This is a genomic window from Micromonospora sp. DT53 (assembly GCF_049841535.1).
In the GTDB taxonomy this organism is placed as follows: Bacteria; Actinomycetota; Actinomycetes; order Mycobacteriales; family Micromonosporaceae; genus Micromonospora.
Genome location: NZ_JBNCKM010000009.1, coordinates 222,082 through 331,832 on the forward strand (window position 1 = coordinate 222,082; position 109,751 = coordinate 331,832).

At 72.5% G+C, this 109,751-nt stretch carries 114 protein-coding genes and 3 pseudogenes (1 of these 117 running past the window's edge); 56 read left to right on the plus strand and 61 right to left on the minus strand.

Annotated features, from left to right (window positions below; translation table 11 throughout):
- Positions 1–487: 487 nt before the first annotated feature.
- The 4 genes from ACLQ3B_RS26325 to ACLQ3B_RS26340 form a co-directional block, all read right to left on the minus strand.
- Positions 488–1,771: a citrate synthase gene (locus ACLQ3B_RS26325; RefSeq protein ID WP_091408199.1), complete on the minus strand. Its 1,284-nt coding sequence runs from the start codon at positions 1,769–1,771 to the stop codon at positions 488–490.
- A gap of 232 nt (positions 1,772–2,003) precedes the next feature.
- Positions 2,004–4,007, minus strand: coding sequence for a sulfatase-like hydrolase/transferase (locus ACLQ3B_RS26330; protein WP_425783372.1), 2,004 nt, complete (start codon positions 4,005–4,007; stop codon positions 2,004–2,006).
- A complete protein-coding gene (locus ACLQ3B_RS26335) occupies positions 4,000–5,430 on the minus strand; it encodes a class I SAM-dependent methyltransferase (RefSeq protein WP_425783373.1) in 1,431 nt (476 codons plus the stop codon). The genes ACLQ3B_RS26330 and ACLQ3B_RS26335 overlap by 8 nt, the downstream gene beginning before the upstream one ends.
- 17 nt (positions 5,431–5,447) lie before the next feature.
- Positions 5,448–5,597 (minus strand): hypothetical protein, encoded by a 150-nt coding sequence (locus tag ACLQ3B_RS26340; protein ID WP_425783374.1) that lies wholly within the window; start codon positions 5,595–5,597, stop codon positions 5,448–5,450.
- Positions 5,598–5,796: 199 nt separating this feature from the next.
- Here ACLQ3B_RS26340 and ACLQ3B_RS26345 point away from each other — a divergent pair, with 199 nt between their 5' ends.
- A complete protein-coding gene (locus tag ACLQ3B_RS26345; protein ID WP_425783502.1) occupies positions 5,797–6,645 on the plus strand; it encodes an arginase family protein in 849 nt (282 codons plus the stop codon).
- A 25-nt stretch (positions 6,646–6,670) separates the two neighbouring features.
- On the opposite strand, the gene ACLQ3B_RS26350 is transcribed toward ACLQ3B_RS26345, so the two are convergent.
- The 3 genes from ACLQ3B_RS26350 to ACLQ3B_RS26360 all read right to left on the minus strand — a co-directional run bounded on the left by ACLQ3B_RS26350 (position 6,671) and on the right by ACLQ3B_RS26360 (position 9,250).
- Complete coding sequence (locus tag ACLQ3B_RS26350) at positions 6,671–8,176, minus strand: sensor histidine kinase (RefSeq protein WP_425783375.1); 1,506 nt, start codon at positions 8,174–8,176, stop codon at positions 6,671–6,673.
- Positions 8,154–8,894, minus strand: coding sequence for a response regulator transcription factor (locus ACLQ3B_RS26355; RefSeq protein WP_425783503.1), 741 nt, complete (start codon positions 8,892–8,894; stop codon positions 8,154–8,156). The genes ACLQ3B_RS26350 and ACLQ3B_RS26355 overlap by 23 nt, the downstream gene beginning before the upstream one ends.
- A 119-nt stretch (positions 8,895–9,013) precedes the next feature.
- Positions 9,014–9,250, minus strand: coding sequence for a hypothetical protein (locus ACLQ3B_RS26360; RefSeq protein WP_425783376.1), 237 nt, complete (start codon positions 9,248–9,250; stop codon positions 9,014–9,016).
- A 201-nt stretch (positions 9,251–9,451) separates the two neighbouring features.
- Between ACLQ3B_RS26360 and ACLQ3B_RS26365 the strand changes: the two genes are divergently transcribed.
- The 3 genes from ACLQ3B_RS26365 (at position 9,452) to ACLQ3B_RS26375 (ending at position 12,034) form a co-directional block, all read left to right on the plus strand.
- Positions 9,452–10,399 (plus strand): serine/threonine-protein kinase, encoded by a 948-nt coding sequence (locus tag ACLQ3B_RS26365; RefSeq protein ID WP_425783377.1) that lies wholly within the window; start codon positions 9,452–9,454, stop codon positions 10,397–10,399.
- Between the two features lie 91 nt (positions 10,400–10,490).
- Positions 10,491–10,916 carry an OsmC family protein gene (locus ACLQ3B_RS26370; protein WP_425783378.1) on the plus strand — a complete coding sequence of 142 codons (426 nt, stop codon included), beginning with the start codon at positions 10,491–10,493 and terminating at the stop codon, positions 10,914–10,916.
- Between the two features lie 263 nt (positions 10,917–11,179).
- A complete protein-coding gene (locus ACLQ3B_RS26375) occupies positions 11,180–12,034 on the plus strand; it encodes a hypothetical protein (protein WP_425783379.1) in 855 nt (284 codons plus the stop codon).
- 32 nt (positions 12,035–12,066) lie between these two features.
- Here ACLQ3B_RS26375 and ACLQ3B_RS26380 read toward each other — a convergent pair whose 3' ends face one another.
- The 5 genes from ACLQ3B_RS26380 to ACLQ3B_RS26400 form a co-directional block, all read right to left on the minus strand.
- Positions 12,067–12,585: an ATPase gene (locus ACLQ3B_RS26380; protein WP_425783380.1), complete on the minus strand. Its 519-nt coding sequence runs from the start codon at positions 12,583–12,585 to the stop codon at positions 12,067–12,069.
- Positions 12,586–12,699: 114 nt separating this feature from the next.
- Positions 12,700–13,146 (minus strand): response regulator, encoded by a 447-nt coding sequence (locus ACLQ3B_RS26385; protein ID WP_425783381.1) that lies wholly within the window; start codon positions 13,144–13,146, stop codon positions 12,700–12,702.
- Between the two features lie 84 nt (positions 13,147–13,230).
- A complete protein-coding gene (locus tag ACLQ3B_RS26390; protein ID WP_425783382.1) occupies positions 13,231–13,578 on the minus strand; it encodes an STAS domain-containing protein in 348 nt (115 codons plus the stop codon).
- 116 nt (positions 13,579–13,694) lie between these two features.
- Positions 13,695–14,732 (minus strand): cobalamin B12-binding domain-containing protein, encoded by a 1,038-nt coding sequence (locus ACLQ3B_RS26395; protein ID WP_425783383.1) that lies wholly within the window; start codon positions 14,730–14,732, stop codon positions 13,695–13,697.
- Positions 14,729–16,486, minus strand: a complete 1,758-nt coding sequence (locus ACLQ3B_RS26400) for a PP2C family protein-serine/threonine phosphatase (RefSeq protein WP_425783384.1) — start codon at positions 16,484–16,486, stop codon at positions 14,729–14,731. Before ACLQ3B_RS26400 ends, ACLQ3B_RS26395 begins: the two co-directional genes overlap by 4 nt.
- A 212-nt stretch (positions 16,487–16,698) precedes the next feature.
- Between ACLQ3B_RS26400 and ACLQ3B_RS26405 the strand changes: the two genes are divergently transcribed.
- Positions 16,699–17,037: an STAS domain-containing protein gene (locus tag ACLQ3B_RS26405; protein WP_425783385.1), complete on the plus strand. Its 339-nt coding sequence runs from the start codon at positions 16,699–16,701 to the stop codon at positions 17,035–17,037.
- Between the two features lie 75 nt (positions 17,038–17,112).
- On the opposite strand, the gene ACLQ3B_RS26410 is transcribed toward ACLQ3B_RS26405, so the two are convergent.
- Positions 17,113–17,427 carry a hypothetical protein gene (locus tag ACLQ3B_RS26410; RefSeq protein ID WP_425783386.1) on the minus strand — a complete coding sequence of 105 codons (315 nt, stop codon included), beginning with the start codon at positions 17,425–17,427 and terminating at the stop codon, positions 17,113–17,115.
- Between the two features lie 200 nt (positions 17,428–17,627).
- Between ACLQ3B_RS26410 and ACLQ3B_RS26415 the strand changes: the two genes are divergently transcribed.
- From ACLQ3B_RS26415 to ACLQ3B_RS26425, 3 genes are all read left to right on the plus strand, one after another.
- Positions 17,628–18,605: a DUF2267 domain-containing protein gene (locus ACLQ3B_RS26415; RefSeq protein WP_425783387.1), complete on the plus strand. Its 978-nt coding sequence runs from the start codon at positions 17,628–17,630 to the stop codon at positions 18,603–18,605.
- A 70-nt stretch (positions 18,606–18,675) separates the two neighbouring features.
- Positions 18,676–19,470 carry a spermidine synthase gene (locus ACLQ3B_RS26420; protein WP_425783388.1) on the plus strand — a complete coding sequence of 265 codons (795 nt, stop codon included), beginning with the start codon at positions 18,676–18,678 and terminating at the stop codon, positions 19,468–19,470.
- Between the two features lie 58 nt (positions 19,471–19,528).
- Entirely contained in the window at positions 19,529–20,614 is a 1,086-nt protein-coding gene (locus ACLQ3B_RS26425) for an AI-2E family transporter (protein ID WP_425783389.1), read from the plus strand.
- A 19-nt stretch (positions 20,615–20,633) separates the two neighbouring features.
- Here the strand turns inward: ACLQ3B_RS26425 and ACLQ3B_RS26430 are convergent, their stop codons facing one another.
- The 5 genes from ACLQ3B_RS26430 to ACLQ3B_RS26450 form a co-directional block, all read right to left on the minus strand.
- The gene (locus tag ACLQ3B_RS26430) at positions 20,634–21,935 is read right to left on the minus strand and encodes an NAD(P)/FAD-dependent oxidoreductase (RefSeq protein ID WP_425783390.1); all 1,302 of its coding nucleotides are present in this window, start codon (positions 21,933–21,935) and stop codon (positions 20,634–20,636) included.
- A complete protein-coding gene (locus tag ACLQ3B_RS26435) occupies positions 21,932–24,142 on the minus strand; it encodes a glycogen debranching N-terminal domain-containing protein (protein ID WP_425783391.1) in 2,211 nt (736 codons plus the stop codon). Before ACLQ3B_RS26435 ends, ACLQ3B_RS26430 begins: the two co-directional genes overlap by 4 nt.
- Positions 24,143–24,230: 88 nt before the next feature.
- A complete protein-coding gene (locus ACLQ3B_RS26440) occupies positions 24,231–24,755 on the minus strand; it encodes a GNAT family N-acetyltransferase (RefSeq protein WP_425783392.1) in 525 nt (174 codons plus the stop codon).
- A gap of 81 nt (positions 24,756–24,836) precedes the next feature.
- Positions 24,837–25,559 (minus strand): VOC family protein, encoded by a 723-nt coding sequence (locus ACLQ3B_RS26445; RefSeq protein ID WP_425783393.1) that lies wholly within the window; start codon positions 25,557–25,559, stop codon positions 24,837–24,839.
- 97 nt (positions 25,560–25,656) lie between these two features.
- On the minus strand, positions 25,657–26,421 hold the full coding sequence (locus ACLQ3B_RS26450) for a group II truncated hemoglobin (protein ID WP_425783394.1): 765 nt from the start codon (positions 26,419–26,421) through the stop codon (positions 25,657–25,659).
- A gap of 71 nt (positions 26,422–26,492) precedes the next feature.
- Between ACLQ3B_RS26450 and ACLQ3B_RS26455 the strand changes: the two genes are divergently transcribed.
- The 3 genes from ACLQ3B_RS26455 (at position 26,493) to ACLQ3B_RS26465 (ending at position 28,593) form a co-directional block, all read left to right on the plus strand.
- Positions 26,493–26,837: a winged helix-turn-helix transcriptional regulator gene (locus ACLQ3B_RS26455; RefSeq protein WP_425783395.1), complete on the plus strand. Its 345-nt coding sequence runs from the start codon at positions 26,493–26,495 to the stop codon at positions 26,835–26,837.
- Positions 26,838–26,936: 99 nt separating this feature from the next.
- Complete coding sequence (locus tag ACLQ3B_RS26460) at positions 26,937–27,581, plus strand: hypothetical protein (RefSeq protein WP_425783396.1); 645 nt, start codon at positions 26,937–26,939, stop codon at positions 27,579–27,581.
- A gap of 82 nt (positions 27,582–27,663) precedes the next feature.
- Entirely contained in the window at positions 27,664–28,593 is a 930-nt protein-coding gene (locus ACLQ3B_RS26465) for an alpha/beta fold hydrolase (RefSeq protein WP_425783397.1), read from the plus strand.
- A gap of 10 nt (positions 28,594–28,603) precedes the next feature.
- Here the strand turns inward: ACLQ3B_RS26465 and ACLQ3B_RS26470 are convergent, their stop codons facing one another.
- The 6 genes from ACLQ3B_RS26470 to ACLQ3B_RS26495 form a co-directional block, all read right to left on the minus strand.
- The gene (locus ACLQ3B_RS26470; protein WP_425783398.1) at positions 28,604–29,023 is read right to left on the minus strand and encodes a hypothetical protein; all 420 of its coding nucleotides are present in this window, start codon (positions 29,021–29,023) and stop codon (positions 28,604–28,606) included.
- Positions 29,024–29,057: 34 nt separating this feature from the next.
- Entirely contained in the window at positions 29,058–29,351 is a 294-nt protein-coding gene (locus tag ACLQ3B_RS26475; protein WP_425783399.1) for a DUF6510 family protein, read from the minus strand.
- 35 nt (positions 29,352–29,386) lie between these two features.
- Complete coding sequence (locus tag ACLQ3B_RS26480; protein WP_425783504.1) at positions 29,387–30,151, minus strand: ferredoxin reductase; 765 nt, start codon at positions 30,149–30,151, stop codon at positions 29,387–29,389.
- 7 nt (positions 30,152–30,158) lie between these two features.
- On the minus strand, positions 30,159–30,758 hold the full coding sequence (locus ACLQ3B_RS26485) for a sulfite oxidase-like oxidoreductase (protein ID WP_425783400.1): 600 nt from the start codon (positions 30,756–30,758) through the stop codon (positions 30,159–30,161).
- 75 nt (positions 30,759–30,833) lie between these two features.
- Positions 30,834–31,859, minus strand: a complete 1,026-nt coding sequence (locus ACLQ3B_RS26490; RefSeq protein ID WP_425783401.1) for a TerC/Alx family metal homeostasis membrane protein — start codon at positions 31,857–31,859, stop codon at positions 30,834–30,836.
- A 220-nt stretch (positions 31,860–32,079) separates the two neighbouring features.
- Positions 32,080–32,490, minus strand: a complete 411-nt coding sequence (locus tag ACLQ3B_RS26495; protein ID WP_425783402.1) for a DUF2267 domain-containing protein — start codon at positions 32,488–32,490, stop codon at positions 32,080–32,082.
- 156 nt (positions 32,491–32,646) lie between these two features.
- On the opposite strand from ACLQ3B_RS26495, the gene ACLQ3B_RS26500 reads away from it, so the two are divergent.
- The gene (locus ACLQ3B_RS26500; protein WP_184186396.1) at positions 32,647–32,919 is read left to right on the plus strand and encodes a DUF2795 domain-containing protein; all 273 of its coding nucleotides are present in this window, start codon (positions 32,647–32,649) and stop codon (positions 32,917–32,919) included.
- 42 nt (positions 32,920–32,961) lie between these two features.
- The gene (locus ACLQ3B_RS26505; RefSeq protein ID WP_425783403.1) at positions 32,962–33,627 is read left to right on the plus strand and encodes a DUF1345 domain-containing protein; all 666 of its coding nucleotides are present in this window, start codon (positions 32,962–32,964) and stop codon (positions 33,625–33,627) included.
- A gap of 300 nt (positions 33,628–33,927) precedes the next feature.
- On the opposite strand, the gene ACLQ3B_RS26510 is transcribed toward ACLQ3B_RS26505, so the two are convergent.
- From ACLQ3B_RS26510 to ACLQ3B_RS26525, 4 genes are all read right to left on the minus strand, one after another.
- Entirely contained in the window at positions 33,928–34,902 is a 975-nt protein-coding gene (locus tag ACLQ3B_RS26510) for a pirin family protein (protein ID WP_425783404.1), read from the minus strand.
- A gap of 42 nt (positions 34,903–34,944) precedes the next feature.
- On the minus strand, positions 34,945–35,946 hold the full coding sequence (locus tag ACLQ3B_RS26515) for a hypothetical protein (protein ID WP_425783405.1): 1,002 nt from the start codon (positions 35,944–35,946) through the stop codon (positions 34,945–34,947).
- Between the two features lie 271 nt (positions 35,947–36,217).
- Positions 36,218–36,802 carry a hypothetical protein gene (locus ACLQ3B_RS26520; protein ID WP_425783406.1) on the minus strand — a complete coding sequence of 195 codons (585 nt, stop codon included), beginning with the start codon at positions 36,800–36,802 and terminating at the stop codon, positions 36,218–36,220.
- 624 nt (positions 36,803–37,426) lie between these two features.
- On the minus strand, positions 37,427–37,750 hold the full coding sequence (locus ACLQ3B_RS26525; protein WP_425783407.1) for a MazG-like family protein: 324 nt from the start codon (positions 37,748–37,750) through the stop codon (positions 37,427–37,429).
- Between the two features lie 189 nt (positions 37,751–37,939).
- Between ACLQ3B_RS26525 and ACLQ3B_RS26530 the strand changes: the two genes are divergently transcribed.
- Entirely contained in the window at positions 37,940–39,307 is a 1,368-nt protein-coding gene (locus ACLQ3B_RS26530; protein ID WP_425783408.1) for a hypothetical protein, read from the plus strand.
- A 66-nt stretch (positions 39,308–39,373) separates the two neighbouring features.
- Here ACLQ3B_RS26530 and ACLQ3B_RS26535 read toward each other — a convergent pair whose 3' ends face one another.
- The gene (locus ACLQ3B_RS26535) at positions 39,374–40,102 is read right to left on the minus strand and encodes a hypothetical protein (protein ID WP_425783409.1); all 729 of its coding nucleotides are present in this window, start codon (positions 40,100–40,102) and stop codon (positions 39,374–39,376) included.
- 517 nt (positions 40,103–40,619) lie between these two features.
- Positions 40,620–41,099 (minus strand): VOC family protein, encoded by a 480-nt coding sequence (locus ACLQ3B_RS26540; RefSeq protein WP_425783410.1) that lies wholly within the window; start codon positions 41,097–41,099, stop codon positions 40,620–40,622.
- A gap of 61 nt (positions 41,100–41,160) precedes the next feature.
- Between ACLQ3B_RS26540 and tsaA the strand changes: the two genes are divergently transcribed.
- Entirely contained in the window at positions 41,161–41,577 is a 417-nt protein-coding gene (gene tsaA / locus ACLQ3B_RS26545) for a tRNA (N6-threonylcarbamoyladenosine(37)-N6)-methyltransferase TrmO (RefSeq protein WP_425783411.1), read from the plus strand.
- 51 nt (positions 41,578–41,628) lie between these two features.
- Here tsaA and ACLQ3B_RS26550 read toward each other — a convergent pair whose 3' ends face one another.
- Positions 41,629–42,258, minus strand: coding sequence for an MBL fold metallo-hydrolase (locus ACLQ3B_RS26550; RefSeq protein WP_425783412.1), 630 nt, complete (start codon positions 42,256–42,258; stop codon positions 41,629–41,631).
- A complete protein-coding gene (locus ACLQ3B_RS26555) occupies positions 42,255–43,343 on the minus strand; it encodes an S-(hydroxymethyl)mycothiol dehydrogenase (protein WP_425783413.1) in 1,089 nt (362 codons plus the stop codon). The genes ACLQ3B_RS26550 and ACLQ3B_RS26555 overlap by 4 nt, the downstream gene beginning before the upstream one ends.
- 185 nt (positions 43,344–43,528) lie before the next feature.
- On the opposite strand from ACLQ3B_RS26555, the gene ACLQ3B_RS26560 reads away from it, so the two are divergent.
- Positions 43,529–43,948, plus strand: coding sequence for a hypothetical protein (locus ACLQ3B_RS26560; protein WP_425783414.1), 420 nt, complete (start codon positions 43,529–43,531; stop codon positions 43,946–43,948).
- Positions 43,949–43,974: 26 nt separating this feature from the next.
- Positions 43,975–45,156, plus strand: coding sequence for a low temperature requirement protein A (locus ACLQ3B_RS26565; RefSeq protein ID WP_425783415.1), 1,182 nt, complete (start codon positions 43,975–43,977; stop codon positions 45,154–45,156).
- A 7-nt stretch (positions 45,157–45,163) separates the two neighbouring features.
- On the opposite strand, the gene ACLQ3B_RS26570 is transcribed toward ACLQ3B_RS26565, so the two are convergent.
- Positions 45,164–46,078 carry an SDR family NAD(P)-dependent oxidoreductase gene (locus ACLQ3B_RS26570; protein ID WP_425783416.1) on the minus strand — a complete coding sequence of 305 codons (915 nt, stop codon included), beginning with the start codon at positions 46,076–46,078 and terminating at the stop codon, positions 45,164–45,166.
- A 22-nt stretch (positions 46,079–46,100) separates the two neighbouring features.
- Positions 46,101–47,609, minus strand: coding sequence for a flavin-containing monooxygenase (locus tag ACLQ3B_RS26575; RefSeq protein ID WP_425783417.1), 1,509 nt, complete (start codon positions 47,607–47,609; stop codon positions 46,101–46,103).
- Between the two features lie 110 nt (positions 47,610–47,719).
- Here ACLQ3B_RS26575 and ACLQ3B_RS26580 point away from each other — a divergent pair, with 110 nt between their 5' ends.
- A complete protein-coding gene (locus ACLQ3B_RS26580; RefSeq protein WP_425783418.1) occupies positions 47,720–48,061 on the plus strand; it encodes a cupin domain-containing protein in 342 nt (113 codons plus the stop codon).
- Here the strand turns inward: ACLQ3B_RS26580 and ACLQ3B_RS26585 are convergent.
- Both ACLQ3B_RS26585 and ACLQ3B_RS26590 read right to left on the minus strand, forming a co-directional pair.
- Entirely contained in the window at positions 48,058–48,513 is a 456-nt protein-coding gene (locus tag ACLQ3B_RS26585; RefSeq protein WP_425783419.1) for a hypothetical protein, read from the minus strand. The genes ACLQ3B_RS26580 and ACLQ3B_RS26585 overlap by 4 nt on opposite strands.
- Complete coding sequence (locus ACLQ3B_RS26590) at positions 48,513–48,992, minus strand: hypothetical protein (protein ID WP_425783420.1); 480 nt, start codon at positions 48,990–48,992, stop codon at positions 48,513–48,515. The genes ACLQ3B_RS26585 and ACLQ3B_RS26590 overlap by 1 nt, the downstream gene beginning before the upstream one ends.
- A 44-nt stretch (positions 48,993–49,036) precedes the next feature.
- On the opposite strand from ACLQ3B_RS26590, the gene ACLQ3B_RS26595 reads away from it, so the two are divergent.
- The 7 genes from ACLQ3B_RS26595 to ACLQ3B_RS26625 all read left to right on the plus strand — a co-directional run bounded on the left by ACLQ3B_RS26595 (position 49,037) and on the right by ACLQ3B_RS26625 (position 58,239).
- Positions 49,037–50,014, plus strand: a complete 978-nt coding sequence (locus ACLQ3B_RS26595; RefSeq protein ID WP_425783421.1) for a helix-turn-helix transcriptional regulator — start codon at positions 49,037–49,039, stop codon at positions 50,012–50,014.
- Between the two features lie 92 nt (positions 50,015–50,106).
- Positions 50,107–50,739, plus strand: a complete 633-nt coding sequence (locus ACLQ3B_RS26600; RefSeq protein ID WP_425783422.1) for an ATP-binding cassette domain-containing protein — start codon at positions 50,107–50,109, stop codon at positions 50,737–50,739.
- A complete protein-coding gene (locus ACLQ3B_RS26605) occupies positions 50,736–52,013 on the plus strand; it encodes an extracellular solute-binding protein (protein ID WP_425783423.1) in 1,278 nt (425 codons plus the stop codon). The genes ACLQ3B_RS26600 and ACLQ3B_RS26605 overlap by 4 nt, the downstream gene beginning before the upstream one ends.
- Positions 52,010–53,776, plus strand: a complete 1,767-nt coding sequence (locus tag ACLQ3B_RS26610) for a hypothetical protein (RefSeq protein WP_425783424.1) — start codon at positions 52,010–52,012, stop codon at positions 53,774–53,776. The genes ACLQ3B_RS26605 and ACLQ3B_RS26610 overlap by 4 nt, the downstream gene beginning before the upstream one ends.
- Positions 53,773–56,157, plus strand: coding sequence for a hypothetical protein (locus ACLQ3B_RS26615; RefSeq protein ID WP_425783425.1), 2,385 nt, complete (start codon positions 53,773–53,775; stop codon positions 56,155–56,157). Before ACLQ3B_RS26610 ends, ACLQ3B_RS26615 begins: the two co-directional genes overlap by 4 nt.
- 46 nt (positions 56,158–56,203) lie before the next feature.
- Positions 56,204–56,821, plus strand: a complete 618-nt coding sequence (locus ACLQ3B_RS26620) for an ABC transporter ATP-binding protein (protein ID WP_240639413.1) — start codon at positions 56,204–56,206, stop codon at positions 56,819–56,821.
- On the plus strand, positions 56,818–58,239 hold the full coding sequence (locus ACLQ3B_RS26625; protein ID WP_425783426.1) for a DUF6297 family protein: 1,422 nt from the start codon (positions 56,818–56,820) through the stop codon (positions 58,237–58,239). The genes ACLQ3B_RS26620 and ACLQ3B_RS26625 overlap by 4 nt, the downstream gene beginning before the upstream one ends.
- Positions 58,240–58,263: 24 nt before the next feature.
- Here the strand turns inward: ACLQ3B_RS26625 and ACLQ3B_RS26630 are convergent, their stop codons facing one another.
- A complete protein-coding gene (locus tag ACLQ3B_RS26630) occupies positions 58,264–59,736 on the minus strand; it encodes a PLP-dependent aminotransferase family protein (RefSeq protein ID WP_425783427.1) in 1,473 nt (490 codons plus the stop codon).
- Positions 59,737–59,798: 62 nt separating this feature from the next.
- Between ACLQ3B_RS26630 and ACLQ3B_RS26635 the strand changes: the two genes are divergently transcribed.
- Positions 59,799–60,410, plus strand: a complete 612-nt coding sequence (locus tag ACLQ3B_RS26635) for a LysE family translocator (protein WP_425783428.1) — start codon at positions 59,799–59,801, stop codon at positions 60,408–60,410.
- A 7-nt stretch (positions 60,411–60,417) separates the two neighbouring features.
- Complete coding sequence (locus ACLQ3B_RS26640) at positions 60,418–61,152, plus strand: B3/B4 domain-containing protein (protein WP_425783429.1); 735 nt, start codon at positions 60,418–60,420, stop codon at positions 61,150–61,152.
- Here the strand turns inward: ACLQ3B_RS26640 and ACLQ3B_RS26645 are convergent.
- Both ACLQ3B_RS26645 and ACLQ3B_RS26650 read right to left on the minus strand, forming a co-directional pair.
- Positions 61,125–61,727 carry an MBL fold metallo-hydrolase gene (locus ACLQ3B_RS26645; protein WP_425783430.1) on the minus strand — a complete coding sequence of 201 codons (603 nt, stop codon included), beginning with the start codon at positions 61,725–61,727 and terminating at the stop codon, positions 61,125–61,127. The two genes, ACLQ3B_RS26640 and ACLQ3B_RS26645, sit on opposite strands and share 28 nt — an antisense overlap.
- A gap of 21 nt (positions 61,728–61,748) precedes the next feature.
- The gene (locus ACLQ3B_RS26650; protein WP_425783431.1) at positions 61,749–62,357 is read right to left on the minus strand and encodes a hypothetical protein; all 609 of its coding nucleotides are present in this window, start codon (positions 62,355–62,357) and stop codon (positions 61,749–61,751) included.
- A 72-nt stretch (positions 62,358–62,429) separates the two neighbouring features.
- Here ACLQ3B_RS26650 and ACLQ3B_RS26655 point away from each other — a divergent pair, with 72 nt between their 5' ends.
- The 3 genes from ACLQ3B_RS26655 to ACLQ3B_RS26665 all read left to right on the plus strand — a co-directional run bounded on the left by ACLQ3B_RS26655 (position 62,430) and on the right by ACLQ3B_RS26665 (position 64,857).
- The gene (locus ACLQ3B_RS26655; RefSeq protein WP_425783432.1) at positions 62,430–63,524 is read left to right on the plus strand and encodes a DUF5919 domain-containing protein; all 1,095 of its coding nucleotides are present in this window, start codon (positions 62,430–62,432) and stop codon (positions 63,522–63,524) included.
- A gap of 73 nt (positions 63,525–63,597) precedes the next feature.
- On the plus strand, positions 63,598–64,485 hold the full coding sequence (locus ACLQ3B_RS26660; RefSeq protein WP_425783433.1) for a pentapeptide repeat-containing protein: 888 nt from the start codon (positions 63,598–63,600) through the stop codon (positions 64,483–64,485).
- Between the two features lie 135 nt (positions 64,486–64,620).
- A complete protein-coding gene (locus ACLQ3B_RS26665) occupies positions 64,621–64,857 on the plus strand; it encodes a preprotein translocase YidC (protein ID WP_425783434.1) in 237 nt (78 codons plus the stop codon).
- Between the two features lie 7 nt (positions 64,858–64,864).
- On the opposite strand, the gene rnhA is transcribed toward ACLQ3B_RS26665, so the two are convergent.
- The 3 genes from rnhA to ACLQ3B_RS26680 form a co-directional block, all read right to left on the minus strand.
- Entirely contained in the window at positions 64,865–65,338 is a 474-nt protein-coding gene (rnhA, locus tag ACLQ3B_RS26670) for a ribonuclease HI (protein ID WP_030491933.1), read from the minus strand.
- A gap of 182 nt (positions 65,339–65,520) precedes the next feature.
- Entirely contained in the window at positions 65,521–66,777 is a 1,257-nt protein-coding gene (locus ACLQ3B_RS26675; RefSeq protein ID WP_425783435.1) for a lycopene cyclase family protein, read from the minus strand.
- Positions 66,778–66,832: 55 nt separating this feature from the next.
- Positions 66,833–68,068: an MFS transporter gene (locus ACLQ3B_RS26680; RefSeq protein WP_425783436.1), complete on the minus strand. Its 1,236-nt coding sequence runs from the start codon at positions 68,066–68,068 to the stop codon at positions 66,833–66,835.
- 178 nt (positions 68,069–68,246) lie between these two features.
- Here ACLQ3B_RS26680 and ACLQ3B_RS26685 point away from each other — a divergent pair, with 178 nt between their 5' ends.
- The 4 genes and pseudogenes from ACLQ3B_RS26685 to ACLQ3B_RS26700 all read left to right on the plus strand — a co-directional run bounded on the left by ACLQ3B_RS26685 (position 68,247) and on the right by ACLQ3B_RS26700 (position 71,938).
- Positions 68,247–69,074, plus strand: coding sequence for an ArsR/SmtB family transcription factor (locus ACLQ3B_RS26685; protein WP_425783437.1), 828 nt, complete (start codon positions 68,247–68,249; stop codon positions 69,072–69,074).
- Between the two features lie 427 nt (positions 69,075–69,501).
- The gene (locus tag ACLQ3B_RS26690) at positions 69,502–69,987 is read left to right on the plus strand and encodes a hypothetical protein (protein ID WP_124775133.1); all 486 of its coding nucleotides are present in this window, start codon (positions 69,502–69,504) and stop codon (positions 69,985–69,987) included.
- A gap of 86 nt (positions 69,988–70,073) precedes the next feature.
- Positions 70,074–70,684, plus strand: a pseudogene (locus ACLQ3B_RS26695) (class F sortase).
- A 153-nt stretch (positions 70,685–70,837) separates the two neighbouring features.
- The gene (locus ACLQ3B_RS26700; RefSeq protein ID WP_425783438.1) at positions 70,838–71,938 is read left to right on the plus strand and encodes a magnesium and cobalt transport protein CorA; all 1,101 of its coding nucleotides are present in this window, start codon (positions 70,838–70,840) and stop codon (positions 71,936–71,938) included.
- An 18-nt stretch (positions 71,939–71,956) separates the two neighbouring features.
- Here ACLQ3B_RS26700 and ACLQ3B_RS26705 read toward each other — a convergent pair whose 3' ends face one another.
- A complete protein-coding gene (locus ACLQ3B_RS26705) occupies positions 71,957–72,667 on the minus strand; it encodes an MBL fold metallo-hydrolase (protein ID WP_425783439.1) in 711 nt (236 codons plus the stop codon).
- 89 nt (positions 72,668–72,756) lie between these two features.
- Here ACLQ3B_RS26705 and ACLQ3B_RS26710 point away from each other — a divergent pair, with 89 nt between their 5' ends.
- Both ACLQ3B_RS26710 and ACLQ3B_RS26715 read left to right on the plus strand, forming a co-directional pair.
- Positions 72,757–73,524 (plus strand): SGNH/GDSL hydrolase family protein, encoded by a 768-nt coding sequence (locus tag ACLQ3B_RS26710; protein ID WP_425783505.1) that lies wholly within the window; start codon positions 72,757–72,759, stop codon positions 73,522–73,524.
- A gap of 24 nt (positions 73,525–73,548) precedes the next feature.
- A complete protein-coding gene (locus tag ACLQ3B_RS26715; protein ID WP_425783440.1) occupies positions 73,549–73,965 on the plus strand; it encodes a YchJ family metal-binding protein in 417 nt (138 codons plus the stop codon).
- A 224-nt stretch (positions 73,966–74,189) separates the two neighbouring features.
- Here ACLQ3B_RS26715 and ACLQ3B_RS26720 read toward each other — a convergent pair whose 3' ends face one another.
- Together ACLQ3B_RS26720 and ACLQ3B_RS26725 are read right to left on the minus strand one after the other, a co-directional pair.
- On the minus strand, positions 74,190–75,515 hold the full coding sequence (locus ACLQ3B_RS26720) for an MFS transporter (RefSeq protein ID WP_425783441.1): 1,326 nt from the start codon (positions 75,513–75,515) through the stop codon (positions 74,190–74,192).
- A 308-nt stretch (positions 75,516–75,823) separates the two neighbouring features.
- Entirely contained in the window at positions 75,824–76,825 is a 1,002-nt protein-coding gene (locus ACLQ3B_RS26725) for a mechanosensitive ion channel family protein (RefSeq protein WP_425783442.1), read from the minus strand.
- A gap of 196 nt (positions 76,826–77,021) precedes the next feature.
- Between ACLQ3B_RS26725 and ACLQ3B_RS26730 the strand changes: the two genes are divergently transcribed.
- From ACLQ3B_RS26730 to ACLQ3B_RS26750, 5 genes are all read left to right on the plus strand, one after another.
- Positions 77,022–78,152, plus strand: a complete 1,131-nt coding sequence (locus tag ACLQ3B_RS26730) for a peptidoglycan recognition protein family protein (protein ID WP_425783443.1) — start codon at positions 77,022–77,024, stop codon at positions 78,150–78,152.
- A gap of 269 nt (positions 78,153–78,421) precedes the next feature.
- On the plus strand, positions 78,422–78,865 hold the full coding sequence (locus ACLQ3B_RS26735; protein ID WP_425783444.1) for a glutamate synthase-related protein: 444 nt from the start codon (positions 78,422–78,424) through the stop codon (positions 78,863–78,865).
- Positions 78,865–79,506 carry a glutamate synthase-related protein gene (locus ACLQ3B_RS26740; protein WP_425783445.1) on the plus strand — a complete coding sequence of 214 codons (642 nt, stop codon included), beginning with the start codon at positions 78,865–78,867 and terminating at the stop codon, positions 79,504–79,506. The genes ACLQ3B_RS26735 and ACLQ3B_RS26740 overlap by 1 nt, the downstream gene beginning before the upstream one ends.
- Positions 79,507–79,730: 224 nt before the next feature.
- Entirely contained in the window at positions 79,731–80,255 is a 525-nt protein-coding gene (locus ACLQ3B_RS26745) for a GNAT family N-acetyltransferase (RefSeq protein WP_425783446.1), read from the plus strand.
- On the plus strand, positions 80,252–80,848 hold the full coding sequence (locus tag ACLQ3B_RS26750; RefSeq protein WP_425783447.1) for a GNAT family N-acetyltransferase: 597 nt from the start codon (positions 80,252–80,254) through the stop codon (positions 80,846–80,848). The genes ACLQ3B_RS26745 and ACLQ3B_RS26750 overlap by 4 nt, the downstream gene beginning before the upstream one ends.
- On the opposite strand, the gene ACLQ3B_RS26755 is transcribed toward ACLQ3B_RS26750, so the two are convergent.
- Positions 80,740–81,717 carry a helix-turn-helix transcriptional regulator gene (locus tag ACLQ3B_RS26755; RefSeq protein WP_425783448.1) on the minus strand — a complete coding sequence of 326 codons (978 nt, stop codon included), beginning with the start codon at positions 81,715–81,717 and terminating at the stop codon, positions 80,740–80,742. The genes ACLQ3B_RS26750 and ACLQ3B_RS26755 overlap by 109 nt on opposite strands.
- Positions 81,718–81,778: 61 nt before the next feature.
- On the opposite strand from ACLQ3B_RS26755, the gene ACLQ3B_RS26760 reads away from it, so the two are divergent.
- From ACLQ3B_RS26760 to ACLQ3B_RS26770, 3 genes and pseudogenes are all read left to right on the plus strand, one after another.
- The gene (locus ACLQ3B_RS26760) at positions 81,779–82,249 is read left to right on the plus strand and encodes a VOC family protein (RefSeq protein ID WP_425783449.1); all 471 of its coding nucleotides are present in this window, start codon (positions 81,779–81,781) and stop codon (positions 82,247–82,249) included.
- A gap of 57 nt (positions 82,250–82,306) precedes the next feature.
- Positions 82,307–82,901: pseudogene (locus ACLQ3B_RS26765) on the plus strand (hypothetical protein).
- Between the two features lie 122 nt (positions 82,902–83,023).
- The gene (locus tag ACLQ3B_RS26770; protein WP_425783450.1) at positions 83,024–83,389 is read left to right on the plus strand and encodes a hypothetical protein; all 366 of its coding nucleotides are present in this window, start codon (positions 83,024–83,026) and stop codon (positions 83,387–83,389) included.
- A 149-nt stretch (positions 83,390–83,538) separates the two neighbouring features.
- On the opposite strand, the gene ACLQ3B_RS26775 is transcribed toward ACLQ3B_RS26770, so the two are convergent.
- Positions 83,539–84,951, minus strand: coding sequence for a nitrilase-related carbon-nitrogen hydrolase (locus ACLQ3B_RS26775; RefSeq protein ID WP_425783451.1), 1,413 nt, complete (start codon positions 84,949–84,951; stop codon positions 83,539–83,541).
- A 109-nt stretch (positions 84,952–85,060) separates the two neighbouring features.
- On the opposite strand from ACLQ3B_RS26775, the gene ACLQ3B_RS26780 reads away from it, so the two are divergent.
- Entirely contained in the window at positions 85,061–86,164 is a 1,104-nt protein-coding gene (locus ACLQ3B_RS26780) for a sensor histidine kinase (protein WP_425783452.1), read from the plus strand.
- Positions 86,164–86,817 carry a response regulator transcription factor gene (locus ACLQ3B_RS26785; protein WP_425783453.1) on the plus strand — a complete coding sequence of 218 codons (654 nt, stop codon included), beginning with the start codon at positions 86,164–86,166 and terminating at the stop codon, positions 86,815–86,817. The genes ACLQ3B_RS26780 and ACLQ3B_RS26785 overlap by 1 nt, the downstream gene beginning before the upstream one ends.
- Before the next feature lie 50 nt (positions 86,818–86,867).
- Here the strand turns inward: ACLQ3B_RS26785 and htpG are convergent, their stop codons facing one another.
- On the minus strand, positions 86,868–88,796 hold the full coding sequence (gene htpG, locus ACLQ3B_RS26790; RefSeq protein ID WP_425783454.1) for a molecular chaperone HtpG: 1,929 nt from the start codon (positions 88,794–88,796) through the stop codon (positions 86,868–86,870).
- 149 nt (positions 88,797–88,945) lie between these two features.
- Between htpG and ACLQ3B_RS26795 the strand changes: the two genes are divergently transcribed.
- Positions 88,946–89,644, plus strand: coding sequence for an SDR family oxidoreductase (locus tag ACLQ3B_RS26795; RefSeq protein ID WP_425783455.1), 699 nt, complete (start codon positions 88,946–88,948; stop codon positions 89,642–89,644).
- A 61-nt stretch (positions 89,645–89,705) separates the two neighbouring features.
- On the opposite strand, the gene ACLQ3B_RS26800 is transcribed toward ACLQ3B_RS26795, so the two are convergent.
- Positions 89,706–91,157: a M28 family peptidase gene (locus tag ACLQ3B_RS26800; RefSeq protein ID WP_425783456.1), complete on the minus strand. Its 1,452-nt coding sequence runs from the start codon at positions 91,155–91,157 to the stop codon at positions 89,706–89,708.
- 204 nt (positions 91,158–91,361) lie between these two features.
- Between ACLQ3B_RS26800 and ACLQ3B_RS26805 the strand changes: the two genes are divergently transcribed.
- The gene (locus ACLQ3B_RS26805) at positions 91,362–94,133 is read left to right on the plus strand and encodes an ATP-binding protein (RefSeq protein WP_425783457.1); all 2,772 of its coding nucleotides are present in this window, start codon (positions 91,362–91,364) and stop codon (positions 94,131–94,133) included.
- A 14-nt stretch (positions 94,134–94,147) separates the two neighbouring features.
- Here the strand turns inward: ACLQ3B_RS26805 and ACLQ3B_RS26810 are convergent, their stop codons facing one another.
- Positions 94,148–94,912 carry a hypothetical protein gene (locus ACLQ3B_RS26810; RefSeq protein WP_425783458.1) on the minus strand — a complete coding sequence of 255 codons (765 nt, stop codon included), beginning with the start codon at positions 94,910–94,912 and terminating at the stop codon, positions 94,148–94,150.
- Complete coding sequence (locus ACLQ3B_RS26815) at positions 94,909–95,421, minus strand: SigE family RNA polymerase sigma factor (protein ID WP_425783459.1); 513 nt, start codon at positions 95,419–95,421, stop codon at positions 94,909–94,911. The genes ACLQ3B_RS26810 and ACLQ3B_RS26815 overlap by 4 nt, the downstream gene beginning before the upstream one ends.
- A 138-nt stretch (positions 95,422–95,559) precedes the next feature.
- Between ACLQ3B_RS26815 and ACLQ3B_RS26820 the strand changes: the two genes are divergently transcribed.
- A complete protein-coding gene (locus ACLQ3B_RS26820; RefSeq protein ID WP_425783460.1) occupies positions 95,560–96,390 on the plus strand; it encodes a DUF3152 domain-containing protein in 831 nt (276 codons plus the stop codon).
- 16 nt (positions 96,391–96,406) lie between these two features.
- Here the strand turns inward: ACLQ3B_RS26820 and ACLQ3B_RS26825 are convergent, their stop codons facing one another.
- The 3 genes and pseudogenes from ACLQ3B_RS26825 to ACLQ3B_RS26835 form a co-directional block, all read right to left on the minus strand.
- Positions 96,407–97,060 carry a hypothetical protein gene (locus tag ACLQ3B_RS26825; RefSeq protein ID WP_425783461.1) on the minus strand — a complete coding sequence of 218 codons (654 nt, stop codon included), beginning with the start codon at positions 97,058–97,060 and terminating at the stop codon, positions 96,407–96,409.
- A 115-nt stretch (positions 97,061–97,175) separates the two neighbouring features.
- Positions 97,176–97,310, minus strand: coding sequence for a hypothetical protein (locus tag ACLQ3B_RS26830; RefSeq protein WP_425783462.1), 135 nt, complete (start codon positions 97,308–97,310; stop codon positions 97,176–97,178).
- A 14-nt stretch (positions 97,311–97,324) separates the two neighbouring features.
- Positions 97,325–97,734, minus strand: a pseudogene (locus ACLQ3B_RS26835) (snapalysin family zinc-dependent metalloprotease); the annotation flags it as partial.
- Between the two features lie 240 nt (positions 97,735–97,974).
- On the opposite strand from ACLQ3B_RS26835, the gene ACLQ3B_RS26840 reads away from it, so the two are divergent.
- The gene (locus tag ACLQ3B_RS26840; protein ID WP_425783463.1) at positions 97,975–98,538 is read left to right on the plus strand and encodes an AMIN-like domain-containing (lipo)protein; all 564 of its coding nucleotides are present in this window, start codon (positions 97,975–97,977) and stop codon (positions 98,536–98,538) included.
- A 72-nt stretch (positions 98,539–98,610) separates the two neighbouring features.
- Here ACLQ3B_RS26840 and ACLQ3B_RS26845 read toward each other — a convergent pair whose 3' ends face one another.
- The 6 genes from ACLQ3B_RS26845 to ACLQ3B_RS26870 form a co-directional block, all read right to left on the minus strand.
- Entirely contained in the window at positions 98,611–99,189 is a 579-nt protein-coding gene (locus ACLQ3B_RS26845; protein WP_425783464.1) for a dihydrofolate reductase family protein, read from the minus strand.
- Entirely contained in the window at positions 99,186–100,385 is a 1,200-nt protein-coding gene (locus tag ACLQ3B_RS26850) for an RNA polymerase sigma factor (protein WP_425783465.1), read from the minus strand. Before ACLQ3B_RS26850 ends, ACLQ3B_RS26845 begins: the two co-directional genes overlap by 4 nt.
- Before the next feature lie 20 nt (positions 100,386–100,405).
- A complete protein-coding gene (locus tag ACLQ3B_RS26855) occupies positions 100,406–100,759 on the minus strand; it encodes a YciI family protein (protein ID WP_425783466.1) in 354 nt (117 codons plus the stop codon).
- Between the two features lie 39 nt (positions 100,760–100,798).
- On the minus strand, positions 100,799–101,212 hold the full coding sequence (locus ACLQ3B_RS26860; RefSeq protein WP_425783467.1) for a DUF6069 family protein: 414 nt from the start codon (positions 101,210–101,212) through the stop codon (positions 100,799–100,801).
- A 176-nt stretch (positions 101,213–101,388) separates the two neighbouring features.
- Complete coding sequence (locus ACLQ3B_RS26865) at positions 101,389–101,766, minus strand: hypothetical protein (protein WP_425783468.1); 378 nt, start codon at positions 101,764–101,766, stop codon at positions 101,389–101,391.
- A gap of 133 nt (positions 101,767–101,899) precedes the next feature.
- Positions 101,900–102,214 carry an L-rhamnose mutarotase gene (locus ACLQ3B_RS26870; protein WP_425783469.1) on the minus strand — a complete coding sequence of 105 codons (315 nt, stop codon included), beginning with the start codon at positions 102,212–102,214 and terminating at the stop codon, positions 101,900–101,902.
- A 166-nt stretch (positions 102,215–102,380) separates the two neighbouring features.
- On the opposite strand from ACLQ3B_RS26870, the gene ACLQ3B_RS26875 reads away from it, so the two are divergent.
- The 6 genes from ACLQ3B_RS26875 (at position 102,381) to ACLQ3B_RS26900 (ending at position 108,568) form a co-directional block, all read left to right on the plus strand.
- Positions 102,381–103,061: a response regulator gene (locus ACLQ3B_RS26875; protein WP_425783470.1), complete on the plus strand. Its 681-nt coding sequence runs from the start codon at positions 102,381–102,383 to the stop codon at positions 103,059–103,061.
- Positions 103,062–103,073: 12 nt separating this feature from the next.
- Entirely contained in the window at positions 103,074–104,477 is a 1,404-nt protein-coding gene (locus ACLQ3B_RS26880; RefSeq protein WP_425783471.1) for a sensor histidine kinase, read from the plus strand.
- Positions 104,474–105,373, plus strand: a complete 900-nt coding sequence (locus ACLQ3B_RS26885) for a Gmad2 immunoglobulin-like domain-containing protein (protein ID WP_425783472.1) — start codon at positions 104,474–104,476, stop codon at positions 105,371–105,373. The genes ACLQ3B_RS26880 and ACLQ3B_RS26885 overlap by 4 nt, the downstream gene beginning before the upstream one ends.
- A gap of 136 nt (positions 105,374–105,509) precedes the next feature.
- Positions 105,510–106,139, plus strand: a complete 630-nt coding sequence (locus ACLQ3B_RS26890) for a TetR/AcrR family transcriptional regulator (protein ID WP_425783473.1) — start codon at positions 105,510–105,512, stop codon at positions 106,137–106,139.
- 34 nt (positions 106,140–106,173) lie between these two features.
- Complete coding sequence (locus ACLQ3B_RS26895; RefSeq protein WP_425783474.1) at positions 106,174–107,667, plus strand: MFS transporter; 1,494 nt, start codon at positions 106,174–106,176, stop codon at positions 107,665–107,667.
- 109 nt (positions 107,668–107,776) lie between these two features.
- The gene (locus ACLQ3B_RS26900) at positions 107,777–108,568 is read left to right on the plus strand and encodes a maleylpyruvate isomerase family mycothiol-dependent enzyme (protein ID WP_425783475.1); all 792 of its coding nucleotides are present in this window, start codon (positions 107,777–107,779) and stop codon (positions 108,566–108,568) included.
- A 41-nt stretch (positions 108,569–108,609) separates the two neighbouring features.
- Here ACLQ3B_RS26900 and ACLQ3B_RS26905 read toward each other — a convergent pair whose 3' ends face one another.
- On the minus strand, positions 108,610–109,751 hold the 3' portion of the coding sequence (locus tag ACLQ3B_RS26905; RefSeq protein ID WP_425783476.1) for an RtcB family protein. It continues 58 nt past the right edge of the window; the window shows 1,142 of its 1,200 coding nt (coding positions 59–1,200); its start codon lies off the right edge, out of view — the gene reads right to left on this strand; it ends in the stop codon at positions 108,610–108,612.

Genomic DNA, 109,751 nt, shown 5'->3' on the forward strand with positions numbered 1-109,751 from the left:
GGAGGCCCCGTCGCACCGCACCGCCCCGCCTACGGGGCAGCTCTACAGGCACCGAAAGACAAACCCTTGCGCCGCGGTGGGCCCTGTCGCCAGAAGCCCAGCGGCTACTGCCGAACCAGGCACCCCTCGCGCCACGGCGGGCCCTGCCGAGCTGCCCCGGAAATGGGGCAGGCGCGGGGGCACGGGGCATGGGGCAGGCGCGGGGCACGGGGCGCGGGGCACGGGGCGCGGAGGCGCGGAGGCGCGGAGGCGCGGAGGCCCCGTCACACCGCACCGCCCCACCTACAGGGCAGCTCTACAGGCACCGAAAGACAAACCCTTGCGCCGCGGTGAGCACTGTCGCCAGAAGCCCGGCGGCTACTGCCGAACCAGGCACCCCTCGCGCCACGGCGGGCCCTGCCGCCATGAGCCGGCGCGGCTACGTCGGAAAGGCGGCAGGCCGCCGACCCGTGAGCGGGTCGACGGCCTGCCGGTGAAGCGGAACGGGTCAGCGCTCGCCGAAGGGGACGTAGTCCCGCTCGGCGGAGCCGACGTAGACCTGCCGCGGACGGCCGATCTTGGTCTCCGGGTCGCTGATCATCTCGCGCCACTGGGCGATCCAGCCGGGGAGCCGGCCGAGCGCGAAGAGCACGGTGAACATCTTGGTCGGGAAACCCATGGCCTTGTAGATCAGGCCGGTGTAGAAGTCCACGTTCGGGTAGAGCCGACGGGAGACGAAGAAGTCGTCGGCGAGGGCGATCTCCTCCAGCTCCATGGCGATGTCCAGCAGCGGGTCGGGCTTGGCCATCCGGCCCAGCACGTCCTGCGCGGCCTTCTTGACGATCGCCGCCCGCGGGTCGTAGTTCTTGTAGACCCGGTGGCCGAAGCCCATCAGCTTGACGCCGTCCTGCTTGTCCTTGACCTTGCGGACGAAGGACCGGACGTCGCCGTCGCCGGCGTGGATCTGCTGGAGCATCTCCAGCACCGCCTGGTTGGCGCCGCCGTGCAGGGGGCCGAACAGCGCGTTCACGCCGGCCGAGACCGAGGCGAACAGGTTGGCGTTGCTGGAGCCGACCAGGCGCACTGTCGACGTGGAGCAGTTCTGCTCGTGGTCGGCGTGCAGGACGAAGAGCATGTCCAGCACCTTCGACATGACCGGGTCGACCTCGTACGGCTCCGCCGGCACGCCGAACGTCATCCGCAGCAGGTTGTCCACGTACCCCAGCGAGTTGTCCGGGTACAGCAGCGGCTGACCGATGGACTTCTTGTACGCGTACGAGGCGATGGTCGGGACCTTCGCCATCAGCCGGACCGTGGAGATCTCCACGTGCTCGGAGTCGAACGGGTCCAGGCTGTCCTGGTAAAAGGTGGACAGCGCGCTCACCGCGGACGAGAGCACCGCCATCGGGTGGGCGTCCCGGGGGAAGCCGTCGAAGAAGCGGCGCATCTCCTCGTGCAGCAGCGAGTGCCGCCGAATCCACTCGGTGAACTCGGTCAGCTGCTGCTCGGTCGGCAGCTCACCGTAGATGAGCAGGTAGGAGACCTCCAGGAAGGAGGACTTCTCGGCCAGCTGCTCGATCGGGTACCCCCGGTAACGCAGGATCCCCGCGTCGCCGTCGATGTAGGTGATCGCGGATGAGGCAGCGGCGGTGTTGACGAAACCGGGGTCGTACGTGGTCATCCCGGTTTCCTTCAGCAGCTTGCTCACCCCGATACCGGCGGGGCCCTCGACCGCAGGATGCACCGGCATCGACAGCTGCCCACCGGGGTGATCGAGCTTGACTTCCGTCATGTGGTTCCTCGCTTCGCCGGCAGATCTACGTTGAATTGCCTTCGCTTCTACCGTAATTGCGGCTCGGGGGACAACGCCCGCCGTGGTTCGGCGGTGAGGTATGCGTCACCCGATTCCCGACCCGGCGGCCGGGAAACCCGGCATCCCGCCAGCCGGGACCAGACCGGACCGACCCGGGAAGGAAGACCGGACCGACCCCGGAAGCCAGACCGGACCGTGCCCGGAGGCCAGGTCAGGACAAAGCGAGGCGTCGCAGCGTACCGTCCGTCGCGACCTGGAGGACGTCGAGCTTGTTGGTGCCGGCGTGGAACAGCTTGTCGTCGGCGAGTAGCGCGGCGAAGCGGCGTCCGCCGGGGTCGGCCGGCACCACCGGGACGACGGCTCCGACGCGGCCGTTGACGGCGACGGCGAGGAGGGTGCCGTCCGGGATCCGGTCCGGGACGTCGCCCCAGACGAGCGCCGGGAGGGTGCCGGTGTCCGGGTCCGTGGCGGTGAAGGCGGCCAGGTCGGCGACCCGGGCGCTGCCGGCGTCCGGGGCGGCGCGTACCTCGGTGCCGACCAGGGGGTGGGGTGTCGGCAGGGGTGGTGGGGCGGGCACGCCGCCGGGGAAGGTGACCGGTTCGCCTGGGCGGTCGTAGAAGTGCTTCGTGCCGTCGGTGCGGGGGGCCTGTCGGGCGGAGCGCCCGTCGACCCGCCAGGGCAGCCGGACGCCGGCCTCGTCGGCCACGGTCGGCAGCAGGTCGACGTGTTCCCAGTTGCGGTCGTCCACCCGGCCGGTCTGCTGCCGGGGCTCCTTGACGAACGTCGGCACCCAGGCGACCTCGCCGGCGGCGGCCTTGATGGCGTCCATGCCCCGGCCCTGGGCGCCGGGGCGGAAGCTGACCCCGTGGTCGGCGGTCACCACGACGAGGGCCTGGTCGTAGAGGCCGTTGGCGCGCAGCGTCCGCAGCGTCTCGCCGATCAGCCGGTCGGTGTAGCCGAGTTGGGCGAGGTGCCGTTGCCGGGCCAGGTCGACCCACCCGGCGCCGTCGTTGGGCAGGTCCTCGGGGGCGTCGTAGCGCGCCCCGGACGGCAGGTACGCCCACGGTGAGTGCGGCATCAGCAGGTGCAGGAAGTGCAGGGTGGGCCGGGTCGTCGGTCTCAGGCCGGCCAGGAAGCTGGTGAACCGGGCGGGCTGGTTGTCGTCCAGGCTGTCCCAGCGGAACTTCGGGTCGGCCGGCACCGGCTCGGCGGCGTCCAGACCGGCCTCGGCCCGGGTCCGCTCGCGGTAGGAGTCCTCCGGGTCGACGGCGCTGTCCGTCGGCCCGGCGACCCGGCCGAGCAGCTTGCCGGTCTCGCGGACCAGCACGCCGAGCCCCTGCTCCGGGGTGACCGGCTGCTCGCAACGGCTGGGTGGGCAGAGTCGGGTGATGCTCTCCTCGGCGCGGATGTCGTACAGGCCGCCGAAGGCGGTGAAGATGTTGTCCGGGTACTGCGAGTAGTGCGGGGCGACCGACCGCGCCGGGTAGCGGCCGGTGAGCATCGCCGGCAGCGCGTTGGGCGTCCACCCGCTGACCCCTGTCGAGTTGCGGTACCAGGTGGAGCCGCCGGCCAGCTCGGCGAAGTGCGGGTACCGTCCGGCGTCGATCGTTCCGTCCGCGCGGAGCAGGCTGACCAGTGGCAGCTCGTCGAGGATCAGCATGACCACCGGCGGGTGCACGGCCGCGCCCTGCGCGGTGCCGGCCGCACCGCCGTCGCCGCGCGGCAGGACCACCGCCGAGGTGGGTGAGACGAGCAGGAAGAGCGCCACGAAGGCCACCGGGCCGGCGGCGGCCAGTCGCAGCACCCGGCTCGGCGCCCGCCACCGCCGGTGTGCGACCGCGCCGGCGGCTCCGACCAGCACGGCCACCAGCAGCAGCGGTACGCCCCGAAGTGGCGTCACGTGTCGGCCCACCTGCACGGCGAGGGCGGCGACCAGCAGCCCGACCAGCCCGGTGTGGGTGATGGCTCGGGTGGTCCGGCCGGCGAGTCGGCTGAGCCCACCGAGCAGCGCCACCCCGGCCGTGGGGACCACCGTCACCAGGGCGAGCAGCAGCAGGATCTGGGCCGGGTCGGCGCGGTGGAAGAGGAAGAAGTCGGGGCTGCGGCCGAGCACGTCCAGCAGCGGCTGGGTGACCACGAGGCCGACGAGCGCGGCGATCTCCAGCACCCGGCCCAGTTCCCCGCGCCAGCCGTGGAACCACCGCCGGTCAGCCACCCATCACCGTCCGGTAGAGCGTGCGGGTGCCCGAGGGCAGTTCCAGCCGGTCGGTGATCCGTCCCCGGGCGGCGAGCAACGTCTCGAAGGTGTCGCGTCGGTAGTCCGGGAAGAGACCGGCGGGCTTGTTGGCCAGCAGCCGGGTCGCCATCGGGTCCTCCGGGTGGACGAACTCCACCACCACCGCGCCGCCCGGCGCGCTCAGCCCGGCCAGCCAGTCGATGACCTCCGGCAGCGGCACGTTGCGCCCGATCGCCAGGTGGTGCACCACGGCCAGGGCGAGCACCACGTCGGCGGACGCCCGCTCGGCGAAGCCGGCCCGCTCGACGCCCCGCCAGCCGCCGCCCGGCGAGGGGTCGGCCAGGTCCAGCACCAGTGGCAGGATGCGGCGCTGCCCCTCGGCGCGCAGCTTTCGGTACAACTCGTCGACGACTGTCGGGTCCTGCTCGACGGCGACCACGTAGTCGGCGTGCCCGGCCGCCAGCCGGGAGTACCGGCCGTCGTTGGCGCCGAGGTCGAGCACCAGGCGGGGACGGGTGCCGGCGGCCACCGCGGCGGCCACGAACTGCTCCTTCGCCACCCGGTCGCGGGCCGAGTAGCCGCAGGTGCTCTGGTAGTCCGACCAGTGGCTCTCGGGCGGGCGGCGGTCCAGCTTGCGGACCAGTTTCTCGATGCCGCGGACGGTGGCGAGCAGCAACTCCCGGGAGAAGCCGGCGGCCCGCAGTTGGTCGCGTACGTCGCTGGTGCTGGCGGCGGCGTTGCGTTGCTGCATGGCCCCGTGCAGGTGCAGGTGGGTCAGCACGCCGGGGCGCAGCCGGCGGACCCCGTTGAACAGCGGCCGCAGCTCGTCGGCCTCGATGCCGTCGACCCGGGCGCGCAGCCACGGCTGGAAGTCGACGCCCAGGTGGGCGGTGAGCATCAGCGGGTAGAGCACCGTCTGGCAGAACTGCCGGTAGCCGGCCCACGGTTCGCCGTCACGGACCGGCTCGAAGGAGCCGATGTCGATGAAGACCGGTTCGGCGCCGCGCCACTGCAGGTTGTACGCCGAGCCGTCCTTGGTGGTGAAACCCTCGCCGAGCGCGGCGTTCAGGATCTCCAGGTGCAGCAGGGCGGCGTCGCGCAGCATGCTGAACGACCACTCGTACGGGTGGGAGACGAACGGGATGCGCTCGTGGCGCAGCACGGCGGCCCACGGCGTCCCGGTCGCGGCGGGCACCAGTGTGGGCGGGGCGTCCTCGGTGGCGCAGACCTTGCGTGCGGCGACGAGCGCCGGGAAGAACGTGCTGCCGGTCAGTGCCCGCCAGTGCTCGGCGGCCTGGGGGTCCAGCCCGCGCAGCACCTCGTCGCCGATGTGGAAGACCCGGTTGGCCGGGTCGCGGAAGGAGGCCGGCTCGGGCCGTACCCCGGTGGGTGAGATCGCCATCGTCGAGACTGGCCGGCTCAGCGCTGGTCGGTGGGTTGCCGGCGGAACCGGTCGACGAGCCGTCGCCAGTAGAGCTTCGCGGCGACCGCGACGCCAGCCACCCCGCCGACGACCGCCTGCACGATCAGGCTGCCGGACCCCGCGTCCAGGTAGGCCAGATGTTCCACCGATCGCTCCTTGCCTCGCCGCCTCGACACCGGCGTCCCAGGCGTACACCGATGAGGCTTTTAACCCAGAAAGCCGGACTTGTCCCTCACCGTACGCCGGTCGCTGTCGCCGTCGCGGGCACATCGGCGTACTCCCAGCCTCGCCACAGAATGCGGCCGGGACGGCGGGCCGCGCCGGTACGCTGCGGACGTGCGCTGGATGATCGTGGACGCGCCGCTGGACTCCTCCGGCGCGGGACGCGGCGAGGAACGGGCCCCGGCCGCGCTGCGCCGGGCCGGCCTGCGCGAAGCCCTGTCCGCCGACGACGGCGGGCAGATCGACGAGGCACGATTGCGCGACCCGAACCGGGACCCGGCCAGCGGGGTGATCGGCGCGGCGGACCTGGTCCGGGCCGGCGGCGCCATCGCCGCGCGGATCGGCGCGCTCATCGCGGACGGCCACCGAGCACTTGTGCTCGGTGGGGACTGCGCGATCCTGCCCGGCATCTGCCGGGCCCTGCCCACGGCTACCGACCTGTGGTTCGTCGACGCCCACCCGGACTTCCTCGACGGCACGACCTCGCCGACCGGGGAGGCCGCCGACATGGACCTCTCGGTCGTCACCGGGTACGGCCCCGCCGCCGCCGTCGGCCCGACCGGCACGCTGATCGAGCCGAGCCGCGTCCACCTGCTCGGGCACCGCGCGGCAACCGACGAGAGCAGCCGGGTCGAGGCGTCCCGGATCGACCCGGCGATCCGCCAGGTCAACGCCGCCGAGCTGCTCCGCCGAGGTGCGGCGACGATCGGCGCGGGCCTCGCCGCCGACGGGGACGGGCCGGCCTGGCTGCACCTCGACCTGGACGTGGTGGACCCACGCGACCTGCCCGCGGTGACCTATCCCGAGCCGGACGGCCCCCGCTGGGCGGACGTGATCGCGCTTGTCACGCCGTTGGCCCGCGCCGACCGGCTGCTCGGGATGAGCGTGACCGACCTGAACATCGACGAGGACCCCGACGGGCGACACACGCGCCGCGTCGTCGAGGTCCTCACCGAGATGCTCAGCGGCTGACCGGAGCCGACGTGCGGTGCGCCGACTAGGCGTCGGCTGTGGGATCCGGTAGCCGGACGGTGACGACCGTCCGACCTGGACGGCTCCGCACGCCGACCGTGCCGTGGTGGGCCTCCACCACCGCCGCGACGATCGCGAGGCCGAGGCCGGTGCTGCCCTGCGCGCGAGACCGGGAGCTGTCGCCCCTGGCGAACCGCTCGAACATCTCCGGTTGCAACTCCACCGGCACCCCGGGGCCGTCGTCGGCGACGGTGAGCACGGCGCTGGCGACCTCGACGGCAAGCGTGGTGGTGACCGTGCTGCCGGGCGGCGTGTGCACCCGGGCGTTGGTGAGCAGGTTCGCCACCACCTGGTGCAGCCGGGCGGCGTCGCCGGGCACCCGGATCGCCACCTCGGGCAGTTCGAGCTGCCAGCGGTGCTCGGGGTCGGCTACGTGCGCGTCACTGACCGCGTCCACCACCAGGGCGGTCAGGTCGACCGGTTCGACAGCGAGCGGCCGGCCGGTGTCGAGGCGGGCCAGCAGCAGCAGGTCGTCGACGAGGCTGGTCATCCGGGTGCTCTCCGACTCCACCCGGCGCAGCGCGTGCGCCACGTCGGCGGGAACCTCGTCCCGGCCCCGCCGGGCCACCTCGGCGTAGCCGCGGATCGCCGCGAGAGGCGTCCGCAACTCGTGGCTGGCGTCGGCCACGAACTGGCGTACCCGGGTCTCGCTGGCCTGCCGGGCGGAGAGCGCGTCGGCGACGTGGCCCAGCATCCGGTTCAGTGCCGCGCCGACCTGGCCGACCTCGGTGCGTGGGTCGGTGTCGGCGGCCGGGACCCGGACGGCGAGCGCCACCTCCCCGCGGTCCAGGGGCAGCTCGGTGACGCAGGTGGCGGTGGCGGCCACCCGGTTGAGCGGTCGCAGGGTCGCCCGCACGATCAGCGCGCCCGCCGCACCGGCCAGCAGCAGCCCGACGGCGGCCACCCCGACCTGCGCGGCGACCAGCGCCCAGACGGTCTCCTGGACGCCGGAGAGGGGGATCGCGACGACGCGTACCCGGCCGTCCCAGTACTGCCGGGCCACGGCCCGGTAGTCACCGCGATCGCCGAGGTCGACGGTGCGCGGTCTGGCGTCGACCGGCAGGTCCGCCAACGCGGCGACCGCCCCCACCGGCACGGACTGCTCGTCGGGGAACGGGTCGGCGCTGGAGACGCTCCTGGTCAGGGTCCGGGCGCTGGTCACCCGGCCGTCGGTGATCTCGGCGACCACCGCCCCGGACGGCAACCCGGGTGGGATCCCCGGACCGTTGCCGGGGAAGGCCGGCCGCCCCGGACGGTCGCCCCGCATGGCCGTCGCGGGGGCCAACTGGGCGTCGAGCCGGTCGATCAGGAAGTGCCGCAGCGCCACAGTGGTCAGGCCACCGATGGCGACGCTGACCAACGCCAGCAGGGCGAGCAGGGCGAACACCAGCCGGGTACGCAGGGATCGCCCGGCCAGCCACCTGCGGGCGGCGCGCAGGGGCCGGCGCCTACTCGGCGGGTTTGAGGACATAGCCCGCGCCGCGCAGCGTGTGGATCATCGGCGGCCGGCCGGCGTCGATCTTCTTGCGCAGGTACGAGATGTACAGCTCCACCACGTTGGCCTGGCCGCCGAAGTCGTAGTTCCACACCCGGTCGAGGATCTGCGCCTTGCTGAGCACCCGGCGCGGGTTGCGCATCAGGTAGCGCAGCAGCTCGAACTCGGTCGCGGTGAGAGTGACGAGCTGGCCGGCCCGGCGGACCTCGTGGCTGTCCTCGTCGAGGCTGAGGTCACCGACGGTCAGCACCGCCTCCTCCCGGGCGGCGATCGCGAGCCCGGAGCGGCGCAGCAGCGCGCGCAGCCGCGCGATCACCTCCTCCAGGCTGAACGGTTTGGTGACGTAGTCGTCGCCGCCGACGGTCAACCCGGCGATGCGTTCCTCGACCGCGTCGCGGGCGGTCAGGAAGAGCACCGGCACGGTGGGGGTGTGTTCGCGCAGCCGGCGCAGCACCTGGAAGCCGTCCAGGTCGGGCAGCATCACGTCGAGTACCACGGCGTCCGGCTGGAACTGGCGGGCGGTGCTCAACGCCGCCATGCCGTTGCCGGCGGTCCGGACCTGCCAGCCCTCGTAGCGCAGGGCCATCGACAACAGGTCGGTGAGCGTGGGTTCGTCGTCGACCACCAGCACCCGGACGGGTTCGCCGTCGGGGCGACGCAGCTCGATCCGGCTCGGCGCGGCCTGCCCGTTCATGACCATGCGGCCCATCGTGGCCGCGACGCCTGTGCCACGCCCCTGTGCAAGCTGTGCGCCAGCTGTGCGGTCGGGCCGACGCGACGCCGGCGTCGCCACCGGTCAGCCCCGCCTCGTGGTCACTCGGACACCCCGTACGCGTCGGTGCGCACGAAACGCATGCTCCAGCCGCCCGCCTCGTCGGGCCGGTCCCGTTCGCGTTCGTAGAGGTGATCGGGGCCGGGCTGCACCGGGCCGGTGCCGTCCGGGTGTCGCATGATCCAACGCTTGGGTGGGGCGCCGTCCGACCCGGCCGGCAGCAGCCGGACCAGGCCGTCCGCGGGCCCGCCGACGAAGCGTACGGTGACCTCGCTCATCGCGGCGTCCCCTCGGGTGACCGTGCCGGCACAATCGGTGACACCGGCTCTGGCTCGCAAGCTACCGCACCCACCGCCCGGGCGCAGCGAGGTGCGCAGCGCCGTCCGCCCCCGAGTCGGGCTCCGGTTTGCCCAGTTCGGAGGGCGGGTACCGCGATCGGTGCACCCGGCCGTCGGCGGGGCGAGGGCGAGGAGTGGTCGATGCGGACGCTGGACGGGCGGTACCGGCTCGAACAGCGCATCGGCGTGGGTGGGATGTCCGAGGTGTGGCGGGCGTACGACCAGGTGCTGGACCGGCCGGTCGCGGTGAAGCTCATCTCGCCCGGCCGCGACGACCGGGACGGCCCGGTGGACCGGATCCGCGCGGAGGCCCGTTCCGCGGCCCGCCTGGAGCACCCGAACGTGGCGAGCGTGCACGACTTCGGCACCTCCTCCACGTGGCCGGGCCGGCCGGTGCCCTACATCGTCATGGAGCTGGCCGAGGGTGAGACGCTCGCCGTGCACCTGCGCGCCGGGCCGCTGGACTGGCGGATCGCGGTCCGGGTCTGTGCGGAGGTCGCCGCCGCGCTGGCCGCCGCGCACGCCGAGGGCATCGTGCACCGGGACGTCAAGCCCGCCAACGTCATGCTCACCCCGGCCGGGGTGAAGGTGCTCGACTTCGGCATCGCCGTCGCCGCCGGGGAACCGGACCCGATGCCTACCGGGATGGTGCTCGGCACCCCGGCGTACCTGGCCCCCGAACAACTGGACGAGGCGCCGGCCACCCCCGCCGCCGACATGTACGCCCTCGGCGTGCTGCTCTACTACAGCCTCACCGCCCGCCTGCCCTACCGCGCGGCGACCGCCAGCGAACTGCTCCTCGTCCGCCGCCGTCAGCCTCCGGAGCCGCTGCCCGACATCGCCGGACTCCCGCCGGAGGTCGCCGAGCTGTGCCACTCCTGCCTCGCCGACGACCCCGAGCAGCGTCCGACCAGCCTGGTCGCCGCGCTGCTGCTGGCCGAGGCCGTGGACGCCCGGGTGTACGTGCCGATGACGATCCCGACGGCCCGACGGCCGGCCCCGACGTCGCCGTGGACCGAACGGGCCGCCGCGGAGGCCACCGAGGCGGTGGCGGTGGCCCACGAGCCGAACCTGCCCTTCGGGCGCTGACCGTGCGGCCCCCGGCGGTTTCGCCGAGCGGCCTGGCGTTTCGCCGGCCGGCGGCGGGGTAGCCGGCCTGGTGAGCGACGGGAGAAACGCGATGCCGGATCAGAGTTCCTGGCTGCGTGAGGCCACAGCGACCGCCGAGGGCGGTCACGTACGCACCGACGATGGCGGGCTCTCCACCGCGCTGGCCTCACCGCTGGCGCCGCACTGCACCGGGCTGACCCCGGAACAGTTGTTGGCCGCGGCCTTCGCCTCCTGCCTGCACCACGCCGCGGTGGAGGTGGCCGGGGAGATCACCGACGAGGCGCACACCGTGCAGGTGCGAGCGGAGGCGAGGCTGGGGCGGGACAACGACGGCCGATACCGGGCCGACGTGCACGCGGAGATCTCCTCAGCCGGCCTGAGCCGAGATCAACTGGCCGACCTGGTCGAGTACGCCGACCGGCTGTGGCCGTTCTCCAGCAGCGACACCAGCCGACACCGGCTGACCGTCACCCCGGCCGAGAACGGCCGACACTGAGGCGAGGGGATCTGGGGGTGTTCGGCGGAGGTCGGGGTCGGCTGTTCGGGTGAGGCCGGTAGGCGGGCGGGTGCCTGGCCGGCCGACGGGCGGAGTGAGCGCATTCTCCCGGCAAGTCGGGAATAACCGTCTGGAGTGATCCGCGAGGTTGATCAGCATCACGCGGGTTTTGCCCACTAAAGTCGCCATGATCAGGGCAAATTGTGGCGCATGCCACCGTACGGGCCGATGGCATCGGGCATTCAGCTCTTTAACCTCGGCAGGTGCATCCCGACGACCCCTCCGCCCAGAAGCTGACCGACGCGCGCCCGACCACCCTTTCGGACGACGCCGTATCAACCGAACGGACGATCGGCCGTCACCGCGCTCCCGAACCGCCGCGGCGACCCCTGCTGGGCTCGACCCCGGTGCGGGTGGCGCTGGCCACCGGTGTCACCTGCTGCCTCAGCCTCGTCGCGGTCGCCACCGCGCGAGGCAACGACGACACCTCCCGTACGGTCGAGCCGCTCGCCGAGGCGGTGGCTGACCGCGCCGCCATCGCCGACGAGCGGGCCTCCCGGTCGCTCGACCGCGACGTCGCCCCCGCCCGGATCCTGCCCAGCCCGACGGCGACGCCCACGCCCGCCCCCACTCCCACCGCCGTCCGCAAGGCGCCCAAGAAGCCGGTCAAGCCCCGCCGCCCCCGGCCGGTCGCCGGCCTCGACCAGGCACAGATGGACAATGCGAAGATCATCGTGGACGTCGGCGTGGAGATGAAGATGCCGCGGCGCGCCCTGGTGGTGGCGCTGGCCACCGCCATGCAGGAGAGCAACCTCTACAACCTGGCCAGCGACGTCCTTCCGGAGTCGGCGGAGTACCCGAACCAGGGCAGCGGCTCCGACCACGACTCGGTGGGGCTGTTCCAGCAGCGGCCCAGCAGCGGCTGGGGCACGGTGGCCCAACTGATGCGCCCCTCCTACGCCGCGCGGGCCTTCTACAGCGCGCTCAACGAGATCCCCGGCTGGCAGGACATGAGCGTCACCGGCGCCGCCCAGGCCGTGCAGATCTCCGCCTACCCCGACGCGTACGCCCAGCACGAGGACCGGGCGACCACCGTCGCGGCGGCCCTCACCGCCTGAGCCGGGCGGGCACACCCGTGCCCGCGCGCGTCTCAGCGACGGCCGGGCGGCTCCGCGCCCGCGTCCAGGCCGCCGACACCAACGCGACTGCCCGGTACGCCGGCAGCCGCGGTCGGGGTGTCGGCGGGCACCTGGTCGACCGTCACCTCGCTGAGGATCTCGTCCACCCGCACCTCGCGCCGTCGACGGGCGTCCAACGCCGCCTCGAAGTCACGTCGGGCCTGCACCGCCTCCGCGTACGCCCGCTCCCGCACCCGCCGTGCCTCCTCGCGGGCCTCGTCGAGCTCGACGCGGGCCTGGGCCAGGATCTCGGCGGCCTCCTGTCGCACCGCGTCACCGGCGTGCCGGGTGGCGGCGGCGTCGCCCAGGTCCAGCCGTTGCAGGAGCCCGCTGAGCCAGGCCGCCTCCTGGCGGATCTCGTCCCATTCCCGGGCCGCCCCGGCCGCGCCCTCGGCCCGCGCCGCGAGCCGGGACAACCGGATCCCCAACTCGTCCAGGCAGTGATCCACCTGCCGCTTGTCGTAACCGGTCTCAACGACGGAGAACCTCATACTGTCGCCCCCCAGGCAGCTGCTGTTACTTCCCCACCTGGATCCTCGGCCGCGACCGCTCGCGCCGAGGGGGTTCGGGAAAAATGTTCAGCATGCGCGCGGACGGCGCCGGCGTCAGCTCCGCTTGGGCAGGACGACGACCCGGCCGAAGAACTCGTCGATGCGGCGGACCACGTCGTTGAAGTCGTCCAGGTCGATCGGCTTGGTGACGTACGCGTTGGCCTGCAACGTGTAGCTGCCGACGATGTCGGTGTCGGCGTTGGAGGTGGTCAGCACGACGATCGGGATGGTCCGAAGGTCCTCGTCCTGCTTGACCGCCCCGAGCACCTGCCGACCGTCCATCCGCGGCATGTTCAGATCCAGCAGGATCACGTCCGGTCGGCGGGCCTGCTCGTGTCGGCCCTCGGCGCGGAGAAACTCCATCGCCTCCTCGCCGTCACTGACCACGTCGATGATCTTCTCGACGTCGGAGTCCGCCAGCGCCTCCTCGATCATCAGCACGTCACCCGGGTCGTCGTCGACCACCAGGATGCGTACCGGCTGGGGGCTGTCTGCGCCCATCACTACCTGCCTCGGAGTCGGCGGGGACGGGACCCTGACGGTCACCGCGTTGGCGGGGAAATGCTGGCGGGGAAATCTAGCCCATCAGGACGCGCTGCGGGACGCGGGGTCGACCGACTCCGGTTCGTAGCGCAACACGTCGGCGAGGCCGGTCACCCGCAGCACCCGCTCGACCCGCCCGTTGGCGCCGGTGAGCCGGAGCCAACCCCCGTCGGCCGCCGCCCGGTTGTCGCCCCGGACGAACACCGCCATGCCTGTGGAGTCGCAGAACGTCAGGTCGGTCAGGTCGAGCAGCACCCGGATCTCGCCCGCCGCGGTGAGCCGGTCGATCGCGGCGGTCAGCTCGGGGGCGGTGCTCAGGTCCAGCTCGCCGGCGAGCCGCAGGCAGGCGCCACCACCGTCAAGCTCGACGTAGCTGACGCTGAACGTCACCGTTCTCCCCCTCGCTCCACCCTGGGGTGGGACGTTTGCAGTCCGGCAAGTATACGCAGAGCTGACCACCGCACCGTCGCGCGCGGTGATCGATCCGGATGCCACCGGCGGGTCGGTCAGCGGGCCGCGCCGGGCAGGGCCGCACATCCCAGCGCCAGCGCCCGTGCCGCCCGGGGGAAGTCCCGCAACGCGGCGGCGTAGTGCTCCAACGGCAGGGCGACCGCCCCGATGGGGACCCCACGACTGCTCAGGATCACCGACAGCCACTCCACGAACTCGGTGAACAACGAGGCGTCGTCGACGTAGACCGCCGCGGCCAGAAAATCCACGATGTGGCCGAGGTCGCTGACTGTCGCGTCGAGCTGCGCGGCGGTGTACGCCCGTGCCGCCGGCACCCGATCCCGCAGTTGGGCCAACGCGCTGTCGATCAGCTCACCGCGACGGCGCACCAGGCTGGCGTACTCGTCGTCGGTCAGGTGCGCCAGCCGCGCCGGCGGCACCCCGCGCAGCGCCCGCTCGTCGGCGATCAGCTCGGCCGCCGAAGGCGCGTCCGGCGCCCAGGCCACCCCGAGCCGGCGCGCCCACCGGCCATCCGCGCCGAACCCGCGCCCGCCGACCACCACCGGCACGTCCGAGCGGCGGCAGGCCTCGATCATCCGATGGGCGTACGGCAGGCGCATCGGCAGCGCGCACGCCAGCGCGACCGCGTGCGCGTCGTAACGGTGCAGGTACGACACGAGGTGCGCGGCGGGCACGCTGGCCCCCAGGAAGGTCACCTGCCACCCGCGTAACCGCAGCACCTCGGCCACCAGCCGGGGCGGCAGCGCGTGCCACTCGCCGTCCATGCAGGCGACCACCACCCGGCCGCCGGTCGGCTGCGGTCTGACGTGCGCGGACACCGCCGCCACCACCTGCTCGCTGATGTGGGTGGCGGCGTGCTCCTGGGCGACGCTCCACTCGTTGCGCGCCCACCGCTCGCCCACCTCGGCCTGGGCGGGCGCGACCAGGTCGAGCAGCACCCGTTCCGCCGGGACGCCCGCGTCGAGCAGGCCGATCGCCAGGTCGGTCGCCGCGTACTCGTCGGCGTCGGCGAGATGGTCCAGATAGCCGGTGTACGCGTCGCCGAGGTCGGCGGTGACCGCGGCGGCGGTCACGCGTCAGCTCCCGCCGTCTGGTCGATGCCGGCGGGCACCGAGTGCAGGTGCCGCGCCCCGCGCCCGCTCGGGCCGGCCGCCCGCAGCGCCAGCACGGCGATGTCGTCGTGGTCGCCCTGCGCCAGCCAGTCGCAGGTGACCTGCTCGACCCGTTCGGCCAGGGCCGGCGCGGGCATCCGCTGGCAGCCGGTGAGCGCGGTGATCAGCCGCTCGGGGCCGAACTGCTCGCCGCCACGCCGACCGCCCCGGGCCTCGGTCACGCCGTCGCTGTAGAGCAGGCAGGTCTCGCCCGGCGCCAGCCGCACGGTCACCTCCCCGACGCGGGGGTCGGGGACCACCCCGATGAGCATCCCGCGCAACGCCACCGTCTCCACCTCGCCGGAGGCGCGCAGCACGAGCGGTGGCAGGTGCCCGCCGCCGGCCATGGTGAGGCTGAGGCCACCGTCGCGCTCCTGGCGGGCGACGCCGAGCACGATCGTGGCGAAACGGCCCTGGCCGTGCGCCTGGGTGGTCTCCAGCAGCGCGTCGTTGAGCAACCGCAGCAACCGCCCGGGCTGCGACTCCAACCGGTGCAGCGCCTGGAGGCACTGGCGCAGTTGGCCGGTGAAGACGGCGGCTTCGACGCCCTTGCCCGACACGTCGCCCAGGAAGAACACCGAGCCACCGTCGGGAAGCCGGTGCGAACCGTAGAAGTCGCCGCCGATGCGCAGCCCCGCCTGCGCGGGCCGGTACGCGGTGCCCCACTGCACGCCGACGGCCTCGACCGGCTCGACCGGCAGCAGGCTGGCCTGGAGGGTGTCGGCGACCTCCGCCTGGTCGCGGTAGAGCAGCGCGGTGGACAACGCCGCGCCGGCACGGGCCGCGAACGCGCGCACCAGCTCGACGTCGTCCTCGTCGTACCAGCGGGTGGCACGCCGGGCCACCAACAGCACACCTACCGGGGCGTCACGGCCGGGCAGCGGGACGACCCGGGCGGCGCTCTCGGTGCCGGCGAGCCCCGGCAGCCAACCGGCGTCGACCGCCTGCTCGACCAGCCAGTCCACCGCGTGCGGCTCGGCCCCGGTCAACCCGTCGGCGATGGCGGCCGGCAGCTCACCGCCGGCCAACACGCCGCTGTCCACCGTCGGCGACTCGTCGTCGGCGCGCGAGGCCCGCCACCAGCGGGCGCGCCCGGCACGTGGGGCGAGCACCAGCACCGCCACCTCGGCCAGGGTCGGCACGGCGAGGCGGACGACCGCGGCTGCGGCCCGGTCCGGGTGCAGAGGGTTGCCCAGCTTGTCGCCGACCACGGCCAGGAACGCCGAGCGCGCCCGTTCGGCGAGCAGCGCGTCGGCGCGGCTGACGCTGTCGGTGACGTCCTCGACGTACCAGCAGCAGCGGGCACCGGAGAGCGGCACCTGGCGGGCGGTGAGCCGGTGCCCGCGATGGGTGAAGCCGCCGGCGTCGCCCTCGCTCAGGCCGGGCACGCCGGCCGCGCTGAGCAGCTCGCCGGGCGTCACCTCGGGGAGCAACCGCTCGGCCACCGGGCTGACGTGGCGCACGACGCCGTCGGCGTCGCAGACCACCAGACCCTCACGGAAGTGCTCGACGACCTCGAACCAGTCGGGCGTGGCCTGACCCCGGTCGGGGGCCAGCGGCGGCAGGCCGGCACTGGGGCGGCGGACGTCGGCGGACCACGCCGAGGGTCGTGTCGTGCTCGGCGTGGAGAGCCGTCCGTCGCCCGGGTCCCAGTCCCTGACGTCGGAAGCAGTCACCAGCTGAGCCTCACTCCTTCTCGTTCACCGAACCCGTGCCGGAACCGGCGTCCACGGTCGAAACTCTGCAGCCCACCCTACGCCCGAACCCGGATAGCGGCATCTCACGGCGGGTGGCGGGCCCCCCACCGCGGGGGCGGCGGACCAGGGCCACGAGGGCGCGCCGCCGCCCACCGCTTTGCGTTTCGTCGCCGCACAGGGAGAATGGTGGGATGCCCGACCAGCTGTTGACCATCGAGACGACCCGGCTCGCCGCCGGGCAGGTCCGACTCCGGCTGACCGGCGAACTCGACTACGACTCCGCGCCCGAGCTGGTCGCCACGGCGGCCGAGTTGCCTGGCGACGGCGAGGCCCCGGTGCTGGTCGACCTGACCGGGGTGACCCTCTGCGACTCCTCCGGGCTCAGCGCGTTGCTTGTGGTGCAGCGCGCCGCCGGGGCCATCCGACTGATCGGGGTCAGCCGCCAGCTGCAGCGGATGCTGGACCGCACGGGCCTGAGTGAGCTGCTGGCCGAGGCGTACGCCGACGGCGACGTGCGCGCCATCGGCTGATCCGCGGGCCACCCCCGGAAGCGAACGGGGATGGCCCCCGACCCTGGGACCTGGGGTCGGGGGCCGGAGGAATGTCTAGGGTGCCGTCATCGGCTGGAGCCGGGGTCCGTCCTCACGCAGCTGGCCGATCGGGGTCGCGTCGATGTCCTCGGGCTCCCCCGAATCGGGCGTCTGGTACAGGTAGCGGACGAACTGCCCACCCGCCTCGTTGTCGTCCGCACCGGGCCACTGACCGACGCAGTCCATGCCGATCACCTCTCGGCCCGTCCCGTCGGCCTCCTCCAGCAGCGCCCACAGGCTCACCGGGTAACACCTGGTGACCTCGGGTGTGAGCTGCCAGCGGGCGTACCACCCGGGTCGGGCGGGGACGATCTCGACGATCTCCTTCATGACGACCTTCCTTCCGCGTACCTCGGAAGAACTCCGGTCCTGGGCCAAGCGTGCGGGCCGTGTGGGTGAGCAACCCTCACCCCGGCCGGATGAAGCGTGCTGGAGGCCGGGTCGACCCGGCCGGCGGCCTCCGTTTCGTCCTCCGCGACGGCGGGAAGGCGACGGGCGCAGGCACGATCCCCAGCGGAAGGGATGCCACCATGCGCAAGCAGATGGAGGGCGACAACCAGAGGCGCCGGGCGCTGGCCCGGCAGGCCCGCGAACAGCGTCGCCAGCCCAGCGAGATCGGCGCCAGCCTGAGCGCGTCCAAGCAGCTCAAGAGCCTCGATGCGGGCAAGCGTGCCGGCCCACCAGCGGCCGGACCGCACAAACCGGACACCACGCGCGGGGGGCCGGCACCGCCGCCGGTCGGAAGCGCCGACAATCCGCGACCCCAGCCGTCCCCGCCGAGCGGCGCGGCCGGTGTGCGCGGCATGGGCTACCACGAACTGGTCGACGAGGTCCGGCGTCGCGCCGGGGTCGACTTCAAGACGGCGAAGGTGGGCACCGAGGCGACCGTGCTGGTCCTCGCGTTCGCCCTGGAGGCCGCCGAGCGGCAGCGGCTGCTCGCCGCGGTGCCGGCGTCGCTGCACGACGTGCTGCCGGTCGACGGCATCGAGCGGCACCAGGACCTGCCCGGCTTCCTGGCCGAGGTGGGCCGGATCAGCGGCAACACCCCGGAGCAGGCCCGGTACCAGGCGGAGGCGACCATCGCCGCGCTCGCCGAGCAGGACGGCGACCTGGTCGAGTCGTTGCACGTGCCCGACGGGTTGCGGGACCTGCTGAACCCGCCGGAGGCCGGCGGCGGCCTCGTGGGTGCCTCCACCACCACACCCACCCTGGACGCCGACGAGATCGACGCGGCGCTGGACGACCTGCCCTACTGGGCCGGCGACAGTCAGGGCCTCTACCGGGTGGTCGCGCTGCCGCCCGACAACCTGGACCGGGTGCTCGCCCGGCTCGACCGACTGCGCCAGGACAGCGGCCGCGGCCCGAGCATCGGGCGTCCGGGAGACACCGCCGCGGTGTTGACCGTGCGGACCAACCAGGCCAACGGGGTGACCGCGCTCGACGTGGACCTCGCCCGCCAGATCGACGACGCGATCGACGAGGTGGGGGCCGGGATGGCTGGCAGCTGACCGGCCACCGCGACATCGACGGGCCGGGCCACCGACCGGGTGGACCGTGGGCTCGGCTAGCGTGCCGGACATGAACCGCGCCGCCGACCGGCTGGAACTGGTCGCCGACCCGGTCCGCCGGACCGGGCGGACCCTGCTGTCCGCCGGGGTCGAGCAGTCGTACGTGGACGTCGAGGATCCCCGCCACCTGCACTTCGAGTACGTCCGGAGGATCGCCTCGGCGGTGGAGGTGGCGGCGCCGGCCGGTGCCCCGCTGAGCGTCCTGCACCTGGGTGGCGGCGCGTTGACGCTGCCCCGCTGGCTGGCCGCCACCCGGCCCGGCTCCCCGCAACTGGTCGTCGAGCGGGACGCGGCGGTGGTCGAGCTGGTGGCCCGGGAGTTGCCGCCGCTGCCGCCGCAGGTGCGGGTGGAGGTCGCCGACGCCCGAGACGCCCTGACCGCCGCCGGGGACGGCCAGTACGACCTGGTGATCGCCGACATCTACCGCGCGGCCCGGATGCCCCGGCACGTCCGCACCGTCGAGTTCGCCGCCGAGGTGGCTCGCGTCCTGCGCCCCGACGGGTTGTACCTGGTCAACGTCACGGACCTGCCGCCACTTGTCGACACCCGGGTTCAGGTGGCCACGTTGCGGGCGGTGTTCGCCGACGTGTGCGTGGTCGGCGACCGGCGGATGCTGCGCGGCCGCAGGTACGGCAATCTGGTGCTCGCCGCGACCTCCCGCCCCGGCGGGCTGCCGGTGGCCCGGCTGGCGGTGGCCGCCCTGCGCGACCCGGTGCCCGGCGGGTTGCTGCACGCCGCCGCGCTCGACACGTTCGTCGCCGGCGCCCAGCCCGTCACCGACGCGGACGACAGCTCCCGCCACTGATCGCCGTTGCGCCCGCAATGCCGGGTTTCCGACGACCCGGGCGGGGAAGGCCGGTCGGATGAGCAACGCCGACGATGGGGCGACCGGCCGCCGCACCCTGATCGTGATCGGTCTGGTGCTGGCGACCGCGCTCGCGCTGGGCTTCGTGTACGCGACCCGGCGGGTGCTGGTCTGGGCGGTGGTCGCCGCGTTCTTCGCCGTCGCCCTCAAACCCCTCGTCGACCGGCTGCAACGCCGCCTCGTCCGGCGTCGGGCCCTGGCCACGCTGCTGGTGTTCCTCGCCGCGTTCGTGTTGCTGGCGATCCTGGCCGCGCTCATCCTGGTGCCGTTGTTCGGCGAGTTGGGGCGTTTCGCCGACCGGGCGCCCGAGCTGGTGCGGGAGGCCCGCGCGGGGCAGGGCCCGGTGGGGCAGGTGCTGGAGCGCACCGGCGCACGCCGCTACGTCAGCGAGCACTCCGAACAGCTGCGCGACCTCGGAGGCCGGCTGCGCCAACCCGCGGTCGGCGTGCTGCGCGGCGTCGTCGAGTCGGTCGCCGGGCTGGTCACGGTCATCGTGCTCGCGTACCTCATGGTGTTGGAGGCGCCGCGGATCACCCGCGGCGTGCTCGCGGCGGCCGGGGACGGTCAGGGCGAGCGGCTACGCCGGGTGGGCCGCGAGGTGTCGCGCAGCGTCACCGGCTACCTCACCGGAAACCTGCTGATCAGCGCGATCTGCGGGGCGTTGACCTTCGTGGTGCTGACCCTCACCGGGGTGCCCTTCGCGGCGGTGATCGCCCTGCTGGTGGCGGTGGCCGACCTGATACCGCTGGTCGGGGCGACCCTCGGCGCGGTGATCGCGGCCGGCGCCGGTTTCCTGCACTCCCCCACCGCGGGGGTGGTGGTGCTGGTCTTCTTCGTGATCTACCAACAGGTGGAGAACCACCTGCTCCAGCCGCTCATCCTGTCCCGCGCGGTCCGGCTGAACCCGTTGACCGTGCTGGTCAGCGTGCTGCTCGCGGCGGAGCTGGCCGGCCTGCTCGGCGCGCTGCTGGCCATCCCCGCCGCCGGCATCATCCAGACCCTGCTGCGCGAGTACGGCCCGCGCCGGTTGCGGCCCGCCCCGCCGGCCGGTCCGGCCGCGCGGTCCGCGCGGCCGACCAGCTGACCTGGCCCGGTTGCCCCGCTCAGCGGGACCGGCTCGCGACCTCGGGTGTGGTGCTCTCCAACGGCACCGCGTGGGCCGGCACCAGCCCCAACTGGACCGCGGACCGGGTCAACGCGGCGTCCAAGACCCAGTCGGCACTGACCCGGGTGCGGTTTCCCGGCATCGCCATCAGGTGGTACGCCCGGGTGACCGCCTTGGCCGGCAGCCCGGCCAGGTTGACCTGCAACGGATTCGCCGCCGCGTCCTTGCCACCCAGGTCGACGACCCAGCCCAGGTCATGGTGCTTGTACGGCTTGCGCTGGCCGAAACCGTACGACGCGGCGATGTTGTACGCCGCCCGCTTCCCCTGCCGCTGCGCGTGCTGGGCGGTCATCCCGCACACCTTGCCGGGGTTGACCAGGTCGGGCACGGCCGCGGCGTCGCCGCAGGCGAACACCTCCGGATAACCGGGGACGTTGAGGAACTCGTCGGTCACCAGGCGACCCCTGTCGGTCCGCAGGCCCAACTCGTTGACGAACGGGTCGGGGCGCACGCCCACACACCAGACCAGGGTGCAGGTCGGCACGTACTCGCCGTCGGTGAGCTTGACCCCGTCGCAGGTCGCCTCTGCCACCGACGTGCCCATCCGCACGTCCACCCCACGGCGGTCCAGCACCTTGTGCGAGGTGTCCGACATCCGCTTGTCCAACTCCGGCAGCACCCGGGACGCCACGTCGAGCAGCATCCAGCGGGGGCGGACGGTGAGCCGGGGCCGCTGGGCGTGCAGCGCGTCAGTGAACAGCTGCCCGTGCGCCGCGACCTCGGTGCCGGTGTAGCCCGCCCCGACCACCACGAACGTGGACCGGGCCCGCTGCTCGGCCGGGTCCTCGGCCTGCTCGGCCAGCTCGACCTGGCGGACGATGTGATCATGCAGGTAGACGGCCTCGGGCAGGCCACGGAAGCCGTGCGCGTACTCGGTCACCCCCGGAATGGGCAGCAGCTTGTTGACGCTGCCCACGGCGAGGATCAACCTGTCGTACGCCAGCCGGTTCTTCTCCCCCTCGGCCTGCGTGAACCCGACCCAGCGGTTCTGCAGGTCGACGTGGTCCGCCTCACCGACCACCACACGTACGCCCTTGAGCGTCCCGGTCAGCGGCACGGCGATCCGCCTGGGCTCGACCACCCCGGCCGCGACCTCGGGCAGCAGCGGCAGGTAGAGGAAGTAGTCGGTGGAGTTCAGCACCACGATCTCGGCCCGGTCCCGGGCGATCCGGCTCAACGTCTTCGCCGCGTGGTAACCGGCGAACCCGGCCCCCACGATCACCACACGAGGTTTCGTCATTGCGGGCCGTTTCCCGTCGGAGCCCGCGACAAACGTCCGACGCGCGACCCGCCCTCACCTTGGCTAAGCCGGACGTGGCCGCTGCGGCCGGTCGCCTCCACCTCCCACTGTTGGCCGAACGCCCGCACCCGCTCGGCGGCGATCCGGCCCAGCTCCTGCGGGACGTCCGGATCGAGGACCAACCGGCCGTTTACCGGGTTGAGGCCGAGCATGGCGCGGATCAGGGCCAGCGGCGTGCCGGCCGCCCACGCCTGCGGGCTGCATGCGGTCGGAAACGGCACGGCGAAGAGCAGCCGTTCCCGGTCGAACCCGCTGAGCGCCTCCGGCAGCCGGTAACCGAACTGGTCGGCCGCCTCGATCATCGCCAGACTGATCCGGTTCGACTCGGCCCGGTAGCCGTACCGGGCCAGGCCCAGCGCGGCGATCGAGTTGTCGTGCGGCCAGACCGTGCCGAGGTGGTAGCCGAGCGCGTTGTAGAGCCGCTCCTCCCGGGACAGCGTGCGGATGCCCCAACCGGAATACATGTCCGGCGACATGAGTTGTCGCACCACCGCGTCGGCCCGCTCCGGCGGGACGATTCCGCTCCACAGCAGGTGACCCATGGTCGAGGTCTTGGAATCGACGCGGTTCTTGTCGCCGTCCAGGGCAACCGCGTAGTAGCCGCCCCGTTCCTCGATCCAGAAGTCGTGGTTGAACCGCTCGTACAGGGTGTTGGCCTCGTCGCGCAGCCGACGCGCCAACGTGCCGTTGTTCAACGGCCCGTCGAACAACTCGGCCAGCCGCATCTTGGCGTCGTAGGTGTAGCCCTGCAGGTCGCAGGTGGCCAGCGGGAGCACGGGCATCCTGCCGTCGGCGAAGCAGACGCCGTCCGGGGAGTCCCGCCAGCACTGGTTGCCCAGCCCCTCGGGCGAGCGGGTGGCGTACTCGACGTAGCCGTCGCCGTCCCGGTCGCCGTACTCGTCGATCCAGCGCAACGCGGCCACCGCGTTGTCCCGCAGGTGCCGGACGGTCTCGTCGTCGCCGGTCCAGCGCCAGTACTCGGAGAGCAGGATCAGCCAGAGTTGGGTGGCGTCGGCGCTGCCGTAGTACGGCCCGAACGGTTTCTCGCCACTGCGGGTCAACTCGCCGCTGCGCACCTCGTGCAGGATCTTGCCGGGCTCTTCGTCGGTGAAGTCGTCGCACGTGTCGCCCTGGAGCCGGGCCAGTGCGAGCAAGGCCCCCTTCGCCAGCGCGGGCCCGGCGACCAGCGTCTGGTACGCGGTGATCAGGGTGTCCCGGCCGAAGACGGCGAGGAACCACGGCAGCCCGGCGCCGGGCAGCAGAATCCGCTGGCCCTTGACCTCCAGGTCGAGCCGCAGGGCCGCCAGGTCGTTGCGGGACTGCCGCACGGTGCGCTCCAACGCCGTGTTGTCGCTGCGCAGCACCGCCCGGTCCTCGACCCACCGGCGCAGCGGGTCGTCGGCCCGGCCGTGGATGACGTCGGCGATGTCGCCCCGGACCGGCTCGACCACCCCCATCCCGGGCGGCAGTGGCACGTGCAGGTCGACGTGCCACTCCTCGCGGGGGCCCAGCTCCAGCTCCCAGACCAGATCGTCACCCTCGATGCTGTCGGCCGGCTTCGTGCAGCACACCCGGGTCTGCGCGGAGAAGTCGCCGCGCTGGTAGGAGAAGCACAGCTCGGACCCGTCCACGGCATGGTGACGGCTGATCTCGGCGGAGCGGTCCCGGACCCTCGACTTGACCTCGAACAGGTCGGCGAAGTCGGCGGCGACGGCCAGCCGCAGCTCCACCCGGACCGGCTCCAGTCGGTAGGAGACCAGTTCCACGCGTTCGTGGAACCCGTCGCCGACGTAGCGCAGGCGCCGCAGGCCCAGGGTGTTCGGCGGCAGCCCGGGCAACTCCGGGTTGGTGAGCACGTACTGCGCCGAATAGTGTTCGATGGTCTTGGCGCGCAGCACCAGCAGCTCACTACCGTTGACGGTCAGGCTCCAGCCGCTGATCAGGCGGGTGTCCAGGTGGACGAGCCCACCGATGCTGCCCGTCGGCACATCCCCGGACGCGTTGGAGTACAGAAACGTCGGCCCGCTGAGTACCGCGAGGGAGTCGGGGCCCAACTCGGGCGGGATGGCCCGCTGGTCGGCGCTGTCCGCGTCCGCGACGGCCAGGTCGGGGAAGGGGTTGGCAGGGGTCGCGCGAACGGCAGCCATGACACCCACCGTAGGAAGCAGAGTACGGAGCGTCATCACCCGGTTCGGGTGAAAGGTGCGCGAGCGGCACCGCGCGGCGGCCGGCCGGTCAGGCCAGCGGCGCGGTGATCGCCCAGCGCTCGTGGTCGCGCCAGGCGCCGTCGATGAACAGGTAGTCCGGGGAGAAGCCCTCCAACCGGAAACCGAGCTTGCGGGCCACCCGACGGGACGGCTCGTTGCCCGGCTGGATGTTCGCCTCCAGCCGGTGCAACCCGACCGAGGTGAACGCGTGGTCGAGCACCAGGGCCACACCCGCCGAGGCGTGCCCGGTCCCGCTGTACGGCAGGAACGCCGCGTACCCGAGGTAGCCGCCGCGCAGCGCGCCCAGCACGATCCCGCTGATGTTCACGTAGCCGGCGATCGCACCGGTGGCCCGGTCGCAGATCAGGTAACCCGCGCTGTCGCGCCGACGGATCCGGCGCAGGTACAGCTCGTACTCCTCCGGGCTGGCCGGCGCGGCCAACCACGGGTGGTGCAGGTCCTGACTGCGCCGCACGGCGGCGACGAACTCGTCGGAGTCGGTGGGCCGGGGCCGCCGGATCGCGGCGGGACCACCGGTACGCAGGTATCTCACGGCGGATCACTCTGACCGACCGGTGCCGCCGTTGTCCAACCGGCCGCCGCGCGGGTAGCGCCGCACAGTCGCATGATCGCGCTAGCGGGGCGTCAGCAGGCTGAACTCCTGACCATCGGGGTCGGCCAGCACCAACCGGTCTGCCCCGTCCTGGTCGGTGTCGACCCGGGTCGCTCCGAGCGAGAGCAGACGCTCGACCTCCATCTGCGGGTCGACGTCGACACCTGGAACGAGGTCGAACCGCACCCGATCCCTGCCTCCGTTCGGCATGTACGGCGGACCACCCCAAGAGATCTTCGTGCCGCCGTTCGGTGACTGGATCGCGGTCTCCTCGCCCTGGTCCCAGACCAGCGGCCACCCCAGCGCCTCGCTCCAGAAGTACCCGACCTGCTGCGATCCGTCACAGGCCAGCGCACCGACGAACCCGCAGCCGGCGAGGAAGTTGTTACCCGGTGCGATGACGTCGAACTCGTTGCCCTCAGGGTCGGCGAGCACCACATGATCGATCTCCGGGCCCTGGCCGATGTCGATGTGCCGTGCGCCGAGTTCCAGTGCCCTGGCCACCGTCTGCTGCTGGTCCTCCAGGGAACTGCTGGTCAGGTCGAAGTGCATCCGGTTCTGGACGACCTTCGGCTGCTGGTTCGGGGCGAAGCGGATGTGGAACTCGTTGTCGTTGGTGGGTCGGAGCAGAACACCGTCGTGTGGATCGTCGACGATCTCCCGCCCCAGCAGCCCGGACCAGAACTGCGCGAGCCGCAGAGGCTCTCTCGCGTCGAAGCTGATCGCGAACAGGTGTGCGGTCATCGCTGCGCTCATCTCCCATCGGACCGGACGCCGTGCCAGCCGTCGGAGCGGGAGCCTAGGGGTGTGCCAGGTCGACCGCACCCGAGTTTCGGCGGGTTCATCCCCGGTAGGGCGGGGCCACACCCCAGCCCCAGTGCGGGACCGGTGCCTGCCGGACGGGGTGTGCGTCCGGTTGAGAATTGGCTACCGCCAGCCGGGTGCCCCACTCGAGGTAGCTCGTGAAGGCGGCGCGAAACTCGGGATCATCGGGTAGGCCAACCTCGTCGGCAGCGTCCATCATCAAGTTGACCCACCGCCGACGCTGCGCCTCGCTGATCGCCCTGCCCAGGTGCTGGCCGAGCATGTGACGGTAGCCGCCGTGCTCCGTCGTGTAGGTGGCCGGTCCGCCGAAGACCTCGGCAAGCCAGACCGCTACGTACCGGGCGTGGTCGGGGTCCAGGTTTGCGAACATCGGTGCGAGCAGGTCGTCGGAGCGGACCAGGCGGTAGAAGGCGTCGCAGAGCTTCATGAACGCGTCGGTGCCGCCGGCCCACTCGTACAAGCTCGGCGGCGCGGCGCCACCGGGGCCGGCAACCGACGTCGGGGCGTAGTGCCGCATCTCCTGGATGTCCTCGACGTACGGTTTGATCGCGGCGAAGAACTGCCCGAACACCGGGCCGCCGCGAAACCCCTTCAGGTGCTCGTCCACCGATGTCCACCTGATGCGCAACAGGTAGCAGGCGGGGTCGTCCAGACAGCGGCTCAACTCGTAGTCCACACACTGCGGCGCGGCGCGTAACGCGCCAGCGGCCCGCTCGTACGCCGCTTCGAAGCCGTCCAGCCGCTCCTGCGGCACGCGGTACCTGATGTACTCGATCACCATGGCTACAGCTCAACACCCGCAGCAATGAAGATCAAGTACGCACCATCTGGTTCGTGCCGAGGGAGGCCACGATGCCTAGGCGATACCACTGCCCGGTGGAGCTCGCCGTCGACGTTGTCGGCGGAAAATGGCGACCGGTGATCCTGGCCCATCTCAAGGAGGGAGTACACCGCTACGGCGAACTGCGCCGCCGGATGCCCGGGATCAGCGAGAAGATGCTGACCCAGCGTCTGCGCGAGTTGGAGGCCGACGGGCTCGTCCTGCGGCACGACCACGAGACCACACCACCTCATGTCGAGTACCGGCTCACCGAGGAAGGACTCAGCCTGGCGCCGGTGTTGCAGGCCCTGTACGACTGGGGCGCCGCGCGGGCGGCACGTACCGGTACCGCCATCGACGAAACCTCCGCTGCCTGACCCGACGCCCCCCACGCGGCCCCGCAGCAGTCGAAAGACCGTCGGACGGTGGCTGCTCGCGGGCACCGCGCAGTGAGTCGTCGATGCGAGAATCGGCCGGTGGAGAACGAGCTGATGGCGGCCCTGTCGGGCGTCCGGGACGCGTTCGCCCGGTACCCGCGCCGTGCGGTGCTCGACGGTTGCCCGCACTGCGAGGGCTCCGTGCTGGTCGACGAACACGACCTGTTCGCACTGACCATCAGCCTCGGCAACACGGTCGGCAGCCGGGCGGACGTGAAGGCCCTGCTCCCCGTACTCCTGGAGCGCCTACTCGGGTCCGACGACCTCGACCCGGACATCGTCCTGGGCAAACTCCCCCATCAGGAGTGGCGCACCTGGCCGCGAGTTGAGCAGGAGGCCATCGACGCGTACCTCGACGCGGTGTGGCGGTCGTTGCTGGCGGACCACCCGCCGCGGCTCGGGTCATTCACCGATCCGGTGACCTTCCTCGACGCGGCTCGCGCGGCCGGCGAGCACGTCGAGCGATTCCTCGACGTCTGGGACGCCACGCTCACCCCGCCGGCAGACCGTCACCTGGCCGAGCTGGTCGCCGGACTCAACTTCGCGAACCACAAGCCGAGCGTCCTCGGCGACTGGTTACGTCGAGCCGCGACCCGCGACCGTCTGCACCGCGCGTGGGAACGTGACTACGACTCGCCGTGGGCCGACGGCCTCGCCGAAGCCTACGATCTCCTCCGCCGCTGAAGGGCTCCCCCGCTTCGCCACCGGACCACGTGCACCCGACCGAGCTGACGTTGACGAAGAAGCCCCGTGACGAGGAGGTCGAATGGATACCGAGTCGCAGGACCCCGTCGTCGCCGCGCTGTCCAGCCTGGTGCCGGCCGGTGTCGACCGTGGCCGGCTGACGCGGGAGTCCGGCCGACAATTGCGGTGGGTAGCAGCCGGCAGCGCCACGCCACCGGTCGTCCTGGTCTCCGGTGCCGGCGAGGTGGGGCTGGACTGGGCGGTCGTCCTCCCCTCGTTGGCCGAGAGGTCCCGCGTCATCAGCTACGACCGAGCCGGTCTGGGCGCCAGTGACCCCCACTCGCGGCTGACCCTGGGCTCCCAGGTGGGCGACCTCGTGGCACTCCTGGACGACGTCGGTCCCGCCGTGCTGGTCGGTCACAGCTGGGGCGGACTGCTCGCCCAACTAGCCGCATTCGCCCGTCCCGACCAGACTCTTGGCCTGGTCCTGCTCGATCCGTTCCACGAAGACAGCACGGCAGAGGTGCCACTGGCCCTCCGTGTCTCATCGAACATCCTGTTCAACGCCATCCCGGTGCTCAAGGCCATCGGGCTCTTCGATCGGATCGCGGCGAACATGGGCCGGACGCTCGCTGAGCGCTGCACCGACGACCTGGAGATCCAGGCGTTGATCACCGAGGCGTACCGGGCCAGCTATCGCACGTTCGCCCAGGTCACCACCATTCGTGCGGAGAACCGCCTCGCCAACACCTGCACCCGGGAGGTACGCGCCGCGCGCGCGACGTCGACCGCCCCCGACGTACCGATGAGAATCCTGACCGCGACCCACGGCAAGCCCGCGGCCCTGCGACAGCGCTCTGGTGACCTCGCCGACCAGACCGCCGCAGTCTTCGCACGCGGCGTCCACGTCGTGGTGCCCGACAGCGGCCACTACATCCACAAGGACCAACCCGCCGCCGTGGTCGAAGCCGTGCGCGCCGTCCTCGCCCAGGCCAGCCGGGAGACACCGTAGCGGGACTGACTCAGCGCCGCTGGACCGCGGGCCGGGCGAACCACGGTGTCAGCCACGGGCTGAGCGCGACGAGGCCGACTGCGAGTGCGGTGATGACGGCCTGCCCGATCCGGCCCGGGGTGACACCGGCCGCCAGGTCCAGCACGTAGTTGGCGTACCCGTTCGCAGCCGCGTCGGTTACCAGCACCGCGCAGCCCAGCGCCAGGCCCTCCACCCGGCGAGCGGCCAACAGCAACGCCGCCAACGGATCCCACAGTGTCAGGGACGTGAAGTAGAACGTCAGCCACCCGGGCAGGGCGAGCTGCGGCCCGAACTGGGGCAGGAGCAGCTGCACCACGTGCACAGCGGTGCCGTAGGCGAAGACCAGCACCGCGACGGTCACCACGGACCGGACCGCGAGCGGCACACCACGCCATCGCCCGCTGTTCATCCGGCCATCTTGCCTCAGCCGGGCGAGCGTTCCGTCAGAGCGGGCCGGGGAACGTCTGCTCCATCGGCATCGGCACTTGGAGGTAGGTGGTGCCGCGCATGTCCAGCCAGGCCCGGTCGGGCCCACGGACCAGTCGCACCATCACCGCCTCGCAGGACGGGCAGCGGGCGACGAGGCCGGGTGCGTGCGAGTAGACGTGCAGGCTGGCCATCGAACCGGTCATCCCACAGTTTTCACAGCGGCCCATCGCGCTGCTCAGGTCGACGGTGAACAGCTCACGCATCGGGCCGTCGAGCATGTTGCCGTCCATGTACGACATCTCGGTCATCGAATCTCCTCGACACTGCGTGCGTGAGCGGGTGGTCAGCCGGTGGGGCCGAAGCGTTCGGTCTTGACCCGACGCGACGGGTGACCCAGCCCCACCATCAGGTCGGCCACGGTCTCCACGAACGCGGTCGGGCCACAGATGTAGGTGAGCGGTTCCAGGTCCGGTGGCCACCCGTGCGTGTTGACGTCCGCCAGCCCGATCCGGTGCGGCTCACCGCGCCAGCCCTCGGGCGCCTCGCGGGTGTAGACGTACGCGATGTCCAACCCGAAGTCGTCGCGGACCCGGCGGCGCAGCTCGTCGGCGTAGATCACGTCAGCGGGGGTGCGCACCGAGTAGATCAGACGGAACGGCGCCTTGCTGCCCGCGGCCCGCCGTGCCCGAATCATCGCCATCAGTGGCACGATGCCGGAGCCACCGGCGACGAGCTGCACCGGCGCGGTCTCCTCGGTCCGCCAGATGAACCAACCACCGAGTGGCCCGCGGACCTCCAGCGGGTCGCCCTCGCCAAAAACATCAATGAGGTACGGCGACACCTCGCCGTCGGGCACCCGCTGCACGGTCACCTCGATGCGCGGGCCGCCCGGGCCGTCCACGGCCGGACCGGCAATGGAGTACGACCGGGCCGCCTGGTAGCCGTCGGGCGCGGTGAGCCGCAGGTCGACGTGCTGCCCGGGCAGGTGCCCCGGCCAGTCCGGCACCTCCAACACCAGGGTCTGCGCGGTCCGTGTCTCCACCCGGCGCTCCACCAGCCGGCTGACCTGCCAGCGGTTGTGCGCGCGGGAGGGTGTGCTCGTCGCCACGGCGCGCTCAGTCACCCTGGTACCGCTGTTCGCGCCACGGGTCGCCGTAGTCGTGGTAGCCAGCGGTCTCCCAGAACCCCGGCTCGTCCATCGTCTTGAGCCGGATGCCGCGCACCCACTTGGCGGACTTCCAGAAGTAGAGGTGCGGCACCAGCATTCGCGCCGGACCGCCGTGTTCGGCGGGCAGCGGGGCACCGTCGAAGGTGTGCACCAGCCAGGCCCGTCCGCCACGTAGGTCGTCCAGCGGCAGATTCGTGGTGTACCCGCCGTAGGAGTGCGTGAGCGCAAAGTGCGCTCCCGTGTCGACGTCGGCGAGCAGAGTGTCCAGTGAGACGCCCTGCCAGGTGGTGCCGAGCTTGGACCAACGGGTGACGCAGTGGATGTCCACCGTCGGGGTCTCCTGCGGCAGGGCCATCATCTCCTGCCACGACCACCGGTGTTCGTTGCCGTTCTCGGCGGAGATGACGAACTCCCAGGTGTCGAGGGACACCCGGGGCGTCGGCCCGGCCGAGAGCACCGGATAGTCCTCGGTCAGATACTGGCCGGGCGGCAGGGCCGGCTCCTGAGTGCGGGGCCGACCCTGAAAGCCGGGTGACACGATTCCCATTGCACAGTCGTACCACCCGCGACGGCCGGGGCGGGACCTTTCCCGCGTACCCCGTCGTCAGCCGGCGCGGCGCGGTCAGTGCCGGTCCGCGACGACCTTGCGGTCCTCGGGCAGGTCGCTGCCCCGTGTCGCGCGCAGGCTGGTCAGCGTGACGACCACCAGCACACCGATGATCACGCCGAGCGAGGCCAGGGTGGGGATCTGCGGCACGCTGTCCCAGATGCCGTGCGCCCAGTGCAGACCCAGCTTGAGGCCGATGAACGCCAGGATGATGGCCAGGCCGTAACTGAGGTGCACCAGCCTGCTCAGCGCCGCGTGCAGGACGAAGTAGAGCGCCCGCAGGCCGAGCAGGGCGAACGCGTTGGTGGCGAACACCAGGTACGGGTCCTCGGTGATGCCGTAGACCGCCGGCACCGAGTCGACCGCGAAGACGATGTCGGTGGCCAGCACCGCCACCACCACCAGGGCGAACGGCGTGAGCGCGCGCTTCGCGCCCTGCCGGACGGTCATCCGGGCGCCGTGGTAGTCGTCGACCACAGGCATGACCTTGCGCAGCAGCTTCACCGAACGCATGTTGTTGATGTCGACTTCCTGCTGATGCCCGGACATGGCATCGCGCAGCAGCTTCACCGCGGTGGCGATCAGGATGATCGCGAAGAGCAGGAAGGCGAAGTCGAGGGTCTGCAAGGCCGCCGCGCCGAGGGCGATGAAGATGGCCCGCAGCACCAGCGCGCCGGCGATGCCGTAGAGCAGTACCCGCTGGGCGAGCACCGCCGGCACCGCGAACGCCGCCAACAGCAGCATGAAGACGAAGAGGTTGTCGACCGAGAGCGACTTCTCCACCAGGTAACCGGTCAGGTACTCCACGCCCTGCTGGGAGCCGAAGCGGGACCAGATCCAGCCGCCGAAGGCCAGCGGCAGCGCGATGTAGAACGCCGACCAGCCGATGGCCTCCCGCATGGACACCTCGTGCGGGCGCCGCGTGACCAGGAAGTCCAGTACCAACAGCAGGATGACCCCGACGATGGTGACCACCCACAGCGTGGGCGTGCCCACCGACGACAGGTCACTGGCGGCGGACAGATACGACACTTGGCTCATGTGGGGTCTCCTCGAACACCGTCATGTTCGAGGTCTCCTTCACCCACCACCTGGTGGGCAACCACCCGAGGCGCGCCGGGCGCGCCGTACTGACCGGAATGGTTCGTGGGAAGTACTCCCCTCGCACGACAAGGTTAGGCCAGGCGGAATCGCCACGCCAAGCGGGACATCGATGGTTGCCCTGGTAAACCGCTGTGGGTGCCCGGTACGACTGCGGTTGTCAGCCGCGGCGCAGCGTCGCGCCCGGGGCCATCGCCTGCTCGACCAGACCCCGATAGTCACGCGGCAGTTGAGTCGCCACGTCGTCGAACTCACCGCCGGTGATCGCCTCACGCAGGGTGGTGAAGACCGCCCGACTGGCGTCCTCGGCGGCCGGCTCCCGCACACCGGCGCGCAACGCGACCCGGGCGACGAACTCCACCGCGCCGAACCGGTCCGCCTGCTCGGTGCTCGGGCTCGGTTTGAGCACGAGTTGCAACGGTTGGGGCAACTGGGCGGCCAGGTCCAGGACCTCGCCGCCGGTCAACCGTTCGGCGAACGTCTCCAACACGGCCCGGGTCAGCTCGACCGCCCGCTCGGACGACGTGGCGGTGCGCTGGGAAACCTGGTCGATGAAGGTGTCGTAGTTCATCGCGTACTCCCTTGGGCTCGCGTCGGCGTCTGCGGGTACCCGCAGACGCCGAGGAGAAACGGCGCCGGGTTTCCTGTGCCGCCCGGGCGTGGACGACCGGCGGGCGGGTAACCGCCGCCGGTCGTCACCACATCGATGCCCGAGGGAGCCCACGCCATGGCGAGCTACGCCGACGTCCTGCAGTACCTGTCGAGCCTGGACTACCCGGCCGAGAAGAACGACGTGGTCCGCGAGGCGGAACGGGAGGGCGCACCGCCGGACGTGCTGAAGGCGCTGCGCGCCCTGCCGCCTGTCGACTACGCCAACGGGACCGAGGTGGCCCGGTCGGCGGGGATCGAGGCGGCGCCCGAGGTGGGCCCCGCCCAGCGGGCCGAGCAGGCCCGGGACAAGAAGCACAACCGGGTCTCGCAGCACCTGCGCGGCATCTGATCCAACGGTGCCGCCCACCAGCCCGACCCGGGAGCGTCCCGAATGACCCAGACCGGTCCGGACCGGCCATCGGACGTGCGTTTTCCGGCTGCGAAGCAGCTCGCCGTGGTGGCGGTGGTCGGCGTCCTCGCCGGCCTCGTCTTCGCGCTCCTGCTGCCGCTGCCGCTCGCCGCGCTGGCCGGCTGGGACGTGGGCGCGCTGAGCTGGCTCGTGCTGGTCTGGCACAAGATCTGGCCGATGGACGCCGAGCGGACCGCCAAACTGGCCGTGCACGAGGACCCGAACCGGGCGATCCGGGATGCCCTGCTGCTCGTCGCCTGCCTGGCCAGCCTGCTGGCCGTGGGGTTGGTCGTGGCCAGCGCGCAGAGCGCGCCCCCCGGGACGGCCCGGGAACTGCACAGCGGTGTGGGCGTGCTCAGCGTGGTGCTCTCCTGGTTCGTGGTGCACACCGTGTTCGCCGCCCGGTACGCCCGGATCTACTACACCGGCCCCGACGGCGGAGTGAACTTCAACCAGCCCGAACCGCCGCGCTACTCCGACTTCGCGTACGTGGCGTTCACCATCGGCACCACGTTCCAGATCTCCGACACCAACCTGACCAGCAACGAGATGCGTCGTACGGTGCTGCGCCACTCGATGGTGTCGTACCTGTTCGGCGCGTTCATCATCGCCGTGACCGTGAACCTGCTGGCGGGCCTGGCCCGGTGAAGGCGCTGCCCTTGTGCACTTTCGGCCACACCGTCCCCGGAGTGCGACACGGGGTGGGGCCGAGCGAAGGGCCGGGACAGGCGGGCGCCCCTGGTCACGAACCGCGACCCAGGGCGCCACGCAAGCCTGCCCAGGCGGTGAACCGCATCCGAACCGGTCGCGGTCACCAGGCGGTGGAGGTCCGCTCGAACCGAGCGGCCAGCACTGCCGGGTCCAACCATACGGCAGAACATCCTCCGTTTGGTCAGAATTTGGGGAAGTGTGGGCCAGGGCACGTCACGGCTGGACGCGCCGGCGTCGTCAACCGTGCAGGCCGCCGGTGCGGTCCCGGGCCTTGAGGCGGGTCGTGGGCAGGGCGGGCGCCGGCAGCGGCGGCGCCGGATCGTCGGCGACCACACCGAAGCGTCCGTCGCCGGCCATCCAGTCCTCCCGGGCGGCGGCGACCTCCTCGTGCGACCGGCCGACGAAGTTCCACCACATCACCAACGGCTCCTCGAACGGCCTACCGCCCAGCAGCAGCAACCGGGCCCCGGCCCCGCCGCGCACGGTCAGCTCCCGGCGACCCGAGCCCAGATACAACAGCGCCCCCGGCTCGAAGCCGACCCCGGCCGCCTCCGCGGACCCGGACATCGCCAGCACCGCGTACTCGAATTCGGGCCGCAACGACATCGTCGCCGGTGCCTCGCCGCGCAGCTCCAGCTGCACCCCCACCAGCGGGGTGTGCACCACCGCCGGCGACCGCTCCCCGGCGAACTCGCCGACCAGCAGGGTGACGTCCAGATCGCCGTCCCGCCAGCGCGGCAGGTCGGCGTGGTGCGCGAAGTCGGCCGCTCCGGCCCGGGCCGGGTCCGGCAGCGCCACCCAGAGCTGCACCCCGTGCATCACCGGGGGGTGGGTGGCCGGCGACCGTTCCGAGTGGGCGATGCCGTTTCCGGACGTCATCACGTTCAGCTGGCCGGGCACGATCGGCTGCACGTTACCGAGGCTGTCCCGGTGCAGAATCTCGCCGTCGAGCAGCCACGTCACGGTCTGCAGCCCGGTGTGCGGGTGCGGCGGCACCTCCATACCGGGCCGCTGCGCCACATCGTCCGGGCCGAAATGATCCACGAAACACCACGCGCCGACCATCCGGCGGGCGCGCTGCGGAAGCAGCCGCCGCACCGTGGTGTACCGACCCAACGGCACGTCGTGGCCGGGCAACAGCACACTGCCGGGATCGACGTCTGCCACGCCAGGCGGTCGGGTCTGCGCCAGCATCGATTCGGTACGCTCCACCGCCCGACTGTACGCGCCGGTCGGGGCTGAACTGGCGCGAGTTCACCGGTTGCTGGAGGACACGATCACGCTGTTGGCGCCGGCGACCAGGTCCAGGTACAGGCGCTCCACCGACCGGTCCCACCCCGGCGTCCCCAGCACCGAGCCCGCGGCCACCCCATCCCAGCGGTCGTCGCGCACCACCACCGAGCCGGCCCCGACTTTCGCCCGAACCCGAACCGGAGTCTCCCCGGGGACCCGAACGTCGAGCTGACTGGTGCCACCGGTGAGTCGTACCGTCAGGGTGCTGGCAGGCCGGTCTGAGGTCGGGCCGGCGGGGTTGCTGGAGCCGGCAGCGGTGATCGGTGGCAGCAGGATCTCGGTGCGGCTGGAGCCGCCGGCGAGTTCCACGCCCAGCAGCCGGGCCCGGGTCAGGTCCAACACCTGACTGCTCACCCCGCCGACGAGGTGGAGACGCCAGGCGACCCGCTCGTTGAGCAACACCCGTACGGCCCGCGGCCCGCGCGTCCCGGACTCCACGAGGTCGAGTCGCACGGTCTCCCCCTGCACCGCCGGTCGACCCGCTACACCCGAGCCGGCCGGGGTACTGATCCGGTACAGATCGTCGCCCAACTCGGCGACCCGCAACTCGAACGAGGACAGCCCATCGGCGAGCACGAAGGTGCCGTTCTGCCGACCTGCCAGCGGTGCTGTCATCAGTTGCTCGTCGGCAGCACCCGCACCACCGCGGCGGCCCTCTGCCGAGCCCGGGTCAGCGACGCCTCCCGGACGGCCGCCGTCACCGGGCCGAGTGCCGTCGGGGCGGGTGCCGTCGGGGCGGGTGCCGTCGGGGCGGGTGCCGTCGGGTTGGCTGGAGTAGGTCATGCCGAGGTGGTCGGGATCGACAACGATCACGGCCACCGCTGCCACACCCAGCAACAGCACGACGGTGGCGGCTGCCACCAACAGGCGAACCCCGGTGGACCAGCGTCGCGGTGCGGCCGCACCTGACGGTTCCGGCCCTGACTCCGGTTCGCGATCGGCGTCGTACCCCACTGCGGCCATGCTCTGTCCCTCCGCCGGTCCCCGTCCAGGGGTACGTAGCCACCAGCCGATCGGATCACCCCGCACCGGTCACGCCGCTCCGCTACGTTCACCGACGTGAATCTTGGACACTTCCGTTAGCGTGGCGGGCCCGCAGAACGGAAAGTGTCCAAGATCTACGAAGAACTCGTCGACGGCCGACGCCGCCCGCCCGGCGAGAACAGGAAGGCCGCTGGCCGGCACCCCGGGTTGCGGGTGCCGGCCAGCGGTCGGTGTCGTGCGGTTCTTCGGGTCAGCTGTTCCAGTACTGGCCGACCAGGTCAGCGGCCTGCTGCTCCCACTGGGCGTAGGCGTCGGGGTAGGCGGAGACCTGCACGGTCTGCGCGGCCTCGGTCAACGGCATGTCCTGCCAACCATCAACCTGCTTGAGGCCCTTGAGGAACGCGGTGGTGGAGTACTCGGGGTTGGTGATCTGCTCCGGCGTACCCCAACCCGAGCTCGGGCGTTGCTGGAACAGGCCCAGCGAGTCGTGGTCGTTCATGTCACCGAGATGACCCAGGTTCTCCAGCTTCGACTCCTGCAGGCTCGTCGCGATCGAGATGACCGCCGCCCGCTCGGGCAGGCCCGCCTTCTTCGTCGCGGCGATGATCGCCTTCGCGTTGCCGGTCTGCTCGTCGTTCAGGCTGATGTGGGACTGGTCGCCCTGGGTGCCGTGCGGGATCAGCTTGCTCGTGTCGGGCTTGTCAGCCTGTACCGCAACCGCGACCGGCTTGGCGTCGACCGGGTTGGCCACGTGGGCGATCGGGCCGGCGAAGACACCACCGGCGAACGCGAGACCAGCAACAGACAGCATGCTCTTACGCATGATCGTGTTCATGGGGGTAGCTCCTTCGGGGGTAGGACACCCCGACCACCAAGGGGGCGGCGGCAGGGTGTGAGCACCTCGTCCGGCGCTGCAACAAACACAGGGGAAAGTCTTCGGGGTCGGCGACCTGCGAGCGGGGGCTCGTGGCGCCGGGTCCCTGTGTAACGACCGGGGGGCCGGGGTCATTCCGGGTTGGCCCACCTGGCTGGCACCCGCACGGGGGCGGTGCCTGCGGTCGTTCGTGGGGACCATAACGACCGGGTGGAGGCTGGCATTCCAACCTGCGCGACCGGCACTCTGGGGTCGAGCGGCAGCCGGTGGTGCTGCGATCGTCAGGGTGTGTAACGACCCCGGCCCGGCCATGATTCCGGCCCATGGGTGAGCCCAGCCACAGCCCATAAACCCCACTATCGGACAAACCACCGACGCAATGCCCGGGCCGGAGGGTCGAATCACCCCTCACTCGGGTGATCCACTCGGGTTTAAGGAAGTCGGGGCGTCCGGGACGCCGGGTTACCGCGACATCAAGGAACCCGAGTCGATCAGACATGCGGCGACTCGTGCATCGCACCCAATGCGGGCAGAGTGCGACATGCCGTCGGCTGGCGGGAAGGGCAGACGAAGTGCGAGTGGGCGCTAGGGGCGTTCTTGACCTGTCAGGCGGGAGCGCACCTTTGCGGCGCAGGCGTCCAGAGCGGTCTGCGCGTCCAGCCCCAGGCTTTCGATGGCCACCAGCGCAGTGAAGGCGACGTCGGCCAACTCCGCGGCGACGTCCTCGCGGGTGTGGGTGACACCCTTGCGGGGGTTCTGCCCGAGCAGACCGATCCAGGCGGCCGACGCCTCCCCCGCCTCCTCCGTCAGCTTGAGGATGCGACACGTCAACTCGGTCTGCCCGGTGCCGTTCGCCGCGTCCAGCCAGCTACGCGACGCGCGGGCCGCCTCCCAGATCGACTCGTCCACGGCGACCAGTCAACCCGATCGGCCCGCCGGCCCGCACGGCCGGGTGCAGCTGGCCAGCCGTGTTGACCGGCCAATCAGCGTACCCATTGACACCTGTCGACGGCGGTTCTAGGTTCAGGACGCTACCGGCCGGTAGGCAACCGTCCCGCTGGTCGCCCCCGGGCGACACCCGTCCGATGGGGAGCATCGATGCTGTCCACACCCGTTCGCACCGTCCGCCGGCTGCTCGCCGCCACGGCGACGCTGACCCTCGCGGTCGGGCTGGCCGGCGCCGCACCGGCCAGCGCCACCGGTCGCGACGCGCGGGGCGGCGAGCCGCTGCCCGGTTACACAATCGAGAATCCGCCGTTGGCCCCGCTGGTCGTGGGCGGCAAGCCGACGACGGTACGCCAGGGCGTGCACCGGCACGCCGGGTACGTCATCGAGGTCCCCGCCCGGTGGAACGGCGACCTGGTGTTGTGGGCGCACGGCTACCGCGGCCAGGGCACGGTGCTGTCGCCGGAGCCGCCGGCTTTCGGGCTGCGTGAGCGTCTCCTCAAGCAGGGGTACGCGTGGGCGTCGTCCTCGTACGACCGCAACGGCTTCGACATCCGCTCCGGGGTGCTGGGGACGAAGGATCTCGCCGACCACTTCGGGCGAACGGTCCGTCGGCCGCAGCACACCTACGTCGCCGGGGTGTCGATGGGCGGGTACGTCATCGGTCGTTCGCTGGAGCAGTACCCCGGCTTCTACGACGGCGCGCTGCCGATGTGCGGGGTGCTCGGCGATCAGACGCTGCTCGACTTCTACCTGGACTACAACCTAATCGCGCAGGCGCTCGCCGAGGTGCCGGCCTACCCGACGCCGGCCGACTACCTGACCAACGCGGTGCCCCGCATCCAGGTGGCGCTCGGCCTGGCCGGGCTGACGCCCACCGGGCCGGACACCACGACGGACCGGGGCAAGCAACTGCGGGCGATCACGGTGAACCGTTCCGGCGGGCCCCGGCCGGGGGCGGACGCGGCGTTCGCGGTCTGGAAGGACTTCCTCTTCTCGATCATGGTGACCAGTGGTGGGGACTCCCCCGCGCAGCGGCCCGGTCAGCTCTCCACCAACCTGCTCACCCGCTACACCCCGAACAGCCCGGTGAACGTCAACGCGGCCGTGCGGCGGGTCGCCCCGGAGAACGTGTGGCAGCGGCTCCTCCCGACGTTGACCGAGGTGCCGCGGATCGCCGGCCGCCCGACGGCGCCGGTGCTCAGCCTGCACGGTCTCGGCGACCTGTTCGTACCGTTCAGCATGGAGCAGGCGTACGCCACCGACGTGGCGCGGCACGGCCGCAGCAAGCTGGTGGTGCAGCGGGCGATCCGGGCCACGCAGCACTGCGAGTTCACCCCGGCGGAGGCCGGCGCCGCCTGGGACGACCTGGTGTCCTGGGTACGCACCGGCAAACGCCCGGCCGGCGACACCGTGACCGATCCGGCGGTGGTGGCCCGACCCGACTACGGCTGCCGGTTCAGCGACCGGGCCGCGTACGCGGCCGGGGTCGGCACCCGCCGCCTCTACCCGTCCTGCTGAGGCACACGGACAGGAAAAACCGGCCGGCTCCCGTCGAGGGGAGCCGGCCGGTCTCGTGTGCGGGTGTCACCAGAGCTGCTGGACGATGTCCGCCGCCTGCTCCTCCCACTGCGCGTACGCGTACGGGAAGGCGGAGACCTGCACGGTCTGCGCGGCGGCGGTCAGCGGCAGGTCCTGCCAGCCGCCGACGTTCTTGAGGGCGGTGAAGAACGCCGAGGCGGCGTACTCCGGGTCGGTGATCTGGTCGGGCGTGCCCCAACCGGACGACGGGCGCTGCTGGAACAGGCCCTGCGAGTCGTGGTCGTTGTACGCGCCGAGGTGGCCGAGGTTGTACAGCTTCGACTCCTGCAGCGAGGTGGCGACGCCGATCACCGCGCCACGGTCACCGACGCCTGTCTTCTTGGCGGCGTCGACGATGGCCCGGGCGTTGGCCAGCTGCGCGTCGTCGAGGGGGACGCGCGACTGCGCGCCCTCGATGCCGTGCGGGATCAGCTGGGCGCGGCTCGGCTTGCCCGCCGGCGGCTTACCGGTGGCGGAGCCGGTGGTCAGGCCCGACTCGACGGGCTGCTCGTCCTGGTGTGGCGAGGTCTGGTGTGCCGAGGTGGCGGCCTTGCCGGTGGCAAGGTCGATGGCGGCGACGGCGCCCTGGTGCGGTCCGGAAGTGACCGGGGCGGCGGCCGCGGTCGGCGCGAGCGCCAAACCGCCGAGGGCGGCTACACCCGCCACGCTCAGCGCGGTCTTGCGGTACGAGTCCTTAGCGATGGCGGGGAGCCATCGCGTGAAGTCGACCTTCACGATGGTGGCCCTTTCGATCGTGCGAAGCGCTCCGGGGTGAACACTCCTCGGGAGATGACCGCGGAAAGGGTTTGGGCTCCGGCGGTACGGGGGACACAACCGGGTTCACGTGTCGGGCATTCCGGAAATGCGCCGAGGGCCGGACGGTGCGGCCCCGGTCACGGCGCAGAGCCGGACAGGGGCGGCGCTTCCCGCATCAGGCCGGACGGCCGTGACGGAGGGTGTTTTCGGAACGCGGGGGCAATCTCCGAGCGCCAGCCTTTGCTCTGCTTACCTATACGCACCGGCCACGTTCCGTGACGTCGGTGAGTAACCTCCGGGGCTGGCGGGAAGTGCCCATTCGCAGCTCGCGGGACGTGGCGCGTATAGGTAAGCAGAGCAAAGGGGGCCATGCACGGTGGTGGGGGGCGGGCAGCCTGCGGCTTTTCGCTACCGTGAGTTGGCGCGCAGGCGAGCACGGCCTGTGAGGTTGCCGTGCGGCCCGCCTACCGGACGAACCTCGCCCGGCTGTCCCGACTCAGGTGTCTCCGTCACGTCCGGACTCCGTCCCGACGCCCTCGTCCGGGGTGACGAGTTCCTGGAAGACGGTGATGTGCAGGCCGGCGGGCGCGTCGAGGCGGGAGTTGAGCGACTGCCACGGCGTACGCGTCGGCGGCGCAACCTCGCTCGCCCCGGCGGCCACCAGTCGGGCGGTCGTCGCCGCCGCGTCGTCCACCTCGAAGGCCACCCGGATGCGCGGCGCGACCTGCCGACCCACCTCGACCTCGTCGATAAGGCGTTTCTGCGCGGGGTTGGCGATCTCCAGAGTGGCGCGGCCGGCGTCCAGGATCACCACCCGGGCATCCCCCTCGCCGCTGAACGCCGCCTCCTCCGGCAGGCCCAGCGCGTCCCGGAAGAACGCGACGGCAGCCTCGTGGTCGGCGGCCTCCACCACGAGGCGCAGCTGACGGACGGCGGGGACGGGCGAGTCGGCGGGGACGGGCGAGTCGGCGGCCATGGGCGGGATCATAACGGCGCGGCCGAGCTAGGTTGGCACCGTCCAGGAGGGAGTCGGGGCAGTGAGCGATGACGCGTACCTGCTGCACCCGGTCGGCCGGGTCGCCTCGCCGCTGACCGACGCGGCGAGCGCGCCACGGCAGGGCGACGAGGGCGCGCCGACGGCGTGGCTGGTGTTCGACCCGCGGGTCGAGCGGGCCGTGCGTGACCTGCGCGTCGGCACGGAAGTTCTGGTGCTGACCTGGCTGGACCGTGCCCGGCGCGAGGTGCTCGCGGTGCACCCACGGGGCGACGAGAACCGCCCGGAGACCGGCGTGTTCAGCACCCGATCCCCGCACCGGCCCAACCCGATCGGGCTGCACCGGGTGCGGGTCCTGGCGGTGCACGGGCTGCGCGTCGAGGTGGCCGACCTGGAGGCCCTCGACGGCACCCCGATCCTGGACGTCAAACCGGTGCTGGGCGCGGCCGACGAACGCTGAGGGCGTCCACCGCGCCCAGCACGCCAACCCACCCAGAACTCGCAGCGGGGGTCAGTGGCCGCGGTCCAGCCACTCCTGCAGGTGCGGCGCCTCCGCGCCGATCGTCGTGTCGTCGCCGTGGCCGGTGTGCACGACCGTCTCCGCCGGAAGGGCCAGCAGGCGGGTGCGGATCGACCGGACGATGGTGTCGAAGTCGCTGTACGAGCGGCCCGTCGCGCCCGGGCCACCGGCGAAGAGCGTGTCGCCGGTGAACACCGCGCCCAGCTCGGCTGCGTGGAAGCTGCACGCGCCGGGGCTGTGCCCAGGGGTGTGCAGCACCCGCAGCGTGGTGCCACCCACCTCGATGCTCTGCCCGTCGTGCAGCTCGCCGTTGGGCGGCAGGTGCGGGTGGACCATGTCCCAGAGGACCCGGTCCTCGGCGTGCAGCAGCACCGGCGCGCCGGTGGCCTCGGCCAGCTCGGGCGCCACCCGGACGTGATCGTCGTGGGCGTGGGTGGCCAGGATCGCCCGGACCCGCCGGTCGCCCACCAGGGCGAGGATCGCCGCCACGTCGTGCGGCGCGTCCAGGACGACGCACTCGTGGTCGTCACCGATCACCCAGACGTTGTTGTCCACGTCGAACGTCTGCCCGTCCAGGGAGAACGTGCCCGAGGTGACCGCGCGGTCGACGCGGGCGGTCACGGGAACACCACCACCGAGCGGAGCACGTCGCCGTGGTGCATCCGCTCGAAGGCGTTCTCGACCTGGTCGAGCGCGATCTCCTCGGAGACGAACGCGTCGAGGTCGAGGCGGCCCTGCAGATACAGCTCGGTGAGCATCGGGAAGTCCCGGCTGGGCAGACAGTCGCCGTACCAACTGGACTTGAGGGCGCCGCCGCGCCCGAACACGTCGAGCAGCGGCAGCTCGACCTGCATCTGCGGGGTGGGTACACCGACCAGCACCACCGTGCCGGCCAGGTCGCGGGCGTAGAACGCCTGCTTCCACGTCTCCGGTCGGCCCACCGCGTCGATCACCACGTCTGCGCCGAAGCCACCGGTGGCGGCACGGATCGCCTCGACAGGGTCGGTCTCGGAGGCGTTCACGGTGTGCGTGGCGCCGAACTGGCGGGCCCAGTCGAGTTTGCGGCTGTCGGTGTCCACGGCGACGATCGTGGTGGCGCCGGCGAGGACCGCGCCGGCGACCGCCGCGTCCCCGACGCCGCCGCAGCCGATCACCGCGACCGAGTCGCCCCGGGTGACGTTGCCGGTGTTCATCGCCGCGCCCAGCCCGGCCATCACCCCGCACCCGAGCAGACCCACGGCGGCGGGGCGGGCCGCCGGGTCCACCTTGGTGCACTGCCCCGCGTGCACCAGGGTCTTCTCGGCGAACGCCCCGATGCCCAGCGCCGGGGCGAGCTCGGTGCCGTCGGTGAGGGTCATCCGCTGGGTGGCGTTGTGGGTGTTGAAGCAGTACCAGGGCCGACCCCGGCGGCAGGCACGGCAGACTCCGCACACCGCCCGCCAGTTGAGCACCACGAAGTCGCCCGGGGCGACGTCGGTGACGCCCTCGCCGACCTGCTCCACGATGCCCGCCGCCTCGTGGCCGAGCAGGAACGGGTAGTCGTCGTTGATGCCACCCTCGCGGTAGTGCAGGTCGGTGTGGCAGACACCGCACGACTGAATCCGGACGATCGCCTCACCGGGACCCGGATCGGGCACCACGATGGTGGTGACCTCGACCGGCGCGCCCTTGCTGCGGGAGATGACTCCCCGGACTTCCTGGCTCACTTCGCCTCCTGCTGGTGATCTGCGGCAGGGCCGGGTGCCGGCGTGGGCGAGTGTGCCACGGGCTCGGCGGTGGGCCCCCGGCGAACCTACCGCGACCACCACGGCCAGCCCAGCCGGCCCGGCGGGTTATCGCGGGCGGTCCGGGGTACGCGGGCCGCATTCGACCACGGCCAACGGGAGTGACAATGAAATTCGCGCACCTGCCACTGCGGCTCAGCATCGGCGCGTACTTCCTCAACTCGGGTCTGGGCAAGCGCACCCTGGAGGGCACCGCCGCGGAGGGCTTGCACGGGATGGCGGTCGCCGCGATGCCCCAGCTCGGTCAACTGGAGCCGGCGCGCTTCGCCAAGCTGCTGTCGTACTCGGAGATCGCCCTGGGGGCCGCGCTGATGGCGCCGTTCGTCCCGGCGCCCCTGGTCGGGCTCGGCCTGACCGCGTTCGGCGCGGGCCTGGTGCAGCTGTACCTGAAGACGCCGGGGATGCGCGAACCCGGCAGCGTCCGCCCGACCCAGCAGGGCGCGGGGCTCGCCAAGGACGTCTGGCTGGTGGGGGCGGGCCTGACCCTGGTGCTGGAGGGGCTGACCCACGGCCGTCGGCGGGGCTGACCGGCGGGCGGCTCGGGGGATCTGCGGTGACCCAGCCTCGGTCGGTGCGGCCGTTCTACCGGCCGATGCGCCCTCATCGCCGCGACGAGCCGCACCGCACGGCCACGCCGCTGGAACTCTTCTTCGACCTGTGCTTCGTGGTGGCCGTGGCACAGGCCGCCGGCAACCTGCACCACGACGTCTCCGAGGGTCACCTCGGCCACGCGCTGACCAGGTACCTGATGTTGTTCTTCGCGATCTGGTGGTCGTGGATGAACTTCACCTGGTTCGCCTCGGCCTACGACACCGACGACGACCTCTACCGGATCACCACGCTGGTGCAGATCGCCGGAGCGTTGATCATCGCCGCCGGGGTGACCCGGGCGTTCACCGACGGCGACTTCGCCGTGATCACCTACGGGTACGTGGTGATGCGGCTGGCCGCCGTCGTGCACTGGAGCCGAGCGGCGGTCGGCGACCCGGCGCACCGGGCGGCGGCGCGCCGCTACGCGATAGGCGTGACGGTGGTGCAGCTCGGCTGGTTGCTGCGGTTGCTGCTGCCCGCCGAGTGGGGCATCGCGTCGTTCGTGGTGCTCGCTCTGGCCGACCTGCTGGTGCCGGCGGTGGCCGAACGCCCCGGGATGACCCCGTGGCACCCGGCGCACATCACCGAGCGGTACGGGCTGTTCACCCTGATCGTGCTCGGTGAGGCGGTCGGGGCCGTCTCGTTGGCGATCCAGGACGGGCTCGACGCCGGGGAACACGACCTCTGGTCGCTCGCGGCGGCCGGCGCGGTCATCGTGTTCGCGCTCTGGTGGCTCTACTTCGACCGGCCGAACCAGGCTCCCGACCGGCAGCCGTACTCCTTGATCTGGGGTTACGGCCACTACCTGATCTTCGCGGCGATCGCCGCGGCCGGCGCCGGCCTGAGCGTGTCGGTGGACCACGAGCGGCACCTCGCGCACATCTCGGAACGGACCGCCGGGTACGCGGTGGCCGTCCCGATCGCCGTCTTCCTGCTCACTGTCTGGGCGCTGCACGTACGCCGGCAGCAGCGCGGCGCCGTGGTCGTCGCCTTCCCGGCCGTCGCGCTGTTGGCGCTGCTCGCCCCGCTCGGCCCGGCCCCGGTGTACGTACTCGCGGCCCTGTTGGTCGCTCTGGTGGCGCTGACCGTGGTGTTGCGCCGCAGCGACGTCCGCCCGAGCGCGACGGTGGCCGATCCCGCCTGAACTGCCCTCACGCCACCTCACGGGCCGGATCGACGACGGCGTCGGCGGCGGGGCGTTGCGCGGGAACACCGGAGGCAGGCGGCGCCGGGCGGACCACGCCCCGGTTCAGGCCGGTGACCAGGAGCCGGTTGTACGAGGCCGGCATGATCCGGGCCAGCAGGTCGGGCAGCTTCGCCGACCAGCCGATCAACACCCGGCCCCGACGCCGCTCGACGCCGCGCAGGATCACCTCGGCGGCCCGTTCCGGCGCGATGGTCAGCAGCTTCTCGAACTGCGCCCGGCCGGCCGCGTACTCGTCGTGGGAGACGCCACTGCCGATCCGGGCGTTCTCGGTGATCCGGGTGCGGATCCCGCCGGGGTGCACCGAGGTCACCCCGATCCCGTCGTCGACCAACTCGTGGCGCAGCGCCTCGGTGAAGCCGCGCACGGCGAACTTGCTCGCCGCGTACGCGGTCTGCCCGGCCGGCGCGATCAGCCCGAACAGGCTGGAGACGTTGACCAGGTGCGCGCCCGGCTCGGCCCGGAGGGTGGGCAGCAACGCGTGGGTCAGCTGCGCCACGGCCCGGAAGTTGACGTCGATCACCCAGCTGAACTCGTCGAACGTCACCTGGTCGAACCGACCGCCCAGGCCCACGCCGGCGTTGTTGATCAGTAGGCGTACCCGGGGGTGCCGCTGGCCGATCTCCGCGGCCACCTGGGCGGTGGCGGTCTGGTCGGCGAGGTCCACGAGGTACGTGGCGAGCTGACGATCCGGGTACTCGGCGCGGATCGCGGCGGTCACCGCGTCCAGCCGCTCGGCGTCGCGGTCCAGCAGGACCAGGTCGCTGCCGCGGCGGGCCAGCGCGTGGGCCAGCGCCGCGCCGATGCCACTGGCCGCTCCGGTGACCATGGCGGTCGCGCCGGCGAAGTCGAACCTCTGCACGATCCTGCTCCTCTGCTGGCGGTTACCGACGCTCGGAGGCGACGGGACGCGGGATGGTGTCGGACGCGGTCACCTCACCGGCCCGGGAGAACCGCACCCCCTCGTCGGTGAGCCGGCCGTGCCGCATCAGCAGCACGTCGCGGGCGTAGTTCTGGTGCAGCCGCCACGGCGCGGTCGCACCCTGCTTGGGCAGCGTGTCGACGGCGCGCAACACGTAACCGGCGCGCAGGTCGATAAGCGGCACCCGCCCGGCGTCCGGCGGCGGGAGCGGGGTGACGACCTGCTGGCCGGTGCGGTCCAGGTGCCGCAGCAGTCGGCAGACGTAGCCGGCGACCAGGTCGGCCTTGAGCGTCCACGACGCGTTGGTGTAACCGAGGGTCAGCGCGAAGTTCGGCACGCCAGAGAGCATCATCCCCTTGTAGGCGACGGTGTTCGGCAGGTCGACGTTTACGCCGTCGACCCGCAGCGTCAGGCCACCGAGGGCGAGCAGGTTGAGCCCGGTCGCGGTGACCACGACGTCGGCGGGAAGCTCCGCGCCGGAGGTCAGCCGGACACCGTGCGCGGTGAACGTGTCGATGGTGTCGGTGACCACCGACGCGGCACCGTCGCGCACGGCCGTGAACAGGTCACCGTCGGGCGCCACGCAGAGCCGCTGGTCCCACGGGTCGTAGCGGGGCGAGAAGTGCCTGTCGACGTCGTACCCCACCGGGAGCCGGCCCCGTGCGGCCCGGCGCAGCACCCGCCTCACCAGGCCGGGCACGCGCCGGCTGAGCTGGAAGTTGACTGTGGAGAGCAGCACGTTCTTCCAGCGCACGACCGGATACGCGGCCTTCGCCGGCAGCCGGCGCCGCAACGCGTCGGCCAGCCGGTCGCGGGCGGGCATCGCCATAATGTACGACGGTGAACGCTGGAGCATGGTCACGTGCGCGGCCCGCCGCGCCAGCGCCGGCACCAGGGTGACCGCGGTGGCCCCGCTGCCGATCACCACCACCCGTCTGCCGGTGTGGTCGAGGTCGTCGGGCCAGTGCTGCGGGTGCACCAGCCGCCCGGTGTACGCCTCGACACCGGGCAGGGGTGGGGTGTAACCCCTGTCGTAGCGGTAGTAGCCGGCGCACGCGAAGAGGAACGAGCAGGTCAGCACCACGCTCTCGGCGGTGCCGGTGCGCTGGGCGTGCACCGTCCACCGGGCGGTGGCGCTGTCCCACTCGGCGCTCAGCACCCGGTGGCGGAAGCGGATGTGCCGCGGCACGTCGTACTCCTGGGCGGTCTCCCGCACGTACTCCCGGATGGTCGTGCCGTCGGCGATGGCCTTCGGGGCGGTCCACGGCCGGAACGAGTAGCCGAGGGTGAACATGTCGGAGTCGGAGCGGATGCCCGGGTAGCGGAACAGGTCCCAGGTGCCGCCGATGGCGTCGCGCGCCTCCAGCACGGCGTACGTCTTGTCGGGGCAGTCCCGACGAAGGTGGCAGGCGGCGCCGATGCCGGAGAGGCCGGCGCCGACGATCAGCACGTCGACGTGGTCGGAGGCCATCGCGTTCCTTCGTCCGGGGCGGTGGTCGGACCCTAACACCGCCCCGGAATGGCCGGAAGTTGTCGCGACAGCCCTGGCACCGGCTCCGACACTCGCTCTAGGCTTCCGCCATGCTGATCATCGAAGGCGCGGGCCGGTGGACCGCACCGACCGGGGTCGCCAACGACTGGGTCGAGCACCTGCGGGTGCCGGACCTGTCGGTGGGCACGTACTGCATCCCGGTGGGCGGGCTCGACGAGCAGAGCCCGCACACCGAGGATGAGATCTACGTGGTCACCGCGGGGCGGGCCCGGATCGTGACCCCGGACGGCGCGGCCGAGGTGGGCCCGGGTTCGGTGATCTTCGTGCCGGCCGGCGAGGAGCACCGGTTCGACGAGGTGACCGAGGACCTGGCGCTGCTGGTGGTCTTCGGCCCGGCGTACGGCTCGCGCGCTCCGGGTCCCCGCGGCTAGGACGCCCGGGTGAACGTCATGATCCAGTTGGTCTCCCAGGTCTGCTCGCCGTCGACCGAGAACGCCTGCTCCCAGCGTGCGGTGGTGTCACTGATGTCGGACCAGATGAACCGGCACCGGACCGGGCGCCCCTCGTGCTGGTCGTCGGCGTAGAAGTGGCCGACCCCGTCGACGAAGCGACCCACCATCGGCGGCAGCCCCAGCACCCCGGTGTCGCTGCTCGCCCAGTAGATCGACCACTCCTGCCGGGCCGGGTCGAAGACGCGGATCGTGGCGCCGGCGGAGCCCTTGGTCGGGAACGTGATCTCGTCGAAGTGACCGCCGCCGGCGAAGAAGCCGTGCGCCACCGACACCCCCGGGAACTCCTCCCACTCGTCGGAGCCGACCAACCGCTTGCGCAGCCGCCGGTTGACGACGTTCCAGGTGCCCTTGAAGAAGTCGAAGTCGCCCATTAGTGGCCCACCGGCCCTTCCGCTCGTGAGTCGTTCAGATATCCAGTCAGGTCGGGAGCCTCCGGCGCAAGCATGTGCCGCACCCAGGCGGCCCGCTCGTGCTCCAGCACCGCCAGCTCCCAGACGCAGCCGACGGCGGGTCGACGTACCTCGACGAAGTGGGTCGGGTCGTCGTCCGGGCAGTCCAGCGCCGGCTGCCCGGCTGCGGCGACACGAACCTCCACCGCGTTGTCCCACACCCAGGTGTACGCCAGCAGGTAGGCGCCGGTGTCCGCGCCCCGGTGCAGCACCACCCACCCGGCGGCCGGGGTGCCGTCGTCGACGATGTCGACCAACAGCAGGGGCACCTGGTCGTACGCGGCCTTCTCCACCTCGGGTTCGATAGGTCGCTCCGGCTGGTCGATGTGGTAACGCTTGAGGTGCCGGCCGTCCACCAGCACCGATCCTGGCGTTCGTAGTTCCTTGTCGCGAAATGCCATGTCGGGACGGTAGGACGGGTCCCCTGACAACTAGTGTCAGTGAAGTGCGAGCCTCTCGACTTCTCTCTCTCCTGATGCTGCTCCAGTCGCACGGGCGGTTGACCGCCACACAGCTCGCCGAGCGGTTGACCGTCTCCCCCCGCACCATCTACCGGGACGTCGAGTCGCTGCACGCCGCCGGCATCCCGCTCTACGGCGAAGCCGGGCACGCCGGCGGTTACCAGCTCGTCGACGGCTGGCGGACCCGCCTCACCGGGCTGACCGCCGAGGAGGCCGACCGGCTGTTCCTCGCCGGGCTGCCCGGCCCCGCCGACGAGTTGGGCTACGGCGACGTGGTGGCCGCGCTGCAACTCAAGCTGCACGCCGCGCTCCCCGCGCCGCTGCGCGACCGGGCGACCCGACTGCAACAACGCTTCCATCTGGACACTCCCGGGTGGTATGCGGACGGCGACGCCTCCCCCGAGCTGGCCCGCACGGCCGAGGCGGTGTGGCGACAGCACCGCGTCGAGGTGCGCTACCGCGGCTGGAACGGCGAGGTGACCCGGGTCCTGGAGCCGTACGGCCTGGTGCTCAAGGGCGGCCGTTGGTATGTGGTGGCCGACCAGCCCGGCCGGGGCGCGCCGGCCACCTACCGGGTCAACCAGATCCTCGCGTTGACCCCGCTGGCCCAGGAGTTCGACCGGCCCGCCGACTTCGACCTGCCAGCCTGGTGGCGGGCGCACGTGGTGCAGTTCCGGGCCCGACTGCACCGCGACGAGGCCCACGTCCGGCTCTCCCCCGCCGGGCGCCAGCGGCTGCGCGAGGTCGGCAGCGATCCGGTGGTGACCGCGATGGACACCAGCGCCGGGCCACCGGACGCGCGGGGTTGGGTGACCGCGGTGCTGCCGATCGAGTCGCTCACCCATGCCCACGGTGAGCTGCTGCGCCTCGGCGCCGACGTCGAGGTGCTGGCCCCGGCGGCACTGCGCGAACGGCTGGCGGCCACCGCCGCCGGGCTCGCCGCGCTCTACTGCCCCACCTGAACAGCCCCGCCCCTCTCCACAGTGGAAAAGTCGGGGGCGTCGATTGTCGTCACGGTGTGCCACCCTGGGACGGTCATCAATGGTCACCGGAGGTGAGGGCCACGTTACGGCTACGCGCACTGGTCGCCGTCCCCGGCACCGGGCCGGTGACCCTCGACGTTGCCGCCGGCACGCTCGCCGCCCTGGTGGCGCCGCCCCGGTTCGGCACGGCGGTCGCCCGGGTGCTGGCCGGGCTCGCCCCGCCGGTGACCGGCCGCATCCTCGTCGGCGACCGGGACGTCACCGGCCTGCCGCCGCCCCGCCGGCAGATCGGCTACGTGCCCGCCGGGGGCGCGCTGCTGCCGCAGCTCACCGTGCGGCGCAACATCGAGTACGGCCAGCGCAAACGCGAACGGGTGCACGAGGTGGCCAACGACTGGACGGCCACCGTGGTCGACCGGCTCGAGTTGGCGCTCTCCCTCGCCCTGCTGCCGCACCAGATCTCCGCCGCCCAGCGGTTCCGGGTGGCGCTCGCCCGAGCGGCGGCCTGCCTGCCCGAGGTGCTGGTGGTCGACCTGCCGGCCGGCTCGGCGGGCGACAGCCGCCTCGGTGACCTGATGCCTCGACTCTCCCCACCGGACGCCCCCGGGGTGGCGGTGCTGGTCTGCACCGCCGACCCGGCCACCCTGGCCGAGATCCCGGTGCGGCACGAGTTGGTCACCGAGCCGAGCGAGGCGCCCCGATGAGGCCGGCCGTCCGGGTGGGTCGCCGTACGCTGCTGCGCGCCGCCGCAGCGGGCGCCACCGCCCTGGCCGCCGGCTGCTCCAGCGGCACGCGGTCGGTGCAGGTCGCGGTGGTCTGGAGCACCAGCGAACTGGACCGGTTCCGCGAGGTCGTCGCCGGCTACCCCGCTCCCGTGCAGGTGGTCAGCGCCGGCAACGACATCGACGCGTTCCTGCGCGCCCGACACCTGGCCGGCACCAGCCCGGACGTGGCGATCCTGCCGCGCCCCGGCCTGGTCACCGAGTACGCCCAGCGCGGGTGGCTGAGCCCGGTGCGCGGGTCCACCGAATACGCCGTACCGGCCGGGCTGGGCGAGCTGCTGACGGCCGAGGGCCAGCGCTACGGGGTCTGGGTCAAGGCGGCGCACAAGTCGCTGGTCTGGCACCTGCCCTCGATGCTGCCCGTGCAGCCGGCCAACTGGGACGCGCTGGTCCGGCGTACCCAGGAGCTCGGGGCGCTCGCCCGGCGCGACGCCGGGCCGGCACCCCTGGCCATCGGCGCCGCGGACGGCTGGGTGCTCACCGACTGGTTCGAGAACGTCCTGGCCGACATGGCCCCCGAGAGCTACAACGCCCTGGCCCGACCGGACGCCGACTGGCAGGGCAGACCCGTGCGCGACGCACTGGACCGGCTCGCCGGGCTCTGGAGCATCAACGGGGCCTTCGTCGGCGGCGGTCGACGCGCCCTGCTCACCCAGTACGAGGAGTCGGTCATCCAGGTGGTGCACACGAAGCGGGCGGTGATGCTCGTCGGGGCCGACTTCACCGCCGACGTCGCCGACCCGTTCCAGCGCGGTCCGGAGGCACCTGTCACGTTTCGGTTCCCAGGTGCCCAGCCGGGCGGCGGCCCACTGATCGTCGGCGGGGACGCGGCCGTGGCGTTCGCCGACGCCCGGGGCGGGGTCGAGCTGGTCGAGTGGCTCACCAGGGCCGACTCGTTCCAGCCGTGGCTGCGCGCCGGCGGCTATCTCTCGCCCAACACCAACGTCGCGATCGGCAGCTACCGGGACCGCGTCGGCCAGGGGCTCGCCGAGGAGATGCGGGCTCCTGGCACCCTGCGTTTCGACCTCTCCGACCAGTTGCCCGGCGCGTTCACCGGCTCGGACGGGGTCGGCATCTGGCGGATCATGCAGGGCTTCTTCGCCGACGTCACCGACGGGGTCCGCGCGAGCGAGGCGATCCGTCGGGCCACCGGTCTGCTCGCCGCGGCGGCCCGCAGCGCGGGGGGCGGCCGATGAGCCAGGTACGGGTCCTCGGTGAGCTGGCGGTCCTCGACGACGTCGGTCCAGCCCGGCGCGGCCGGGCGTATCCGGCCGCGGGTGCGACGTCGGCCCTGCTGCTGCCGGCCGCGGTGCTGCTCGGCGGGCTGGTGCTGTGGCCGGTACTGCGGACCATGCACGCCAGTGTCACCACCGACGGTCGCTGGGTCGGCGCGGCGCACTTCCGGACCGCGCTCGCCGCCCCGGGCACCGGCGCGGTGGTCGGCCGGACGGTCCTCTGGGCCCTGCTGGTGCCGGCGGTGGTGACGGCGCTGGGCTATCTGCTCGCCGCCGCGTCGCGCCGGTCCCAGGAGGGCGGCCTGGTCCGGTTGATCCTCCTGGTGCCGGTGGCGTTGCCGCTGGTCGTCACCGGGGTCACCTTCCGCCTGATGTACGACCCGGACCCGAGCCGGGGTCTGGCCACCCTGGTCGCGACCCGACTGACCGGCCGTTCGGTCGAGGACGCGCCGCAGTTGCTCGGGCCGGGAATGGTCACCGTCGCGTTGATGTCGGCGTTCGTCTGGGCCTGGGTCGGGTTGGCGGTGCTGGTCTTCCGGTCCGCGCTGGACGCGGTGCCACCGAGTCTCGCCGACGCGGTGCGCGCCTACGGCGGTGGGCGTCGCCACGTGCTGTGGGACGCGCAGTGGCGGCCACTGCTGCTGCGGACGACCGCGGTGGTCTTCGCGTTGGTGGCGGTCGGCACCAGCCGCACGTTCGACCTCATCCTGGTGATGACCCCCGGTTCGGTCCGCGACGAGGCCTCGGTGCTCGCGCTGCGGATCTGGCAGACGTCCGGGGGCACCACCACCGGTGACGGCGCCGCGCTCGGCGTGGTGTGGCTGGTGGCGGTCATCGGCGGCATCATGGTGGCAGCGCTCTTCGTCCGGCAGGCCTGGCCCCCGCCGCGCGTCGAGGCGGCACCGGAGCCCGCCCCGATCGCCCCGCCCCGGCGGGTGTTCCGCCTGCTCGCGGCGGGCGCCGCGATCGCCTGGCTGGTGCCGCTGGCGGTGCTGGTCGCCACGTCGGCGCACGGCCGGGTGGACGCCGCCGCACGCGGTTGGTGGTCGACGGCGCCGAATGGCGAGTCCTACCGCAACCTGGTCACCGGCACGGAGCTGTGGCGCACGCTGGGCTTCACCCTGCTGCTGGCCACCGCGGTGACCGCCACGGTTCTGGTGGTCGCGCTGCTGGCCGCGTACCCGCTGGCCTGGTTGACCGGGCCGGCCGCGCAGGCCACCGGGCTGCTGCTGCTGGCGGCCAGCGTCGTGCCGATCCAGGTCATCGCCGGGCCGGTCAACGAGGTGCTGGGCCTGGTGCTCTCCTCCGGGACGGCTCAGGGCCTGGCCCTGGTGCACATCGCGCTGGGCGTGCCGTTCGCGGTGCTGGTGCTGCGCAACGCGTTCGCCGACCTGCCGGTCGAGCAGGTCCGCGACGCCCGGCTGGGCGGGCGCCGGTGGTGGCACACCCTGCGCCGGTTGGCCCGGCACAACCGGTCGGCGGTGGTGGCGGTCTCGGTGCTGGAGTTCGTCCAGGTCTGGAACGACCTGGTGGTGGGTCGGCTGTTCAGTGCGTCGGGGTCGTCGCCGCTCGGGCCGTTCCTGGCCGAGCAGACCCGCAGCTTCGTGAGCAACAGTGGCGCGCTCGCCGCCAGCTCGGTGCTCGCCTCGGTGCTGCCGGTGGTGCTGGTGGTGCTCTCGCGGCGGCACCTGGTCGCCGGGCTGGTCTCCGGGGGCGTCCGGTGACCGGGCCGGGTGGCGCGCGCGGTGGCTCGCGCTGGCCGGCGCTCATCGCGATCGGCGGCGTGGTCGGCAGCATCCTCGCCAACGTGGCCAGCAACCTGGCCGGCAACCTCCTCTCCGAGCTGGCCGCGAGCGTCGTCGGGCCGGTGACCATCGTCCTGGCCGCCAGCGGAGTCGTGGGTTACGTGGTGTACGAGGTGCGCCGCCGCCGCGCCGGCCGCGAGGTCGGCCCCGAACCGACGGACGTGTTGACCACACCGGTGACCGGGGCACCCACCCTGCCCTACACGGCCGAGTTCACCGGTCGCGGCGAGCACGTCGACGCGGTGGTCGGTCTGCTGGCGCGGGAGCACGCGGTGGCGGTCCTGGGCCGACGCGCGGTGGGCACCTCCGCGTGCGCGGTGCAGGCCGCGAACCAGTGCCGGGAGGACTTCCCCGACGGGCAGTATTACCTGGACCTGCGGCGGCGGGGCCGGCCCCGAACGGCCCGGCAGGTGCTCACCGCGCTGGCCCGGATCCTGGGCACCGCCCCACCAACCTCCGGTCGGCCGGACGCGCTAGCCGTCGCCGCCGACGCGCTACGCGGTCAGCTCGACGGTCGCAAGATCCTTGTGGTGCTGGACAACGTCGACCGTCCCGACCAGGTCCGGCCCCTGTTGCCACCCACCGCGCGCACCTGCCGCCTGCTGCTCGCCGGCGGCCCGGCGCTCGTCGGTCTGGAGGGCGTGGTCGCGCACTGGATCGCCGAACCGGGCACGTCCGAGGCGGTGGAGCTGTTCGCGACGGCGGGCGGGGCCGCGCCCGCCGCCCGGGTCCGTCGCGCCGACCCGCGCACCGACCCGGCGGTACGCGACATCGTCGACCTGTGCGGGCGGCAACCGCGCACCGTCCGCGCCCTCGGTTACCGCACGGCCCAGCACGGCTGGCGGCACTCCGACGTGCTGGACGCGCTGCGCCGCGCGGTGCAGACGCCACCGCACCAGCGGCTCGCCGTCTCACCGGTGGCCCGCCTGGTCACCGAACGGGACATCGCCTACCGGGTGTTGCCCCGCGAGGCCCGACGGTTGTACCGGCTGATGTCGCTGGTCCCCGCCCCGGTGGACCGGCCCACCATCGCCGCGTTGGCCGGGCGGCACCCCGAGCTGGTGACCGCGCTGCTCGACCGGTTGGCCGCCGCGGCGTTCGTGGTCGGCGCGCCCGGCGACCGGTACGAGATCCGCCCTCTGTTGGCCGGCAGCGCCCGACTGCACCTGCGCGACGCGGATCCGGCCCGGGCCCGGGTCGCCGCGCAGGCCCGGCTGACCCGGCACCTGGCCCGCCGGGCCGAACGGCACGCGGCCAACCTGGCGGTGCTCGGCTCCCCACCGGACCGGGAGTGGTCGCTGCCGCTGGACGACGACCCGTACGGCTGGTTCGACCTGCACCAGGAGCTGCTGCTGGCGGTGGTGCGGGTGCCGGCCGGCGCGAAGGAGAACCTGCCCCGCCGGGTCCGCCGGTGGTGGTTCCGGCTGGCCGTGGCGCTGTGCGGGTGGCTGGCGTACGCCGAGCGGCTCGACGAGTGGGAGCAGGTCTGCCGCACCGTGCTGGCCACCCCGACCGCCGACGACCGCCCGGAGATCGCCGGCTGGGCGCACAACGAGCTGGGGGTGCTGCGCCGACGCCGGCACGACCCGCAGGGGGCGGCCGCCGCGCTCACCCTCGCGGTCGACGAGCGTGGGCGGCGGGGCAACGCCCAGGCGCGGATGAACCTCGGCCTGGCCCTGCTCGACCTGGGTCAACTCGACGACGCGGTGGAGCACCTGGAGATGTCCCGCCGGCACCGCTCCGGCGCCGACCGTGCCGGGCACGCCCTCACCGAACTGGGCCTGGGCGCGGCCCAGCTGGCCCGGGGAGAACCGGACACCGCGCACCACCACCTGGTGCGGGCCGCCAACACGTTCCGGTCGGTGGGCGACGCGCGCGGGTACGCCGCCGCGCTGACCAACCTGGTGCTGGTGCACGCGGCGCTCGGCGAGCACCTGGACGCCGCCCAGGCGTGGCGGGCCGCACTCCGCGAGTACGAGTCGGTCAACGACCCGACCAGCCGGGCGACGGCACTGCTCAACGCCGGGGCGACGCTGCTGAACAGCACCCCGGGGCAGGCGCGGACGGCGTACGAGCTGCTGGCCGAGAGCCGGCGGCTGCGCGAGGAGACGCGACCGACCGCCGGGCTGGCGCGCACCCTGCTCTACCTGGGTGACGCCTGCGCCGCGCTGGGCGACCGGGCCGACGCGCGGCGGCACTGGGCGGACGCGGCGGCGGTGGCCGAGGAGGTCGCCGACGCCCAGGCGTTGGCCGCCGCCGACGCCCGACTGGAGGACGACGCCGACGGCCGCGTGACGTAGGCCGCTCGGCTTGGCCGGTGGCACGGCTCTGAGAGACTCTGTGATCGTGGACGCGCTCTCGGTACGGGGACTCAGCCGCAACTTCGGCAACCTGGTCGTGCTCGACGATGTGAGCTTCACGCTCCCGGCGGGCCGGATCGCTGTGGTGCTGGGGCCCAACGGCAGCGGCAAGACCACCCTGCTGCGCTGTGTCGTCGGCGCCGACCGACCGGACTCGGGTGAGGTGCTGGTGCAGGGCCGCCGGGCCGACGAGACCGATCCTCAGGTGCGGGCGCTGGTGGCGGCCGCCCTGGACGACATCGACTTCTTCCCCGACCTGTCCGTGGTCGAGCACCTGGAGCTGGTCGCGTACGCCCACGGGGGTGACGCCGAGCCGGTCGAGGAGGTCCTCGCCGAGCTGGGTCTGGAGCCGGCCCGCGACCAACTGCCGGTGACGCTGTCCAGCGGGCAGCGCCGCCGACTGGCGCTGGCGTCCTGTTTCGTCCGGCCACGCCGGGTGCTGATCCTCGACGAGCCCGAGCAGCGGCTGGACGTCCGCGGGCGACAGTGGCTCGCCGACCGACTGCTCCGGGAACGGGCGGCGGGTACGGCCGTGCTGCTGGCCTCGCACGACCCGGAGTTGATCGACGCGGTGGTCGACGAGCGCATCGAGATCGGCAAGTGACCGCCGCGCCGGCCACGATCGCCGACAAACCGGTCGGGGTGCCCACCGCCCGGCAGGTGCGGACGCACCTGCGCAAGGCCCGCAGCCGGCACCACGACCACTCGCTCGGTGACGTGCTCGGCGACGCGTACGTCATGGTCCTGTTCGTGGGCATGTACGGCTGGTTCGCGATCAGCGCCAGCCGCGACCTGCTGGACTCCCCCACGGTGGGGCGGGCCGAGCCGGGCGTGCGGTGGTGGCTGGCGGTCGCCGCGCTGTTGGCCGGCGCGGGGCTGGCCTGGCGTGGCCTGCGCGCGCTCGGCCCGCTGCTGGTCACCCCGGCGACGCAGAGCTGGGCGACAAGCGCGCCGGTCGACCGGCGGGCCTGGCTGGCGCCGCGTTTCGTCCTGCTGCTGGTGGGCGCGGCGGCTGGCACCGCGGCGCTCGGGGTGGCCGTGGCGGCGCTCGGTGGGGTCAGCGACCTGTCCTCCCTGGGTTGGGCGGCGGCGGCCGGCGCGGCGTGGGGCGCGGCGGCGTTGGCGCTCAGCGTCGTCGCCCAGAGCAGCCGGTCGGGGCGACGCTGGCCGACGCTGGCCGGTGCGGTGCCGATGGTGGTGGCGGCCGTGATCACCGCCCTGGTGGTGCTCGTCGGCCGGTTCGGCGACGGGCTGTCCCGGCCGGCGACGACGCCGACCGTCGCGTTGTTCGCCGCGGCGGTGCCGCTCGTGGGCGTGGGCACGATCCTCGCGGTACGCGCGCTGCCCCGGGTCGACCGGGCCACCCTGACCACCGGCGCGCAGTTCGCCAACGCCGCCGCCACGGCCACGATCCTGCTGGATCCGAGCCTGCTCGCCAGCCTGGTGGAGAGCCGCCGCTGGCGCCGGATCGGCCGGGTTCGCAGCCGCCGGTTCCGGCCCGGCCCCGGCTGGTGGGCGCTGCTCCAGGCCGACGTGCGCCGGTTGCGCCGCCACCCGAGCGCCGTGCTGATCTGGGCGGCGCTGATCGGGGTGCAGTACGCTGCCGCGCTCGCCCTGCCCGGGTTGGCCGGGGCCGCGCAGGTGGTGTTCGCGTACCTCGCCGTCGACCGGCTGACCGGCGGTCTGCGGGCGGTCAGCCGCTCACCCGGTCTGCGTCGGGCGCTCGGCGGCACCGACAACCTGTTGCGCGGGATCCACGTGGTGGTGCCGGCCGTCGGCGCGGGCCTGTGGTGGTTGCTGACCCTGCCGACGGTCGACCCGGGGCCGGCCTTGCTGGCGCCGACGCTGGCGCTCGGGGTGGTGGCCGCCGCGTTCCGGGCCGGCACCCGCCCGCCGATCGACTACGGCGGCGCGACGGTCAACACGCCGTTCGGAATGATCCCGGTCGACCTGCTGCGTCAGGGGTCACGCGGGCCGGCGCTGCTCGCCGTGCTGGTCCTCGTCCAGCTGTTCCTGGGCTGATTCCCGGCACTGCGCCCTCGATGGTCAGCGGTGGCCGAGCGCGGCCGCGATTGCGGCGACGCCGTCGGCGATCTCGGTGGGCGTACGGGCCGCGTAGCCCAGCACGAGGCCTGGCCGGTAGGGCCGCTGGCAGTGCCAGGACAGCGGTTGCACCTTCACCCCGCGCGCCAGCGTCGCCGCGGCCAGCTCGGTGTCGACCACGGCGTCGTCCAGCGTGATCATCAGGTGCAGACCGGCGGCGGCGCCGTGCACCGTCGCCGATGGCAACGCGCGGGCCAGCGCGGCGATCATGGCGTCCCGCCGGCGGATGTGTCGACGGCGCAGTAGCCGCAGATGCCGCTCGAAGGCGCCGGAGGTCATCAGCTCCGCCAGCACCAGTTGCGGTAGCACGGCATTGCCCAGGTCGGCGTTGCGCTTGGCGACCACCACCGCCGCCCGCAGTCGTGGTGGCACGAGCAGCCAGCCGACCCGCAGGGCGGGGGCGAGCAGTTTGGAGACGCTGCCGGCGTAGCAGACCTGCTCGGGCAGCAGACCACGCAGCGCCGGCACCGGGGGACGGTCGTAGCGGTGCTCGGCGTCGTAGTCGTCCTCGATGATCAGACCGCCGCCCCGCGCCCAGGCGACGAGGTGGCGGCGGCGGTCACCGTCGAGCACCACGCCGGTCGGGAACTGGTGCGCGGGGGTGAGCATCACCGCCGGTACGCCGCTGGCGGCCAACTCGTCGACCCGCAGCCCGGCGTCGTCGACGGTGATCGGCGGGGTGCCCATCCGCCAGTTGTTCAGGTGCTGCCGCACCCCGAGCGAGCCCGGGTCCTCGACCGCGATCCGGTCGACGCCGACGGCGGTGAGTGCCTGGGCGAGCAGCCCGAGCGCCTGGGAGACGCCGGCCACGATGATCACCTCGGCGGGGTCGACGCTGATGCCGCGGTTGCGGGCCAACCAGGCCGCGACGGCCTGCCGCAGCGCGGGGGCGCCACACGGGTCGCCGTAGCCGAGGTCGGCCGCGGCGAGGCGACGCAGCACGACCCGTTCGGCGCGCAGCCAGTCCGCGCGGGGAAAGGCGGTCAGATCGGGTACGCCGGGCGACAGGTCGATGGCGGCGTGCACCGCGCGTACCGCCTCGAAGGTGTCACTGTCCGGTGCCGGCGGGAAGGTCGCGACCGGTGCCGGCGCGGCGGCCGGGGTGGGTGTGGGCGCGGCCGGCGCGGCGACGACCACGGTGCCGGCCCGCCCGCGACCGGCGACGTGCCCCTCCTCGGTCAGGCGCTGGTACGCCTCGGTGACCACGCCCCGGGAGACGCCGAGGTCGGCGGCGAGCACCCGGGTCGGGGGCAACCGGTCGCCGACCGGCACCCGACCCTCGGCGATGGCCTGCCGCAGCCTGTCGGTCAGCCAGTCGGCGCGCCCACCCGGCGCCGCGTCGGTGATGGTCAGGTGCAGGAAGTCGGACCCGGCCGATATGGACCTCTCGGATGCCGTCGGTTTGGCTCTGCCCATCGGACCATTGTGGCAGCAGAGTGAGCAGGAGCCAGACCTGTCAACTCCGTCGGAGGACGATCGTGACCATCCCGTTCCTGATCACCACGCTGATCGTGGTGGTCACCCCCGGCACCGGGGTGCTCTTCACGCTCTCCGCCGCCCTGTCGCGAGGTGCGCGGGCCGGGGTGGTGGCCGCCTTGGCCTGCACGCTGGGAACGTTGCCGCACCTGCTGGCCGCGATGACCGGGTTGGCCGCGCTGATGCAGACCAGCGCCGCGGCGTTCGAGACCGTCCGCTACCTCGGCGTCGGCTACCTGCTCTACCTGGCCTGGTCCATCGCGCGGGATCGCGACGCCTTCGCGGTGACGACCGACGCCCCGCCCCGCTCGGCGATCCGGGTGATCGTCTCCGGGGTGCTGGTCAACCTGCTCAACCCGAAGCCGACGATGTTCTTCGTCGCGTTCCTGCCGCAGTTCGTGGACACCACGGCACCGGGCTCGACCCGGATGATGCTCGGCTGCGGCGCGGTGTTCATGCTGCTCACCTTCGTGGTGTTCAGCGGCTACGGCGTCTTCGCGGCCCGGGTACGCGACCGGGTGCTGACCCGGCCCCGGGTCACCGACTGGCTGCGCCGATCCGCCGCCGGCACGTTCGTCGCGCTCGGCGTGACCCTCGCCCTCACCGAACGATAGGACCACAGTGCAGTTCGAACATGCTCCGCAGCTTCGCGGCGCGTACCCCGACCTGGTCGCGGGTGTGGTGCTCGCCGACGGGATCACCGCCACCACCGACGTGTCGGCACGCACGGCCGGCTATCTCACCGAGGCCCGCCGGCGACTGACCACCGGCGGGGCCGAGAGCGGGTTCCCGGAGATCCAGGCCTGGCGGCGGGCGTACGCGGCGATGGGGCTGCGGCCCACCAGCTACCGGTGCGCCGCCGAAGCCCTGCTGCGTCGGCTGCGCCTGGACGGCGAACTGCCCCGGGTGCACCCGCTCGTCGACCTCTGCAACGCCGTCTCAGCCGCGTACGCCATCCCGGTCGCGGCGCTCGACCTGGACCGGGTCGACGGCGACCTGGTGGTCCGGCCCGCACACGGCGACGAGGCGTACCTCAGTTTCGCGGGCGACACCGAGCATCCCGAGCCGGGCGAGGTGACCTTCGTCGACTCCGCCGGGCGGGCACACGCCCGACGGTGGACGAACCGGCAGAGCGGCTGGTCGGCCGTGCGGACGGGCACCTCATCGGTGCTGATCGTCGCCGAGGCGCTGCACCCGGGTGGCGAGCCAGCCGTGACCCGGCTGGTCGCCGACCTCGTGACGGAACTGACCGACGGGTGGGGCGCCCCGACGGCCGCCGCGGTGCTCACCGCCGCCGCGCCCCGTTTCCGCACCCCGACGGCAGGTGGTCAGGCGGTGTCGCCGGGCACCAGGTGACGGTAACCGGGGATCGTCTCGGCGAACCAGCCGGCGACGCTGGCCAGGCCGCGTTCGTTGAGTTGCGCGTCGTGGATCGGGTACGCCGCCGCCGCGCCCACGGCGCCGGCGAACCGGATCGCCTCGTCGAGGCGCAGCCAGGACCCCTGGGCGGGGACGAGCAGCGTACGCACCGGCTCGTCCGGCACGTGCAACGCGTCGCCCGGGTGGTAGAGCTCGTCGCCGATCAGGTAGCCGAGATTAGGGCAGTCGGGCTGCCCCTCGTGGATCGCTGCGTGCCGGCCGCCGTGCGCGCTGACCGCGATGCCGGCCGCCGTGAAGCGCTGCCCCGCGCGCACCCGGGTCACCGCCAGCGGGGCGAGATCCGGCAGTCGGGCGCCCTCCGGGGCGTACACGGGGACGCCGAGACCGGCGAGCCGCAGCACGTCCACGTGGTCGGTGTGCTCGTGAGTGACCAGGACGGCGTCCGCCCCGACCAGGGCCCGCGGCTCGCTCCACGTCCCCGGGTCGACGACCAGCACCCCGCCGTCGTGCTCCACGCGCACACAGGCGTGCGTGAACCGGGTGATCCGCATCAGGCGACCGTACGCCGTCGGTCAGCGCCGCCGCCCGGCCGACGCCCGGACGATGTACACGAACTGCACCGCGAACGCCACCACCGCGACCAGCACCCCGACCAGGACCGTCACCACGCCCCCGACCCCGACGGCCGTGGCCACCAGAGCGACGCCGAGCCCGCTCAGCACCGCGTTGACCGCGCCCACGAGTGCGGCAGTGGTCAGCAGGAACTCCCACCGCCCCGGCCGCGTGCCGACCAGGTTCCAGGCCGTGCTCATGGCGTCGTCGGCCACCACCGCGTCGGCGAAGAAGTCGTGCTCGCCAGCGAGCTGATGTTGGTAGTAGGCCCGGATGCGCTGGATCCGGCGCAGGTCCAACGAGTTCTCGACGGTGGTCTCCACCAGCCGCAGAAACGTCAGCACCCCGATGATCACCAGGGTCGGCAGCACCGCGGCCAGGTACGGCCGGACCAGCTTGTCGTTGCTGGCGACGAAGCCGAGGCCGATCAGCGACGCCGACAGCACGGACAGGAAGATGGTGGCGCGCCCGGTGGCCTCGGCGATGGTGCCGGCGCGGGACGTCTGCAACGCGTAGTGCTCGGTGGTCAGGACGGAGAGAAGCGCCTGCTCGCGTTCGCTCTCGTCCACCCTGCCACCCTCCGTGGTCGCACGACTCGGTTACCGTCACCCTACGAGCGACCGACGGCGGAAGGGGACCGGATGCCCGGGTGGGGTCGGGGCGGGCGGCAACGACGCGCCTTCGTCGTCGGTGGGGCACTGTTCGCAGTCGCCGTCGTCATGCTGCTGGCCGCCTGGCGCAGCACCGGCTTCCTCAGCGACCTGCTGCTCAACCTCGGGGCCAGCGTGGTCCTCGCGGCCATCTCGTACGTCATCTTCGACCCGATGTTCGAGGAGGCCCGCAAGGCGCGGGTGCAGGAGCACCTCAGCTTCGACCAGCAGGCGTTCGTGACGCGGCTGCACCGCTCCGGTCGCCGGGTGCGCATCCTCGACACCTGGACGATCCTGCTGGAGCAACGACACCGCGAGGAGACCCTGAGCGCGGTGCGAGCGGCGCTCGCCAACGGCGCCCAGGTGCAGTTGCTCCTGCTCGACCCCGACTGCACCGCCGCCCAGCAACGCTCCGAGGAGCTGGAACGGCAACGGGTCGACGTGCCCCGGCAGATCCGCACCAACCTGCGCCACCTGGCCGCGTTCGCCGACGCGCTCGACGCACGGCTGCGGCACCGCCTACAGGTCCGGCTCTACGACGCGTCCCCGTCGATCCAGCTCTACCAGTGGGACGGGCGGGCGCTGATCTCGTTCTTCCCGATCGGGAAGTTGTCGTTCAACGTGCCGCAGCTCGAGGTGGACATGGACAGCCCGTGGGGCGGGTTCGTGCACGCCCGGTTCGAGGAGCTGTGGGAGCACGAGCAGGCCACCCTCGACCTGGAGCGGTACTGGTCGGTCACTGTCACGCTGCGCCACGACGAGTCGGACGTGGTCGAGGTGCGCGTGCCGTACGTGACGGTGGACGGGCAGCACTACGTCGACTGCCGGGGGTTCCGGGTCACCGGGCCACTGACGGTGCGCGCCGTGCTGCCGCCCCGCGCGCCCGGGGCGGCCCCCGGCGTCTTCGCGCTGGCCGAGCCCGCCGACGGGGACCGCCCTCCGGCCGCCGTCGTGAAACGGCACTTCGACCAGAAGTACGGGCCGGGCGACGGCGAGCGGGACGTGCGCCGACTGGTGCCGCCGCCGGGCGATGCCCGGACCCCGGCGCCCCGCCCCGCGACGGCCAGCGACACGCACGCACGGTGACCCCCGGCCGGCCCGGTCGGCTCGGCACAGGAAACAATGGTGGTCCACCCTGATCGCCAGGAGGACCGTCGGCGTGTCGCACCGCACCGCACCGCCGTCCGGGGCGGCGCAGCTGCGCGCCGACTGCGGACGCTGCTTCGGCCTGTGTTGCGTGGTGCCCGCCTTCGCCGCGTCGACGGACTTCGCCATCGACAAGCCGGCCGGCTCGCCCTGCCCCAATCTGGGTCCCGACCACCGCTGCGGCATCCACACCGAGCTGCGACAGCGCGGGTTTCCCGGCTGCACGGTGTTCGACTGCTTCGGCGCCGGGCAGCAGGTCGCCCAGGTGACCTTCGGCGGGCGGGACTGGCGGGACGCGCCGGAGACGTTGCCGGCGATGGCGGAGGCGTTCGCGGTGCTGCGACCGCTGCACGAACTGCTCTGGTACCTCACCGAGGCGGTGGCGCTGCGCCCGCCGGCCGACCTGCGCGCCGAGCTGGAACGCGCCCGCGCCGAGACGCTGACGCTCACCGAGGGTGACCCGGCGCAGCTTCGCGCGGTGGACGTCGCCGGCCACCGGGACCGGGTCAACCCGCTGCTGTCCCGGGCCAGCGACGCGGCCCGCGCCCCCGGCGGCGCCGACCGTCGGGGCGCGCACCTGCTCGGGGTGGACCTGCGCCGCGTCGACCTGCGCCGGGCCAACCTGCGCGGGGCGCTGCTCATCGGCGCCGACCTGCGTGGGGCGGACCTGGGCCTGGCCGACGTCACCGGCGCGGACCTGCGCGGGGCCGACCTGCGGGGCACGGACCTGCGCCGCACTCTCTTCCTGCACCAGACCCAGCTGGACGCCGCCAGGGGTGACGTGCGCACCGGGCTGCCGCAGACGCTCACCCGGCCGGCGCACTGGACGGCGCTGCCGCTCACCCCGGTCCGCCAGCCGGCCCGGTCCCCCGCACCCACCCGCCGGGGCCGACGCCGCTGACCGCGAGGTTGCCGGCGCTGACCACGAGGTCGCCGGCGCTGACCACGAGGTCGCCGGCGCTGACCGCGAGGTTTCGGCCGGGACGACGCCGGGTAGCCAGCGCCGACGCGAACCGGTATCGACGGGGGGCACGGCGTGGGCTACCGAAATCGCCAAGGTGAGCAGCCGGGCGACCCGCAGCACACTGAGGACGAGGCCGGTCAGGTGCCACTGGTGCAGGTCGAGGCGGACACCGAGGTCCCCGCACCGGCCGACACCGACGTGCGGCCGGACATCGTGACCGAGCCCGACAACTCCGGCGTCGCCGGTGGTTCGTCCGGCAGCAGCGGCGGCGGGTCGAGCATGCCGGGGCACCCCGACGCGAGCCGCTGACCCGGGCTCAGCGGCTGGTCAACGCGGCCCGCGCCTCGGTCATGCCCTTGTTGGCGAGCCCGTCGGCCCGCTCGTTCTCCGGGTGCCCGTTGTGCCCCTTGACCCACAGCCAGGTGACCTCGTGCCGTTCGCAGGCCGCCTCCAGCCGCTGCCACAGGTCGGCGTTCTTCACCGGCTGCTTCGCGGCGGTCCGCCAACCGTTGCGCTTCCACGACGCCAGCCAACTGGTGATGCCGTTGCGCACGTACGTGCTGTCGGTGTGCAGCTCCACGGTGACCGGCCGGTTCAGGCTCTCCAACGCCTGGATGGCCGCCATCAGCTCCATCCGGTTGTTGGTGGTGGGTGTGGCCTCGCCGCCGCACAGCTCGCGCTCGTGATCGCCGTAGCGCAGCAGCGCGCCCCAACCACCCGGCCCGGGGTTGCCACTGCACGCCCCGTCGGTCCAGATCTGCACGCCCCTGCCGGCCGCCGCGTCCACCATGCCCGGCAACCTACCGGGCGCGGACGTCGTCCTCCCCGCTCGGGGGGCCGCCGCGCCGAGGCGTCGGCCCCGGCACGCGGTGCCCCACTCCCGGGGCAGCTCGACGCGCCGAGGCGTCGGCCCCGGCGCGCGGTGCCCCACTCCCGGGGCAGCTCGACAGGCGGCGCCGCACACCAGGCCGGTCAGGTCAGACGGGGTGCTCCACCCACGCCGGGCTCGAAGCCGACCACGGCGGGCGGGATGGCCGGTGCGGGCCGGGTGGGGCGCAGCCGGTCGCGGACCCGGTGTGCGGCGTCGCCTGCGGTGGCGGCGATCATCGGCAACAGCCGGGTCGAATTCATGATCGCGACCTCCTCGGCGGGGGTGGTGCCGCCGTCGAGGAAGCGCAGCACCCGCTCGGCCGGGTTGCGGTCGAAGAGCCGGTCGAAGAACTCGGGGCCGCTCACCCCACCCCGGTCCAGCGCGCGCAGCGCCACCGCGTCCATCCAGCGGTGCCGGGGCGGGTACGCCGCCGCGGGCACCGGCGCGCGGCCCGCGGCGAGGGCGCCTGCCACCTGGTCGGCCTGGCGGTACATGGCGGAGAAGGTGAAGCCGGTGGAGGGGCGGGTCGCGCCGCCGGCCGTGCCGAGCCGGACCACGCGGGGGGTGGGCCGGGCCGGGAACGGCGCGTCGGTCATCGGGATCACCCCGTTCTCCACCTCGCACACCCGCAGCCCGGTCGGATCGAGCCCGAGCAGATCCCGGTAGCCGGCCAGCGCCGCGTCGTACCCGGCGTCGGTGAGCAGGTCCGGCGAGAACTCGGTGTACTCGACCAGGGCGTAGCGGTCGCTGACCGGCAGCACGTACCCGAAGGAGACACCCCGGGGCGGCTGCGGCGTACGGAAGTCCATCAGCACCGCACGCGTCGGGTCGAACACCGGCCGGTCAGCCTCCAGCCACCACCCCCGGAAGTGCTGCAACCAGGTGGTTCGCCCCGCTCGCGCCGGCGGACGGGGGCGGGAGTCGAGCACCCAGGCGGCCCGTACGGCGCGCCCGTCGCCGGTACGCACCAGCACCCGGGTGCCGTCGTCGCGCACCGTCTCGGCGGGCGCGACGATCCGGGTGACGTCGAGGCGGCGCTCGGCGTCGGCAGCCCGGTCGTAGACCGGGCCGGAGCGGAGCATGGCGTACCGCAGCGGGGTGAGGTCCAGGACGCGACGCCGCGCCGCCGTCGCCACCTCGACCTGCCGCCAGCTCGCGCTGAGCAGCGGGTCGAGGTCGGTGTCGGGGTGACCCCAGAACGCCCAGGTGCGGTCCTGACCGCGTCGGCGCACCGGGTCGACGACGGCGATCCGCAGATCCCGGACACCGTGCCGGTCCAGCGCGGCGAGCAGCAACGACGCGGCGCCGCCGCCACCGAGCAGCGCGAGGTCGACGTCGAGCGGCGCGGAGTCGGTCACCCGCACCACGCTGCCACACGACCGCCCGTCACCACCGGATGGGCCGCTACGGCGCTCAGGCCACCGGGGCGGGCGACTCGACCGGGGGCGGGTCGGCGTAGGCGCGCGCGACAGCGGCGCGGTTGAAGACCTGCCAGGTGGCGGCGGAGACGCCGATCGCCACCACCAACCCGACCCAGTACGGCGCGGTGATGCCGAATCGGGCGGCGAGCAGCCCACCCATCAGTGCGCCCACGCAGTTGCCGCCGGCCGCCACGAAGAGGTTCGTGCTGGCCACCCGGCCCTGCAGGTGCGGTGGGGTGAGTCGTTGGCGCAGTGAGTTCGACACGATGTTCCACAGCCCGCCGTGCACGCCGAAGGCGAACAGCGCGAACCCGACCACGACGGTGCTGCGGGACGCCGCCAACGCCAGGTGCAGCCCCGCCTCGACGAGCAGGCCGACCCGGATCGTCCAGGTGGCGCTGATCCGGGCGATGATCCGGTCGCCGAGCAGGGCGCCGAGCACCCCACCGGTGGCCATGCAGGTGAAGAGCAGGCCGTAGCCGACGGATCCGAGTCCCAGCCGCTCCCCGGCGAGCAGCACCAGCACCGCGAGCGCGGCGGTGAGGGTCACGTTGAGCAGGCCGATCAGCACGGCCATCGTGCGCAGCAGCCGCTGGTTGGCCAGCCAGCGCAGTCCTTCGACGATCTCGCCGCCCATCGAGCGGGTACGGAGTCCGTGCGTGTCGCCGACGGCGGCCCGGAAGTCCCCGCCGATCAGCGCCACCAGTACGGCGCTGAGGGCGTACGTGACGGCGTTGACCAGGAACGGGCTGCCCGCCGAGAGCGCGAACAGGAAGCCGCCGAGCGGGCCGGCGAGCATGCTGTGCATGAGGGTGGCGCCGCCGCTGAGCCAGCCGTTGGCACGCTCCAGACGGTGCCTCGGCACCACTACCGGCACCATGGCCTGGCTCGCCGCGCGGAACACGATCTCACCGGTGTTGACCAGGAACAACACCGCGTACAGGAGGGCCACCCCGCCGTGGCCGGTGAGGATCGCCGTGGCCAGAACGGCGAGCGCGACCACCCGGACCAGGTCGATGACGATCATGAGGCGGCGCCGGTCCATCCGGTCCACCAGCACCCCGCCGGGCAGGGCGAAGAGCAGCCAGGGCAGCCACGCCACGGCTGACGCCCCGGCGACCACGAGCGGGTCGTCGGTACGCGACGCGACGAAGAGTGGCGCGGCGACGGTGGCCAGGCCGCTGCCCAGGGCCGATAAGGTGCTCGCCGCCCAGAGTCTGGCGAACACCGGTCCCAGGTCAGCTCCCACGTTCCGTGTCACGGCGAGCGAACCTACCAGCGTCTCCCCCGGCAGCACGGGGATTTATCCGGCCGGCGGAAGGCCGCCCGCGGCCAGATTGACAGGCAACCCGTTGGTTGCCTAACTTGACAAGCAACCACATGGTTGCCTGTTGCGGGGAGGGTCGATGGACGACGCGTTCCGGGCGCTGGCCGACCCCAGCAGGCGACAACTGCTGGACCGGCTCAACGAACGCAACGGCCAGACCCTGCGGGAGCTGTGCGACGGGCTGACCGGCACCCGACAGGCCGTCAGCAAGCACCTGTCGGTGCTGGAGGCGGCCAATCTCGTCACGACCGTGCGGCGCGGCCGGGAGAAGCTGCACTACCTCAACGCCGCCCCGATCAACGCCATCGCCGACCGGTGGCTCAGCCGCTACGACCGCGAGCGCGCAGCGACACTGGCCGACCTGACCACCGCATTGGAGCGACAACCCATGGAGAGCCCGACCTTCGTCTACACCACCTACATCACCACCACCGCGCAGCGACTGTGGTCCGCGCTCACCGAACCGGCGTTCACCCGTCGCTACTGGGGTGGAGTCGCGCTGGTTTCGGACTGGCAGGTCGGGTCGCCAGTGCTGTGGCAGGACGCACCGGACGGCGAGCCGCGCGACCTCGGCCAGCGGGTGCTCGTCGCCGAGCCGTACCGCCGACTCTCCTACAGCTGGCACGGCTTCCAGCCCGAGCACGCCGAGCACTTCGGCTGGTCCGCCGAGGAACTGGCCGCCCGGCTCGGTGAACGCCGGTCGACGGTGACCTTCGAGATCGAGCCGCACAGCGGGTCGACCGTCCGGCTGACCGTCATCCACGGGGGCTTCTCCCCCGACAGTGAGATGCACCTGGCGATCAGCGGCCAGCTCGACGGCAGCGGCGGCTGGCCGGAGTTGCTGGCCAGCCTCAAGACCCTGCTGGAGACCGGCGAGCCGCTGCCCGACCCGACTCCGGCCCGCTGACCCGACCGCGCACCAACGCGCGACACGGTCGAAGATCCGCACAACTTCAGGGATTTAGTGGCCTCCAGACCGCGCGTGGCACCTACATCCCGGTTCCTGTGCGGATCTTGGACCGTGGCCGGCGGCGGATCGCGCCCGGCCGGGCGGTGCATTTCCGCCGTCTGCGGCAATACCTCGCCATCGACACAGCGACGACAGCCCGACCGGATGGACATCGATCGGAGCACCGGTGCCGGTCGGGCCGTCCGGGCCTTTCCGCAGCTCTCCCCGCCTTCGGGAGGACACGTGACGGCAACGAGGATTTCTCATTTTCACCTGATCGAGGACCCAACCCACCTAGTGTTGGGCACACCGGTGCTAGTCACGGAGTTGGCCACCCGAACGACGTCCCACGCAGTCAGCGGACGAAAAGTGAGGGAAGACGCGAATGAAGGTCTCAACAGCACTCTGCTCGGCGGCGCTCGGCGTGGGCCTCGGCACGCTCCTGCTGCCAGGCGCCGCACTGGCCGACACCACTGTGTCACCGGCCACCACCCCGGTCGGTGGGACCGTCGTGCTCACCGCGACGACCTGCAACCCGAAGTCGGGTGACGCCATCTTCCGGGTCACCGGCCCCAACCGCGACCAGAACGTCCGATCCACCACGGCCGCCGCCGGCGGCGGACTGAGCGCCGAACTCTTCACCGCCGGGTTCACCCTGGGCACCTACACGGTGGCGGCGACCTGCGGCGACGGCAGCTCGGCCGGCACGGCCACGTTCGCCGTCACCCCGATCGGCGGCGCGCCGGCCGGCTCCGGCGGCGACAACCGTGACACCGGCGCTCTCGCCGCCGGCGGCACACTGCTCGGCACCGCCCTCGCCGGCGCGGTGATCCTGATCCGCCGGCGTCGTCCGGTGTCCACTGTCGCCTGATCGGCGACCGCTCCATCCCTGAGACGGGTGCCCGCGCCGGTGACACCGGTGCGGGCACCCCGACGATCCGGTACGGAGGTGCACACGTGTGGTGGCGGCGGACCCTACCGGCCGTGGTCGCCCTGCTCGGTGTGACCGGGCTCGGGCTGATCACCGTCGGCCTCACCGCCGACCCGGCGCGGCCACCACGACCGTCGGCCGACGCGCCGACCCGCACCCACCCCGCGCCGGACCTGGCGCCGCTGCCACCCGCCGCGCCGGTCCGGGTACGGATCCCCGCGATCGACGTACGCGCCGACATCGTCCCCGTCGGCGCGGACGCCGCCGGGGTCCTGGAGGTGCCGCCACTGGATCGGCCCACAGTCGCCGGCTGGTACCGGCACGGGGTCAGCCCCGGCGAGACCGGCAACGCCGTCCTGGTGGGACACGTCGACTCGCCGTCCGGCCCGGCGGTCTTCTTCGACCTCGGTCGGCTCCGCGCCGGGCAGCAGGTACAGGTCACCCGCGCCGACGCACGGGTCGCCACGTTCACAGTGGACGACGTCCGGGCGTACCCAAGGAGGACTTCCCCACCTCACTGGTCTACGGCCCGGCGGACGCGGCCGGGCTGCGTCTGATCACCTGCGGCGGCCGGTTCGACGCCGCGACCGGCAACTACGTGGACAACATCGTCGTCTTCGCCACCCGCACCGCCTGAACCGGCCCGCACCGCCCGAGCCGACCCGCACCGCCTGAGTCACCCGCACCCGCTGAGTCACCGCCCCACTGTCGCGAGCCGGACCCTGCTCGGCAGAATGCGGTGGCACCATCCCCTGATCGGGACGGTGCGCCGGCGACGGGGAGGCACGCGGTGGATCAGCGACCGGTACGGGACCGGACCGGTCGGGGCGTACGCGCCCTGGCCCGTCGACTGCTCGGACGGGTCGAGGGCAGCTCCCCCACCCCCCGTCGGTCCAACCCGGACGCCGTGGTCGACTGCGCCGTCTACGTCAACGGCCGCCGGGAGCCCGGTCAGCCGCACTACGCCGACGCGTACGCCCGGGCGCGGCGCGGCCGCGACGCCTTCGTCTGGCTGGGACTCCACGATCCGGGCCCGGCCGTGCTCGCCGCGGTCGGCCAGACCTTCGGTCTCGATGAGCTGACCGTGGAACAGGCGCTCGCCGACGGGCACCGACCCACAGTGCAAAGACAAGGGCCGGTCACGCTGCTGGTCCTGCGCACCGCCGGGTACGTGGAACACGCCGAGCTGACCGACACCTCCGAGGTGATCGACACCGGGGACGTCATGGTGCTGCTCGGTGACCGCTTCGCCATCACGGTGCGGCACGGCGCCGCCGGTGCACTGCGCAGCGTCCGCGCCGACATCGAGCGCCGCCCCGCGCTGCTGGCCGCCGGCCCGTGGGCGGTGGCGTACGCGGTCTGCGCCCGCATGGTCGACTCCTACCTGGAGGTGGCCGGACATGTCGAACGGGACCTGGAGCGGGTCGAGGAGGCGGTGTTCGCCCGCGACCGCACGACCGACATCCAGCACATCTACCAGCTCAAACGGGAGGTGGTGGAGTTCAAGCGGGCGGTCCTGCCGTTGCAGGCGCCGATGCGTACGCTGCTCGAACCCGACGGCCCGCCGCGTGCCCTGCACCGCTGGTTCGTCGACGTGGACGGCCGGCTGAGCCGGGCGGTGGACCGGGTGGCCGCATACGACGACCTGCTCACCTCGATCGTCCAGTCGCGGCTGGCGCAGCTCGCCGTGGAGCAGAACAACGACATGCGCAAGATCGCTGCCTGGGCGGCCATCGCGGCCACCCAGACCGGCATCGCCGGCATCTACGGCATGAACTTCGACCACATGCCCGAGCTGGCCTGGCGCTACGGCTACGCCGGGGCCGTCACCCTGATGGCGGCGGCGGCCCTGTTCCTGTACCGCCTGTTCCGCCGCTCCGGCTGGCTGTGACGCCCGCCGAAGGGCCGCTCAACGGTGCGCGGCGAGGAACGCGCGGATGCGGTCGCGGGGTTTGTCGGTCAGCTCAGGGCCGTGGGTGAAGGCCGCGAGGTCGTAATCCAACTCGCCGAGGACGTGCGCGGTCTCCCGGGTCATCTGAAAGTCGCTGCACAGCCACTTCATCGGCCAACGGACGCCGAGCACGTTGAACACGGCGTCACCGGTGATCAGCAGGCGGGTCGGCTCGTGCAGCAGCGACACATGCCCGGGCGAGTGCCCGGGGGTGTGCACCACCCGCAGGCCACCACCGACGTCGAGCAGGTCTCCGTCGGCCAGCGGCTGGGCCACCTCGACCGCCGGAAACCGGCCGCTGTTGAGCCGGGCGAAGAGCCGACCGCCGGTCACTGTCGGGTCGCTGACCGGCGCATGACCCGCCTCCGCGTACGGCACGTCGGCGGCGTGCGCCGCGACCGGGGCGCCGGTGCGGCGGGCCAACTCCGCCGCGCCGCCGGCGTGGTCGGGGTGCGCGTGGGTGAGCACGATCCGGGTGACGTCCGCCGGCGCCTTACCGATCGCCGCGAGCCCGCGGACGATCCGGGCCGGCGCCTTGGCCAGCCCGCAGTCGACGAGCGTGACGCTGCCGTCGTCGTCGACGAAGGCGTACGAGTTGACGGCGGAACGACCCACCGTGGGGATACGCCACACGTTCGGCGCCAGTGGCACCGCAGGGGATCGCGTCATGCCGCGAGTCTAGGAACGATCGTCAACTGTCGTTGTCGACCGACCGGCGGTCCCGCCCGAGTTGACGGGGGGCTAGCCTCGCGCGGGTGATGTGGCAGCGGTACGTGGCGATCGGCGACAGCACCACCGAGGGGCTCGACGACCCGGACGGTGTCGGTGGCTATCGGGGCTGGGCCGACCGGTTCGCCCTGGCGGTGGCCCGCGCCCAGGGCGGCCTGGAGTACGCGAACCTGGCCATCCGTGGCCGGACCACCGCGCTGATCCGGGCCGAGCAGCTCCAGCCCGCCCTCGATCTCGCCCCCGACCTGGCCACCGTGGTCGCCGGCATGAACGACGTGCTGCGCCCCTCCTTCGACGCGGACCAGGTCGCCCGGGATGTGGCGGCGATGCAGCAGGCACTTGTCGCGCAGGGGGCCACCGTACTGACGTTCACGATGCCGGATCCGGCACCGGTGATGCCGCTGGCCCGGCCGCTCCGGGGTCGCATGCTGGCGCTCAACGAGGCGCTGCGGGCCGCCACCGCACGGACCGGCGCCACCCTCCTCGACCTGGGCGCCCACCCGGTGTCCTCCGATCCCCGGCTGTGGAGCGACGACCGGCTGCACGCCAACAGCGCCGGGCACGAGCGGATCGCCCAAGCCCTGGCGTACACGGCGGGTCTGCCCGGGTTCGACGACTCCTGGAAGCTGCCGTTGCCGGCGGCACCGCGGCGGCGCCGGGGTGAGGTGTTCGGCGCCGAGCTGGCCTGGACCCGCCGGCACCTGCTGCCCTGGCTGGTCCGGCACCTGCGCGGCCGGTCGTCGGGCGACGACCGGGTGGCCAAGCGGCCGGTGCCGCTGCCGGTGCTGCTCGACTAGAACGGGTGCGGCAGGATTGGCGACGTGGGTAAGGGTGCGGGACGTCGGCGGGCCAACGCGACGGCGGGACGGGTGTGCCCGTGCGGCTCCGGCCGGGCGTACGCGGACTGCTGCGCCCCGGCGCACGAGGGCGACGCACCGGCGACGGCCGAGGCGTTGATGCGCTCCCGGTTCAGCGCCTTCGCCCTCGGCGACTCCGGTTACCTGCTGCGTAGCTGGCACTCCTCGACCCGGCCCACCTCCCTGGAGCTCGACCCGGGGCAGCGGTGGACCCGCCTGGAGATCGTGGAGACCGAGCGGGGCGGCCTGCTCGACACCGCCGGCACTGTGACGTTCCACGCCCACTACCGGGACGCGGGCCGGCCCGGCACGATGACCGAACTCAGCCGGTTCGTCCGCGAGGACGGCCGGTGGGTCTACGTCGACGGTGACCAGCCCTGACGGCTGGGTGGCGAGGGCCGGGTCCGACCCGAATGGCGAAGGATTGTCGTCGGCATCGACGCGGTCGGCGAGTCGAAGGCCCGGGTCGGCATCCTGCACGAGAAGCTGACCTGGCCGAGCAGGCCGCGGAGCTGAAGGCGTACTGGCGGGAACGGACCAGTGGTCGTTCCTCCACATGGCCGGCTGACCGCGGGCGTCCGGCGGCGGCATCCGCCGAACCCCGGTCAGTCCGGGCCAGGCGTCAGAGCCGCGGCGACGCCTGCGGGCACGGCCGTCCGGCGCCGGCGGCGGGTCAGCAGCACCAACGCCACCACGAGGTACGCCCCGGCGGTCAGCGCGAACGCCACCGCGTTGCCGGCCGCCGTGGCGAGCAGGCCGTAGCCGGCGTACGTCACGATGATCAGCACGTCGGTGGCCATCCCGGCCAGGGACGTGACGGTGGCGCGGCTGGTGCCGGTGATCCGGGCCTGGAGCCGCGCGTCGGCCAGCACGGTGGCCAGCTGCGCGGCCCCGAAGGCCACCGCGAGCAGCACGAACCCCGCCGGGTGCCGGAGCAGGGCGCCGCCGGCCAGCGCGACGCCGACCAGCCCCAGCAGCGCGGCGTAGCCTCGGCTGCCCAGCCGCTCCCCCACCGGGGCGAGCAGCCCGCCGACTGTCACCCCGGCCCAGAGCAGCAGGAGCAGCAGGGGTACGGCCCGCGCCCCGACGCCGGTGTCCAGGGCGAGCAGCGGGGTGTACTCGTCCAGGGCGCCCCAGTCGGCGGCGACCACGGCCACCAGCAGCACGGCGGCCCGCACCGGCGGACGGGTGCGGACCTGCGAGACTCCGGCCCGGAGCGTGTCCCACCACCCCAGGTCGCCATCGTCGTCCGGGCTCGCGGGCTCGTCCTGCCGGGGTGGTGCGGCGCCCACCGGCCGGGCGGCCATTGCCGGCTCGGCGACCGGAACGCGTACGGCGGCGGGCGCGCAATGTTCCGGGAACCGGGTGGCGACGGTCGTGGCGAGCAGGCAGGCGAGCACGCTGGCCGCGCCTACCAACGGGTACCCGCCGACGGCGAGCACCGGGCCGGCGAGCACTCCGGAGACCACCACGCCCAGCACACCCGCCGTCCGCGCCCGCCCGAGCACCCGGGCGTACCGGTCGACCGCGCCGAGCCGGTCCAGCTCGGTCCAGACCAACGCCTCCAGGGCACCGGAGACCAGTGCGCCGCCGGCGCCCCAGAGCAGGAAGCCGACTGCGAACGCCGGGTACGACGGCACCAGCACCCACAGCGCGAACCCGGCGGCGGCCACCAGCGGGGCGAGGCACAGCAGCAGCCGACGGGACAGCACGTCGGCCCAGGCGCCGGAGGGCACCTCGAACAGGATGCCGGCAGCGGACCAGATGACGAAGAGCGACGCGATCTGCCCCACCGACAGCCCGGTGTCGGCGAAGAACACCACGTACAGCGGGTAGAGCAGGACGAGATCGCTGAGGAACGCGTACGCGTAGAGGGTCGCCGTCAGTCGACGGACCGCTGGGTCGGGCACGCGCGAGGCGATGGGGATCATGGGGCCTTCCCGTGGGAGTGGAGACGGACACCGGACGTGCGGTGACCGTGGTGGCCCACGGGATCGGCCTACGCTGCTGGATCAATGTCGCCAGGTCATGCCCGCGATGCTAGACAACCCGCACGACTGCGGCCAGCGCTTTCGGCGTGCCGAGCAGCGCGAACCGTGCCGGGTGAGCGAACCGTGCCGGGTGAGCGAACCGTGCCGGGTGAGCGAACCGTGCCGGGTGAGCGAACCGTGCCGGAGGGCGGACAGCGAGAGGCGGGGCGGGATCAGATCGATCCCGCCCCGCCGTCGTACCGCTGGTGTCAGCGCCGGTCGATCGGCGGAATGACGGTGGTGGCCTCGCTGTCGTCGCTGGTGCGCTGCCCGGGCACCGCGCGGTCGATGCCGCCCGTGACCACCTGGGTCGCCTCGGGGTCGACACCGGCGCCCACCACCTGCGTGACCTCCGAATCGGCGGGGCGGGTCACGACCTGGGTGGCCTCCGGGTCGGCGGGGCGGGTCACCACCTGGGTGGCCTCCGGGTCGGCCGGCCGGGGCACCACCTGGGTGGCCTCCGCGCCGCTGCTGGTGGTCGAGGCGCGGGCCAGTTCCGCCTCGGCGTCGCGGCGACCGGCCCGGTACGCCTGGGCGTGCTCGGCGATGAGCTGTGACTCCCGCTCGGCCCGGGTCAGCCACGACTCCCAACGACTCTGCATCGGACGGATCAGACCGCCGCCGACACCGACGACGAGGATGCCGCCGATCGTGGCCAGCACGGCGATCAGCACCGGACTGGTGACCGCGGTGGCCACGCCGATCTGGTTCAGCGCGGCGATGACGCCGAGGCCGAGGATGAACACGGAGGCGATGGTGGCCAGCACCCGGCCGTACGACAGGCCGCCGAGCGCGCCGCTGATGATGTCCTTGACCGCGTTGGCGATGGCGGCGGCGACCACGACGATGACTATCGCGACGAAGGCCCGGGGCAGCCACGAGATCACCGCGCCGAGCAGGTCGGAGATCGGGTTCGGCCCCCAGATGCCGAAGGCGAGCTGAAGGGTGAACAGCAGCACCGCGTAGTAGACGAGTTTGGCGACGATGTCGCTGGCGTCGTACCGGGAGCGGCTCAACGCGCGACGGATGCCGCCGCGTTCGACGGCGCGGTCGAAGCCCACCCGTTCGAGGACCTTCTCCACGATCTTCAGTACGGCCTTGGCGATCAGCCATCCGGCCACCAGGATCGCCAGGAAGGCGACGGCCTTGGGCAGGAAGAGCATCACCGAGCGGAGAGCGTCGCCCACCGCGTCGCTGACGTTGTCACTCATCTGGTCATTCCTTAAGAGGGGCAGCCGGAACGGTCAGTCCCGGACCTACCCCCGACCCGACGCGCGGAAACACAATTGATCATTTGGCCGGCCGGCCCTCTGGCGCGCGGGCGAGTCTTGGCAATATTCTCCGGAGTGCGTGCGGCCACTGGAGCTACTTTTCATCCCCCCGCCGTCGGCCGCAGGAGGAGATGCAATGCACGTCGATCATTCCGAAGTAGATCGCCGGACGCTGCTACGGGCCGGCCTCGGCGCCGCCACGGTCGCCGTCGTCGGGAGCGAACTCGCCTTCCCGGGCGCGGCACAGGCCGCCCAGGGCACCGACCTGGACTGGATCATCAGCTGCGACGAGTGGGCCGCCCGCCCGCCGAAGGACCCGCTGGCGGTGAGCGCCATCGCCACCAACAAGATCATCGTGCACCACATGGCGTTCCCGAACGTCACCGACTACTCGCGCGAGCAGGCGGTCAAGCTGGCTCACGACTGCCAGGACCTGCACATCGACGGCAACGGCTGGTCGGACACCGGCCAGCACTTCACGGTGAGCCGCGGCGGCTACGTGCTGGAGGGCCGCCGGGGCAGCCTGGAACGACTCGAGGCCGGCGACCGACAGATGATCTCGGCGCACTGTCCGGGTGAGAACGGTCGGGCCATCGGCATCGAGAACGAGGGCACCTACGTCACCGAGACGCCGCCGAAGGCGTTGACCGACTCGCTGGTCAAGCTGTGCGTCACGATCTGCCGGCAGTACGGGCTGCACGCGCACGACATCTTCGGCCACTGGGACTTCCGCACCACCGAGTGCCCGGGCGCGGCGTTCTACCGGCAGTTCCCCGAGCTGCGGCGGCGGGTGCACACCGCCCTCGGCACCAGGCTCGGTGACGTGCCGGCGCGCCGCTGGCCGGACCTGTGGCGTTTCGTCAACTCCCCCTCGGTCCGGGTGGTGCAGCACCTGCTCGCCCACCGGGGCTACCCGGTGACCGTCAGCGGCACGTTCGACGCCGCGACCGTCACGGCAGTGCAGGACTGGCAGGCCCGCAACGGCATCGCGGTGGACGTGGACGCCACCCTCACCACGCCGACCTGGGAGACCCTCGCCCCGGAGCTGGACCAGCACGCCGCCGGTGCGCCGGTCGCGGCCGTGCAGGAAATCCTCGCCACCAAGGGGTACGCGGTCACCGTCACCGGGGCGTACGACCACGCCACCCGGCGGGCGGTGCAGGACCTCCAGGCGCTGCACGGGCTGCCCCGCAACGGCAAACTCAGCACGAGCACGTGGTGCACCGTCGTCGGCGGGTCGGTCCGCGAGTCGTTCCGGCACCGCTGAGCCCGTGGTGGCGGTGCGGGCCACGCCCGCACCGCCATCAGCCGGCTCACCGGTTTGATCCGTCGCCAGGGCGGAAAGAGTTCCGGCATGACCTGGGCCCGTCGAGCCGTACCCGCTGTCGCCGCCGCCGTCGCGGCGCTCGCCGCGCGGGACCTGATCCAGCGCGACCACGCGCTGCTGCGCAACTTCCCGGTCCTCGGCCGCGCCCGTTACCTGTTGGAGACGATCGGGCCCGAGCTTCGGCAGTACACCGCACGTTCGGTCGAGCCGTGCCGCCGTCGGCACCGACCGCCGCGCACGACGTGCGGTTGCCCTGCGCGAAGGTGCTCGGCGCGGCACGGGGACGCGCGAAGGCGTTCCGACCGGAGTCGGTCGTCAACATCTCCGGGATGAGCTTCGGCTCGCTCTCCGGCAACGCCATCACCGCGCTCAACAAGGGGGCGGCCCTCGCCGGCTGCCTGCAGAACACCGGCGAGGGTGGCCTGTCGCCGTACCACCGCAACGGCGGTGAGCTGGTCTTCCAACTCGGCACGGCGTACTTCGGCTGCCGCGACGAGCACGGCCGGTTCAGCCTCGACCGGCTGAAGGACCTGGTCGCCGGCGCGCCGGTGCGGGCACTGGAGATCAAGCTGAGTCAGGGTGCCAAGCCCAGCCTCGGTGGGCTGCTGCCCGGGGCGGCGACCTGGGCTTCTGGCAGGAGCTGGCCACCCTGATGCGCGACACCGGCCGAGGCGTGGACTTCGTGACGATCGACGGCGGTGAGGGCGGCACCGGCGCCGCACCACTGATCTTCACCGACTCCGTGTCGCTGCCGTTCCAGCAGGGCTTCTCCCGGGTCTACAAGATCTTCGCCGAGCACGACCTGCACGAGAAGGTGGTCTTCGTCGGTGGCGGCAAGCTCGGCCTCCCGGACAACGCCATCGTGGCGTTCGCCCTCGGCTGCGACCTGGTCAACGTCGGTCGGGAGGCGATGCTGTCGATCGGCTGCGTCCAGGCGCAGAAGTGCCACACCGACACCTGCCCGACCGGCGTCGCCACCCAGAACGCGTGGCTCGCCCGGGGCGTGGACCCGACGTCGAAGTCGGTCCGGGCGGCCAACTACCTGCGGACGCTGCGCCGGGACCTGACAAAGGTCGCCGAGGCCTGCGGCGTCGAGCACCCCGGCCTGATCGGCACCGACGCCGTGGAGATCCTGGACGGCCGCACCCGCTCCACCCCACTGCACGAGGTGTACGGCTACCGGCCGGAATGGGGGCTGCCCTCGCCCGCCGACCAGGCGGAAATCATCCGGCTGATGGCCCCGGAGGCACCCCGGGGCGGCAGCGCCCCACCCTCGGCCACCGCCGTCGGCTGAGAGCACGCCCGCCCAGCCAACGCGGACCGGCGTCCCAGGCCCGGGGGCAGCCTGCATGCCGCGGTTGGTCCACGGTCGCTCGGGTCGCAAGCCCTGACCCCGGATCGGCTTGATGACTGTGCGGCATCTTGATGACTCACAGACATCAAGCGTTTTCCCGCCATGTCCGCGAAGCGCCGCGATAACGCGTGGAGCAGGTGACACGCCGCGTCTATGGTGGCGCGGTGCTGATCAGACGCGAGACACCAGCGGACGTCGACGCCATTCGAGCGGTGCACTCCGCAGCCTTCGCCAGGGCCGACGGCGGTGACGGTGTACCGGTCGAGGCGACCCTCGTCGACGCGCTACGCGTCGACGAGGGCTGGCTGCCCGCGTACTCCCTGGTGGCGACCGATTCGGACGGCCGGGTGGTCGGTCACGTGGTGGCCACCCGCGGCCTGGTGGCCGGTGCGCCTGTGGCGTTGGGTCTGGGGCCGCTGGGCGTGCTGCCCGACTGGCAGCGGCGCGGGGTCGGCAGCGCGTTGATGCACGCGGTGCTCGGTGCCGCCGACGCGGGCGACGAGCCGCTGGTGGTGCTGCTCGGGCATCCTGACTACTACCCGCGCTTCGGGTTCCGGCCCGCCGTCGAGTTGGGCGTCACCCCGCCGCAGCCGTGGGGGCCGCAGTACTTCATGGCTCGACCGCTGCACGCGTGGCGGGAGTCGATCCGTGGCGAGTTCCGCTACGCCGGCCCGTTCGACGACCTGTGAACCGACACGCCATCCGTCGGCGGCGCGCCACCGACCTGGACGGCTGCGTCGCGGCGCTCGCCGAGGTTCACCGGGTCGACGGGTACCCGCTGAACTGGCCCGCCGACCCGCACCGCTGGCTGCGCGAGCCGCACCCGGCGCGAGCCTGGGTCGCGGTCGACGCCGACGCGGCAGTTGTCGGACACGTCGCGGTGCATCGGATCCCCGATCAGGTGGGCGGGCCGCCCGGCCGGCCGACGGCCGAGGTGGCTCGTCTCTTCGTGGTGCCGAGAGCCCGTGGGTTGGCGCTGGGCAGCACGCTGCTGAACCGGGCCCGCCAGTGGGCGGACAAACGCGCGACGGACCTGGTGCTGGAGTTGGCAGGCGCAGGCACTGCGGCCGCTGCGCTGTACGAGCGCGAGGGATGGCAGTGTGTCGGCACCAGCACGGCACCGTGGACCGCTCCCGACGGCAGCGCGGTGTCGCTGCGCCACTACACGCTGCGTCACCGCGCGCCAGGCTCCGACGGCGCACCGGCCAGCACCGCCAGGCGACGGGCGAGCTGGCCCGCGGCCTCGCGCAGCTCGGGAGGCTCCAGCACCTCCATCTCGTGATCCAGCCGGGCGAGGTGCGCGGCGAGCCAGTCCAGGTTGTCGCCGCCGACGACCAGCACGGACCACCCGTCGCGGTCGTCCTCGACCCTGCCCACCTGGGGCGGGACCACCGCGCGCACCTGGTCGGCCGGGGCGTGCACCCGCACCCGGGCGACGTACCGGTACGGGGCCCCGGTCACGGCCCGCTGCACGAAGGTGACCGGATCCGGGTGCTCGCGCGCCGGGAAACGCCACGTCGTCGCCACCGTCGCGCGCATCCGGTCCAGCCGGAACGTGCGCCAGTCGTCGCGGTCGACGTCCCAGGCCATCAGATACCAGCGGCGGCCGGTCGTGACCATCCGGATCGGCTCGACCGTCCGCTCGCGCTCCCCAGCGTCGCGGCCCGGGTAGTGGAATCGAACGCGCACCCCGTCCCGACAGGCCCGTGCGAGTGTCACCAGCAGCTCCGCGTCGATCTCGGCGACCGCGCCGATGAGGGTGTCGGTGGAGCCGTGCACCGCCCGCACCTCGGCGCGTAGCCGCGACGGCATCACCTGGTCGAGCTTCGCCAGTGCCCGCAGCGCCGCCTCGCTCGCCCCGGCGATCGTGCCTCCGGAGGCGAGCCGCAGGGAGACCGCGGTGGCGATCGCCTCCTCGTCGTCGAGGAGCAACGGCGGCAGCCGGGTGCCCGCACCGAGTTGATAGCCGCCGCCCACGCCCGACACCGCGTGCACGGGATAGCCGAGCGTACGCAGACGCTGCACGTCACGGCGCACGCAACGGCCGGTGACCCCCAGCTCGGCGGCGAGCTCGGCGGCCGTCCAGGACAGTCGTCGTTGCAGCAGCGCCAGCAGGCGCAGCACCCGCTCGGTCGTCGCTTCGACTGTCACTCGCCGATCGTTGCACGGATAGCGGAACAACCCTGTCCGCTATCCGCGAGAGGCTGGGATCATGACCGACCAGATCAGGAGACAGGGATCCACGGTGACCCGCGACGTCCAGATCACGTTCGACTGCGCCGACCCGGCCCGGTTGGCGACGTTCTGGGCCGAGACGCTCGGCTACCAGGTGCAGGCCCCACCCGGAAACTTCGAGTCCTGGGACCAGGCCCTCGACGCGATGGGCGTGCCGCCGGAGAACCGCAACGACGCGTCGGCGGTGGTCGACCCCGAGGGCTCGCGGCCACGGCTGTTCTTCCAGCGGGTGCCGGAGCACAAGCAGGTGAAGAATCGTGTCCACCTCGACGTCCGCGCGGCCCCCGGGCTGCAGGGTGACGCGCGCATGGCGGCCCTGGAGGCGGAGGCCGAGCGGCTCGTCTCGCACGGCGCCAAGCGGCTCGCTCGGCACGAGCCCGCTCCCCCGCTGGGCGCCGGTCATCTCATCATGGCCGACCCCGAGGGCAACGAGTTCTGCCTGGACTGATCGAACGTTCGCCCAGCTCACTGCCGCGCCGGCCGGGCGTCATGCGAACATGTGTACGTGTCGCCCGGCGCCAGCATCCTGCACGCCGACCTGGACGCGTTCTACGCGTCGGTCGAGCAGCGCGACGACCCGCGCCTGCGTGGGCGGCCGGTGATCGTCGGTGGCGGTGTGGTGCTCGCGGCCAGCTACGAGGCGAAGGCGCGGGGCGTCCGCAGCGCGATGGGCGGCCAGCAGGCGCGTCGGCTGGCGTTCCTGCACCCACTGCCTGTGGAACGGCTCTGGGGCGTCGGCCCGGTCACGGCCGCCAAGCTGCGGGAACGCCGGATCCGTACCGTCGGGGAGGTGGCCCGCCTCGGTGAGGCGGCGCTGGTGTCGCTGCTCGGGGCGGGCGCCGGCCGGCACCTGCACGCGTTGGCCCACAACCGCGACCGCGCTGCCCGAGATCGATCGCCGTGGTGTCACATTGATCGGTGTCTCGGTGGGCAACCTCGACGACAACCCGGTCCAGCCTGAGCCGCCGTTCCAGCCGGACCCCGGCTCCGATCTGGACGCTGCGGACGCGGTCCGCGACCGGTTCGGATCGGCGGCGCTCACCCGGGCGGTGTTGCTCGGCCGGGAGCCCGGCGTGGAGACGCCGCTCCTGCCGGATTGACCGATACGCGTGCGGCGTCCGCAGTCGAGCTGCGACCAGAGACACATCACAGCAGGTCGGCGGTTTAGCCGGCGGCTCACGGGTGACCCTTGAGGGGTACAGCCTGACGAGGGGGGCCCACCATGTCCGAGGACACCAGCAACCGACCGAGCCGCAACGTCGAACGGCCACACGACGTGACCGACCCGCTGCTCTGGCAGTTGGCGATCGACGTGCTGAGCGCACACGAGCCGGACGACGAGGGCCAGTGCCGCAACCTCCAGTGCGCCGGGCAGTCCTGGCCGTGCGCGGCCCGCACCGGCGCCGAGCACTCACTACGACTGGCCCGGAGCACACCCGACTCGGTCGGGCTGACCATCGACGGACCCGACAGCGACGACGTCGACACGGACGGGCGGCGCGCGGCGGCCGTACCGGCTCCCCGCTGGGGCTGGAACGCCGGCCCGGTGGCGTCGCACCGAGGATCGAAGGCCGCCTCCGCGGCGTGACGGGCCACCGACGCCTGCACTGATCCGCACCGCACAGGCGAACGCTCGGCCGGTTGTCCGGCCGAGCGTTCAGCTGTCGTGGCGCGGCCAGGCCACGACGGTCGTGCAGGTCGCCCTCACCCCGGTGGCCTACACCCTGGGCACCGACTTCAAGCCCGGTCCGCGGGCCGACGCGGACGCGTTCGCCCACTGGAACCGCTGGTAGCCGGCCACCACAGCGCCCCAACCACGGCCAGGACCAACAGGGCCACGGACAACAGCGGAAACCAGTCTCCGGTACGCGAATAGACAGTGCCCCACCCGGTCGTCGGAGCGGCGAGCAGCAACTCCGCGTCACCGGCGGTGGCCTCGCCCACCATCCGGCCGCCGGCATCGGTGACCGTCGTCCGGCCGAACGCCGCGGCCCGGACCACGACGAGCCCGTTCTCGACGCCCCGGACCAGGGCCATCCGTCCGTGCAGCCAGCCGTCGGAGGTGAAGTCCAGGGCGGGGACGAGCAGCACCGACGCGCCCTGCGTCCGATACCGCCGGACCAGGCCCGGATAGTCGAGGTCCTTGCAGATCGCGACGCCGAACCGCCCGTCCACCAGCACGTCGTCGGCACCCGGCGTCATCCAGTCCTCCAGGCCCGGGATCAGATGCTGTTTCTCGTACGTCGTGACGGTGCCGCCGGGTGCCAGCACCAGCGCGACGTTGCTCGCCCTGCCGGCTTGTCGCCGCACCGCGCCGACGACGACCTGAGCCCCGGTCTGCCCGAGCGCGGCCACGAGGACGGGCAGCGTCGTGTCCGACACGGCGAACACCTTCTCCGGCAGGACGACGATCCGTGCCCCGCGCGCGACCAGACCCTCGACCCGCGCGGCGTACCTGGCGAGCAGCTCACGGCCGGTCGGCTCGTCGATCGGGAGCCCGTCCTCGGGTTGCCGCAGGGCCACCAGCCCGACGGTCAGCGGCTCGGCCTGGTCGGGGGTACGGCCCAGCGACCAGACCGACCACCCGCCGGCGCCGAGCAGGAGGGCGAGCAGGCAGGTCAGCGCGGGTCGTGGGCTTCCGCGCAGGGCGGCGAGGGCGATCGGGACGGCGAGCAGCAGGTAGGTGACGCCCCAGACGCCGGTGAGCGAGGTCAGCTGGATGACCGGACGGACGTCGGCCTGGGTGTAGGCGAGGCTCCACCAGGCACCGTGCGGCAGCAGGTGGGACGCTGCGTACTCCCCCAGTACCCAGAGCGACGGCACGGCCAGGACGGCGAGGACTGTTCGTCCCCGCAGCAGCAGGACGCGGGCGAGCAGGACCGTGCCGACCGCCAGGCCGAGGCCGAGCAGGACCACACCGGCGACCGCGGGCACGGGTAGTTGCAGGGTGTCGAGGTAGTAGCCGAGCACGCCGCCCTGACCGATCGACCAGGCGAGGGCGGTCGCGCCGAGCGCGGTCCTCGGGCGTACCCGCGTCGAGGCGAGGATCAGCGGGAGCGGGGCGAGCCAGGTCAGCGCGGCGATCGGGTGCAGCCCGGTGCCGCCGAGCCAGAACAGCCCACTCAGGAGCGTGGCGAGGATCGTCATCATGCGTCGAGCGTGCGGCGCGGGCGACCGGGGCGGATCGCCGTGTGAACCCGGATCGATCTGGTCCCGTGGAGGGAGGCGTCAGAGCCCCGGGCCGGACGATACTGCCGACGTGAAGCGGTACGTCAATCTCGCCGTCACCGTGGCCGCCGTCGCCGCGACCGTGCTGCCTGCCCTGGCCGGTGGGCCACGTGCGTGGTGGGTGCTGCCGCTCGCGGTAGCGTCGTCGGTCCCGGTGCTGTGGCGGGACCGGGCGTTGATCCGGGTCGCCGTCGTCGTGGGCGTCGCCACGACCGTCTCTGCCTCGCTCGGCGCGCCCCCGCTGCTGCCGGTGGGCCCGCTCGTCTGCCTCTACACGTTCGCGGCGCGGGCCTCCCTGCCGATCCGCCTGCTCGGCGTCGCGCTCACCGCCGCCGGTCTGCTGGTCTCGCTGCTCTATCCCCGCCTGGACGTGGAGGTGCTGCGTTACCTGTCGGTCGCCTACCTCTTCTCGTACGCGCTGGGCACCAGCACCCGGGCCCGGCGGGCCCAGGCCGTGGTCATCGCCGAACGCGATCGTCGCGTCGCCGGTGAGCGTGCGGCGGCGGTGCTGCGCGAACGCACACGTATCGCCCGCGACCTGCACGACATCCTCACCCACGCGGTCGGCGTCATGGTCGTCCAGGCGGAGGCGGGTCCTCTCCTGGTCCGCCACCAGCCGGATCGCGCCGATGCCGCGTTCGCCACGATCGCCGCCACCGGCAGGGACGCGGTCGTCCAGCTCCGCCGCGCGGTGGGCAGCCTGCACGAACCCGCCGACCAACCACTCGACCAGCCGGGCCTGGACCACCTTCCCGTCCTCGTCGAACGGGTCCGCGCCGCAGGTCTCGACGCCGTGCTCGAGGTCGACTCCGACCCGCCGCTCACGCCGCCCACGGACGTCGGGGTGGCCGCCTACCGGATCGTGCAGGAGTCGCTGACCAACGTGGTGCGGCATGCCGGGGCACGATCGGTCCGCGTCCGACTGGACCACTCGGCCAGCTCGCTGACCGTGTCCGTCAGCGACGACGGCCGCGGCGACGGGGCTTCCGACGCCGGCCCGCCCGGGTACGGGATCGTCGGCATGCGCGAGCGCGCCCACGCCTGCGGCGGAACACTGCGCACCGGCCCGTCCTCCGACGGGCACGGCTTCACGGTCACCGCCACCCTGCCGCTGTCGGCGCCGGCGGTGCGCTGATGCTGCGTGTCGTGCTCGCCGACGATCAGGACCTGTTCCGGGCGGGGTTCGCCACCATCCTCGGCGCCGAGCCGGACATCGAGGTGGTCGCCGAGGCCCCCGACGGCGCGGCCGCCGTGCGGGCCGCTCGCGAACACCGTCCCGACGTCGTCCTGATGGACATGCGGATGCCCGTCCTCGACGGTGTCGCCGCGACCCGCCAGGTCTGCGCGCTCACCCGGAGCCGGGTGCTCGCCCTGACCATGTTCGACACCGACGACTACCTGTACGCGGCCCTGCGCGCAGGCGCCAGCGGTTTCCTGCTCAAGGACGCCCCGCGCGCCGACCTGGTGAACGCGGTCCGCGTGGTCGCCGCCGGGGACGCGCTGCTCGCCCCCGCCGTCACCGCCCGGGTGATCGGCGAACTGCACCGGCGCGGCCATCCGGACCCCGCCCTGGCCGCCGCGGTGACCGCCCTGACCGCCCGTGAGACGGACGTGCTGCGGCTGATCGCGGCCGGTCTGTCCAACGCCGAGATCGCCGCCCACCACCACCTCAGCGAGCACACGGTGAAGACCCATGTCGGCAACCTGCTCACCAAGCTGCACCTGCGCGACCGCGCCCAGGCGGTGATGATCGCCTACGAGTCGGGTCTGGTGATCCCCGGCCGGTGACCGGCCGGCGGGCCCGCCGCTCGGGCGGCCCGCCGGCCGGGGTACGGCGACTACAGGGTGCGCGCCAGCCGGTCGGCGAGCGTCCGGGTGAAGCGGGCCGGGTCGGTCAGCTCACCGCCCTCGGCGAGCACCGCCAGGCCGTAGAGCAGCTCGGCGGTCTCGGTCAGGGCGGTGGGGTCGCTGCCCTGCTCGTGGGCCTTGCGCAGCCCGGACACCAGCGGGTGCCCGGGGTTGATCTCCAGGATCCGCTTGGTCGCAGGAATCTCGTGCCCCATCGCCCGGTACATCTTCTCCAGGGTCGGGGTGAGGTCGTGGGCGTCGCCGACGACGCAGGCCGGTGAGGTGGTCAGCCGCGACGACAGGCGAACCTCCCGGACGCTGTCCGTGAGGGTGGTCCCCAGCCAGCCGAGCAGCCCGGCGAACTCCTGTCGCTGCTGCTCGCGCTCGGCCTCGGCCTGCTGCTTCTCCTCGTCCGTGTCCAGGTCGATCTCGCCCTTGGCGATCGAGCGCAGCGGCCGACCGTCGTACGTGCCGACCCGCTCGACCCACACCTCGTCGACCTGGTCGGTGAGCAGCAGCACCTCGTGGCCCTTGGCCCGGAACGCCTCCAGGTGCGGAGAGTTCTCGATGGCGGCCCGGGACTCGCCGGTGGCGTACCAGATGTCGCTCTGGCCGTCCTTCATCCGCGACACGTAGCCGGCCAGGTCGGTGGGCTCGGCCGGGTCGTTGGTGGAGGCCACCGACAGGATGTCCAGCAGGGTGTCCCGGTTGTCGGTGTCGTCGATCAGCCCTTCCTTGACCACCGCGCCGAACTCGGTCCAGAAGGTGCGGTAGCGCTCGGCGTGGTTGGCCTTGAGGTCCTTGACCGTGGCGAGGACCTTCTTGACCAGGCGGCGGCGGACGATCTGGATCTGCCGGTCCTGCTGGAGGATCTCCCGGGAGATGTTCAGCGACAGGTCGTGCGCGTCGACCACGCCCTTGACGAAGCGCAGGTAGGTCGGGACCAGCGCCTCGCAGTCGTCCATGATGAAGACGCGCTTGACGTAGAGCTGGACGCCACGGCGGCCCTGTGGGGAGAACAGGTCCAGTGGGGCGTGGCTGGGCAGGAACAGCAGCGCCTCGTACTCGAAGGTGCCCTCGCCCTTCATGTGCACGACCTCGAGCGGGTCGGCCCAGTCGTGGCTGACGTGCTTGTAGAACTCGTTGTACTCGGCGGCGTCGACCTCGTCGCGGGGCCGCGCCCAGAGCGCCTTCATCGAGTTGAGGGTCTGCACCTCGCTGGTGGCGGCCTCGCCGTCGGCGCCGGGCCGTTCGACGCTCATCCGGATCGGCCAGGCGATGAAGTCGGAGTAGCGCTTGACGATTTCCCGGACGGTCCACTCGGCGGTGTAGTCGTGCAGGTTGTCCTCGGTGTCGACCGGCTTGAGGTGCAGGGTCACCGTGGTGCCCGGCGGCGCCTCGTCGACCGCCTCGATCGAGTACGTGCCCTCGCCGGTGGACTCCCACCGGGTGCCGCCGCTCTCGCCGGCCTTGCGGGTCAGCAGGGTGACCCGGTCGGCGACCATGAACGCGGCGTAGAAGCCGACGCCGAACTGGCCGATGAGGTCCTGCGAGGCGTGGGCGTCGGCGGACTCGCGCAGCTGGCGCAGCAGCTCGGCGGTGCCCGACTTGGCGATCGTGCCGATCAGCTGGACGACCTCGTCGCGGGTCATCCCGATGCCGTTGTCCCGCACGGTGAGGGTGCGGGCGTCGCGGTCGATCTCCAGGGCGACGTGCAGGTCGTCCGTGTCGGCGACGAGGTCCTTGTCGACGAGGGTGGCCAGCCGGAGCTTGTCCAGTGCGTCGGACGCGTTCGAGATGAGTTCCCGCAGGAAGACGTCCTTGTTCGAATAGATGGAGTGGACCACCAACTGGAGGAGCTGACGCGCCTCGGCCTGGAATTCCAACGTTTCGGCCTGGTTGCTCACACCGTCTCCCATCTCGGCTCGTACGGAGGTTCGCGGAAAGGATACGAGTCGTCACCGGTCCGGCTGTGGCCGCGTCCGGGTCGTATTCCCGATCCGGTCGGCCCACCTCGGTGAGATAGCTGACTTTGATCGACAGAAGTCAGGCGGATAGCGTGGCGGCCATGAAGATTGCTGGAAGCACCGCCCTCGTCACCGGCGCCAACCGTGGCCTCGGCCGACACCTGGCCGCCGAACTCCTCGCCCGGGGCGCCACCGTCTACGCCGGCGCCCGCAATCCCGACAGCGTCGACCTGCCCGGCGTGACGCCGGTCCGCCTCGACATCACCGACCCGGCCTCGGTGGCCGCCGCCGCCGAGCTGGCCGGCGGCGTGAACCTGTTGATCAACAACGCCGGCATCGACACCCGGACCGACCTCCTCGACGGCGACCTGGACCTCGTCCGGCTGGAGCTGGAGACCCACTACATCGGCACCCTGTCGACCATCCGGGCGTTCGCGCCGGTCATCGCCGGCAACGGCGGCGGAACCATCCTCAACGTGCTCTCCGTGCTGTCCTGGTTCGGCTCCCCGACCCACGCGGCCTACAGCGCCGCCAAGTCCGCCGAGTGGGCGATGACAAACGTGCTGCGCGTCCAACTCGCCGACCGGGGCGTCCGGGTCTCCGGCCTGCACGTCGGCTACCTCGACACCGACATGGCCGCCGACATCACCGGCCCGAAGTCCGATCCGGCGGCGGTCGCCCGGATCGGCGTGGACGGCATCGAGGCCGACGCGTACGAGATCCTCGCCGACGACCTCAGCCGCCAGGTGCAGGCCGGGCTGGCCGGCGGCGTCGCCGCGCTCTACCCCCAGCTCCCCTGACCCACGACGCGACGGGCCGCCACCGGCAAGAACCGGTGGCGGCCCTTTCCCGGGTACGCGCTCAGCTCGCCTGCAACGTCACGTCGTCGATCACGAAGGTGGTCTGCAGCGACGAGTCCTCGGTGCCGGTGAACCGCAGTGTCACCGTCTGCCCGGCGAACCCGGCCACGTTGAGGCTGCGCTGCACGTAGCCGGAGGCGGCGTTGAGGTTCGAGTACGTCGCCAGCGTGGTCGAACCCAGCTGCACGGCGAGCCGGTCGTACGCCGTGGAGCCGGTGGTTTCGGCGGTGTCGATGTGCAGCCAGAACGACAGCGTGTACGTGGCACAGCCGGCCGGCACGGTCACCGACTGGTACAGGCTCTCGGTGCGGGTGCTGCCGTACCCGTTGAGCCACGCCTTGTACGACCCGGTCCGGGCCGGCTGGCCGCTGGCGTTGGTGATCACGCCGGAGGACGCGGTCCACGTCGTGTTGCCGCTCTCGAAGCCACCGTTGCCGACCACCTGACCGCCGACGCAGGCCGGGGTGCCGCCGCTCACGGCGAGCTGCCACAGCGCGTACGCGACACCGTCGGCCGCCCGGTTCAGCACTGTGGCGCTGACGTTGGCGGTGGTGTCACAGGACCTGTGGTAGCACGGGTCGTACGCCGAGTTGGCGGTGCCGCCCCACTTGGCGGCCTGGGAGCTGGTCTTGCGGGCGCTGGCGCCGGCGGCGTAGCCCGAGGTGGGGATGCCGGCCTGCTGGAAGTAGTAGTCGTCGGAGCGGCCCTGACCCTCGACGTTCTCCTCCGGTTGCAGACCCAGGGAGTCCCAGTACGCCTTCAGCGGCGCGGCAGTGGTCGAGGTGACCCGGTTGATGAAGTAGCCGCCGTTTGTCGAGCCGACCATGTCGAAGTTGTAGTAGCCCTTGATGTAGCCGCGCTGGGTGGCGTTGAGCGAGTTGACGTAGAACCGGGAGCCGTTGAGGCCCTGCTCCTCGTCGGTCCACCAGGCGAACCGGACCCGCTTGGTCATGGTCGGGTTCTGCGCGGCCAGGACCAGCGCGTTCTCCAGCAGGGTGGACGAGCCGGTGGCGTTGTCGTTGATGCCGGGGCCGGCCGAGACGCCGTCCAGGTGCGCGCCGAACATGACCACCTGGTCGGTCGGGCCGCCCGGCCACTCGGCGATCAGGTTGTTCGAGGGGTACGTGCAGTTGGAACAGTACTGCTCGCTGACGGTGTAGCCGGCCGCCTGGAGCTTGGTCCTGACGTAGGTGAGTGAGGCGGTGTGGCCGGCCGAGCCGGCCCTGCGGTTACCGCCGTTGCTGGCGGCGATGCTGTTGAACTGGGTGAGGTGGGCCTGGACGTTGCTGACGGAGATGTCCGGTGCTGCCAACGCGGCGGCGGCCGCGGCGATCGGCCGGGCCTCCGTCATCGTGGTCGTAGGCGACGCGGCTACCGGCTGGGCGGCCAGCGTCACCGTCATCCCGGCGAACACGGCAAGCGCGGTTCCCGCGCTCAGCGTTCTGCCTCTCATGGGGGGCTCCTCGGGGTTGGAGAGATACCCGAGACACTTACAGATATCTATTTCTTGAGCATCGGTCGTTCGTCCCGAACCGCCGCCGGTTCGACAGTGGGTACCGGCGACGGCACAGGTGAGTAGAGGTGCCAGGATGGGTAGGTAACGCCAGCAGGGGTCGTCGGGCCCGGAACGGGGGCTAGCGATGGGGCCGGGTCGAGCGTGACACGACCCAGCATCGACCTGTTCAGCGGCGGCGGCGACACCGGCCGGCTGATGGCGGCGCTGGACTGGGCCCACACGCCACTCGGCCCGGTCAGCGGATGGCCACAGAGCCTGCGCGCCGCCGTTCGGATGGTGCTCTCCTCCCGCTACCCCATGCTGCTGCTCTGGGGGGACGAGTTCTCCCAGCTCTACAACGACGCGTACTCCGCGCTGATCGGTGACAAGCACCCCGCCGCGCTCGGCGACGACGTGCGGGTCACCCTGGCCGAGGGCTGGGACGTGCTCGCCCCACTGATCGAGCAGGCCATGGCGACCGGGGTGGCCAGCTGGGTCCCCGCGCTGCAACTGCTGCTGGAGCGGGCCGGCTACCGCGAGGAGGCGTACTTCAGCGTCTCGCACGCCCCGGCCCGCGACGACGACGGCCGTACCGTCGGTGTGCTGACCGTGTGCAGCGAGGTCACCCAACAGGTGGTCGGTGAACGCCGGCTCCGTCTCCTGCGCGACCTGTCCGTGCTCGGCGACGGGCGCACCGTCGACGTGGACGCCACCGCCGCCCGGCTGATCGACGTGATCGACGGCCATCCCCTGGACGTACCCTTCGCCGCCATCTACCTGCGCGACGGCACGGCGCTGCGACGGGTCGCCTGCACCGGCGGCGACCAGGGGCACGCCGGGGCCCTGCCGGACGCCGTCGAGCTGACCGACCCGGGCCCGCCCGCGTACGCCTGGGGGCTGGCGGACGCCGTCGAGGGCCGCACGACCCAGGTGACCGACGTCGCCGACCGGCTGCCGCTGCCCGCCGGCCCGTGGGACGACCCGGTCCGCAGCGCACTGGCGCTGCCGCTGCCCTCCGCCGACGAGGATCAGCCGCTCGGCGTCCTGCTCGTGGGTGTCAGCCCCAGCCGAGGGCTGGACGAGGCGCACAGGTCCTTCCATCAGCTCCTCGCCCAGCAGATCTCCGTGGCGTTGCGCAACGCCAAGGAGTACGAGGAGGAGCGACGCCGCATCGAGGCGATGGCGGAACTCGACCGGGTCAAGACCGACTTCTTCGCCAACGTCAGCCACGAGTTCCGTACCCCGTTGACCCTCATCCTCGGCCCGCTGACCGACGCCCTCACCGACGCCACCGCTCCGCTCGCGGCGGTGCAGCGGGAGCGGGTGGAGACCGGCTGGCGTAACGCCACCCGACTGTTGACCCTTGTCAACAGCCTGCTCACCTTCTCCAGCCTGGAGGCCGGGCGCGCGCGCAGTGACGCCCGCCTGGTCGACCTGGCCGCGCTGACCGCCGAGCTCGCCGGGGTGTTCCGGGCCGCCGTCGAGCGGGCCGGGCTGACCCTCGAGGTGAGCTGCCCGCCGCTGCCCCGGCCGGTCGCGGTCGACCCGGTCAACTGGGAACGCATCGTCACGAACCTGCTCTCCAACGCCCTGAAGTACACGTTCATCGGCCGCATCCGGGTCACCCTCGACGCCGACGACGAGGAGGTGCGCCTCACCGTCACGGACACCGGCATCGGCATCGCGGAACGGGACCTGCCGAAACTCTTCGAACGCTTCCACCGGGTGCGGGGCGCCCGCTCGCGCAGTCACGAGGGCACGGGCATCGGCCTGGCTCTGGTGCACGAGTTGGCCCGGCTGGAGGGCGGCGACGTTCGAGCGACCAGCCAGGTGGGCGTCGGCAGCAGCTTCACCGTGACGCTGCCCTGGTCGGCCGCGCACCGCACAGCGGTCAGCGGTCCGACGGTGGACGGGCGGGGGGACGCGGCCCGCGCCGCCGTCGAGGAGGCGATGGGCTGGCTCACCGAACCGGGCGACGCGGTGACCGAGCCCGATCCCGCGTCCGGGGCGGCCACGGACGAGCTGGCCGGAGCCCGGATCCTGCTCGCCGACGACAACGCCGACATGCGGGCGTACCTCACCCGGCTGCTCACCGGGCAGGGCTGGCGGGTGCGGGCCGTCACCGACGGCCGACAGGCCCTCGACGAGATCCACCGTGACCTGCCGGACCTGGTCCTGACCGACGTGATGATGCCGGTGCTCAACGGCTTCGACCTGGTGCGCCGGCTACGGGCGGACCCGACGACCCGGGCGCTGCCGGTGCTGGTGCTGTCCGCCCGTGCCGGTGGGGAGGCCAGCGTGGAGGGCCTGAGCCTGGGCGCCGACGACTACCTGGTGAAACCGTTCGCCGCGGCCGAGTTGATCGCCCGGATCCGCGCCAGCATCCGCCGAGCCCGCGACCGTATTCCGGCGGCGGCCAGCGGCGGCGCCCCGGCGACGGTCACCGCCCCGTCGGCACGATCCGCCCCGGTCCGCCCCCTCCCGTCGGCCCCGGCGGTCCCACCCGTGCGCGACGCGTCAGTGGTCGCGGAGACGCCGGCCGACCCGGACGGGCTGGGCGACCTGCTGGACGTCGGGTGGACGTACCCGTCCGCACCCACCTCGGCAGCGGCCATGCGTCGGGACGTCCGCGGCACGCTGGGCGACCTGGACGTCGACCCGGACGTGCTGGAAGATCTCCTGCTCGCCGGCTCCGAGGCCATGAACAACGCCGTCGAGCACGCGCAGCGGCCCAGCCGTCCGGAGGTGCGGGTACGCGTCCAGGTGGGTGGCGACCTGGTCCGGATCTCGGTGCGCGACTTCGGCACCTGGCGGGACCGCCGGCCGGCGATGGACCGCGGGCGCGGCGCGCTGCTGATGAACGCCTACGGCGACGTGCGGCTGGTCTCCACCGCCGAGGGGACGACGGTGACAATCGAGCGTCGACTGGCCTGAGCGCCGGCAGCGCGTCAGAGCCGGCGGCCGCCGCCGTCACGGGCGATGATGCCGTCCAGCCGCTCCCCCGGAGTGAGCTGCGCCGGGTCGAACCAGAAGATCAGCACCTGCTTGTCGACACTCCATCGCGCCATGCGGGCATCGACCTGCCGACCGTCGACCGTGCCGATGATCCGCTGGGCCGGGCCGACGAAGTAGCCGAAGGTGGGCACCGAGGCGGCAGCACCTGAGCCCTCGTCGTACCCGATCTGGTGGAACCCGGGGCGACGGTCGCTGCCCTCGACGTCGTTGACCAGGATGTCCGTGGTCAACGAGCCGCCCGCCGCCTGGCGGCCGGCGGCCAGGCCGATGGACACCTTGGGTACGCCCGGCAGGGACACCGGGACGAAGTAGTAGACCCGACGCTCGGTGCCGTGCCGCACCCCGCTGTCCACCAGCTGACCCAGGGGCTTCGGTGGCGGCTCGTCGCGGGACAGCGTCGGCGGTGGCGTGGGGTCCAGCGAGCTCCCCGCCGTCGGCGAGACACCGACCGGCGGTGGAGCGACGGCGACCGGCGGGGGGCGCTCGGTCGGCGCCGGATCGCCCGGCCCCGAGGCGCCGACCGCCACCACGACGACCACGGCGGCCAGGCCGGTCGCGAGCGTCGCCGCCCCGGCTCCGGCGACGCGCCGACGGGTCCGCAACCGACGTCCCTCGCGCAGCACGGCGGCCAGGTCGAGCACCGCGTCGGGACGCTCGGTCGCCCGCATGGCGTGGCGGAGTCGTTCCAGCTCGCTCATCGGCGCGCCTCCTCATCGGCCGTACGCGGCGCGGCGCTGCGCAACTTCTCCAGGGCCCGCGAGCTGGTGCTCTTGACGGTGCCGACGGATACGGAGAGTTCCCGGGCCACCTGCGCCTCCGGCAGGTCGAAGTAGTAGCGCAGGACGACGATGGCGCGCTCCCGAGGGCTGAGCGCACCGAGGATGGCGATCAACCAGCGTCGGGTGGCCACGTCATCGGCCATGTCGTCGGCCACGTCGCCACGTCGCCGCTCCGGCATCTCGTCGGTCGGGTACTCCCGCATCGGCCGTCGCCACCCGTCCACGAGATGGTTGACAAGCGTGCGGCGGGCATAGCCGTAGGCGTCGTCGTCGTGGATCCGCGACCACGACGCGTAGGTGCGGACCAACGCGGTCTGCGCGGCGTCCTCGGCCTGGTGGTGGTTGCCGGTCATCAGGAACGCGGCGTGCACCAGTCGCGCGGACGCCGCCCGCGCGAACTCGACGAAATCCGCGTCACCCCGCGCCACCGCGAACCCTCTCCGTGCCACAGAGCTAGAGACGGGCGAGGCCGGGAAAAGGTTGAGCCCTGGGTCACATCAACTTTTCGCCACGGTCACCCGTCTTCTCCTCCGCGCCGCCGCCGAGCGACGCGCGAGGGGAGATACATGTCGACGAAGGTTACCCGCCGCCCGGGTCCCGCCTCGATGGCGTCGCTGCTGGTGGTGGCGCTGCTCACCGGATGCGGCCTGCCGGCCGCCGGGCAACCCACCACCGACCCGGTCGCCGCCGGTCCGCTGGTCAGCGGACCGGCGACACCCACCGGCCGGCCGACCGCAGCCGTCACGGTCCGACCCAGTTCCGTGCCCGTCATCCCGGTCAGCTACCCCGCCACCGGCGGTAACCGCTGGTCGGTGGCGCCCGGCGAGACAACGCCCGGACGCGCGACGGCCGGCCGGTTGCTGCGCTACCGGGTCGCCGTGGAGCGCGACATCCGGGGCCTGCCGGCGAAGGACATCGCCACGGCGATCACCACGACGTTGAACGACAGGCGCGGGTGGACGGCGGGCGGGGCGTGGCGGCTGCGCCGCGTCGGTGCCGGCGAACCGACCGACTTCACCATCTACCTGGCGACTCCCGGCACCCGCGACACCCTCTGCCAGGACGTGCCGGACGCCTACACCTCCTGCCGCAACGGTGGCCGGGTGGTGCTCAACGTGGCGCGCTGGGTCAAGGGGGTGCCGGGTTACGGCGCGAGCCTGGACATCTACCGGCAGTACATGGTCAACCACGAGGTGGGGCACAAACTCGGGTACGGCCACGAGCGGTGCCCCGGGCGGGGCCGGCCGGCGCCGGTGATGCAGCAGCAGACGTTGGGCCTGCACGGCTGCGCCGCGAACGCCTGGCCGTACCCGAAGGGCACGACTCGCTACAGCGGGCCGGTCGGGGCGTACGACGACGCGATCCCCCGGCGGGAGGGCGCCTACTCGGGAGCCTGAGACCGACGCGGTGACCTCAGGTTCGCCGGCGGCGCTCCTGTTCGAGTCGCTCGTCCAGCCGGCCCATCTCGTAGATGGCGTTGAGGCTGGTCGGTAACCGGCTGACGTTGTCCGGCACCGGCTCGGGGTCGGGCGCCAGGCCGGAATCCGGTGCGGGCCCGGGGTCGGGCGTCCGCGTGGCGGCGGGGACCGGGGCCCGGCGGCGCAGGAGCAGCAGTGCCAGCACCGCGAGGACCGCCACCACCAACAGGTACGACACGGGTGGCCAGGCGTCGCGGGTGGGGTTGGCGAGCACCGGCGCGGCGGTCGGTGCGGGGGTGTCGCGGTCGCGCTGCGGCACGGCGGCCTCGCGGGTGCCGGTGCCCTCGTCAGCGGTGCGCGGATCGGGGGCGGCGGGTGCTGGGACACCGCCCGCCGAGGCGGCGGGCACGGGGATCGCCACGGGCTCCACCGGGCTGGGCTGACCGGCGACCGGTGGCCGACTCGGCGTGGACGGCCCGGTGGGCGTGACGCTCGGCGCGGGAGCGGTGCTCGGCGTGTCGCCGGGGAGCAGGTCGTCGACGAGCTGGCCGACGCCACCGATGATGTCACCGAGCGGATCCGAGGTGGCCGACGGGGACGGCGCGGGCGCGAGGGCGAGGGTCAGCGCGAGGACGACGACGGCAGGCATGAAGCCACCTCCGATGTGCCGAATATGCACGCACCGTACCGCATCGTGGGATGGCGTGGGTGACACCGGGGCGGGGGCGTCTGACGCTCGCTCTCGCCCTCGATGTCGCTGGTGGTCAGACCGGCAGGCCACCGACCTGGGTGGAGATCCACGAGCGGATCGACGGCAGGTCGACGTAGATGGACGGCCCGGTGGCACAGGTGGAGTTGTTGTCGCCGGCCCGACTCGTCGCCCCGATCAGGTTCCACACCCCGTTTACCTGGCACCGGTGCAGCCGGAGACGTACACCATGAAGGGGTAGTTCTCGGTGGCCGGCCGGCCGCCGACCACCGGCGGGCGATGTCCGAGGCGCCGTTCCAGGTGTACGTCGTGCTGACCGGCGCGGCCAGGGCGCCGGCGAACAGCGAGTTCACCCGGCTCGCCTCGGCCGCGCTGGGGTTCGCGTTGCGACACGGCGCCGGGGTGCTGGCCAGGAGTCGGACGGTGCTGACCCGACTGTTCCAGATCTGCGCCGCCTGGTCGAAGTTGGTACGGAACTCGCCGGTCCGGCTCGCGTCGTAGTAGACGGTCCGTACCGCGGCGGCCGGCGCACCGGTGGCAAGCTGCATCCCGGCCGCCGCCAGCACGGCCACCAGCATGGCCAGCGCCGTCCGTCGCACTTGTCGTCGGAACATCACGCACTCCCCTGCGGTCGGCCGGCGACCACGACCGCCGACTCATTGATACCCGTGGATATCAATGAGACCGCGGTCGATGTTCGGCATAGCGGAAGCGTCATACCGGTGACGTGAAGGCTGTTACCCAGCGGTTACGCCGCGGCGAAGCGCCCGTGCCGGGGCAGGACGACGCTGACCGCAGAGGGTCACCGGCAGCAACGCCGCGACGTGACCCCGATACCGAACGGAGAACCCACAATGAAAATCAGGAGCGCACTGACGACACTGGTGGTCGTCCTCGCCGGGCTGGTCGCCAGCGCGGGCAGCAGCACCGCGGCGGGCACCACGACCGGGTCGCCGTACTGCGGGATCACCTGGGGCAGCGCGGAGAAGTCGGCCGGCGCGCTCAGCGACGCCCCACTGGTCGACGTCCGGACCGGACGGCACGACTGCTATGACCGGGTGGTGTTCGAGTTCGCCGGGCCGGTCGACGGCTACGCCATCGGCTACGGCGAGACGTGGACCGAGGGCGAAGGCCTGGCGCTGTCGCCGTACACCGCCGGGGGCGCGCTGTTGCGGATCTCGCTGCGGGCTCCGGCGTACGACGACGACCACCTGGGCACCGTGCCCTACGCGGTCGGCGAGCACGTGACGAACGTGCTGCGCTACCCGACACTGCGCGACGTGGTCTACGGCGGCAGCTTCGAGGGCTACAGCACATTTGCCGTCGGCGTACGGGCGCGGTTGCCGTTCCGCGTGCTCGTGCTCGCCGGCCCCGGCACGCACAGCCGGGTGGTGCTCGACGTCGCCCACCAGTGGTGATCGGAGCCGGACGTCGAGTCGTCCCGGCAGACGCGTCCGTCGCCGGAGCGGGGCATGGCGTGCCGGGACGGCTCAGACGTGCGGGGTGGGCCGGTAGACGAGTTCCAGGGTGCGGCCATCGAGGGTTCGGCTCTCGATCAGCTCCAGGTCGAAGTCGGCCGCGCCCTGGAAGATCGGCTCGGTGCCGGTCTGTCCGGTGATCACCGGGAAGAGGGTCACCTGGACGAGGTCGACCAACCCAGCGGTCAGCAGCGCCCGGTTCAACGACAGGCTGCCGTGCGATCGCAGCGGCACGTCGGATTCCTCCTTGAGCCGGGCGACGACGTCCACGGCATCGCCGCGCGCCACTGTCGCGTCCGGCCAGTCGAGGGGGCCTTGCAGGGTGTTCGACACCACTGTCGCCGGGAGGTCCCTCATCTGGGTCACCCAGGCGTCGCGGACATCGGACTCATCGGTGCTCGCGGCCAGCATCTGCGCGAAGATCCGGTACGTGCCGGCCCCGAAAACCATGCGCTGCTCCACGTTGTACGCGGACAGCCGATGCGCGAGCAGTTCGGGGCCTTGCTTGTCCCAGTACCCGCCCCAGTTTCCGCTGGTGCTGCCGAAGCCGTCGAGGCTGGAAAAGACGTCGATGGTGTAGGTGGCAGTCATGATGCTCTCCATTCACGTGTGAGTTCGGTGCGACGGGCCTGCAGGTAGGCCCGCTCGGTCTCGTTGGTGGCCAGGGCAGCGGCCTGGTCGTAGGCGGCTCGGGCCTCGTCGTCCCGTCCGAGTCGGGCGAGCAGTTCGGCCCGGGTGGCGGGCAGCCGGTGGTAGCCCGGAAGGTCGACGCCCTCCAGCGCGGCGAGGGCCACCGCCGGTCCGTGCACCTCGGCGACGGCGACGGCACGGTTGAGCGCCACGACCGGGGTTGGCGCGAACGCGAGGAGCTGGTCGTACAGTGCCAGGACCTGTGGCCAGTCGGTGGCCGCGCCGTCGGTGTGCACCGCGCTGATCGCGGCCTGGATCTGGTACGGGCCGGGCCGGTTGCGGCGCAGGCAACGGCGGACCAGGTCGTGACCCTCGGCGATGAGCGACAGGTTCCACAGTGACCGGTCCTGGTCGGCCAGCAGCACCAGCTCGCCGTCCGGGTCGAGCCGGGCCGGGCGGCGCGCCTCGGTCAGCAACAGCAGGGCGAGCAGGCCCAGGACCTCGGGCTCGTCGGGCATCAACGCGGCGAGTTCGCGGGCGAGCCGGATCGCCTCGGCGCACAGGTCCGTTCTGATCAGCGGACCGGCGGTGGACGCGTAGCCCTCGTTGAACATCAGGTAGAGCACGGTGAGCACGGGCGGCAGTCGGTCCGGCAGCTCGTGTTCGGCGGGCACCCGGTAGGGGATGGCGGCATCGCGGATCTTCTTCTTGGCGCGCACGATCCGCTGGGCGACGGTCGCCTCCTGGACCAGATAGGCACGGGCGATCTCCGGCACGTCGAGGCCGCCGAGCAGGCGCAGCGTGAGGGCCGTCCGCGCGTCCGGGGCGAGCGCCGGGTGACAGCAGGTGAAGATGAGTCGCAGCTGGTCGTCCTTCACCGGTCCCACCTCCCGGGGCTCGTCCTGGTGATGCAGCAGCAGGGCCTGGGCGTGCCGGGCCTCGCGGGTCGACTCCCGGCGAAGCCGGTCGACAGCCCGGTTGCGCGCGGTGGTCACGATCCAGGCGCCCGGGTTCGGCGGCAGGGTCTGCCACTTCTGCAGCGCGGTGGTGAAGGCGTCCTGGACCGCCTCCTCGGCGAGGTTGATGTCACCGAGGAGGCGGGCCAGCGTGGCGACGCAGCGGCCGTACTCCGCGCGGTAGATGCTCGCCAGGTCCATGTCGGGTGACCGGCTCCTGGTCAGGCCTGGGACAGGTCGTCGAAGGGACGCACCTCGACCGGACCGCAGGCCGCCGCGCACCTCTCGGCCCAGGCCAGCGCCGCGTCCAGGTCCGCGCACTTGATGACCCAGAACCCGGCGATGTGCTCCTTGGTCTCGGCGAACGGCCCATCGCTCATGGCGGTGGCGCCGTTCTCGACCCGGACGACTGTGGCGCTGTCCGGTGACGTGAGCCCTCCGGCGAAGACCCAGGCGCCCGCGGCCTGCATGTCGTCGTTGATCCGACCGGTCTCCCTGAACATGGTCTGCGTCTCCTCGTCGGACGGCGTCGGCGCGCCCTCGACGAAGTGCACGGACAGCAGGTACTGCTTCATGATGATCCTCCGGTAGCTCGATGGTGGGATGGCGACAGGTCAGGCGGCCAGGCGGCGCGCGACAGCGGGGATCACGATCGCGGCCGCGACCAGGTGGGTGAGCATCAGCAACGTCTTGGTGGCCGTCCCGGCGTCGACGATCACGTCCGGCACCACTGACAGGACCGTCAGCACCACAGTCGTGCGGACGAACGTGCGCCGCGGGCGCCTGGCGAAACGCGCCAGCAGCGCGGCGATGATCACGCCGATCAGCGAGAAGGCGGCGGTCAGCACGCCGAACCCCGTGACGGGGATCGGGGTGCCGCCCACATCGAGGCTGACCCCGGCCAGCTGGCCGACGGCGGCGACGGCCATGGTGGCGGCGCTCGCGGCGAGCGCGGCGACGGCGCCGGTCCGGATCAGCGCACCGACGGTCGAGGTGGTGGCGCGGGTCGTGTTGGCAGTGGCGGTCATCGTGCCCTCCAGTGGGGTGCGGCCCGTCGCGATGCCGGGCTCTCACCAGGGCTACGAACTGAACCGGTCCCAATCGACAGCACGCCCAAAATTTTTGTCGACGATTTTCGACCTCGGCGTGAGACGAGCCCGACCACCGATTCTCGCAGCTCGGCGGGCCGGCAGCCGACGGCACGCTAGCCGAACAGCGCCCAGAGCAGTGGGACGGCGGCCACCGGCGCCACGCACAGGGCGCCGATGCGCACCCAGGGCGGCAGGCTGGCTCGAAGGGTCAGGACGACGGCGGCCGCGCCGTAGCCGCCGGCCAGCAACGCCGTCGGGAACAACGTCAACGGCTCGGGCCCGCACTCCGACGGATCCTGCACGAATGGGGGCCGGCACGGCTCGGACGGAGCCATGGCCAGGACGAGCGCCAGGCCCGACAGGCACAGGATCAGCAGTAGCGGGACCGCCAACAGCACGAGTGTGACGCCTACCCCGACGCTGGTGCGGCGCTGCGGCGTCGTCCCGCGCTCGCGCCTGTCGGCACCGCCCCTGCTCCCACCGTCGGTCACCGTCGCCCCCTCAACCGAGCCGCCACCTTTCCCACCTCGTCGATCATGGAGCTGTGGTGGGCGACAGAACGGATATTCGTCGCCACGTCCGGCACCACAACTCCATGATCGACACTGCCGGGTGCTCCGCGGACTAGGCCTCGTCGGTCAGGTGCCAGATCTCGCGCATCGGGGCCCACCAGTCCCCCGAGCCGGGCTCGGCGATCGACTCCTGACACGGGTCGGTCAGCTTCCACCACTCCTGCGTCTGCGGGTCGGCGGCGATCAGCCGCAGGTCGGCCTCGTAGTCGTCGCCGACGTACTCGTAGTAGCCGAAGAGCAGGTCGTCGTGGAGGAAGATGGTGTAGTTGCGGAAGTTCGCCTCGCGCAGCGTCTTCTCGACGCTCGGCCAGACGGCGGCGTGCAACCGCAGGTAGGTTTCCCGCTGCTCGGGGCGGAGTCGAATCACGCAGCCATGACGTTTCACGTCGTGCCCTTTCGTGTCAGCTGGTTCAGGGGTGCCGAAGGCACCTGACGGTAGCGGTTGGACGGCGCCCGGCAGGGGGCCGGCCGGCCGTCGATGTCGGCCGTTCCGCCAGGGCTACGCACCGTGGCGCCGGGTCTACCCTCGGGTGATGGAGGGCCGCGTGTTGGTGGTCGAGGACGACTTCTCGATCCGGGAGGTCACCGCCCTCGGTCTGCGCCGCGCCGGTTTCCGGGTCGACACCGCGGTCGACGGGCGGCAGGCCCTGGCCGCGTTCCGCGCTCACCCGGTCGACCTCATCGTGCTCGACATCATGCTGCCGGGCCTGGACGGTCTGGAGGTCTGCCGGGAGATCCGGCGGACCAGTCAGGTGCCGATCCTGATGCTGACCGCGCGCACCGACACCATCGACGTGGTGGTCGGGCTTGAGTGCGGCGCGGACGACTATCTACGCAAGCCCTTCGACCTGCCCGAGTTGGTGGCCCGGGTCCGCTCGGTACTGCGCCGGGTGAACGTGCCGTCCCCGTCGACAGTCATCGAGGTCGACGGCCTGGAGATCGACCCGGGCGCCTTCGTGGTCCGCCAGCACGGCCGGGAGGTGGCGTTGACCTCCACCGAGTTCCGCCTGTTACTGGAACTGGCTCGCCGACCCGGCCAGGTCTTCACCCGACAACTGCTGCTGGACCTGGTCTGGAACCACGACTTCCTCGGCGACTCCCGACTGGTCGACGTGGCCGTGCAGCGGCTCCGCGCCAAGATCGAGGCCGACCCGGCGCAGCCACGGCTGATCCGGACCGTGCGCGGCGCCGGCTACAAGCTGTCCACGGGCTGACGGGGGTCGGCGATGGCCGGACGCGGGGTGCGACCCGGCCGCCTGCGACGCCGGCTGACGATCGCCTTCGTCCTGGTCGCCGGAGTCTCGGCGGGGCTGCTCGCCGGCGGGACCGGGCTGCTGCTGCGGCAGTCCTGGTTGGACGCGTCGCTGCACGAGGCCGCCGCCGACGCCCGCTACCAACTCGTCCTCGCCGGGCAGTTCCTGCCGCTGACCGAGCAGCGCAGCGCCGAACTGCTCACCAGCTTCGAGGCCAGCGGTCGGCACGTGGTGCTCGTCGACGGCCCGACCCGTGCCTCGCACCCCGCGTACGCCCCGGTGCTGAGCACCCCGTTACGGGCCGTCGTCGCGGGCGGGCGGCTCGGCTATCAGCGCTCCGCGCCGGCGCAGCGTCCTCGACTACTGGTGATCGGCGGGCGCATTCCCGGCTCCACCGCCGAGCTGTACGTCCTCACCGTGGAGGACGACGTCGCCACCGACCTGGGTCAGCTGCGCACCGCGCTGGTGGCCGGTTGGGTGCTCGTGGTGTTGCTCGCCGCCGCGGTGGGTCACGCGCTGGCCCGTCGCACGTTGGAGCCGGTGGGCCGGGCCAGCCGGGCCGCGCGGGCCCTCACCGAGGGCCTGCTCGCCACCCGCCTGCCGGTACGCGGGCGCGACGAGTTCAGCGTCTGGGCGGCGACGTTCAACGAGATGGCCGAGGCGCTGGAGTCGAAGATCGCGGCGCTGTCGGCCGCGCAGGCCCGCGAGCGGCGGTTCACCGCCGATGTCGCGCACGAGCTGCGTACCCCGGTGACCGCGTTGGTGGCGGCGGCGTCGCTGCTGCGCGAGCACCTGGACGAGTTGCCCGACGACGCCCGGCCGGCCGCCCGGCTGCTGGTCGGCGACGTGGTCCGGCTGCGCCGGCTGGTTGAGGACCTGATGGAGATCTCCCGGCTGGACACCGGGCGGGAGCAGCTGGCCGTCCGGCCGGTCGACGCGTTGGCGCTGCTGCACGGCATCGTCGTGACGCGTGGCTGGTCGCCGAGGGTGCGGGTCACCGGTGACCCGGTCGTGGTGCGCACCGACAGGCGTCGGCTGGAGCGGGTGCTGGCCAACCTGGTCGCCAACGCGGTCGAGCACGGCGGTGGGGAGATCACGGCCAGCGTGGCGGGGGCGGGCGCCCTTGTCGTCTTCGAGGTCAGCGACCAGGGGCCGGGCATCCCGGCCGAGCATCTGCCCCGCGTGTTCGACAGGTTCCACCAGGTCGACAGGTCCCGCTCCGCGCCGGGCAGTGGGCTCGGGCTGGCCATCGCGCGAGAACACGCCGATCTGCTCGGCGGCGCGCTGAGCGTGCGCAGCGAACCGGGCGAGGGCACCCGGTTCCGGCTGGAGCTGCCCACTGACGCTCCCGCCGGCACGGCGGGCGGTGTGGCATGAGCCGGCACGGCAGGGTCGGGCTGGGCGTACCGGTGCTCGTCGCGGCCCTCCTGCTCGGCGGCTGCGGCACGCCCCGCTCCGGTGATCTCGGCCCGGCGCCCACCGCGCCGCCGACGAGCGCCGCGCCCATCGACCGCCCGGAAACCACCCCGACCCCGGCCGTGGAGCCGACGCCGTCACCCGCCGGCCGACCACCGAGTCCGTCGGCGGCGGCGTCCGTCGGCACGCGCCGGCCGGATCCGGTGACCATCGAGCTGTGGTACGTCCGCGACGGGCTGCTCGTGCCGACTCGGCGTACCCGGCCGGCAACTGTCGCGACGTCCCGGCTGGCGCTCACCGAGCTGGCCGCCGGGCCGACCGCCGCCGAGGCCGCCACCGGGATGACCACCCTGCTTCCGGCGGGCGTCGAGGTCACCCGCATCGTCGACGGCGTGGCGACGCTGCGGGTACCGTCCGTCGGCGATCCGGCCACCCGCCGACTGCGCGAGGCGCAGGTGGTGTGGACGCTCACCCAGTTTCCCAGCGTGCGGCAGGTCCGCCTCGACGGCGCGGGCCCGGCCGAACGGGCGGACTACGCGGACCTGCTGCCACCGATCGTGGTCACCGGCCCGATCCCCGGCGAGCGCGTTGCCGCCCCGCTCGTCGTCACGGGCACCGCCACCGTGTTCGAGGCCACGGTGAGTGTCCGGGTCCTGGACGCCGCCGGCCGGGAGGTGGCCACCGGTTTCGGCACCGCCAGTTGCGGCAGCGGCTGCCGGGGTGGCTACCGGGTGGTGCTCGGCTGGCGCGCGGTCCGCGAACAGAAGGGCACGATCGAGGTGTACGAGGTGTCCGCCCGGGACGGCACCCGGATCAACATGATGGCCGTGCCGGTGGTCCTCGCCCCCGGTCGCTGACCACCCCGTTCACCCGCCGAACTCCGGCTGGAAACGTAATCGTTTCGTTGACTCGGTGCGAGGCAACTCACGAAACCCTGCACGATCAGTCAGCCGCGAACTAGGGTCAGTACGACATCGTTTCGCGGGGGGTCGGATGCTGGGTGGTCAGCAGGTAGGCGCGGGCGCCGGGGTACCGGCGGCCCGGGGTCCGCGGTGCACCGACGGCGACCTGTTCACCGTCGTCATCGACACCCTGCGTGAGGTCGGCTACGACCGGATGACCATCGACGCCATCGCCGCCCGTGCGCACGTCAGCAAGGCCACCATCTACCGGCGCTGGGACGGCAAGGCAGAGCTGGTCGTCGCCGCCCTGCGCGACCGGCACGTGGATGTGCACAACCCACCCGACACCGGCTCGCTCCGCGGGGACCTCATCGAGTTGCTGCGGGCCACGGCCGCGATCTGCACGGCCGACTGTGACCTGATGCAGGCGTTGACCTTCGCCATGCGGACCAACCCCGAGCTGGAACGCCTGGTGCGTCACCAGGTGCTCCCGGCCGGGCGGGTGGCCAGCACCGCCGTCCTGGTCCGGGCCGCCGCCCGCGGGGAGATCCCGCCGGAGGCCGGGGAACGGGAGTTGTTCCACGACCTGGCGCCCGCGCTCACCATGTCCCGCATCGTCGCGCACGGCCTACCCGCCGATGACGCGTTCCTCACCCAGGTCGTCGACCAGGTGCTGATCCCGGTGCTCCGCTATCAGCACCACCGTCCGTCTCCGGCCTGACTCACCGAATATTCGCAACACGGAAGGCTTCACCATGCCCGGAACCACCTCGACCACGCCCGGCGCGCCCAACGCCGGGCCGTCGACTGGCGCACCGCATCCGCGGCGCTGGATCGCGTTGGCGGTCATCGCGGTCTCACAGCTGATGGTCGTCCTGGACGCCACCATCGTGAACATCGCGCTGCCGAAGGCCCAGGCCGACCTGGGGATCACCGACGCGAACCGGCAGTGGGTGATCACCGCCTACACGCTGGCCTTCGGTGGTCTGCTGCTGCTCGGCGGTCGCATCGCCGACTACTGGGGGCGCAAGCGCACCTTCATCGTCGGCATGACCGGTTTCGCGCTCGCCTCCGCCCTGGGCGGTCTGGCCACCACCGGTGAGATGCTCTTCGCCGCCCGCGCGTTGCAGGGTGCCTTCGGCGCGCTGCTCGCCCCGGCCGCGCTGGCGCTGCTCACCGTGCTCTTCACCGAGGCCACCGAGCGGGCCAAGGCCTTCGCCGTGTACGGCGCGATCGCCGGCGGTGGATCGGCCGTCGGCCTGCTGCTCGGCGGGGTGCTCACCGAGTACGCGAACTGGCGCTGGTGCCTGCTGGTCAACATCCCGGTCGCCGCAATCGCCATCGCCTTCGCGCTCCCGCTGGTGCCAGAGAGCCGGGCCCACGGCAACACCCGCTACGACGTACCCGGTGCGGTCGTGGTGACCGCCGGCCTGGTCTCCCTGGTCTACGGCTTCACCAAGGCCGCCGAGGATGGCTGGGACGCCACCGCGACGCTCGGTTTCATCGCCGCGGGCGTGGTGCTGCTCGCCGCCTTCGTGGTGATCGAGCTGGGCTCCAGCCACCCGCTGCTGCCGCTGCGGATCGTCCTGGACCGCAACCGGGGCGGGGCGTTCCTCACCTCGACGCTGATCGGCGCCGGCCTGTTCGGGGCGTTCCTCTTCCTGACCTTCTACTTCCAGGTGGTGCTGCAGTACAAGCCCCTCGAAGCCGGCCTCGCGTCACTGCCGGTCACCGCCGGTGTGCTGATCGCCGCGGGTGGCGCCAGCCAGCTGATGCCCCGGTTGGGTGCCAAGCCGCTGATGGTCGCCGGTGCGGCGCTCGCCGCCGTGGGCATGCTGGTGCTGACCCAGATCGACGTGGACACCTCGTTCCTCACCCACCTGCTGCCCGCGCAGGTCATCCTGGGCCTGGGGCTGGGCTTCACCTTCGTCCCGCTGTCCAGCCTCGCCCTGGTCGGGGTGCCGGAGCACGACGCTGGCGCGGCCAGCGCGACGCTCAACGCCACCCAGCAGATCGGTGGTTCGCTCGGTACCGCGTTGCTGAACACCTTCTACACCAGCGCGGTCGCCGCCTACCTGGTCGGCCGGGCGCCGAACCCGGTCAACCAGGTGGAGGCGCTGGTACACGGGTACCGGGTGGCCTTCGCCTGGGGCGCCGCGCTGATCGTGCTCGCCGGACTGGCCACCCTGGTCCTGGTGAAGGTCCGCAAGGAGGACATCCCGACCGGCAACACCGTGCACATGGGTTGAGCTGACCGACGCGGCCGCCGGCCGGTGCGCCCCGACCGTGGAATGCGCTGGCCGGCGGTAACGTCCGGTAACGTCCGGATCATCATTGAAAACCCGTTTGAGGAGATTCATGTCGACAGCTGCTGACCAGATCATCACAGCTCTGCGAGCGGGCCACGAGGAGCTTGCCGCCCTCGTACGGGACCTCAAGGAAGACGACCTGCTCCAGCCGTCGGGGGCCAGCGAGTGGCAGGTGTCCCAGGTGCTGAGCCACCTGGGCAGCGGCGCCGAGATCAACCTGGCGACGCTGGACGCCGCCCGCACCGGTGCGCCCGGCCCGGACGGGGACTTCAACCGGGGCGTCTGGGCACGCTGGGACGCGATGCCCCCCGCCGAGCACGCCGCCGGCTTCCTCGCCAGCAACGAACGGCTGGTCGAGGCGTACGAGGCGCTGGACGCCGAGACCCGGGCCTCGATGCGGATCAACCTCGGCTTCCTGCCGGAGCCGGTAGACGTGGCCACCGCGGCCCGGTTCCGGCTCAGCGAGTTCGCCCTGCACCAGTGGGACGCCGAGGTGGCGTTCAACAGGTTCGCGGCGGTGACGCCGGGGGCGGTGGCGCTGCTGCTCGACCAGGTCGGCGGCATGCTGTCCTGGACCAGCCGGCCGCAGGAGTTGGCCGGGCGGGAAGCCACCCTGCTGGTCCGCCTGCACGCGCCGGAGCGGACGTTCGGGCTGCGGCTGGGCGAGAAGGTCGAGGTCGTCGACGCGCCGGAGCGTCCCGACGGGGAGCTGGTGGCCCCGGCCGAGGCGTGGCTGCGGCTGGCCACCGGACGGCTGGGCCCCCAGTACACCCCCGACGGGGTGCGGGTGACCGGGGCGGTGACCCTCGACGACCTGCGCCGGGTCTTCGTCGGCTTCTGAGACGGCGCCGCGCGGGCCGGTCATCCGGCCCGCGCGGTCTCTCAGCCCTTCACGCAGACCACCTGCTTGAGGTGCGCGACCACCTCGACCAGGTCCTCCTGCTGGGCCATCACCTCGGTGATGTCCTTGTACGCGCCGGGGATCTCGTCGACCACCCCGGCGTCCTTGCGGCACTCCACCCCGGCGGTCTGCTCGGCCAGGTCCTCGGTGCTGAACGTCCGCTTGGCCTGCGCCCGAGACATCCGACGCCCCGCCCCGTGCGACGCCGAGCAGTACGCGTCCGGGTTTCCCCGCCCCCGCACGATGTACGACCCGGTGCCCATCGATCCGGGAATGATGCCCAGGTCGCCCCGGCCGGCCCGGATGGCGCCCTTGCGGGTCACCAGCACGTCCACCCCTCCGTAGTTCTCCTCGGAGACGTAGTTGTGGTGACATGAAATGGACTCGTCGTAGCTGACCTGCGGGAAGTGCTCACGCACCACGCCGCACAGGAGTGCCAGCATGACCGCCCGGTTGCGCCGCGCGTACTCCTGCGCCCACCACAGATCCCGCCGGTACGCGTCCATCTCCGGCGTCCCGGTGAGGAAGACAGCCAGGTCCCGGTCCGGAAGGTCGACGTTGTGCGGCAGCCCCCGGGCCACCCCGATGTGCCGCTCGGCCAGCTCCTTGCCGATGTTCCGCGACCCGGAGTGCAGCATCAGCCAGACCCGTCCCTCGTCGGCGCCACCCTGCTCCAGGCAGACCTCGATGAAGTGGTTGCCCCCGCCGAGGGTGCCGATCTGCCGCTGCGCCCGCGTCTCCAGCTGCGCCACCCGCCGGTCCAGGCCGGCGAACCGGTTCCAGAAGTCGTCCCAGCCGGCCTGCTCCAGGCCCCGGATCCGACGCGTGTCGACCGAGTCCTTGCGCTGGGCGAAGCCGACCGGGATGGTGGCCTCGATCGCGGAACGCAGCCCGGCCAGGTCGTCCGGCAGGTCGCCGGCGGTCAGCGAGGTGCGTACCGCCGACATCCCGCAGCCGATGTCGACGCCGACCGCGGCCGGCGAGACGGCCTGCCGCATCGCGATCACCGAGCCGACCGTGGCGCCCTTGCCGAAGTGCACGTCGGGCATGACGGCGACACCCTGCACCCAGGGCAGCGCGCCGATGTTGCGCAGCTGCTTGGCGGCCTGCGGCTCGATGGCGT

What these genes read in the sequence shown, in the direction of transcription:
- ACLQ3B_RS26850 (WP_425783465.1), bottom strand. Translation starts at nt 100,385, where the DNA reads ATGGACCTGGCGAGCATCTACCGCGCGGAGTACGGCCGCTGCGTCGCC.
- ACLQ3B_RS26825 (WP_425783461.1), bottom strand. Translation starts at nt 97,060, where the DNA reads ATGCCTGCCGTCGTCGTCCTCGCGCTGACCCTCGCCCTCGCGCCCGCG.
- rnhA (WP_030491933.1), bottom strand. Translation starts at nt 65,338, where the DNA reads ATGGTGGACGCGGCGGCCGGCAGGGGCGTGCAGATCTGGACCGACGGG.
- ACLQ3B_RS26450 (WP_425783394.1), bottom strand. Translation starts at nt 26,421, where the DNA reads ATGGTGATCGAGTACATCAGGTACCGCGTGCCGCAGGAGCGGCTGGAC.
- htpG (WP_425783454.1), bottom strand. Translation starts at nt 88,796, where the DNA reads ATGGGAGACGGTGTGAGCAACCAGGCCGAAACGTTGGAATTCCAGGCC.
- ACLQ3B_RS26370 (WP_425783378.1), top strand. Translation starts at nt 10,491, where the DNA reads ATGCCGGATCAGAGTTCCTGGCTGCGTGAGGCCACAGCGACCGCCGAG.
- ACLQ3B_RS26685 (WP_425783437.1), top strand. Translation starts at nt 68,247, where the DNA reads ATGGACGACGCGTTCCGGGCGCTGGCCGACCCCAGCAGGCGACAACTG.
- ACLQ3B_RS26890 (WP_425783473.1), top strand. Translation starts at nt 105,510, where the DNA reads ATGCTGGGTGGTCAGCAGGTAGGCGCGGGCGCCGGGGTACCGGCGGCC.
- ACLQ3B_RS26645 (WP_425783430.1), bottom strand. Translation starts at nt 61,727, where the DNA reads ATGCGGATCACCCGGTTCACGCACGCCTGTGTGCGCGTGGAGCACGAC.
- ACLQ3B_RS26425 (WP_425783389.1), top strand. Translation starts at nt 19,529, where the DNA reads ATGAGCAACGCCGACGATGGGGCGACCGGCCGCCGCACCCTGATCGTG.
- ACLQ3B_RS26410 (WP_425783386.1), bottom strand. Translation starts at nt 17,427, where the DNA reads ATGAAGGAGATCGTCGAGATCGTCCCCGCCCGACCCGGGTGGTACGCC.
- ACLQ3B_RS26325 (WP_091408199.1), bottom strand. Translation starts at nt 1,771, where the DNA reads ATGACGGAAGTCAAGCTCGATCACCCCGGTGGGCAGCTGTCGATGCCG.
- ACLQ3B_RS26490 (WP_425783401.1), bottom strand. Translation starts at nt 31,859, where the DNA reads ATGAGCCAAGTGTCGTATCTGTCCGCCGCCAGTGACCTGTCGTCGGTG.
- ACLQ3B_RS26895 (WP_425783474.1), top strand. Translation starts at nt 106,174, where the DNA reads ATGCCCGGAACCACCTCGACCACGCCCGGCGCGCCCAACGCCGGGCCG.
- ACLQ3B_RS26500 (WP_184186396.1), top strand. Translation starts at nt 32,647, where the DNA reads ATGGCGAGCTACGCCGACGTCCTGCAGTACCTGTCGAGCCTGGACTAC.
- ACLQ3B_RS26465 (WP_425783397.1), top strand. Translation starts at nt 27,664, where the DNA reads ATGGATACCGAGTCGCAGGACCCCGTCGTCGCCGCGCTGTCCAGCCTG.
- ACLQ3B_RS26770 (WP_425783450.1), top strand. Translation starts at nt 83,024, where the DNA reads ATGTCCGAGGACACCAGCAACCGACCGAGCCGCAACGTCGAACGGCCA.
- ACLQ3B_RS26810 (WP_425783458.1), bottom strand. Translation starts at nt 94,912, where the DNA reads ATGAGCGAGCTGGAACGACTCCGCCACGCCATGCGGGCGACCGAGCGT.
- ACLQ3B_RS26435 (WP_425783391.1), bottom strand. Translation starts at nt 24,142, where the DNA reads ATGGCTGCCGTTCGCGCGACCCCTGCCAACCCCTTCCCCGACCTGGCC.
- ACLQ3B_RS26520 (WP_425783406.1), bottom strand. Translation starts at nt 36,802, where the DNA reads ATGAACACGATCATGCGTAAGAGCATGCTGTCTGTTGCTGGTCTCGCG.
- ACLQ3B_RS26775 (WP_425783451.1), bottom strand. Translation starts at nt 84,951, where the DNA reads ATGATGACGATCCTCGCCACGCTCCTGAGTGGGCTGTTCTGGCTCGGC.
- ACLQ3B_RS26740 (WP_425783445.1), top strand. Translation starts at nt 78,865, where the DNA reads ATGCGCGACACCGGCCGAGGCGTGGACTTCGTGACGATCGACGGCGGT.
- ACLQ3B_RS26445 (WP_425783393.1), bottom strand. Translation starts at nt 25,559, where the DNA reads ATGACCGCACACCTGTTCGCGATCAGCTTCGACGCGAGAGAGCCTCTG.
- ACLQ3B_RS26405 (WP_425783385.1), top strand. Translation starts at nt 16,699, where the DNA reads ATGCCCGACCAGCTGTTGACCATCGAGACGACCCGGCTCGCCGCCGGG.
- ACLQ3B_RS26725 (WP_425783442.1), bottom strand. Translation starts at nt 76,825, where the DNA reads ATGAGTGACAACGTCAGCGACGCGGTGGGCGACGCTCTCCGCTCGGTG.
- ACLQ3B_RS26350 (WP_425783375.1), bottom strand. Translation starts at nt 8,176, where the DNA reads ATGTCCTCAAACCCGCCGAGTAGGCGCCGGCCCCTGCGCGCCGCCCGC.
- ACLQ3B_RS26345 (WP_425783502.1), top strand. Translation starts at nt 5,797, where the DNA reads ATGATCGTGGACGCGCCGCTGGACTCCTCCGGCGCGGGACGCGGCGAG.
- ACLQ3B_RS26590 (WP_425783420.1), bottom strand. Translation starts at nt 48,992, where the DNA reads ATGGCATTTCGCGACAAGGAACTACGAACGCCAGGATCGGTGCTGGTG.
- ACLQ3B_RS26785 (WP_425783453.1), top strand. Translation starts at nt 86,164, where the DNA reads ATGCTGCGTGTCGTGCTCGCCGACGATCAGGACCTGTTCCGGGCGGGG.
- ACLQ3B_RS26840 (WP_425783463.1), top strand. Translation starts at nt 97,975, where the DNA reads ATGAAAATCAGGAGCGCACTGACGACACTGGTGGTCGTCCTCGCCGGG.
- ACLQ3B_RS26430 (WP_425783390.1), bottom strand. Translation starts at nt 21,935, where the DNA reads ATGACGAAACCTCGTGTGGTGATCGTGGGGGCCGGGTTCGCCGGTTAC.
- ACLQ3B_RS26800 (WP_425783456.1), bottom strand. Translation starts at nt 91,157, where the DNA reads ATGAGAGGCAGAACGCTGAGCGCGGGAACCGCGCTTGCCGTGTTCGCC.
- ACLQ3B_RS26730 (WP_425783443.1), top strand. Translation starts at nt 77,022, where the DNA reads ATGCACGTCGATCATTCCGAAGTAGATCGCCGGACGCTGCTACGGGCC.
- ACLQ3B_RS26860 (WP_425783467.1), bottom strand. Translation starts at nt 101,212, where the DNA reads ATGACCGCCACTGCCAACACGACCCGCGCCACCACCTCGACCGTCGGT.
- ACLQ3B_RS26690 (WP_124775133.1), top strand. Translation starts at nt 69,502, where the DNA reads ATGAAGGTCTCAACAGCACTCTGCTCGGCGGCGCTCGGCGTGGGCCTC.
- ACLQ3B_RS26495 (WP_425783402.1), bottom strand. Translation starts at nt 32,490, where the DNA reads ATGAACTACGACACCTTCATCGACCAGGTTTCCCAGCGCACCGCCACG.
- ACLQ3B_RS26455 (WP_425783395.1), top strand. Translation starts at nt 26,493, where the DNA reads ATGCCTAGGCGATACCACTGCCCGGTGGAGCTCGCCGTCGACGTTGTC.
- ACLQ3B_RS26355 (WP_425783503.1), bottom strand. Translation starts at nt 8,894, where the DNA reads ATGAACGGGCAGGCCGCGCCGAGCCGGATCGAGCTGCGTCGCCCCGAC.
- ACLQ3B_RS26875 (WP_425783470.1), top strand. Translation starts at nt 102,381, where the DNA reads ATGGAGGGCCGCGTGTTGGTGGTCGAGGACGACTTCTCGATCCGGGAG.
- ACLQ3B_RS26605 (WP_425783423.1), top strand. Translation starts at nt 50,736, where the DNA reads ATGAGGCCGGCCGTCCGGGTGGGTCGCCGTACGCTGCTGCGCGCCGCC.
- ACLQ3B_RS26880 (WP_425783471.1), top strand. Translation starts at nt 103,074, where the DNA reads ATGGCCGGACGCGGGGTGCGACCCGGCCGCCTGCGACGCCGGCTGACG.
- ACLQ3B_RS26580 (WP_425783418.1), top strand. Translation starts at nt 47,720, where the DNA reads ATGCTGATCATCGAAGGCGCGGGCCGGTGGACCGCACCGACCGGGGTC.
- ACLQ3B_RS26560 (WP_425783414.1), top strand. Translation starts at nt 43,529, where the DNA reads ATGAAATTCGCGCACCTGCCACTGCGGCTCAGCATCGGCGCGTACTTC.
- ACLQ3B_RS26630 (WP_425783427.1), bottom strand. Translation starts at nt 59,736, where the DNA reads ATGGGCAGAGCCAAACCGACGGCATCCGAGAGGTCCATATCGGCCGGG.
- ACLQ3B_RS26900 (WP_425783475.1), top strand. Translation starts at nt 107,777, where the DNA reads ATGTCGACAGCTGCTGACCAGATCATCACAGCTCTGCGAGCGGGCCAC.
- ACLQ3B_RS26360 (WP_425783376.1), bottom strand. Translation starts at nt 9,250, where the DNA reads ATGAGCGAGGTCACCGTACGCTTCGTCGGCGGGCCCGCGGACGGCCTG.
- ACLQ3B_RS26575 (WP_425783417.1), bottom strand. Translation starts at nt 47,609, where the DNA reads ATGGCCTCCGACCACGTCGACGTGCTGATCGTCGGCGCCGGCCTCTCC.
- ACLQ3B_RS26475 (WP_425783399.1), bottom strand. Translation starts at nt 29,351, where the DNA reads ATGACCGAGATGTCGTACATGGACGGCAACATGCTCGACGGCCCGATG.
- ACLQ3B_RS26845 (WP_425783464.1), bottom strand. Translation starts at nt 99,189, where the DNA reads ATGACTGCCACCTACACCATCGACGTCTTTTCCAGCCTCGACGGCTTC.
- ACLQ3B_RS26540 (WP_425783410.1), bottom strand. Translation starts at nt 41,099, where the DNA reads ATGGCCGCCGACTCGCCCGTCCCCGCCGACTCGCCCGTCCCCGCCGTC.
- ACLQ3B_RS26385 (WP_425783381.1), bottom strand. Translation starts at nt 13,146, where the DNA reads ATGGGCGCAGACAGCCCCCAGCCGGTACGCATCCTGGTGGTCGACGAC.
- ACLQ3B_RS26885 (WP_425783472.1), top strand. Translation starts at nt 104,474, where the DNA reads ATGAGCCGGCACGGCAGGGTCGGGCTGGGCGTACCGGTGCTCGTCGCG.
- ACLQ3B_RS26705 (WP_425783439.1), bottom strand. Translation starts at nt 72,667, where the DNA reads ATGACGCGATCCCCTGCGGTGCCACTGGCGCCGAACGTGTGGCGTATC.
- ACLQ3B_RS26710 (WP_425783505.1), top strand. Translation starts at nt 72,757, where the DNA reads ATGTGGCAGCGGTACGTGGCGATCGGCGACAGCACCACCGAGGGGCTC.
- ACLQ3B_RS26380 (WP_425783380.1), bottom strand. Translation starts at nt 12,585, where the DNA reads ATGAGGTTCTCCGTCGTTGAGACCGGTTACGACAAGCGGCAGGTGGAT.
- ACLQ3B_RS26655 (WP_425783432.1), top strand. Translation starts at nt 62,430, where the DNA reads ATGCCCGGGTGGGGTCGGGGCGGGCGGCAACGACGCGCCTTCGTCGTC.
- ACLQ3B_RS26795 (WP_425783455.1), top strand. Translation starts at nt 88,946, where the DNA reads ATGAAGATTGCTGGAAGCACCGCCCTCGTCACCGGCGCCAACCGTGGC.
- ACLQ3B_RS26335 (WP_425783373.1), bottom strand. Translation starts at nt 5,430, where the DNA reads ATGGCGATCTCACCCACCGGGGTACGGCCCGAGCCGGCCTCCTTCCGC.
- ACLQ3B_RS26585 (WP_425783419.1), bottom strand. Translation starts at nt 48,513, where the DNA reads ATGGGCGACTTCGACTTCTTCAAGGGCACCTGGAACGTCGTCAACCGG.
- ACLQ3B_RS26415 (WP_425783387.1), top strand. Translation starts at nt 17,628, where the DNA reads ATGCGCAAGCAGATGGAGGGCGACAACCAGAGGCGCCGGGCGCTGGCC.
- ACLQ3B_RS26420 (WP_425783388.1), top strand. Translation starts at nt 18,676, where the DNA reads ATGAACCGCGCCGCCGACCGGCTGGAACTGGTCGCCGACCCGGTCCGC.
- ACLQ3B_RS26505 (WP_425783403.1), top strand. Translation starts at nt 32,962, where the DNA reads ATGACCCAGACCGGTCCGGACCGGCCATCGGACGTGCGTTTTCCGGCT.
- ACLQ3B_RS26530 (WP_425783408.1), top strand. Translation starts at nt 37,940, where the DNA reads ATGCTGTCCACACCCGTTCGCACCGTCCGCCGGCTGCTCGCCGCCACG.
- ACLQ3B_RS26855 (WP_425783466.1), bottom strand. Translation starts at nt 100,759, where the DNA reads ATGAAGCAGTACCTGCTGTCCGTGCACTTCGTCGAGGGCGCGCCGACG.
- ACLQ3B_RS26760 (WP_425783449.1), top strand. Translation starts at nt 81,779, where the DNA reads ATGACCGACCAGATCAGGAGACAGGGATCCACGGTGACCCGCGACGTC.
- ACLQ3B_RS26470 (WP_425783398.1), bottom strand. Translation starts at nt 29,023, where the DNA reads ATGAACAGCGGGCGATGGCGTGGTGTGCCGCTCGCGGTCCGGTCCGTG.
- ACLQ3B_RS26515 (WP_425783405.1), bottom strand. Translation starts at nt 35,946, where the DNA reads ATGGCCGCAGTGGGGTACGACGCCGATCGCGAACCGGAGTCAGGGCCG.
- ACLQ3B_RS26720 (WP_425783441.1), bottom strand. Translation starts at nt 75,515, where the DNA reads ATGATCCCCATCGCCTCGCGCGTGCCCGACCCAGCGGTCCGTCGACTG.
- ACLQ3B_RS26365 (WP_425783377.1), top strand. Translation starts at nt 9,452, where the DNA reads ATGCGGACGCTGGACGGGCGGTACCGGCTCGAACAGCGCATCGGCGTG.
- ACLQ3B_RS26610 (WP_425783424.1), top strand. Translation starts at nt 52,010, where the DNA reads ATGAGCCAGGTACGGGTCCTCGGTGAGCTGGCGGTCCTCGACGACGTC.
- ACLQ3B_RS26485 (WP_425783400.1), bottom strand. Translation starts at nt 30,758, where the DNA reads ATGGGAATCGTGTCACCCGGCTTTCAGGGTCGGCCCCGCACTCAGGAG.
- ACLQ3B_RS26820 (WP_425783460.1), top strand. Translation starts at nt 95,560, where the DNA reads ATGTCGACGAAGGTTACCCGCCGCCCGGGTCCCGCCTCGATGGCGTCG.